The organism is Agrobacterium sp. A3-95 (assembly GCF_053521785.1).
In genome coordinates this window covers 171923-284910 of the sequence record NZ_JBNWDR010000006.1, presented here as the reverse complement: position 1 = coordinate 284910, position 112988 = coordinate 171923, and the positions used below count along the sequence as shown (strand labels likewise).

The 112988-nt window shown below is 57.4% G+C and carries 107 protein-coding genes and 2 pseudogenes (2 of these 109 running past the window's edge); 70 read left to right on the top strand and 39 right to left on the bottom strand.

Annotated elements, in window-relative coordinates; translation table 11 throughout:
- On the top strand, positions 1-89 hold the end of the coding sequence (locus tag ACQZ5Y_RS17580) for an oxidoreductase (RefSeq protein WP_174051361.1). 889 nt of this gene lie to the left of the window's left edge; only the last 89 of its 978 coding nucleotides appear in the window; its start codon lies beyond the left edge, outside the window; the stop codon is at positions 87-89.
- Between the two features lie 265 nt (positions 90-354).
- Here the strand turns inward: ACQZ5Y_RS17580 and ACQZ5Y_RS17575 are convergent, their stop codons facing one another.
- The 4 genes from ACQZ5Y_RS17575 to ACQZ5Y_RS17560 form a co-directional block, all read right to left on the bottom strand.
- Complete coding sequence (locus ACQZ5Y_RS17575) at positions 355-801, bottom strand: carboxymuconolactone decarboxylase family protein (RefSeq protein ID WP_003517456.1); 447 nt, start codon at positions 799-801, stop codon at positions 355-357.
- Between the two features lie 92 nt (positions 802-893).
- A complete protein-coding gene (locus tag ACQZ5Y_RS17570) occupies positions 894-1331 on the bottom strand; it encodes a cupin domain-containing protein (RefSeq protein ID WP_111799497.1) in 438 nt (145 codons plus the stop codon).
- A 13-nt stretch (positions 1332-1344) separates the two neighbouring features.
- The gene (locus ACQZ5Y_RS17565) at positions 1345-2097 is read right to left on the bottom strand and encodes an SDR family oxidoreductase (RefSeq protein WP_111799498.1); all 753 of its coding nucleotides are present in this window, start codon (positions 2095-2097) and stop codon (positions 1345-1347) included.
- Positions 2098-2108: 11 nt separating this feature from the next.
- Positions 2109-2621 carry an RrF2 family transcriptional regulator gene (locus tag ACQZ5Y_RS17560; RefSeq protein WP_019565668.1) on the bottom strand — a complete coding sequence of 171 codons (513 nt, stop codon included), beginning with the start codon at positions 2619-2621 and terminating at the stop codon, positions 2109-2111.
- A gap of 246 nt (positions 2622-2867) precedes the next feature.
- Between ACQZ5Y_RS17560 and ACQZ5Y_RS17555 the strand changes: the two genes are divergently transcribed.
- Together ACQZ5Y_RS17555 and ACQZ5Y_RS17550 are read left to right on the top strand one after the other, a co-directional pair.
- On the top strand, positions 2868-3449 hold the full coding sequence (locus tag ACQZ5Y_RS17555; protein ID WP_111790968.1) for a TetR/AcrR family transcriptional regulator: 582 nt from the start codon (positions 2868-2870) through the stop codon (positions 3447-3449).
- 72 nt (positions 3450-3521) lie between these two features.
- Entirely contained in the window at positions 3522-4253 is a 732-nt protein-coding gene (locus tag ACQZ5Y_RS17550) for an SDR family NAD(P)-dependent oxidoreductase (protein ID WP_112682715.1), read from the top strand.
- Between the two features lie 169 nt (positions 4254-4422).
- Here the strand turns inward: ACQZ5Y_RS17550 and ACQZ5Y_RS17545 are convergent, their stop codons facing one another.
- A complete protein-coding gene (locus ACQZ5Y_RS17545; RefSeq protein WP_233283734.1) occupies positions 4423-4893 on the bottom strand; it encodes a zinc-binding dehydrogenase in 471 nt (156 codons plus the stop codon).
- Between the two features lie 152 nt (positions 4894-5045).
- Here ACQZ5Y_RS17545 and ACQZ5Y_RS17540 point away from each other — a divergent pair, with 152 nt between their 5' ends.
- The gene (locus ACQZ5Y_RS17540; RefSeq protein ID WP_111790966.1) at positions 5046-5294 is read left to right on the top strand and encodes a hypothetical protein; all 249 of its coding nucleotides are present in this window, start codon (positions 5046-5048) and stop codon (positions 5292-5294) included.
- A gap of 121 nt (positions 5295-5415) precedes the next feature.
- Here the strand turns inward: ACQZ5Y_RS17540 and ACQZ5Y_RS17535 are convergent.
- Together ACQZ5Y_RS17535 and ACQZ5Y_RS17530 are read right to left on the bottom strand one after the other, a co-directional pair.
- Positions 5416-5661: pseudogene (locus ACQZ5Y_RS17535) on the bottom strand (IS6 family transposase); the annotation flags it as partial.
- A gap of 69 nt (positions 5662-5730) precedes the next feature.
- Complete coding sequence (locus ACQZ5Y_RS17530) at positions 5731-6342, bottom strand: TetR/AcrR family transcriptional regulator (protein WP_080802590.1); 612 nt, start codon at positions 6340-6342, stop codon at positions 5731-5733.
- Positions 6343-6490: 148 nt separating this feature from the next.
- Between ACQZ5Y_RS17530 and ACQZ5Y_RS17525 the strand changes: the two genes are divergently transcribed.
- The 4 genes from ACQZ5Y_RS17525 (at position 6491) to ACQZ5Y_RS17510 (ending at position 11268) form a co-directional block, all read left to right on the top strand.
- A complete protein-coding gene (locus ACQZ5Y_RS17525; RefSeq protein WP_060642264.1) occupies positions 6491-6757 on the top strand; it encodes a hypothetical protein in 267 nt (88 codons plus the stop codon).
- Positions 6758-7194: 437 nt separating this feature from the next.
- Positions 7195-9144, top strand: a complete 1950-nt coding sequence (locus ACQZ5Y_RS17520) for a methyl-accepting chemotaxis protein (protein ID WP_112682714.1) — start codon at positions 7195-7197, stop codon at positions 9142-9144.
- A gap of 751 nt (positions 9145-9895) precedes the next feature.
- Positions 9896-10483, top strand: a complete 588-nt coding sequence (locus ACQZ5Y_RS17515; RefSeq protein ID WP_065662706.1) for a DUF1349 domain-containing protein — start codon at positions 9896-9898, stop codon at positions 10481-10483.
- Positions 10484-10509: 26 nt separating this feature from the next.
- Positions 10510-11268, top strand: a complete 759-nt coding sequence (locus tag ACQZ5Y_RS17510) for an SDR family oxidoreductase (RefSeq protein WP_111791073.1) — start codon at positions 10510-10512, stop codon at positions 11266-11268.
- A 28-nt stretch (positions 11269-11296) separates the two neighbouring features.
- Here the strand turns inward: ACQZ5Y_RS17510 and ACQZ5Y_RS17505 are convergent, their stop codons facing one another.
- Positions 11297-12061, bottom strand: coding sequence for an SOS response-associated peptidase family protein (locus ACQZ5Y_RS17505; protein WP_111791074.1), 765 nt, complete (start codon positions 12059-12061; stop codon positions 11297-11299).
- Between the two features lie 59 nt (positions 12062-12120).
- On the bottom strand, positions 12121-13173 hold the full coding sequence (gene ligD, locus ACQZ5Y_RS17500; RefSeq protein ID WP_111791075.1) for a non-homologous end-joining DNA ligase: 1053 nt from the start codon (positions 13171-13173) through the stop codon (positions 12121-12123).
- 282 nt (positions 13174-13455) lie between these two features.
- Between ligD and ACQZ5Y_RS17495 the strand changes: the two genes are divergently transcribed.
- The 8 genes from ACQZ5Y_RS17495 (at position 13456) to ACQZ5Y_RS17460 (ending at position 23236) form a co-directional block, all read left to right on the top strand.
- Positions 13456-14208, top strand: coding sequence for an ImuA family protein (locus tag ACQZ5Y_RS17495; protein ID WP_060642157.1), 753 nt, complete (start codon positions 13456-13458; stop codon positions 14206-14208).
- Positions 14129-15640 carry a Y-family DNA polymerase gene (locus ACQZ5Y_RS17490; protein WP_162690710.1) on the top strand — a complete coding sequence of 504 codons (1512 nt, stop codon included), beginning with the start codon at positions 14129-14131 and terminating at the stop codon, positions 15638-15640. The genes ACQZ5Y_RS17495 and ACQZ5Y_RS17490 overlap by 80 nt, the downstream gene beginning before the upstream one ends.
- Positions 15637-18894 carry an error-prone DNA polymerase gene (locus ACQZ5Y_RS17485; RefSeq protein ID WP_111791076.1) on the top strand — a complete coding sequence of 1086 codons (3258 nt, stop codon included), beginning with the start codon at positions 15637-15639 and terminating at the stop codon, positions 18892-18894. The genes ACQZ5Y_RS17490 and ACQZ5Y_RS17485 overlap by 4 nt, the downstream gene beginning before the upstream one ends.
- A gap of 90 nt (positions 18895-18984) precedes the next feature.
- The gene (locus ACQZ5Y_RS17480) at positions 18985-19383 is read left to right on the top strand and encodes a DUF1419 domain-containing protein (protein ID WP_112153484.1); all 399 of its coding nucleotides are present in this window, start codon (positions 18985-18987) and stop codon (positions 19381-19383) included.
- A 505-nt stretch (positions 19384-19888) separates the two neighbouring features.
- Positions 19889-20488, top strand: a complete 600-nt coding sequence (locus ACQZ5Y_RS17475) for a hypothetical protein (protein ID WP_112155436.1) — start codon at positions 19889-19891, stop codon at positions 20486-20488.
- 432 nt (positions 20489-20920) lie between these two features.
- Positions 20921-21853, top strand: a complete 933-nt coding sequence (locus tag ACQZ5Y_RS17470) for an ArdC family protein (protein WP_112155444.1) — start codon at positions 20921-20923, stop codon at positions 21851-21853.
- A 590-nt stretch (positions 21854-22443) separates the two neighbouring features.
- On the top strand, positions 22444-22755 hold the full coding sequence (locus ACQZ5Y_RS17465) for a DUF736 domain-containing protein (RefSeq protein WP_162692160.1): 312 nt from the start codon (positions 22444-22446) through the stop codon (positions 22753-22755).
- A gap of 319 nt (positions 22756-23074) precedes the next feature.
- Positions 23075-23236 carry a hypothetical protein gene (locus ACQZ5Y_RS17460; protein WP_019565695.1) on the top strand — a complete coding sequence of 54 codons (162 nt, stop codon included), beginning with the start codon at positions 23075-23077 and terminating at the stop codon, positions 23234-23236.
- Between the two features lie 149 nt (positions 23237-23385).
- Here ACQZ5Y_RS17460 and ACQZ5Y_RS17455 read toward each other — a convergent pair whose 3' ends face one another.
- The 5 genes from ACQZ5Y_RS17455 to ACQZ5Y_RS17435 all read right to left on the bottom strand — a co-directional run bounded on the left by ACQZ5Y_RS17455 (position 23386) and on the right by ACQZ5Y_RS17435 (position 26951).
- Entirely contained in the window at positions 23386-23664 is a 279-nt protein-coding gene (locus ACQZ5Y_RS17455) for an HU family DNA-binding protein (RefSeq protein WP_003517400.1), read from the bottom strand.
- Positions 23665-23697: 33 nt separating this feature from the next.
- Complete coding sequence (locus ACQZ5Y_RS17450; protein ID WP_112155442.1) at positions 23698-24009, bottom strand: WGR domain-containing protein; 312 nt, start codon at positions 24007-24009, stop codon at positions 23698-23700.
- 515 nt (positions 24010-24524) lie between these two features.
- On the bottom strand, positions 24525-26444 hold the full coding sequence (gene traG / locus ACQZ5Y_RS17445) for a Ti-type conjugative transfer system protein TraG (protein ID WP_174051380.1): 1920 nt from the start codon (positions 26442-26444) through the stop codon (positions 24525-24527).
- Complete coding sequence (locus tag ACQZ5Y_RS17440) at positions 26441-26674, bottom strand: conjugal transfer protein TraD (RefSeq protein ID WP_112155434.1); 234 nt, start codon at positions 26672-26674, stop codon at positions 26441-26443. The genes traG and ACQZ5Y_RS17440 overlap by 4 nt, the downstream gene beginning before the upstream one ends.
- Positions 26664-26951, bottom strand: coding sequence for a TraC family protein (locus ACQZ5Y_RS17435; protein WP_065687562.1), 288 nt, complete (start codon positions 26949-26951; stop codon positions 26664-26666). The genes ACQZ5Y_RS17440 and ACQZ5Y_RS17435 overlap by 11 nt, the downstream gene beginning before the upstream one ends.
- 222 nt (positions 26952-27173) lie before the next feature.
- Here ACQZ5Y_RS17435 and traA point away from each other — a divergent pair, with 222 nt between their 5' ends.
- The 3 genes from traA (at position 27174) to ACQZ5Y_RS17420 (ending at position 33628) form a co-directional block, all read left to right on the top strand.
- Complete coding sequence (gene traA / locus ACQZ5Y_RS17430) at positions 27174-31802, top strand: Ti-type conjugative transfer relaxase TraA (protein WP_174060398.1); 4629 nt, start codon at positions 27174-27176, stop codon at positions 31800-31802.
- A 207-nt stretch (positions 31803-32009) separates the two neighbouring features.
- Positions 32010-33332 carry a type II toxin-antitoxin system HipA family toxin gene (locus ACQZ5Y_RS17425; RefSeq protein WP_174051385.1) on the top strand — a complete coding sequence of 441 codons (1323 nt, stop codon included), beginning with the start codon at positions 32010-32012 and terminating at the stop codon, positions 33330-33332.
- Positions 33333-33349: 17 nt separating this feature from the next.
- Entirely contained in the window at positions 33350-33628 is a 279-nt protein-coding gene (locus tag ACQZ5Y_RS17420) for a helix-turn-helix transcriptional regulator (protein WP_080850446.1), read from the top strand.
- A 230-nt stretch (positions 33629-33858) separates the two neighbouring features.
- On the opposite strand, the gene ACQZ5Y_RS17415 is transcribed toward ACQZ5Y_RS17420, so the two are convergent.
- The 5 genes from ACQZ5Y_RS17415 to ACQZ5Y_RS17395 form a co-directional block, all read right to left on the bottom strand.
- Positions 33859-35487 carry a P-loop ATPase, Sll1717 family gene (locus tag ACQZ5Y_RS17415; RefSeq protein WP_174051387.1) on the bottom strand — a complete coding sequence of 543 codons (1629 nt, stop codon included), beginning with the start codon at positions 35485-35487 and terminating at the stop codon, positions 33859-33861.
- Positions 35488-35826: 339 nt separating this feature from the next.
- Positions 35827-36177: an SMa0974 family conjugal transfer regulator gene (gene rctB / locus ACQZ5Y_RS17410; protein ID WP_111800586.1), complete on the bottom strand. Its 351-nt coding sequence runs from the start codon at positions 36175-36177 to the stop codon at positions 35827-35829.
- A 313-nt stretch (positions 36178-36490) separates the two neighbouring features.
- Positions 36491-37432 carry a nucleotidyltransferase and HEPN domain-containing protein gene (locus ACQZ5Y_RS17405; RefSeq protein WP_111800587.1) on the bottom strand — a complete coding sequence of 314 codons (942 nt, stop codon included), beginning with the start codon at positions 37430-37432 and terminating at the stop codon, positions 36491-36493.
- 162 nt (positions 37433-37594) lie between these two features.
- The gene (locus ACQZ5Y_RS17400; RefSeq protein WP_174051389.1) at positions 37595-38836 is read right to left on the bottom strand and encodes an 8-amino-7-oxononanoate synthase family protein; all 1242 of its coding nucleotides are present in this window, start codon (positions 38834-38836) and stop codon (positions 37595-37597) included.
- Between the two features lie 125 nt (positions 38837-38961).
- Positions 38962-39687, bottom strand: coding sequence for a winged helix-turn-helix transcriptional regulator (locus ACQZ5Y_RS17395; protein ID WP_111800589.1), 726 nt, complete (start codon positions 39685-39687; stop codon positions 38962-38964).
- Positions 39688-40007: 320 nt separating this feature from the next.
- Between ACQZ5Y_RS17395 and ACQZ5Y_RS17390 the strand changes: the two genes are divergently transcribed.
- On the top strand, positions 40008-40223 hold the full coding sequence (locus ACQZ5Y_RS17390; RefSeq protein ID WP_111800590.1) for a hypothetical protein: 216 nt from the start codon (positions 40008-40010) through the stop codon (positions 40221-40223).
- Positions 40224-40236: 13 nt separating this feature from the next.
- On the opposite strand, the gene ACQZ5Y_RS17385 is transcribed toward ACQZ5Y_RS17390, so the two are convergent.
- The 5 genes from ACQZ5Y_RS17385 to ACQZ5Y_RS17365 all read right to left on the bottom strand — a co-directional run bounded on the left by ACQZ5Y_RS17385 (position 40237) and on the right by ACQZ5Y_RS17365 (position 45583).
- Complete coding sequence (locus tag ACQZ5Y_RS17385; protein ID WP_080850419.1) at positions 40237-40914, bottom strand: winged helix-turn-helix transcriptional regulator; 678 nt, start codon at positions 40912-40914, stop codon at positions 40237-40239.
- A 39-nt stretch (positions 40915-40953) separates the two neighbouring features.
- Entirely contained in the window at positions 40954-41733 is a 780-nt protein-coding gene (locus ACQZ5Y_RS17380; protein WP_111800591.1) for an SDR family oxidoreductase, read from the bottom strand.
- Positions 41730-43445 carry an acetolactate synthase catalytic subunit gene (locus ACQZ5Y_RS17375; RefSeq protein WP_174051391.1) on the bottom strand — a complete coding sequence of 572 codons (1716 nt, stop codon included), beginning with the start codon at positions 43443-43445 and terminating at the stop codon, positions 41730-41732. The genes ACQZ5Y_RS17380 and ACQZ5Y_RS17375 overlap by 4 nt, the downstream gene beginning before the upstream one ends.
- Complete coding sequence (locus ACQZ5Y_RS17370; RefSeq protein WP_111791100.1) at positions 43445-44779, bottom strand: aspartate aminotransferase family protein; 1335 nt, start codon at positions 44777-44779, stop codon at positions 43445-43447. Before ACQZ5Y_RS17370 ends, ACQZ5Y_RS17375 begins: the two co-directional genes overlap by 1 nt.
- Positions 44780-44893: 114 nt before the next feature.
- Positions 44894-45583 carry a GntR family transcriptional regulator gene (locus ACQZ5Y_RS17365; protein WP_113556315.1) on the bottom strand — a complete coding sequence of 230 codons (690 nt, stop codon included), beginning with the start codon at positions 45581-45583 and terminating at the stop codon, positions 44894-44896.
- A gap of 204 nt (positions 45584-45787) precedes the next feature.
- Between ACQZ5Y_RS17365 and ACQZ5Y_RS17360 the strand changes: the two genes are divergently transcribed.
- The 7 genes from ACQZ5Y_RS17360 (at position 45788) to ACQZ5Y_RS17330 (ending at position 54379) form a co-directional block, all read left to right on the top strand.
- Positions 45788-46900 carry an ABC transporter ATP-binding protein gene (locus ACQZ5Y_RS17360; RefSeq protein WP_013637371.1) on the top strand — a complete coding sequence of 371 codons (1113 nt, stop codon included), beginning with the start codon at positions 45788-45790 and terminating at the stop codon, positions 46898-46900.
- The gene (locus ACQZ5Y_RS17355) at positions 46897-47799 is read left to right on the top strand and encodes an ABC transporter permease (protein ID WP_112752666.1); all 903 of its coding nucleotides are present in this window, start codon (positions 46897-46899) and stop codon (positions 47797-47799) included. The genes ACQZ5Y_RS17360 and ACQZ5Y_RS17355 overlap by 4 nt, the downstream gene beginning before the upstream one ends.
- Positions 47789-48646: an ABC transporter permease subunit gene (locus ACQZ5Y_RS17350; protein WP_174051393.1), complete on the top strand. Its 858-nt coding sequence runs from the start codon at positions 47789-47791 to the stop codon at positions 48644-48646. Before ACQZ5Y_RS17355 ends, ACQZ5Y_RS17350 begins: the two co-directional genes overlap by 11 nt.
- 27 nt (positions 48647-48673) lie before the next feature.
- Positions 48674-49756, top strand: coding sequence for an ABC transporter substrate-binding protein (locus tag ACQZ5Y_RS17345; protein ID WP_060642125.1), 1083 nt, complete (start codon positions 48674-48676; stop codon positions 49754-49756).
- A gap of 501 nt (positions 49757-50257) precedes the next feature.
- Entirely contained in the window at positions 50258-50917 is a 660-nt protein-coding gene (locus ACQZ5Y_RS17340) for an ABC transporter ATP-binding protein (RefSeq protein ID WP_065660657.1), read from the top strand.
- Entirely contained in the window at positions 50914-53322 is a 2409-nt protein-coding gene (locus ACQZ5Y_RS17335) for an ABC transporter permease (RefSeq protein WP_174051395.1), read from the top strand. Before ACQZ5Y_RS17340 ends, ACQZ5Y_RS17335 begins: the two co-directional genes overlap by 4 nt.
- Positions 53312-54379 (top strand): lipocalin-like domain-containing protein, encoded by a 1068-nt coding sequence (locus tag ACQZ5Y_RS17330; RefSeq protein ID WP_174051399.1) that lies wholly within the window; start codon positions 53312-53314, stop codon positions 54377-54379. Before ACQZ5Y_RS17335 ends, ACQZ5Y_RS17330 begins: the two co-directional genes overlap by 11 nt.
- 356 nt (positions 54380-54735) lie before the next feature.
- Here the strand turns inward: ACQZ5Y_RS17330 and blcR are convergent, their stop codons facing one another.
- Positions 54736-55563, bottom strand: a complete 828-nt coding sequence (blcR, locus tag ACQZ5Y_RS17325) for an IclR family transcriptional regulator (RefSeq protein WP_211380953.1) — start codon at positions 55561-55563, stop codon at positions 54736-54738.
- A 55-nt stretch (positions 55564-55618) separates the two neighbouring features.
- Between blcR and ACQZ5Y_RS17320 the strand changes: the two genes are divergently transcribed.
- From ACQZ5Y_RS17320 to attM, 3 genes are read left to right on the top strand one after another with little or no spacing between them, the layout of a single operon-like run.
- Entirely contained in the window at positions 55619-57073 is a 1455-nt protein-coding gene (locus ACQZ5Y_RS17320) for an NAD-dependent succinate-semialdehyde dehydrogenase (RefSeq protein WP_100560390.1), read from the top strand.
- A gap of 20 nt (positions 57074-57093) precedes the next feature.
- Entirely contained in the window at positions 57094-58254 is a 1161-nt protein-coding gene (locus tag ACQZ5Y_RS17315; RefSeq protein ID WP_060642118.1) for an iron-containing alcohol dehydrogenase, read from the top strand.
- 45 nt (positions 58255-58299) lie between these two features.
- A complete protein-coding gene (attM, locus tag ACQZ5Y_RS17310) occupies positions 58300-59091 on the top strand; it encodes an AttM family quorum-quenching N-acyl homoserine lactonase (RefSeq protein WP_003517310.1) in 792 nt (263 codons plus the stop codon).
- A gap of 335 nt (positions 59092-59426) precedes the next feature.
- On the opposite strand, the gene ACQZ5Y_RS17305 is transcribed toward attM, so the two are convergent.
- Positions 59427-60143: a class I SAM-dependent methyltransferase gene (locus ACQZ5Y_RS17305; protein ID WP_174051400.1), complete on the bottom strand. Its 717-nt coding sequence runs from the start codon at positions 60141-60143 to the stop codon at positions 59427-59429.
- An 83-nt stretch (positions 60144-60226) separates the two neighbouring features.
- Here ACQZ5Y_RS17305 and ACQZ5Y_RS17300 point away from each other — a divergent pair, with 83 nt between their 5' ends.
- The 3 genes from ACQZ5Y_RS17300 to ACQZ5Y_RS17290 all read left to right on the top strand — a co-directional run bounded on the left by ACQZ5Y_RS17300 (position 60227) and on the right by ACQZ5Y_RS17290 (position 64474).
- Positions 60227-60991: an AraC family transcriptional regulator gene (locus ACQZ5Y_RS17300; protein ID WP_174051402.1), complete on the top strand. Its 765-nt coding sequence runs from the start codon at positions 60227-60229 to the stop codon at positions 60989-60991.
- A gap of 1107 nt (positions 60992-62098) precedes the next feature.
- Entirely contained in the window at positions 62099-63553 is a 1455-nt protein-coding gene (locus tag ACQZ5Y_RS17295; RefSeq protein WP_236763183.1) for a hypothetical protein, read from the top strand.
- A 294-nt stretch (positions 63554-63847) separates the two neighbouring features.
- Positions 63848-64474: a class I SAM-dependent DNA methyltransferase gene (locus tag ACQZ5Y_RS17290; protein WP_174051404.1), complete on the top strand. Its 627-nt coding sequence runs from the start codon at positions 63848-63850 to the stop codon at positions 64472-64474.
- Positions 64475-64593: 119 nt separating this feature from the next.
- Here the strand turns inward: ACQZ5Y_RS17290 and ACQZ5Y_RS17285 are convergent, their stop codons facing one another.
- The 4 genes from ACQZ5Y_RS17285 to ACQZ5Y_RS17270 form a co-directional block, all read right to left on the bottom strand.
- Positions 64594-65178, bottom strand: coding sequence for an MgtC/SapB family protein (locus tag ACQZ5Y_RS17285; RefSeq protein WP_112402680.1), 585 nt, complete (start codon positions 65176-65178; stop codon positions 64594-64596).
- A gap of 335 nt (positions 65179-65513) precedes the next feature.
- Positions 65514-65903: a hypothetical protein gene (locus ACQZ5Y_RS17280; RefSeq protein ID WP_025591457.1), complete on the bottom strand. Its 390-nt coding sequence runs from the start codon at positions 65901-65903 to the stop codon at positions 65514-65516.
- An 849-nt stretch (positions 65904-66752) separates the two neighbouring features.
- Complete coding sequence (locus tag ACQZ5Y_RS17275; protein WP_174051406.1) at positions 66753-67157, bottom strand: host attachment family protein; 405 nt, start codon at positions 67155-67157, stop codon at positions 66753-66755.
- A gap of 356 nt (positions 67158-67513) precedes the next feature.
- Entirely contained in the window at positions 67514-67876 is a 363-nt protein-coding gene (locus tag ACQZ5Y_RS17270) for a transcriptional regulator (RefSeq protein WP_035252472.1), read from the bottom strand.
- A 93-nt stretch (positions 67877-67969) separates the two neighbouring features.
- Here ACQZ5Y_RS17270 and ACQZ5Y_RS17265 point away from each other — a divergent pair, with 93 nt between their 5' ends.
- Genes ACQZ5Y_RS17265 through virB11 form a run of 13 tightly spaced genes read left to right on the top strand, consistent with a single transcriptional unit; the run spans position 67970 to position 78116 of the window.
- The gene (locus tag ACQZ5Y_RS17265) at positions 67970-68509 is read left to right on the top strand and encodes a hypothetical protein (protein WP_035200927.1); all 540 of its coding nucleotides are present in this window, start codon (positions 67970-67972) and stop codon (positions 68507-68509) included.
- A gap of 1 nt (position 68510) precedes the next feature.
- Positions 68511-69200 (top strand): lysozyme family protein, encoded by a 690-nt coding sequence (locus ACQZ5Y_RS17260; protein WP_174051409.1) that lies wholly within the window; start codon positions 68511-68513, stop codon positions 69198-69200.
- Positions 69197-69496 carry a TrbC/VirB2 family protein gene (locus ACQZ5Y_RS17255; protein ID WP_035200925.1) on the top strand — a complete coding sequence of 100 codons (300 nt, stop codon included), beginning with the start codon at positions 69197-69199 and terminating at the stop codon, positions 69494-69496. The genes ACQZ5Y_RS17260 and ACQZ5Y_RS17255 overlap by 4 nt, the downstream gene beginning before the upstream one ends.
- A 2-nt stretch (positions 69497-69498) precedes the next feature.
- Positions 69499-69840, top strand: coding sequence for a VirB3 family type IV secretion system protein (locus ACQZ5Y_RS17250; protein WP_174051411.1), 342 nt, complete (start codon positions 69499-69501; stop codon positions 69838-69840).
- Positions 69833-72214, top strand: coding sequence for a VirB4 family type IV secretion/conjugal transfer ATPase (locus ACQZ5Y_RS17245; protein WP_003517258.1), 2382 nt, complete (start codon positions 69833-69835; stop codon positions 72212-72214). Before ACQZ5Y_RS17250 ends, ACQZ5Y_RS17245 begins: the two co-directional genes overlap by 8 nt.
- Positions 72214-72912, top strand: a complete 699-nt coding sequence (gene virB5 / locus ACQZ5Y_RS17240; protein WP_003517256.1) for a P-type DNA transfer protein VirB5 — start codon at positions 72214-72216, stop codon at positions 72910-72912. The genes ACQZ5Y_RS17245 and virB5 overlap by 1 nt, the downstream gene beginning before the upstream one ends.
- On the top strand, positions 72909-73142 hold the full coding sequence (locus ACQZ5Y_RS17235; protein WP_003517253.1) for an EexN family lipoprotein: 234 nt from the start codon (positions 72909-72911) through the stop codon (positions 73140-73142). Before virB5 ends, ACQZ5Y_RS17235 begins: the two co-directional genes overlap by 4 nt.
- Positions 73143-73146: 4 nt before the next feature.
- A complete protein-coding gene (locus ACQZ5Y_RS17230) occupies positions 73147-74082 on the top strand; it encodes a TrbL/VirB6 family protein (protein WP_003517252.1) in 936 nt (311 codons plus the stop codon).
- Positions 74083-74117: 35 nt separating this feature from the next.
- Entirely contained in the window at positions 74118-74384 is a 267-nt protein-coding gene (locus tag ACQZ5Y_RS17225; protein WP_111799773.1) for a hypothetical protein, read from the top strand.
- Between the two features lie 3 nt (positions 74385-74387).
- A complete protein-coding gene (locus ACQZ5Y_RS17220; protein ID WP_174051413.1) occupies positions 74388-75059 on the top strand; it encodes a VirB8 family type IV secretion system protein in 672 nt (223 codons plus the stop codon).
- Positions 75056-75910, top strand: coding sequence for a P-type conjugative transfer protein VirB9 (gene virB9, locus ACQZ5Y_RS17215; protein WP_013637414.1), 855 nt, complete (start codon positions 75056-75058; stop codon positions 75908-75910). Before ACQZ5Y_RS17220 ends, virB9 begins: the two co-directional genes overlap by 4 nt.
- Positions 75911-75924: 14 nt before the next feature.
- Complete coding sequence (gene virB10 / locus ACQZ5Y_RS17210; protein ID WP_174051415.1) at positions 75925-77097, top strand: type IV secretion system protein VirB10; 1173 nt, start codon at positions 75925-75927, stop codon at positions 77095-77097.
- 8 nt (positions 77098-77105) lie between these two features.
- The gene (gene virB11 / locus ACQZ5Y_RS17205; protein ID WP_080802742.1) at positions 77106-78116 is read left to right on the top strand and encodes a P-type DNA transfer ATPase VirB11; all 1011 of its coding nucleotides are present in this window, start codon (positions 77106-77108) and stop codon (positions 78114-78116) included.
- Positions 78117-78458: 342 nt separating this feature from the next.
- Here virB11 and ACQZ5Y_RS17200 read toward each other — a convergent pair whose 3' ends face one another.
- Positions 78459-78779 carry an ArsR/SmtB family transcription factor gene (locus ACQZ5Y_RS17200; RefSeq protein WP_025591476.1) on the bottom strand — a complete coding sequence of 107 codons (321 nt, stop codon included), beginning with the start codon at positions 78777-78779 and terminating at the stop codon, positions 78459-78461.
- A 485-nt stretch (positions 78780-79264) separates the two neighbouring features.
- On the opposite strand from ACQZ5Y_RS17200, the gene ACQZ5Y_RS17195 reads away from it, so the two are divergent.
- Positions 79265-80224, top strand: a complete 960-nt coding sequence (locus tag ACQZ5Y_RS17195) for an AraC family transcriptional regulator (protein WP_013637417.1) — start codon at positions 79265-79267, stop codon at positions 80222-80224.
- A 413-nt stretch (positions 80225-80637) separates the two neighbouring features.
- On the opposite strand, the gene rnk is transcribed toward ACQZ5Y_RS17195, so the two are convergent.
- Positions 80638-81051, bottom strand: a complete 414-nt coding sequence (rnk, locus tag ACQZ5Y_RS17190) for a nucleoside diphosphate kinase regulator (RefSeq protein WP_065662729.1) — start codon at positions 81049-81051, stop codon at positions 80638-80640.
- Positions 81052-81570: 519 nt separating this feature from the next.
- On the opposite strand from rnk, the gene ACQZ5Y_RS17185 reads away from it, so the two are divergent.
- From ACQZ5Y_RS17185 to ACQZ5Y_RS17160, 6 genes are all read left to right on the top strand, one after another.
- Positions 81571-81996, top strand: coding sequence for a GreA/GreB family elongation factor (locus ACQZ5Y_RS17185; protein ID WP_111790837.1), 426 nt, complete (start codon positions 81571-81573; stop codon positions 81994-81996).
- Positions 81997-82177: 181 nt separating this feature from the next.
- On the top strand, positions 82178-83080 hold the full coding sequence (locus ACQZ5Y_RS17180; protein WP_236763182.1) for a DMT family transporter: 903 nt from the start codon (positions 82178-82180) through the stop codon (positions 83078-83080).
- Positions 83081-83168: 88 nt separating this feature from the next.
- On the top strand, positions 83169-84518 hold the full coding sequence (gene gdhA / locus ACQZ5Y_RS17175; protein WP_111790839.1) for an NADP-specific glutamate dehydrogenase: 1350 nt from the start codon (positions 83169-83171) through the stop codon (positions 84516-84518).
- Positions 84519-84732: 214 nt separating this feature from the next.
- Entirely contained in the window at positions 84733-85455 is a 723-nt protein-coding gene (locus ACQZ5Y_RS17170; protein ID WP_174051417.1) for a hypothetical protein, read from the top strand.
- Positions 85456-85952: 497 nt separating this feature from the next.
- On the top strand, positions 85953-86489 hold the full coding sequence (locus ACQZ5Y_RS17165) for an NUDIX hydrolase (protein WP_174051419.1): 537 nt from the start codon (positions 85953-85955) through the stop codon (positions 86487-86489).
- Positions 86490-86696: 207 nt separating this feature from the next.
- The gene (locus tag ACQZ5Y_RS17160; protein WP_025591490.1) at positions 86697-86903 is read left to right on the top strand and encodes a hypothetical protein; all 207 of its coding nucleotides are present in this window, start codon (positions 86697-86699) and stop codon (positions 86901-86903) included.
- Positions 86904-87244: 341 nt separating this feature from the next.
- On the opposite strand, the gene ACQZ5Y_RS17155 is transcribed toward ACQZ5Y_RS17160, so the two are convergent.
- On the bottom strand, positions 87245-90379 hold the full coding sequence (locus ACQZ5Y_RS17155) for a response regulator (RefSeq protein WP_174051516.1): 3135 nt from the start codon (positions 90377-90379) through the stop codon (positions 87245-87247).
- A gap of 156 nt (positions 90380-90535) precedes the next feature.
- Between ACQZ5Y_RS17155 and ACQZ5Y_RS17150 the strand changes: the two genes are divergently transcribed.
- The gene (locus ACQZ5Y_RS17150; protein ID WP_013637428.1) at positions 90536-91543 is read left to right on the top strand and encodes a sensor histidine kinase; all 1008 of its coding nucleotides are present in this window, start codon (positions 90536-90538) and stop codon (positions 91541-91543) included.
- Positions 91544-92076: 533 nt separating this feature from the next.
- Here the strand turns inward: ACQZ5Y_RS17150 and ACQZ5Y_RS17145 are convergent.
- Positions 92077-92682 carry a J domain-containing protein gene (locus ACQZ5Y_RS17145; protein ID WP_097170255.1) on the bottom strand — a complete coding sequence of 202 codons (606 nt, stop codon included), beginning with the start codon at positions 92680-92682 and terminating at the stop codon, positions 92077-92079.
- A gap of 702 nt (positions 92683-93384) precedes the next feature.
- Here ACQZ5Y_RS17145 and ACQZ5Y_RS17140 point away from each other — a divergent pair.
- The 10 genes from ACQZ5Y_RS17140 (at position 93385) to ACQZ5Y_RS17095 (ending at position 103339) form a co-directional block, all read left to right on the top strand.
- On the top strand, positions 93385-94881 hold the full coding sequence (locus ACQZ5Y_RS17140; RefSeq protein WP_162995331.1) for an NAD(P)-binding domain-containing protein: 1497 nt from the start codon (positions 93385-93387) through the stop codon (positions 94879-94881).
- Positions 94874-95518: a 2-hydroxychromene-2-carboxylate isomerase gene (locus ACQZ5Y_RS17135; RefSeq protein WP_174051424.1), complete on the top strand. Its 645-nt coding sequence runs from the start codon at positions 94874-94876 to the stop codon at positions 95516-95518. Before ACQZ5Y_RS17140 ends, ACQZ5Y_RS17135 begins: the two co-directional genes overlap by 8 nt.
- Positions 95515-96516, top strand: a complete 1002-nt coding sequence (locus ACQZ5Y_RS17130) for a dipeptidase (RefSeq protein ID WP_080802795.1) — start codon at positions 95515-95517, stop codon at positions 96514-96516. Before ACQZ5Y_RS17135 ends, ACQZ5Y_RS17130 begins: the two co-directional genes overlap by 4 nt.
- Positions 96517-96546: 30 nt before the next feature.
- Positions 96547-97620, top strand: a complete 1074-nt coding sequence (locus ACQZ5Y_RS17125; protein ID WP_111783733.1) for an ABC transporter substrate-binding protein — start codon at positions 96547-96549, stop codon at positions 97618-97620.
- A 20-nt stretch (positions 97621-97640) separates the two neighbouring features.
- Complete coding sequence (locus tag ACQZ5Y_RS17120; RefSeq protein ID WP_025591506.1) at positions 97641-98696, top strand: ABC transporter ATP-binding protein; 1056 nt, start codon at positions 97641-97643, stop codon at positions 98694-98696.
- Entirely contained in the window at positions 98696-99571 is an 876-nt protein-coding gene (locus ACQZ5Y_RS17115) for an ABC transporter permease (RefSeq protein WP_111795165.1), read from the top strand. The genes ACQZ5Y_RS17120 and ACQZ5Y_RS17115 overlap by 1 nt, the downstream gene beginning before the upstream one ends.
- 8 nt (positions 99572-99579) lie before the next feature.
- Positions 99580-100368, top strand: coding sequence for an ABC transporter permease (locus ACQZ5Y_RS17110; RefSeq protein ID WP_174051426.1), 789 nt, complete (start codon positions 99580-99582; stop codon positions 100366-100368).
- A gap of 1 nt (position 100369) precedes the next feature.
- Positions 100370-101878 (top strand): carboxylesterase/lipase family protein, encoded by a 1509-nt coding sequence (locus ACQZ5Y_RS17105; protein ID WP_174051428.1) that lies wholly within the window; start codon positions 100370-100372, stop codon positions 101876-101878.
- A 48-nt stretch (positions 101879-101926) separates the two neighbouring features.
- Positions 101927-102874 carry a LysR family transcriptional regulator gene (locus tag ACQZ5Y_RS17100; protein ID WP_112497504.1) on the top strand — a complete coding sequence of 316 codons (948 nt, stop codon included), beginning with the start codon at positions 101927-101929 and terminating at the stop codon, positions 102872-102874.
- A 156-nt stretch (positions 102875-103030) separates the two neighbouring features.
- Positions 103031-103339, top strand: coding sequence for a hypothetical protein (locus ACQZ5Y_RS17095; RefSeq protein ID WP_112182816.1), 309 nt, complete (start codon positions 103031-103033; stop codon positions 103337-103339).
- Positions 103340-103577: 238 nt separating this feature from the next.
- Here the strand turns inward: ACQZ5Y_RS17095 and ACQZ5Y_RS17090 are convergent, their stop codons facing one another.
- Entirely contained in the window at positions 103578-103784 is a 207-nt protein-coding gene (locus tag ACQZ5Y_RS17090) for a hypothetical protein (protein ID WP_025591519.1), read from the bottom strand.
- Positions 103785-104242: 458 nt separating this feature from the next.
- Positions 104243-104410 (bottom strand): annotated as a pseudogene (locus ACQZ5Y_RS17085) (IS3 family transposase); the annotation flags it as partial.
- A 137-nt stretch (positions 104411-104547) separates the two neighbouring features.
- Here ACQZ5Y_RS17085 and ACQZ5Y_RS17080 point away from each other — a divergent pair.
- Both ACQZ5Y_RS17080 and ACQZ5Y_RS17075 read left to right on the top strand, forming a co-directional pair.
- Positions 104548-104802, top strand: coding sequence for a FitA-like ribbon-helix-helix domain-containing protein (locus ACQZ5Y_RS17080; protein WP_003517203.1), 255 nt, complete (start codon positions 104548-104550; stop codon positions 104800-104802).
- Positions 104799-105218, top strand: a complete 420-nt coding sequence (locus ACQZ5Y_RS17075) for a type II toxin-antitoxin system VapC family toxin (protein WP_111790851.1) — start codon at positions 104799-104801, stop codon at positions 105216-105218. The genes ACQZ5Y_RS17080 and ACQZ5Y_RS17075 overlap by 4 nt, the downstream gene beginning before the upstream one ends.
- A gap of 139 nt (positions 105219-105357) precedes the next feature.
- On the opposite strand, the gene ACQZ5Y_RS17070 is transcribed toward ACQZ5Y_RS17075, so the two are convergent.
- From ACQZ5Y_RS17070 to ACQZ5Y_RS17060, 3 genes are read right to left on the bottom strand one after another with little or no spacing between them, the layout of a single operon-like run.
- On the bottom strand, positions 105358-106254 hold the full coding sequence (locus tag ACQZ5Y_RS17070) for a dihydrodipicolinate synthase family protein (RefSeq protein ID WP_013637432.1): 897 nt from the start codon (positions 106252-106254) through the stop codon (positions 105358-105360).
- 32 nt (positions 106255-106286) lie between these two features.
- Complete coding sequence (locus ACQZ5Y_RS17065) at positions 106287-107168, bottom strand: SMP-30/gluconolactonase/LRE family protein (RefSeq protein ID WP_112401572.1); 882 nt, start codon at positions 107166-107168, stop codon at positions 106287-106289.
- 56 nt (positions 107169-107224) lie between these two features.
- Complete coding sequence (locus tag ACQZ5Y_RS17060; protein ID WP_003517195.1) at positions 107225-107944, bottom strand: FadR/GntR family transcriptional regulator; 720 nt, start codon at positions 107942-107944, stop codon at positions 107225-107227.
- A 299-nt stretch (positions 107945-108243) separates the two neighbouring features.
- On the opposite strand from ACQZ5Y_RS17060, the gene ACQZ5Y_RS17055 reads away from it, so the two are divergent.
- The 4 genes from ACQZ5Y_RS17055 to ACQZ5Y_RS17040 all read left to right on the top strand — a co-directional run.
- A complete protein-coding gene (locus ACQZ5Y_RS17055) occupies positions 108244-110193 on the top strand; it encodes an ABC transporter substrate-binding protein (RefSeq protein ID WP_174051430.1) in 1950 nt (649 codons plus the stop codon).
- Between the two features lie 120 nt (positions 110194-110313).
- Entirely contained in the window at positions 110314-111300 is a 987-nt protein-coding gene (locus ACQZ5Y_RS17050; protein ID WP_003517191.1) for an ABC transporter permease, read from the top strand.
- Positions 111301-111309: 9 nt separating this feature from the next.
- Positions 111310-112434, top strand: coding sequence for an ABC transporter permease (locus ACQZ5Y_RS17045; protein ID WP_025591532.1), 1125 nt, complete (start codon positions 111310-111312; stop codon positions 112432-112434).
- 8 nt (positions 112435-112442) lie between these two features.
- Positions 112443-112988 carry the start of an ABC transporter ATP-binding protein gene (locus ACQZ5Y_RS17040; RefSeq protein WP_003517188.1) on the top strand. It continues 1179 nt past the right edge of the window, so only the first 546 of its 1725 coding nucleotides appear in the window; it begins with the start codon at positions 112443-112445; the stop codon falls past the right edge of the window.

The following is a 112988-nucleotide window of genomic DNA, read 5'->3' as shown; positions in this document are numbered from 1 at the left end:
CTTGGGCCATGGATCCACGGGCTGCTGAACGGCTCTGGCTGATTTCTGAGCATTTAACGGGCTTGTCAGTACGTGATCGTCGAGGCTGAGCGCATATCGGCACACGAGTGATTTGCGGTGTTGTCAGGCGAGGCCTTCGGGCAGTCGAAGGCCTGCTACATCGTGGTCAGTCGGTTTCACGCAGGAGTAGAACAGCGGCTCACCTTCATAAACACTCTGAAGTGTTCGATCCGGATAATGCCTTCCGTGTCTGGGAGATGGCGACCGGGATGGTCGCATCTGCAGGTCGAAACACCCTGTCGGACCTCGACGGCCCGGCAGGGAGGTGCCTATGCGGTTGCACTGTTAGCGCGATCACGCCTTGGCTGCAACCGGAAGCCGGAATGGCGCTCCGAGACGATTGAACGCGTTCATCGCAGCGATCGTGATCGTCAGATCGACGAGGTCCTTCGGTTCGAAAGCTGCGGCTGCGGCGGCATAGGCCTCGTCCGAGGCGTGGGTCTGGCTGACATTCGTGACTTCTTCAGCCCAGGCCAGTGCTGCTCGTTCTTGGTCGCTAAACAGGTGAGGCACCTCATCCCAGACAGGAACAAGCGTGATCTTATCGACGGACATCGTCTTGCGCAGATCGCGACTATGCATGTCGATGCAATGGGCGCAGCCGTTGATCTGCGACACGCGCAGGAAGACGAGATGAATCAGCTCCTCAGGCAAGTTCGTTTTCTTGGTGACGTAGTGATGGACGCCGAAGAGCGCCTTGGCCCCCTCGGGGGCGACTTCGGACCAGTTCATGCGGGACATATTGTTTTCCTTTCTCGTGGACACGGTTCTCCGTTCGCCGGAGAAACCGTCGTTGCTTGTGCTAGGTGAGGGGGTAGGTCTGGTAGGTAGCGCTACGGCTTTCGCGGTGTCGTCAGGGCGGTGTCATCGGTATCGACGACGAAGACGGCAAGCAGCTTCGCCGGCTCGGTCTTGCTGGCGTTGGCGCTGACGTCGTGGCGGTCGCCCGGCAGCTCGGTGAAGTTCTGCCCGGCGATGAAGGTCTTCGTCTCGCCACCGTTCACGGCGCTTTGGATGGCGCCTTCGAGAACCGTCGCATAGATCAAGGCGGATTTTGCATGCGTGTGAGCGGAACTGTAGCCGCCGGGGCCGTACTCGACGAGGACGCCCTTCACGCTCTTTCGGGGAACGTCCGGGAGGGGATGCTCGTAAACCAGCGTCACCTTCGCGTCCTTCGTATCATATGCAAGTCCAGGCTTGGCGACGTCATGAGCGGAAGCTGTGGCCAGAGAGACCGCAAGGGCTGAAGCGGCATGGAGGATGGTCTTCATGATTGTTTCCCTCCTATGTTCTGAGCCACTCGGCGATCGTGATCGCACCCTTGATGTAGTCTCCGCCGGGAACCAGCGAGCCGGCGACAACGGAAGCGCCGAAGTAGTCGACGGCGGCGTCGGCGTTGACCGGACGAGCGTCGCTCTTGGCATCGAGATAGGTCCGGATGAAGGATTCGAACGGTGCCCGTTCGGGCCCGGCAAGATCGACGGATGCGTTCTTCGGCTCCCCGAGCGCGGCTTCCACCAAAGCAGCGGCGACGTCGTCGGCCGCGATCGGCTGGAAGTCGATATCCGGCACTTTCACCGCGCCGTCGGCCGAGTAGGCGCCCACCAGTGTCTCCGTGAATTCGTGGAACTGTGTCGCGCGCACAATGGTGTAGGCCTGGCCCGATGCTGCGACGGCGTCTTCTTGGGCGAGTTTGCCGGCCATGTATGGGTTCGCGGCGAGGCGGTCCGCGTTGACGATCGAGAGGACGACGTGATGGCGCACGCCCGCGGCTTGTTCGGCACGTGTCAGGTTTCGGCTCGACTTGTCGAAGAAGTCGGTTATGACGGCCTTATCGAAAGACATCATGTTCGACACGTCGATGACGGCGTCGGCGCCCGCAAGCGCCTCGGCCAGTCCTTCGCCCGTGTAGGCATTAATCCCGTTGCGGGAGCTTGCGACGACGGCTTCGTGGCCGGCGTCCTGTAGCAGCTTCACTGCCTTCGAGCCGATCAGGCCCGTGCCGCCGATGACGACGACCTTCTTCATCTTGGTCATGGTGCTTTCTCCTATGACGAGGCGCGATTGCCCGTCTTGCGTTCGTGGAGTTCAAGGAAGGCGCATCCCCGGGCGGCGATACCACCGTCGTCGGCTGCACCAAGGTCCGCCAGAAGGTCCGCGACGGACACCTTGGCGAGTTCTGCGCGATAGGCCTTCTCGGCTTTCAGCATCGCGGCGTTGATTTGGCAGGGCTTAGTGAAGTAGCGCGCCGGAAGTGGATTCGGCCCGCGCTGGCGGATCTCGGCGCACCGGAAGGCGGGCGCTGGTCCTTCGACCGCGAGGACGATGTCGAGCATCGTGATGTCCTTTGGCGCCTTGGCCAGCCGATATCCACCCTTCGGACCCGGCGTCGTTGCGACGATCCCGGCGCCGGAAAGCGCCTGCAGATGCTTGAGGAGGTAGCTCGTCGATACGCCGTGGAGTTCTGCCAGTGCTGCCGCCGACAGGACGCCGTCTTCGGACAGCCCCGCCAGGAATGCCGTGCAGTGAATGGCCTGCTCGACGCCTTCGCTCAGTTTCATGGTGCATCTCCTAATCGTGGATATAAAATATCCACGATTAACTTCGATGTCAATCCGGGATCATATAGACCGTTCAAAATTCGGAATATGACAGAAAACCGCGCTCCGGCGGCCGGGGCTTGCCACAGTCAGGAAGCTCGCACTCTCATCGACGCCCGAACATGTTGCACTTGCCCCGGAATATTTCCGCCGCAAGGTGGGAATTTAATTATTGACTGATCAATCAATAATTGGTACGTCGTCCGCATGGCAAGACCGAGAGAATTTGACCGCGACGCAGCGTTGGAGAAAGCCCTGAGGGTGTTCTGGGCAAAGGGATTTGCCGCGACCTCTACCGATGATCTGCGTGTGGCGATGGGCATCGGCAGACAAAGCCTCTACGGCGCCTTTGGCGACAAACGTACTCTTTATCTGGAAGCGCTGGATACCTATCAGCAGCGGACAAACACTGGGCATGTCATGAGGTTGAGCGGCCCGACATCGCCTATAAAAGGCATCGAAGACCTGCTTTCCGGTCTTGTGTCGGAAGACGATTGCGAGCGGGCGCTGGGATGCATGGGGGTTGGATCAGTCGGCGAGTTTGGCGTGACAGACCCGGACCTTAATTCGCGCCGCAACTCTGCCAGTGCGGCGTTAGGTCGACGCATATTGGAGAGAGTGTTGGAGGGCCAGCGTTCGGGGGAAATCAATCCCGCTCTCGACGCTGAAGAAACTACCGCGTTCATTCAGATGACGATGACCGGCCTGCAGGTGGCTGCGCGTGGCGGCGCAAAAGCTCTCGATCTGAAGGCGATGGCACGATTTGCAACACAGCGTCTAAAACCATAACGCGGCCTCCGCAACAAGGAGGCTTTTCATTTGCTCAATTATGGACTGATCTGTCAATAAAAGGAGAATCCCATGACAATCGAAGAACGAAAGACCGCCCTCGTATTTGGAGGTGCCCGTGGTATCGGCGCCGCTGCGGTCGAAAGACTTTCAAAAGACGGCTACGATGTCGCCTTCACATATGTTTCGCGACCGGACAGCGCAAAGGCGCTCGTGAACGAGATCGAGAAGAGTGGGCGCCGCGCGGTGGCCATCCAGGCCAATAGCGCAGATGCTGCCGCCATTCGTGGCGCGGTGGCAAAGACTGTCGACATCTTCGGGCCAATCGACGCCGTCGTCGTCAATGCAGGGATTTTGCGGCTCAACAGGGTGGATGCTGTCACTCTCGAAGAGCTCGATCTAATGATCGACATCAACATCCGCGGCGTTTTCTTGTCCATCCAGTCCGCAGTGCCGCACATGAAGGATGGCGGCCGCGTCATAACGATCGGGTCGAACACGGCGGAACGGACTGGAATGGCGGGAGCAAGCGTCTACCAATTCTCCAAGGCTGCGGTCGCAGCGATGGTGAAAGGCTTGGCCCTTGATCTGGCTCCGCGGCGCATCACCGTCAACAACATCCAACCTGGTCCAACGGACACTGACATGAACGCCGGCGCCATTGAGATGTTGTCTGACCGCAGCCCCTTGAAGCGCGTTGCCGACCCCAAGGAAATTGCGGGAATGGTGGCCTATCTAACGGGTCCCGACACGTCTTTCATGACAGGATCGAGCCTGACAATCGACGGAGGCTGGGTGCTATAAATTCAGCGCTCCAGGGGTAGGGCCGTTCACAGCGGCCCTCTCCACCACTCCGGCATCTTTCCTCGTGCAAAAGTCTGCTGGGCAAAACTCACCGGCGGTCAATCTTTTGGCTTATCGCGATGCAATTCGCGAGTTCCACTCAGTCCAAGAGCTCCCCGCGTATCCGGCATCACCCATGAAAATCGTCAAGAACGATCTTGCCGAACACTCCGCCGGCTTCCATCCGGCGATCGGCATCCGATGTAGCTGAGAGTGGATACAGTGCCCCGACAACGGGCTGAAGTTCTTTGCCCATCATTGGCAGCACATCGTCCCTGAACCGGCGGATCATAGCTCTCATTTCTGAGCGAGATCTGGATTTCATGGCCGTGCCCAGCAATTGTAAGTGATTGTGAAGGACAGTTCCGAGCGGAATGATGGCGTTCTTATCTCGCCCCAACAGGCCCACTTGGACAAGCCGACCACCAGGAGCAAGACTACGAATGTTGCGGACGAGGTAGGACCCGCTGACAAAGTCGATGATCAGATCGACCCCACAGGATGCCGTCGCATCGACGACCTCCGCCTCGAAGTCCGACCGCTGATAATCGAACACAGCTTCGGCGCCCTGCGAAAGCACGTTCCCGATGTTGCCCGCCAAAGCGGTGGCTAGCTAGGTTGCTCCAGCCGCTTTGGCGGGCTGGACTGCCGCCGATCCGATGCCGCCTGCAGCAGCATGAATGAGAACGGTCTCGCTTTTTTTCGGTTCGTCCGAGATGTGCAAGAGCCTCCCAGCCCGTGACGAAGCTCTCCATGACTGCGGCCGCCTCGATGAAGGACATTCTGGTCGGAATGGTAGCCGCCATCCCGCCGCCGACAATCCCCATGACACGGTCGCCGACGGCAAGGCCGGTTACTTCGTTTCCGACGGCTGTCACTTCTCCCAGCGACCTCAAGGCCGAGGATGTTACTGTCCCCGTAAGTCTGAGCGCCATAGACGCCTTCACGTTGAAGAAGGTCTCCGCGATTGACCCCGGCCTGTCGGTTTTCAGCTGGGTTTAAGCCAGTTTTTCATTTGGCATTGTAACAACACATTGCTTCTATGGTATTGACCGAAAACTTCTTTCCGAAGTGAGAGTGGATCTTTTCGAAATGGAAGATTGGATCATATTCGTGCGATAACCAACAGCCATTTGTCGCCGAGCTTGCCGATCGATCGCTTCCGGATTTCATTGGCAAAGTGCCTGTCGAATTTCTCAGCCCAAAGTCTCACGGTCTGACGAGAGACGATGACCCCACGAGCTGCCAGCACATCCTCGGCCATTCGCAGACTGAGCGGAAACCGGACATAGAGCTAAACGGTATGGGCAATCACGTCAGGTGGAAATCGGTGGCGACGATAAAGAGGATCACGGGCAAGTCTGGTCATGTAGCCTTATTCGACGCCCTGTTAACGTGACACTGCCTTCAGTAGCACTTCCTTCTTGCACCACCAGGATCAGGCAGAAGCCTGTGCACCTAGACCAAACGAGACCATCGCCGCTTCACACGCACGCGTAAACCGCATCGACGGACCTTCTTTGCCGACGGCAAGTTTGCTGACGCGTGCTCCCTCTAACAGCATGGATAGCGTATCAGCCAAAAGTTCAGGATCGCTTACACCTGTCGAACGACAAAGATCGGCAAGCCGGGAATGCTGTTCCATCTTCAATGTTTCTATTATCGCATGTGCAGGGTGCCCTTGCTCTTTCAACTCTACCGCAGCATTGGCCAAATCGCATCCATAGGGTTCGCTGGAAAGACATTGTGCGCGCGCTTTAACCCATGCCGTGAGCTGAGCCCTCGGGTCGCCCGGGTTCTCTTTTTCGAGATCTTCCCAGGCTTTATCGAGCGTTCGAGAACTGTGCTTGAGCGCTTCACACACAAGATCGTCCTTGGAACCAAAATGTCGGTATAAGGTCATCTTGTTGGTTGAGGCGGCTTCGGCAATGGCATCAACACCGATGCCGCGTATCCCATGTTCACGAAACAGTTGGCAGGCCGTTGACACAATCCGGTCACGAGGTGCGATTTTCTGCTCAGAAGCACGATCAGATGTCTCGGATTTCATGAGTTTAATTTTTACCCTCAAGCGGTGTTGACATGCGTGTTACCGATCGGTAACTATCACAAAAGTTACTTACCGGTAACACCTTGGCGCGAGCCCGTCAAGCAATCGCCCGCTTTCACAGCTTAGGAATTATCGAAAGGAGACTGAGATGAGACAGACGATAGACGAGATGACGCTCGCCGAGATTTTCGCAGATCCACTGATCCGTTCAGTCATGCGCGCCGATGACGTGGGCCTGGACGATTTCAAAGAGTTGATGCATTCAGCGGCGACGTCCTTGACGACACGCGATGGCGCAGCATTCGCTGGACAGTTTGAAACGAGCGGGCCTGCAGCTTCATCGAAGCGTACACTCGTAACCGCCGTACAGCCCTTGTTCGCAGGTTTCTTTAAGCCTTGCGCTGCCCATATGTGAATGTGGCCTGCATCACCATCCCACAGGTCGGGCTTATCCGGGGTGGGATGGCTAATCGCACGCTGATCTTTCAGATATTGGTATCTCCTGCGCCCGTTTGGGCATGAAGAAATTGTAAAGTATTTAACTATAACTAATCGCAAGAAAACCAGCGAAGCACGGCCGTGGAACAATTGGTTCTAGTCCGTGTTTTGCGAAATGCGGCCCGGCGTTTCCGCCTGTTGGCGGGGCTGTCGTTTCGCCCGCGGAATGGTGACCTGCCCGTATTTGAAGGGGGCAGGCCGGCGTTTTTCGGCGCATGCATGATGCAGTTGCGATCAGAGCCGATGATGCGGCTACCGAAGCCTTGATGATCGAGGTTACGCGACGTGCAATGTCAGTCTTGCCGAACACCTCCGGCACGGGGAAGGAGCGGTATTCATGCCCTGAGGTTATCCGTGTCATTTCTCCAGAATGCCAGTATCCGCACCAAAATTCTGTCGCTCATTTTACCGCTCTGCATCATCGGTCTGGGTGCAACAGTATATATGTCCGCCCGTTACAAAAACGCGGACACGCTCTATTCAGAGTTCATTGCCGGCGATAATGCCGCGCTTGTCGAGCTTTCTCGCGCCAACCGCAATCTTCAGGCGGTGGCTTACGGTGCTTATCAGGTAATGGCATACGACACCTCCATACCGGATTTCGCCATCGCCAAAGGCGAGTATAATACCGACAAAGGCGAACTGATCTCGCGATTGAACAACGTCAAGGCCATATTCCCGGAAGAGACGGCCACAATCGACAAACTGCTCAAACAATCTCAGAGCATCATCGCAACCACTGATAAGGCCGTCGAGCTTGGCTCCGCTAATCGTAATCAGGAGTCCGCGGCGGAACTCCTGAAGGCTGATGGGCAAATTCGCGCGGCCGGAAACGAAATAGGCTCTTTGCTGGACAAGCTTGCCAAGGGTGTTGCAACAGGCAGCGACGATCTGACGGATCAGACGAATTCCACGATCCTGACCTCGCTTGTTGTGGTTGGCATCAGCTTTGCAACCGGCATCATTCTCGCACTTTTCGTGGCCTCACGTGGCATCACAACGCCGATTGCCCGGCTGCGGGAGCGCATGGTGTCGCTGGCAGGCGGCGATACGGCAGCCGAGATCGATGGCATGGACCGCAAGGATGAAGTCGGCCAGATGGCGGTTGCTGTTCAGGTGTTCCGCGAGAGTGCGATCGAGCGCATTCGTCTCGAACAGGAAACCGAAGCCAATCGCAGCCTTTCGGAAAAGGAACGCATCGCGCGCGAGCAGCAGAAGGCCAAGGAAGCTGCCGACGTCAAATTTGCCGTCGACAATCTTGCAACCGGTCTTTCGAAGCTTTCGGATGGCGATGTGTCCTACCGCATCGGCCAGCCGTTCACGGCGACACTCGACGGCGTTCGTAACGACTTCAACATGTCCGCCGAAAAGCTGCAATCGGCATTGACCCGGGTTGCGCAGAATGCTGGTGGCATCGGCGCGGGCGCAAACGAGATCAAATCGGCCGCCGACGATCTGGCCAAGCGTACCGAACAGCAGGCCGCAGCCGTGGAAGAAACCGCTGCCGCTCTGGAAGAGATCACCACGACAGTGAAGGATTCCACCAAGCGAGCGCAGGAGGCCGGCCTGATCGTCAGCCGCGCCAAGGCAGGTGCCGAACAATCCGGCGAAGTGGTACGCCGCGCGGTGGTCGCCATGGAGCAGATCTCCAAATCCGCCAACGAGATCAGCAACATCATCGGCGTGATCGACGAAATCGCCTTCCAGACCAACCTTCTGGCGCTCAATGCCGGCGTGGAAGCTGCGCGTGCGGGTGAGGCGGGCAAGGGCTTTGCCGTCGTCGCGCAGGAAGTGCGCGAACTGGCGCAACGCTCCGCCAATGCGGCCAAGGAAATCAAGGCGCTGATCACCACCTCGAACGATCAGGTGCAGCAGGGTGTTCAGCTGGTGGGCGACACCGGCAAGGCACTGGCGACGATCGTATCGGAAGTGCAGGAAATCAACCGGCACGTCGTCTCCATCGTGGAATCCGCGCAGGAGCAATCCTCCGGCCTCCAGCAGATCAATACCGCGGTCAACCAGATGGACCAGGACACGCAGAAAAATGCGGCGATGGTGGAAGAGACCAACGCCGCCAGCCACAATCTGGCCAAGGAGGTAGCTTCGCTCAACCAGCTTCTCGCGCAGTTCAAGCTCGCCGATACCGCCTATCAGCAGAAGAGCCAGCCCGCTCCGGTTCGCAATGCCGGCGGCAACGACAGATATGTGGCATCCCCCGTACGCGCGCTTGGCCGCAAGCTTGCATCCGCATTCTCCGGTAACGCTGCTGTCGATACGTCAAAGGACGACTGGCAGGAGTTTTGATCGGCGATCGGTCAACGACATGAGCATCGGCGGGGGATATCCCCGCCGCCAATCAAGGACTATGCCACGCAATCGGAAATCGTTTGCGTGGCATAGTTTATGCCAGAGGGGTGACGAACATGTCTGGCAATCTTCGCAATACATTGTCCTTCACGCAGCGCGTCGCGACTATGGCCGCGGGATCTTTTTGGGCACTGACTCATTCTCGATGATGTTTCGGATTCAATTGGTGTGATTTTCGAAGGAGAATCAGCGCCATGCGAGCCCAGTTTCGACTTCCGACCTGATCCCGGCCGGTTTGAACGTTGAATCGGTGCATGATGCCACCGACGCGATCGTTGTCACTGCGTCCGCCGGGTCAACGGACTCCATATGTCCCCACTGCGGGACCGTTTCCCTCCGGTGATCGGTGATCTGCCGTGTATGGCTCGACGGATCGAATTGCATCTGACCGTCAGGCGCTTTGTCTATAGTGCTACCAACTGCCATCGAAAGATTTTTGCCGAGCGCTTCGGTGACGGTGTGGCCTCACGCTCCCTAACGAACTTCACTGCCTCAAGCTTGTACTCGCGGCTGGACTTGCTTCATTGCATTTATGCACTCCAGTTTCGTTGGAAGCACCTTAACTTGGTGTCCACGAAACTGGCAGCAGGCCAACACTCACTTTACCGAGTTTATGATCACGGGTATCCGTTGAGTCGGGCAATAGCCCCACCAGCAGTGATGCAAGGGCAATTCCGGAGACAGTGCCGTGGACGTTAATCTCAAAGAAGCCGAGTGGCTGAATAAACCTGTAGTGTGGGAAGCCACCGAGACGGGTCTCTCTTTAACCACCGAAGCAAACACTGACTTCTGGCGTGAAACGCATTACGGCTTCACGCGCGACAGTGGCCATTTCCTAGGCGTAACGGTCGTGGATGGTTTCACAGCGAGTGTCCGTGTCCAAGGCGAATTCCGGTCTCTCTACGATCAGGCCGGTCTTATGGTGCGCATTGATGAAAATCGATGGGTGAAGTCAGGCGTTGAGTTTACAGATGGCGAACGGTTTCTCAGCACAGTCATCACCGATGGAAAATCCGACTGGTCAGTGTCCCAGCCCTTCAAGGAACTTGAAGATTTCTATATCCGGATTACATTGAAGGAAGGCACGATGCGTATTCAGGCATCCTCCAATGGGAGCATATGGCCGTTGCTGCGGCTTGCTCCGTTTCCTAAAGTTCCCCATTATTTCGTTGGGTTGACTGCATGTACGCCTGAGCGTGGCGGACTGGATGTCCGGTTTTCGGAGTTTTCAGTCGGTGCGGCGATCACTACCGATCTCCACGACCTGTCTAGCTAGCAGCTATTTAAGAGAGTTCTTCGCAAATGCCGTCTCGATCTATCGTCCTTGTAACAGGTGCCAGCAAAGGGATAGGTGCAGCAACTGCAATTGCGTTTGCGCGGGCAGGATACGATGTGTGTGTGAACTATCACTCCGACGCTGAAGGCGCATCTGCGACGGCCGAGCGTTGCGAGGCCGAAGGCGCGAAGGCAATCGCTGTTGGCGCTGATGTCTCGGATCGCAACGCGGTAAAAAATCTCTTCCGCACTTGCGATGAATTACTCGGCCCGATCGACTGCCTTGTTAATAATGCCGGGATCATCGGAGGAACGTCCACGCTCGAAAGTTTGACCGAGGGTGCCCTGCAAGCCACTTTCGCGACCAACCTTTTTGGCACGATTTATTGCCTCCAGGAAGCGATAGAGCGGATGGCGTCCGATCGTGGTGGTGCGGGTGGCTCGATTGTCAACATGTCGTCCCTCGCGGCGACGCTTGGTAGTCCAGGGGAATATGTGCATTATGCGGCTTCCAAAGGCGCGGTGGAAACACTGACGATCGGTGCCGGCAAGGAGCTTGGTTCCGTTGGAGTTCGCGTGAACGCGATCCGCGTAGGCACGACGGCGACAGATATCCACGCGCGTGAGGGCAACCCAGATCGACCCGGGAAAGTTGCGCGTGCCACCCCGTTGGGGCGCATAGCCGAGCCGGAAGACATCGCAGATGCGGCGATCTGGCTCGCGTCACCAATGGCCAGATTTATTACCGGGACGATATTGACCGTTGCTGGCGGAATCGCACCGTGAACGCACTCACGGTCAGACACGACACAAATCAGTCTTGGCCAACCGGTTCGCCCGATTTCGACACGACGGTGGACCCGTACGGTTCTCGCGACGAAATAATCAACGCATCGTTCTGAAGCGGGCGGACAAGATGTTTTGCCTCGTCCCACGGCGCCCGCATCCAGATGTCCGTGTCCTCCTTCGTCAGCAACAGAACCGGCATGGCTTTCTCATGGATCGGTTTCACGAGATCGTTGGGATCCGTGGTCAGAAAACCATAGAGGTCGTCGATCGTGAGTCCGTCCCGAACCTTCCGGACGCTCTTCCATTGCGGCACATGGATGCCGGCAAAAAACATCAGGGATTTCTCGTCATCGCGGGCAAACCAGGCATTGGGCACATTGCCGCCTTCCTCTCTGCTCGCCGGATCGGGTTCGGCAAAGCTGGTGACTGGGACAAGGCATCTGTGTTCGACGTCGAACCATCGCGTCCAATGCGGGAAATTGAGCTTACGCACGTTTGTCGTGCCGCGGTCGGCCTCCATGCGGATCAGCTCCTCGAGATCAAATGGCTTGCCCTTGGCCGCGAGCTTCTCGGCCTTGGCTTTGGCCGCTTTCTCCAAGGCGAAGCGAGGGGACGGTAATCCCCATCGCGCATGCACAAGCTGCTTCTTGCCTTCCGCCGTGTTGCGCACGATCGGCCCCATTTGGTCCGGGTTCATCTGATAGGCTGGCATTAGGTTGATCAGGCTTTCGGCGTCCTGGGCCCATTTCGAGACCCAGTCCTTGTCTTCCATCCGATAAAGGTTGCACATGCTGGAAAGCCCTCCGCTTAAAGCAGATGCGGTGTGTTCACGGCATCGCGCCTACTTCGCTACTGGAGCCTGTAAACGTCGGCATTGTCTTGTCGTTCCCGCAATCCCTTGTAGGAAGCATGGCGTAGCTTGCCGTCCGCCGTCCAGGCCCGAAACTCGATCTCGGCAATCAAAGTCGGCTCGACCCAAACGATGTCTGCCTTTTCGGCATATGGAACAGGCGGCTGTTTCCGTTTCCAGCGCAGCCTGTCGATCATCTTGCGCAGCCTGTTCATCTCGGCTTGCCTGAAGCCCGTCCCGACGTTCCCGACATGAACGAGCTCGTCACCGCGATAGGCAGCAAGCACCAGAGAGCCGAAGCCGTCGGGAGATGCCGTCGATGGCTCGTAGCCAACAACCATGAAGGCTTCGCTCTTAACGCACTTGATCTTGACCCAGTCGCCGGTCCGGCCGGAGCGATAGGGTTGATCCAATTGCTTGCCGACGATGCCCTCGAGGCCAAGGCTGCCAACGTGTTCCAGCAGGATCGCGGGATCGGCGTCAATGGTTTCCGAAAGGCGGATCGCGCCGTCGTGCCCGTTCAGCGTATCCTCGAGAAGATGCCGGCGCGAACGGTACTCCACGTTGCGCAGGTCATGGCCGTCGAGATAAATAAGATCGAACGCGTAGAGGATGGCGTCCGAAGCTCGGTTGCCAGCCGTCTTTCCAGACGCACCCAACGATTTCTGCAGCAGCCCGAAATCCGGCCGCCCTTCATCGTCAAGCACAACCGCCTCGCCATCAATGATCATCGTTGCCGGACCAAGCGCCCGGGCAGCCTGCTCGATCGCCGGAAACCGGTGCGTCCAGTCATGGCCACCACGCGTGAGGATGCGGACCCCTGTCGGCTCGATATGGATAGCGAGGCGATAGCCATCCCATTTCAGCTCCCAGCTCCATTGGTCGCCTTGTGGAGGGTGCGCCTTCAATTGGGCGAGCGCCGGCTCGACGCGATCGGGCATCGGATCAAACAGCAGCTGTGGCTGTGCGGGATTGCGCTTCCGACGCGGCTTTGACCGTAGCGGAGCTTCGGTATCACGAAGGAGCGGCTTTGATCTCGGTGGCTTCGTCATGCAAACGAGTTCAGCACGAAAACCTTAAGAAGATTGTGACGCCGTTCATCTATCCCCGCTATCCACCGTTTTGAACCCGACGGACGCCAGGGCTGCAAAAATTTCTGTTTCCCCTTACCTCCTTGAATCCTTTTCGAATCTTCGACTTTGCTAATACTGGGATAATATTCCTCAACCATGTGGTGCTTGACTCTTTTGCATTACGAGAACAAACAATGAACATATAGCCCGTACGACATAATGTCGATCCTTTGAACACGACCTTGAAGGGAGCCGTGAACGATGACTGCTGCCCGTCAGAGGGTGATTTGCGACTTGCGAGACCGCATCGCGTCGATGGAAGGGGTATCCGCGAAGCGGGCCGGAACACTTTCTTTTGGCGTTTCCGAGATCGATGCGGCCTTGCCCGGCGGGGGCCTCGCCTATGGCGCGCTGCACGAGTTTGCAGGCGGTGGCTCCGGTACTGTCGATGGTGCGGCGGCCGCCCTTTGTGTTGCCGGCATTGCCGCAAGAACAAAAGGCCCCGTCATCTGGTGTCTGACGCGGCCGGATCTTTTTTTTCCAGCTCTTGCCCATGTGGGTCTGCATCCCGACCGCGTCATCTTTGTTGAATCCGACAAGGAAGAGGATGTGCTGGCCAATATGGAGGAGGGCCTTTCCTTCGGCGGACTTGGTGCCGTCGTCGGTGAACTTGTTCGCCTGCCTATGGTCAGTTCCCGCCGCCTGCAGCTTGCAGCCGAGCGAACCGGAACCATGGCGCTCGCGGTCCGCCGATGGCGGCGACAGACGGAGGCCAATGACTTTGGGCAGCCGACGGCCTCGACCACGCGGTGGCGTGTCAGCGTGATGCCGTCAGAGGAGTTGCCGGTACCGGGGGTGGGCAGGCCTCAATGGTTTCTGGAATTGATGCGCGTGAAAGCGGGTGAGTGTGCTGAGTTTCTCGTGAGGGCGTGCGATGACAAGGGTCGTCTCGATCTATCTTCCGGATCTGCCGACGGATCGCATTCGTCGGGCCGATCCGTCTATTCCGCCTGAACAGCCAATCGCCGTGATCGCGAGAAGCGGTTCGAAGCGATGGGTGTCTGCCGCCGATCCGGCTGCCAGAAAGGCGGGCGTGCATGCCGGCATGGCGGCGGCAAAGGCGCAGTCGCTGTTTCGCGGCCTGATGCTGGTTGACGCAGATTCGCAAGCCGATCAAGCCGCGCTCGAGCGCATCACGCTCTGGGCGCTGACGATCTATTCGCCGATCGTCGCCGTCGACGGGATTGATGGTATCGTCATGGATACGGAAGGCGCCGATCATCTGCAGGGTGGTGAACTGCCGATGGTGACAAAGATCGCCAACCAGTTTCTTGCCCGAAAACTGACGGCGCGCGTGGCGGTTGCCGACAGCTGGGGTGCTGCCCATGCTTGCGCCCGCGCAATCAATTGCGAAACGATTGTCGTTCCTCCGGGCGAGACGGCCCATGCCGTCAAAAAACTGCCGATTTCGCTTCTGCGCCTGCCGTCAAAGATCGTCTCTGATCTGCGCATTCTCGGTTTCCAGACAATCGGCGAGCTTGCCAACACCCCGCGGGCCCCGCTGACATTGCGCTTCGGTCCGGAGGTCGGCCGCCGTCTCGACCAGATGCTCTGTCGTGTCGCTGAGCCGATCGAACCGATCCGGACCGCAGAGCTGGTTGAAGTCTCCAAGGCCTTTGCCGAACCGATCGGGGCTGCGGAAACAATCAATAAATATGTTGGCCGTCTGGTCGTCCAACTCGTTGACGAACTCCAGAAGCGCGGGCTTGGCATTCGCCGTGCCGACCTGATCGTCGAGAAGGTCGATGGCACGAGACAGGCCATCCGCGCCGGAACCGCCAGGCCCGCCCGAGATGTCGCCTGGCTGACAAAACTGTTTCGGGACCGGACGGAAAAGATCGAGCCGGGCTTCGGGATCGAAAAGCTGATCCTGCTCGCCGTGATAGCCGAGCCTCTCGAGGAGGCTCAGAAAGCCTCTGCTCTGGTCGAGGATGACGTCACCGATGTCACGCCGCTAATCGACCTCTATGGAAACCGGGGGCAGAGGGTCTATCGCGTCGCACCGGTCGCATCCGATGTGCCGGAACGCTCTGTCCAGCGCATCAGCCCCGTCGCCGAACCGATCGCCGTTGCCTGGGTCAGCCATTGGCGCCGCCCCGTTCGTCTCTTACCGAGACCTGAGTTGATCGAGGCGATCGCGCTGATGCCGGACCGGCCCCCAGTCTCCATCGTCTGGCGTGGCAAACGCCGCAAGGTCAAATGTGCCGACGGCCCGGAACGCATTTTCGGGGAATGGTGGCAGCGAGATGCCGAAATGGACGCCGTGCGCGACTATTTCGTCATCGAGGACGAATCCGGTGAGCGTCTTTGGGTGTTCCGCTCCGGCGACGGTATTAATCCGGAAACCGGGTCACACCGCTGGTTCTGCCACGGGATATTCGCATGAGCTATGCCGAGCTCCAGGTCACGACACATTTTTCGTTTCTGCGTGGTGCCTCGTCGGCGCAGGAGTTATTTGATACTGCAAAACTCCTTGGGATCAGTGCGATCGGCGTCGTCGATCGCAATTCGCTCGCAGGCATCGTCCGCGCCCTTGAAGCATCCCGCGCGACAGGTCTCCGCCTTGTCGTTGGCTGTCGCCTCGACCTCGCCGACGGTATGTCGTTGCTGGTCTATCCGATGGATCGTCCGGCATATTCGCGGCTGACCCGGCTCATCACGCTTGGCAAGTCGCGCGGCGGCAAGAACAACTGCATTCTGCACTGGGACGATGTCATGGCTTACTCGGAAGGCATGATCGGCATTCTGGTGCCGGATCTGCCGGACGCCACATGCGCCGCGCAGCTTCGCAAGTTGGCGCACGTTTTTGGTGATCGAGCCTATGTATCGCTGTGCCTGCGCCGGCGACCCAACGACCAGATGCGGCTCCATGAGATTTCCAACATGGCGGCACGGTTCAGGGTCAAAACCGTCGTCACCAATGACGTGCTGTTTCATGAGCCGGGTCGGCGGCAGTTGCAGGACATCGTTACCTGCATCAGGCACAATACCACGATCGATGACGTCGGCTTCGAGCGAGAGCGTCATGCCGACCGATATCTGAAGCCTCCGGAAGAAATGGCTCGCCTATTTCCACGTTATCCGGAGGCCCTGGCGCGAACCATGGAGATCGTGCGGCGCTGCACGTTTTCTCTCGAGGAGCTGACCTATCAATATCCGGAAGAAGCTATCGTGCCGGGCAAGGATGCCCAAGCCTCGCTTGAGCATTATGTCTGGGAATGCGCGCCTGACCGCTATCCGGAAGGGCTGCCGCCCGACGTCTTGAAAACCGTACGGCATGAGCTCGATCTCATCCGCACCATGAAATATGCGCCGTATTTTCTGACGGTGTTTTCGATCGTGCGCTTTGCAAGAAGCCAGAGCATTCTCTGCCAGGGCAGGGGATCGGCGGCCAACAGCGCCGTCTGCTATATTCTCGGCATTACCTCTATCGATCCCTCGACCAACGACCTTCTCTTCGAGCGCTTCGTCAGCCAGGAACGCGACGAACCGCCGGATATCGATGTCGACTTCGAGCATGAGCGGCGCGAGGAGGTCATCCAATGGATCTACAAGACCTACCGACATGACAAGGCAGCCCTCTGCGCCACCGTTACGCGGTATCGTGCCAAGGGAGCGATCCGCGATGTCGGCAAGGCGCTCGGCCTGCCGGAAGACGTGATCAAGGCGCTATCATCAGGCATGTGGTCCTGGTCGGAGGAAGTGCCCGACCGAAATATCCGGGAACTCAACCTCAACCCCGACGACCGGCGCTTAGCGCTCACCCTGAAACTGGCGCAGCAGCTGATGGGTGCGCCACGCCACCTTGGCCAGCATCCAGGAGGATTTGTCCTCACCCATGACCGGCTGGACGATCTCGTGCCGATCGAGCCGGCAACGATGAAGGACCGCCAGATCATCGAATGGGACAAGGATGACGTCGAGGCGCTGAAGTTCATGAAGGTAGATGTGCTCGCACTCGGCATGCTCACCTGCATGGCAAAGGCGTTTCATCTCATCCGTGAGGATAAGGGCGAGGATCTCGATCTGTCTACGATCCAGCAGGAAGACGCAGCCACCTACGCAATGATCCGAAAAGCCGATACGCTCGGGACCTTCCAGATCGAAAGCCGCGCGCAGATGGCGATGTTGCCGCGCCTGAAACCCCGCACCTTCTACGATCTGGTCGTGCAGGTGGCGATCGTCCGGCCCGGTCCTATCCAGGGCGACATGGTGCATCCCTATCTTCGCCGCCGCGAAGGCAAGGAGCCGGTAGAGTATCCCACACCCGAGCTTGAGGCCGTGCTCGGCAAGACGCTGGGCGTGCCGCTGTTTCAGGAGAGCGCCATGCGGGTCGCCATGGTCTGCGCCGGTTTTACCGGTGGCGAGGCCGACCAGCTGCGCAAGTCGATGGCCACCTTCAAGTTCACCGGCGGGGTCTCCCGCTTCAAGGAAAAACTCGTCTCCGGCATGGTCAAGAACGGTTATTCGGCGGAGTTCGCCGAAAAGACCTTTTCTCAGCTCGAAGGTTTCGGCAGCTACGGTTTTCCGGAAAGTCACGCGGCATCTTTTGCGCTGATCGCCTATGCATCGAACTACATCAAATGCCATTATCCGGATGTCTTTTGCGCGGCGCTTTTGAACAGTCAGCCGATGGGTTTTTATGCTCCAGCCCAGATCGTCGGTGATGCGATCAAGCATGGCGTCGAAGTGCGACCTGTGTGCGTCAACCGCTCGCGCTGGGACTGCACGCTGGAAAAGATCGGCAGCACCAATCGGCATGCTGTCCGGCTTGGGTTTCGGCAGGTAAAGGGACTGGCTGTCGCTGACGCAGCGCGGATCGTGACGGCACGCATGAATAGTCCTTTCTTATCCGTCGATGACATGTGGCGCCGGTCCAGCGTGCCGACGGAGGCCCTTGTCCAGCTGGCAGAGGCCGATGCCTTTCTGCCATCGCTCAAACTCGAGAGGCGCGACGCGCTCTGGGCCATCAAGGCGCTGCGTGATGAGCCATTGCCGTTGTTTGCCGCCGCGACTGAGCGCGAGATGGCGGCAATTGCTGAGCAGCAGGAGCCGGAGGTCGCCCTTCGGCAGATGACGGACGGGCACAACGTCATCGAAGATTACAGCCATACGGGCTTGACGCTACGGCAGCATCCGGTTGCGTTCCTGCGCAGGGACCTGTCGGCACGCAACATCATCCCTTGTGCGGAGGCGATGAATGCTCGGGATGGGCGATGGGTTTATACTGCAGGTTTGGTGCTGGTGCGCCAGAAGCCCGGGTCGGCCAAGGGTGTCATGTTCATCACCATCGAGGACGAAACAGGCCCTGCCAACATCGTCGTCTGGCCGTCACTGTTCGAGAAGCGCAGGAGCGTGGTGCTCGGATCCTCGATGATGGCAATCAATGGGCGGATTCAGCGGGAAGGGGAGGTCGTGCACCTCGTCGCGCAGCAACTATTCGATCTGTCAGGCGATCTCGTTGGCCTGGCCGATCGGGATGTCGAATTCAGGCTGCCAACGGGGCGAGGCGATGAGTTTGCCCATGGGGGCGGTGGGCCGGACTCTCGCGATCGGCCGAGGCCGGTCGTCCCGCGGGATATGTTCACGCCTGATCTTCATATCGATACGCTGAAGGTGAAGAGCAGGAATTTTCAGTGATTTTTCGCTATCCCGGGAGCCGCGCCGCTTGGCGTCCCTCGAGGGCCCCCGCAGCATTTTTTGGGAAAACAGTAGAGTTGGCGTGCAGCCATGGGTGCCACATCAGCGCGATCATTACCGAACGAGGCTGAGCATGTATGGGAGTGGGACGACAGCGCGCTCTACAGCGGCGAATGGTTCGAGATCGCCGACGCATCCCACGACTACACGTTTGAGATACTGCCGCCGCTCTCGATCAAGGCCGGGATATTCGCCATGCGCGAATTCCCGAACGGTTTGGTCACCAGCATCCTCTTCTCTCTGCCGGTCGACGGGTGCCTCTGGCACTTCCGCGGTTATTGCGACCTGGCCGACAAGAGCTCGCCCGAACGCATGCAAAGCGCTGTCATCGAACGCGAATCCAGGCCCTCCCTTGTGATGAAGCACGACGAGAAGCTGGAACATATTTGGTCGCGCACTGCGGACGATTGTCTCGGTTATGCGGCATAATTCCTCCGTCGATGGACTTTCGTGAACGCTCGCGCGACAGGAGGATGCAATCGCATCATTGCGTGCCCGTGGACATCTGCCGGGTGGCTTAGGCCAAACGGGACCACGAGCCGATAGTGACGTCGGCGGTTGTGATGACTGTGCAAGCTGCGGCTTGGACGTTGGATCGGCGCGGCCTGGCGCAGGTCTAGCGTGGTTTCCTCTCAGCTTCGGCATCCGAGGTTTGCCTCTGGCCGTTCCGTCCTTCGGTTTCGTGGCGTCTGAACCGGCGCCCGTTCGGTTCAAGGCCGCTGTCGCGCCGCGGGGCGGCCGGTCATGCCGCTCTCGACAAAGCAGGCACGCGGGCTTCGCAAGGGCTTGTCACCCCTGCTTGACCGCCTGCCTGCTTCGCTCGATCTGGCCTGCCCGGGCCCTGATCCGCCCGGATTGCGCCTGTTCCTTTCGACCGCACCGAAGGACAGAGCGGCCAGGGGGCCGACACTTCGGCGAAGCAAAGGAGACCACCATGGCAAAGTCAGCAACCCAATCCCGTCAATCAACCCGCCAATCCGCCCGCGTCGTGCCGCTGCGCAGAGGCGCCACCCTCGAAATGGTCCGCCTTTCATGCCCCGATGAAACACAGGCGCTTCGGATCGCCGAAAGCTTCGGGATCGCCATTGTCGACAGCGATGGCATCCGTGGCATGCACGAGCGCCTGATCGTCGAAACCGCCACCGCACTTTCCGATGGCCTTGGCGACCGGGCGATGCAGATCCATCTGCAGCGCATCGTCGGGGCCTATGTCGGATCGGCCCATGGCGCCGGCCAGTTCTACTCCCGCGCCGTCACCGAGGCGCGGAACGCCACCGCCAAGAGCGCTGCGGATGCCCGCGACGACGATCTCGACGGTCCGGTCGGCTATGAGAGCGCCGCCCAGCGCAAGCGCGAATTCGCAGCCGACATGGGCATCCAGGCACATGCGCTCAGAATGGCGGCCGTCGGCGCTGTCGCAGCCTATGAGCAGGTGGTAGGCGAAACATGGAAGCCCTTCGACCGGCCGGTCGAAAATCCCGGCCAGACGCTCGACCGCAAGGCGGCAGCCGTCCAGCTGTCAGCCTTCGAATAACAACCATCACGGCGGGGCTCCGGCCCCGCCTTTGTTCACGTCGACGAAGGTGTCCTGTTCTCGTCAGCTCGAAGTAACGAGGGCCTGTGCCGGCCACCGCCTTCGGATCAACGACGGGACGCGACTTCAATGCGTCGACAGAAGGTCCCAACCTCAACCGCGCCGTTGCTAAGATTCCGTCGGCTGCCGTGCGGCAGAAAGTGGTCTTGCTGGCGAAGCCCTTGCATTGGCTGCGGATGAAGATCGGTAATCTGTCCATTGCTACCCCGTTCCGCCTTCGGTCTGCCGGGCCGAGGGTCTCGCGCAAGGGCTTCGCCCTCCTTCACGTTGTTACGGCGCGTTCCGCGTGCGCTCATCCCTGATCTCCCCGGCTTTTGACCGACGTGACGGGGTCGCGATGGTCGCGACCTCCGAAAACGGAGGTTGAAGGATATGAAAAGAAAAGGGCAGGGCGAGCGCGCCGATCTCTATGCGCGGATCACCGACAGGATCGTTGCGGATCTGGAAAAAGGCGTCCGTCCGTGGATGAAGCCCTGGTCGGCCGCAAACACGACCGGACGGATCACCCGGCCGCTGCGCCACAACGGCGAAGCCTATAGCGGTCTCAACGTGCTGCTGTTGTGGTCGGAAAGCACAGCGAGGGGCTATGTCTCGCCGACATGGATGACGTTCAAACAGGCCTTGCAGCTGGATGGAGCTGTTCGCAAGGGCGAGACCGGAACGACGGTCATCTATGCAAGCCGCTTCACCAAGTCGGAGGCCGACAGCAATGGCGGCGAGGTGGAGCGCGATATTCCGTTCCTTAAATCGTACACGGTGTTCAACGTGGCGCAGATCGACGGCCTGCCTGACCACTATCATGGCGTACCCGAACCGCTCCTGAGCCCGATCGAGCGCATCGGTCACGCCGACGAGTTCTTCCGCAATACCGGCGCAGTCATTCGGCACGGCGGCAACCAGGCATACTATTCTCCGGCCATGGACTATATCCAGATGCCACCGTTCGAAGCCTTCCGCGATGCCGCCGGGTATGCGGCAGTCCTCAGCCATGAGGCGACCCACTGGACGGCGGCAGAACATCGCGTGGGACGCGACCTGTCGCGCTATGCCAAGGACCGGACGGAGCGCGCGCGGGAAGAACTCATTGCCGAACTTGGCAGTTGCTTCCTCTGCGCTGACCTCGGTATCGCGCCGGAACTTGAGCCGCGGCCGGATCACGCGTCCTATCTGCAGTCATGGCTCTCGGTGCTGGCCAACGACAAACGTGCAATTTTCCAGGCGGCCGCGCATGCGCAGCGGGCGGTCAATTATCTCCACGGTCTTCAGCCAAGGGCGGATGCCTGCGCGACGAGGGACGCAGTGTAATAGCGCCCCTCTCATTTTAGCGCGTCCTTTGGTACTGCTCCCAAAATCTGAATCCGGGCAGCGCGGATTGACCGTTCGGGAGGAAAGCGAAGGCGATCTTGTGCCGTGCGGACGCGAGCCAGTTTTGCTGCGACTGGCCCTAATGCGTCCTGCATCAGCAACAGGTCATTCTTGCGGATACGAGCAAGCATGGGCGACATGTGCCAGATTGAAAACCGGAGCCGCCATCGAGAAGGAAAGTTCGGCGACGCTCACCGGACTTGTCGCATTGGCCCGGCAATGCCCAAACGATCGATGTGGCCATTGCTGCCATCTATTCGGGCATAGGAAGTGGGCGCGGCCAACGCGGCCTCGATTTGACATGTCCGATCGAAGATCGGCTGCGCCTCGATCGTTCTCCCGCAACGGCATCGCCCCCTTTCTTCCCCTGCGACCTGCGTTCGCATTCCTCGCGGTCCAAGAAAGCCGTCTCCCGCCGCCCTCCATTGCATTCCGGTCCCTTAAGGATGCGGTCCGATCGTCCCCGATCAAATCGACAGTCATCGAGGACGCGATGGTCGCGGCCCGATCAAACCGAAAGGATCACGACAATGGCAATCATCGGCGAATTCACCACCAACGGCAACACCATCCTCGGCCACGTACGCACTCTGACGGTCTCCATGAAGGCCCGTCTGAACCCGATCGAACGCACATCCCGCGACGCTCCCGACTTCCGGATCATGTCCGGAGCGGCCGAAGTCGGCGCCGCCTGGAGCCAGGTTTCCGGCGACGGAGAGCCCTACATCTCGGTCAAGCTCGACGATCCGAGCTTCCCGGCCAAGATCAATGCGGCACTTTGGCCGACCGAGAGGGAAGGCGACTATACGTTGGTCTGGAACCGCCCGAAGCGCGACGCCTGATCAAAGACGAAGCCCTGCCGGAAACGGCGGGGCTTTTCCCTTGTTCAAACCAAGAAGGAACCGGGCATCTAGCCCGCTTCTTCTTCTGGTCGCGATACGGAGAGGCGGGGTCTGCTCAGAGTGACCAATCGTGCCGCGAGCAAATGCCGGCCTCAAGGACTTCGCGTGGCCCCCCGATTTTGCTTCCGCTCCGGTTCCCTGCGCTTCAACAAAACCGGCACCCCACTCGCCGCCTCTGGCGGTCGCCGACGCGATCCCTGACCCCGTCATTTCCTCACGCCCCGCGGCGTCATCTTTCTCAAACGTCAAGGAGATGACGATGCTACTGGAACAACATATCGAAGAACTGCGCGCCGAGATGAACCATTGCCACCCAGACGAGCGTCGCCAGATTGCCGCGGAGCTGGAACTGGCTCTGGCCGAACTGGCCGTTATCATGGCCGAGCAGGACGGTTCCGTTGACGCCGTGCCGCCCTTCTGAGGGTGGCATATACCCGCAATGCTGCCACCACCGTCCGATTGCCATCGAGATCGAGATCAGCTTAAGCGTGATGGCAAGCAGCGCCGATGACGCTGCGCCGTCTGCCTTTGGCGGCTCCCCCCTGATGACCCCGCTTACCGCGGTGCGGCTCACTTGTTCAGCACATCTTTCAGTGCTTTGGCAGGCTGGAACGTAAGCTTCTTCGCAGCGGCAACCTTGATGGTGGCGCCGGTTGCCGGATTGCGAGCCTCACGCTCCGGGGTATCCTTGATCTTGAACTTGCCGAATCCCGGGATAGATGTTTCCGCTCCGGACGTGGCTGCCGTCGTGATCGACGCGAAGACGGTTTCGACGATCGATTTCGCCTGGGCTTTGGTCAGGTTCTGTTCGGATGCGATCTTTTCGGCGATTTCATTGGTTGTGGTCATGACGGTTTCCTCGTTAAAGACGGGAAAACCCTTTCAGGCGATCGCGACGTTGTCATGCGGCGTTGTCCTTAGAGTGGCGCTCCTGCAGGGGTTTCCACAGCTTCTTGCCGGTTGATAGCCCCTTTTGCGCTTCTGCAGTAACAATTCGAGAAAGCGCGATATCGCATCATTCTCATTGCCGAACACCTCGGTCATCTCCCCGCCAGCCTTGCCGATCCGTCCCCAGCTTCGCACGACGGCTATTTCGCCAAAAAGGGTTGGCCGGATCGCAAGCGCGTAATATCGGGCCATGTTCCTGTTGGCGTCGATCCTCTGGCAATAAAGCTGGTAGTGGTGTGTTCCCATCCCCGCATGATCGGCGATGCTCGCGATCTGGTCCAACGAGACTTATGAATCGAGAGGTCGCGTCCGATTCATTTCTGTGATGGATGCCTGTTGCGGTTTCGGCAGTGTCCGATCATCCTGACGCTCAAGCTTCCCGGTCTGAACGGTACGTCCGGGCGCGATCGTCAAGGTGAGCACAGCCGGTAAATCAGATGGCGAGCTGTCTTCGCTTCCAATCGTCAGTCGGTCCATGTTCACGCATCGCATGTTTTCGAATGAGGACCAAATGTCATCCATTGCGGAAGCGGCAGCCGCGACGACTACGATACAGGAGCATCTGTCATCTACACTGGAGAGGCATTAGGACGGGTTGAGCTCGCACATCGTCAATTCTTCGGTGTCCATGCTCATCCTTCAACGAGACACAACGACCTGATCGAAGCGCTAGAAGGCGATCGACGCGGCACTGGCGCTGATGAAGGCAACGAAATGGCCAATAGAAGCCGAATATGGTCCGCAAGAAAACCCCTGAGCCGTCAAGGTCCCAGCTTGGCAAACCTGTTCGGCCTGGCGTGCATATCCATGTCCTTCCGCCTGAAATAGATCGCCCGTCCGCAGCGGATCGGACTGTGGCCCTGGACGATAATGATCTGCTCGTCCTTGCGCATCGATTGTGTGATTTCGTGCGGCATGATCAGCGGCCGGCGCTGGAAATTGATGTTTTCTGATTTCCGCGATGCGCTGTTTTTCGTACCCCAGCCGAGATTGCGAGAACTGCCTTTGACTTCGACAGTCATTTCTCCACATTGGGCAGAGACGTTGCGGGCGGTATCCAGTGCCTTGATCGCGGCGTAACTCGCGAAAGCGCAGCCGTCGATCCACGACACCGCACCGTCTTTTCCGAAGTGCCGTTCCAGTTGCCCGACGGACTGGTACATCAGCATCATGCTAACGCCATACTTGCGACCGCGATCGCGCGCCTCTTCAAGCACGCGCATGTAGCCAAGCAGATCGACTTCGTCCAAAATGAATAACGCTCGCCTCGTGAACGCACCATCCGCTTCGATCATCGCGTTGATCAGCGAGCCGATGATCACCCGACCGATACCGGGATAGGACCGCAGGATCGATGCGGGGATGTTAATAAAGACGTCTTTCTTTCCGCCAGCGATCTCGCTCGATTTGAACGTGTTGCCGCAAACCAGTGCCGCGTAATTATCGAGCGACAGCCATTGCGTATCCTTCGATGCCGTCGAATAGACGCCTGAGAATGTTTGCTCAGTCATGTTAACAAAGACGCCGAGCGTTTCACGGATGAAGGCGGACGCGGAGTGTTCCTGTACGTCGCGTAGCATGGCGAGCACGGAGGTTTCCGGCTCGGAGACGATCTGGCGCAGGCTGCGCAGGTTTCGCCGTCCTGCATATTCCGGTGACAGCATCACATGCGCCAGAAGACCAGTCAGTAGATTGTGCGCCTGCGATTGGAAGTAAGAGCCAGTCGACGATTCGAAGCGCAAGCTTTCCGAGAGTAACATGTGCGCGGTGCCGACAATGTCCTCTTCCTTTTTTAGCGAGTGCTCGATGCCGTCGAGCACGTTAAATCCCATGACCGGATTTGCCGGATCGAGCACCACAACCTCTCGGTCGAGTTTATCTCTTCGGTGGTCAACGACCATCGGGGCCACCTCGGTGGACGGATCCAGGCAAATGAGGGGACCCGTATATCTGAGCGCCGTCGGCACGACGTTGCTGGTGGTCTTGAAGCCACCGGAGCCCGCGAAGAAAAGCATGTGAGTCGAATCGAAATCCTGGGCGTAGGTCAGCAGCGGGGCTTTGCCACCGCGTCCCCAGGTGGCCGGATCGTTCGGATCGAACGGCAACTCATGGACGAGTTCCTTGTCGACCCTGTAGCGCTCGCCGATGACGATTTCGCCATCATCGGGAAACAGCCGTGCCGCCGCCGACATCGGCAGCCAGTCTGCATCTCCGAATGTTCCGCGCCTGGCGCGCGTCACCTGTTCGGGCACGACGCTGGAGATGCGCGCCGCGACCGCGGCCGCCATGAATCCCATCGCTGCGCCAACGACCGCAATCATGTCGACGAATGATAGCGCCTGATCCCAGGTCAGCACACCGCTCTCTACGAGCGGCTGAAGCCGCCCGAACTCGCGCATCCCGTAAAAGCCGGCCATCAGGAGAAAGCAGAGAAAGCTTGCCAATGCCACGGGCCTTCGCCGATGGAGGGGCAGCGCCCAGACCGCCAGCAGTCCAGCCAGCGGCCCGAACAAAAGGACGGGCACCGGTGACGCCCGAAGGAACCAGTATTGCGTCTTGCCTGTGATGCCGGTCGCCAATTCAGGCCAACGCCAGTGGGCGACGTAAAAGGAAAATCCGGTGACGGCGATGGGAATGATGATAAGCAAAAGGCTCGGATGCTGTTTGGCATTTCCCTTCATTCCGCCACCTTCAAAAAGCGTTCTAACCCGCCGTTGGATACCGCATCTCTGAAGGCCAGCTCTCCGATATCGCACAGACGCCGATGTTCAGGTGTCCCCGGCACGACCCGCTTCATTTCGAGAAGCCCGCCAAGCAGGAAAGCCCGATCGGCGTTCGACAGGCCCGCGCGAACGACAATGTCGCCGAGCAAGAACTTTTCTCTCGCTCCCTTCTTTCGGTCAGCTGTCATGTGGAGCCTCCGTTTCCGAACCAGTCGCTCCATTTGCCTGTCCACGCGGCGAAGCAGGTGAGCCAGCGGCCTGCTTCTTCTCGCCGTTGCGAAATCGCGCTGCGATCTCGTCGAAGATGCGATCCACCTCCTCATCAGCGATCTCCATCTCTGCCAGTCCCGACTTCGTTGCCGCACGCGCGAAACGATCAGCTGATTTTACTATTAAAGTTTTTCTTCGTTCGCGAAGCTTCTCGATTTGAGCATCAATATCCATTAGCGCAGGCTTAGTGGCCATAGGCAAGTCCTTTCAACGTCTTTGGAAATTTTCATTCAGTCATTTAACTGACTAGAAAATGGTAGTCAAAAGCGCTACCGTACACAAGCCCCCAAACGTCGATATTGGAAATCCCAGCAGGGCCGTCTTCCGGAAAAGCAGCATCGGTCTTGTCAGGCCGATTGATTTGAGGGCGCAATATACGTCGCTGACGCGACGTGCCTGGAAGGACTGGAGACGTTAGTGGCGATCATGTTCGTCAGAGCGCAGGTGATCGGCAGGGGAGCGGGACGCAGTATCGTTTCGGCCGCCGCCTATCGTCATCGGGCGCGGATGATGGACGAACAGGCCGGAACCTCCTTCAGTTACCGTGGCGGCGCGGCCGAACTGAAACACGAGGAGTTGGCGCTACCGGACCAGGTACCGGCCTGGCTGCGCGCGGCCATCGATGGGAAGAGCGTCGTTGCGGCCAGCGAGGCTCTTTGGAATGCAGTGGACGCATTCGAAACTCGTGCCGACGCGCAGCTTGCCCGCGAGTTGATCATCGCGCTTCCGGAAGAGTTGACGCGATCAGAGAACATCGCCCTTGTGCGCGAGTTCGTCCGGGACAATCTGACGTCCAAGGGCATGATCGCCGACTGGGTTTATCATGACAGGCAAGGCAATCCACACATCCACCTGATGACCGCGCTTCGACCTCTGACGGAACGGGGTTTCGGGCCGAAGAAAGTGCCGGTGCTTGGCACCGACGGCGAGCCGTTGCGGGTCGTCACGCCGGACCGACCGAAGGGCAAGATCGTCTACAGGCTCTGGGCCGGAGACAAGGAGACCATGAAGGGCTGGAAAATCGCCTGGGCGGAAACAGCCAATCGGCATCTAGCGCTTGCCGGCCATGAGATACGCCTCGACGGGCGTTCCTATGCCGAACAGGGGCTCGACGGGATTGCCCAGAAACATCTCGGGCCAGAAAAGGCAGCGCTTGCCCGCAAGGGTGTCACGATGTATTTCGCGCCGGCCGATCTCGCGCGCCGGCAGGAGATGGCCGACCGGTTGCTGGCCGATCCGCATCTACTCCTGAAACAACTCGGCAACGAGCGCTCCACCTTCGATGAACGGGACATCGCCAAGGCTCTGCACCGCTATGTCGACGATCCCGCTGATTTCGCCAATATACGTGCCAAGCTGATGGCCTCCAATGACCTCGTGCTGTTGAAGCCGCAACAGGCGAACCTGCAGACCGGCAAGGTGGCCGAACCTGCGGTCTTCACCACACGCGATGTCCTGCGCATCGAATACGACATGGCGCAGTCGGCGGAAGTTCTGGCCCGGCGCAAGGGCTTCGGCGTCGCCAACGCGAAAATTGCGGCGGCTGTCAGAACCATAGAAACCGCCAATCCGGAAAATCTGTTCACGCTTGATCGCGAACAGGTGGAGGCTGTCCATCATGTCGCTGGCGACACTGGCATCGCTGCTGTGGTCGGGCTTGCCGGTGCGGGCAAATCGACGCTGCTTGCCGCGGCGCGCGTCGCCTGGGAGAGCGACAACCACCGCGTCTTCGGGGCGGCGCTTGCCGGCAAGGCGGCCGAGGGGCTTGAGGACAGTTCCGGCATCAGATCGCGCACGCTCGCCTACTGGGAACTAGCCTGGCATAACGGACGCGATCTCCTCGACCGGCGGGACATCTTTGTCATCGATGAAGCTGGCATGGTCTCGTCGCAGCAGATGGCGCGTGTGCTCAAGCGCGCCGAGGAGGCCGGAGCCAAGGTGGTTCTGGTCGGCGATGCAATGCAGCTTCAACCGATCCAGGCCGGCGCAGCCTTTCGGGCAATTTCCGAACGGATCGGTTTTGCCGAACTTGCCGGTGTGCGGCGCCAGCGTGAGGAGTGGGCGCGAGAGGCCTCCCGTCTTTTCGCCCGCGGCAAGGTCGAGGAGGGGCTGGATGCTTATGCGCAGCGGGGGCATATTGTCGAGGCGGAGAGCCGGGCTGAAGCTGTGGAGCGCATCGTTGCTGACTGGACGAGCGCTCGCCGCGACCTCATCCAGCAATATGCCGATAAAGAACAGTCGGTTCGCATGCGTGGTGACGAACTGCTCGTTCTCGCCCATACCAACGACGACGTAAGGCGGCTCAATGAAGCGCTGCGCAACGTCATGAAAGATGAAGGCGCCCTGACCGTCTCTCGTGAATTTCAAACGGAACGAGGCGTGCGGCAGTTCGCCGTCGGCGACCGGATCATCTTCCTCCAAAACGCCCGGTTCCTCGAGCCGCGTGCGCAAAAGCTTGGACCCCAATATGTCAAAAACGGCATGCTCGGCACGGTCGTCTACACCGGCGACACGCACGGCGACCCACAACTATCGGTCCGTCTCGATAATGGCCGGGATGTCGTCATTAGCGAAGACAGCTATCGCAATGTCGATCACGGTTATGCCGCGACCATTCACAAGTCCCAAGGTGCGACCGTCGACAGGACATTCGTGCTCGCAACCGGCATGATGGATCAGCACCTGACGTACGTGTCGATGACCCGCCATCGCGATCGGGCCGATCTTTATGCCGCTCGCGAGGACTTTGAGCGGAAGCCGGAATGGGGGAAAAGATCCCGGGCCGATCATGCCGCCGGCATCACGGGCGAGCTGGTCGAAACCGGCAATGCGAAATTCCGGCCGCAGGAAGAGGATGCCGATCAAAGCCCCTATGCCGATGTGAAAACGGACGACGGAAGCGTGCATCGGCTCTGGGGCGTGAGCCTTCCAAAGGCCCTGGAGGAGGCCGGCGTGTCGGAAGGCGACACGGTGGCGCTGCGCAAGGACGGTGTCGAACGGGTGACGGTGACGGTGCCCGTCATCGACGAAAAAACCGGAGAGAAGAGGCTCGAGGAACGGACGGTCGATCGAAACGTCTGGACTGCCAAACGGATTGAAACGGGAGAGGTTCGCCGGCAGCGCCTCGAGGAGGAGAGCCATCGGCCGGAACTGTTCAAGCAACTGGTGGAGCGTCTTGGCCGCTCCGGCGCCAAGACGACGACCCTCGATTTCGAGAGCGAGGCCGGCTACCGGGCGCACGCCCGCGATTTTGCCCAGCGTCGCGGTATCTATACGCTCTCCGGGGTCGCAGCCTGGATGGAGGACGGGGCGGCGCGGCAGCTGGCGTGGCTGGTGCAGAAGCGCGAGCAAGTGGCGAAGCTTTGGGAGCGGGCGAGCGTGGCGCTCGGCCTCGCGATCGAAAGCGCGAAGCGTGTTTCCTATAGTGAGGAACGCGCCGAAACCCGGACGGCAAAAATTCCGACGGATCGACAATATCTCATCCCGCCGACAACATTATTTTCCCGTGGTGTCGGCGAGGATGCCCGCCGCGCGCAGCTTCGCTCGGATCACTGGAAGGAACGCGACGCCATTCTTCGCCCAGCCTTGCAAAAGATCTATCGTGATCCTGAAGGCGCGCTTGCCAGACTGAACACGCTTGCCTCCGACGCGCGGATTGCGCCCCGCGAGCTTGCCGACGACCTTGAGGCCTCGCCGCAGCGCCTCGGCCGTCTGCATGGATCGGATCTTCTTGTCGATGGCCGCGCGGCCCGCTCCGAGCGCAATGCGGCGGTGTCGGCCTTGTGCGAATTGCTGCCGCTGGCGCGTGCACATGCCACAGAGTTCCGCCGCCAGGTCGAACGCTTCGGCATGCGAGAGGAGCAACGGCGCGCGCATATGTCGTTGTCGATCCCGGCGCTTTCCAAACCGGCTATGGCGCAACTTGCCGAAATCGAAGCCGTACGCGAGCGCGGTGGCAAGGATGCCTACAAGACGGCCTTCTCCTACGCGGCGGAGGATCGCCTTTTTGTTCAAGAGGTGAGGGGGGTCAACGACGCTCTCAACGCTCGCTTCGGCTGGTCCGCCTTCACCGACAAGGCCGACACTATTGCCGAGCGTAACATGATCGAGCGCATGCCGGACGACCTTGACCTCGACCGGCGCCAAGAGCTCAATCGTCTTTTTGCCGCCATACGCCGCTTTGCCGAAGAGCAGCATCTTGCCGAAAGGAAAGATCGCTCCAGGATCGTTACCGGCGCCAGCGTCGTGCCTGGGCAAGAGACGGTGCCGGTGTTGCCAATGCTTGCAGCTGTAACAGAGTTTGAAACCTCGATCGACCACGAGGCGCGGGAGAGGGCGCGAGCTGTTCCTCACTACAGTCAGAATCGCGCCGCCCTTGGGAACGCGGCAGCGCGAATCTGGCGCGATCCGGCAGGTGCTGTCGGAAAGATTGAAGATCTGATCCTGAAGGGCTTTGCCGGTGAGCGGATCGCTGCGGCCGTCAGCAATGATCCCGCTGCCTACGGCGCGTTGCGAGGCTCCGGCCGTATCATGGACAAATTGCTCGCTGTCGGCTTGGAGCGGCGGGAGGCTTTCCGTGCCGTCCCGGAGGCGGGAAGCCGTGTCCGATCATTGGCCACCTCATTTAGGGCCGCATTTGATGCAGAGAGGGAGGCGATCAATGAGGAGCGCCAGCGCATGAGCATTGCCATCCCGGGACTGTCGCCGTCCGCCGAAGATGCACTGAGAGAACTCTCAGTGGCGATGAAGAAAAAGAACGGCAGGCTCGACGTCGCTGCCGGCTCGCTCGATCCCGCCATTAGTAAGGAGTTTGCAACCGTGAGCCGCGCCCTCGACGAGCGCTTCGGCCGCAATGCTATCCTGCGTGGAGAGCTGGATGTTATCAATCGCGTGCCGCCTGCTCAGCGCCGTGCGTTCGAGGTAATGCGGGAACAGTTGAAGGTTCTGCAGCAGGTTGTCCGCATGCAGGCAAGCCAGAACATCGTAGCAGAGCGCCACCGGCGTGTACTCGACCGCGCCCGCGGCGTTATCCTCTTTAACCAATGAATGGCTAACACCTGTGCTGAGCTTGTCCCTCATGCTGTTCGCTTACGGCAATGCGTTGCGTGGCCGGAAGATGGTCAGCCAAATCAGGAGCTTTAATGACCGCTTCAGTAGAGTAGCTGGCACTTTCAAGGGCAGTTATTTAACCCACTTTGATGGGTTGAATAAATTGAAAATATGCATTATTTGAACCATTGAAAGGGTCAATTAATGCGCCTAACCCTCCAGACCCATTTTTATGGCCAGTGGCACCACGCCGCGACGCTAGAACTTAAGGACGACGCGGCCGGCTACCAGGGCGCGTCCATCGTCGATTACGATCTCGACTATTTCGTCACAGTTGCATCTGCGGAGTTCGCGGGTGGAAAAACGGTTCGCGACCATCGCGCGTTATCTGTCCGATATCCCGTTGATCTCGAAAATCGATATAGCCGCAGCTGGCCGCCCTTCCTCTTGGATCTCATGCCCCAGGGGCATGCAAGGCGAAAGCTTGCCGAGCATCTCAGTCTTGCTGAAAGCTTGCGTGCTTCTGATCTCCCGCTGCTTCTGCGATCGGCGACGGGCGGCATAGGCAATATCCGGATCAAAGAAGCGGCGGAGGCCGAGACGGAACGGCTGCGCGGTGTTGAGCGCCAAGGGGTTACAGAAGCGGAAATCCTTGAGCGCTCGGATCGTTTCATGGAAGTCGCAGATCGATTCGGAATGCTCGCCTCTGGCTCAAGCGGCCTGCAAGGCGAATGGCCTAAGGTCTCGATGACCCAAGCGAATGACGGTCTCTATTATCCCGACAGCTTCGTGACTGATGATGAGGCCGTACGCCACGTCATTGTCAAGCTGGTCCGCAGCAACGAGCCCGTGGACCGCCTTATACTCGAAGGCGAAGCCCTCTATTCGCGGATCGCTCAAGAGATCGGCCTGAATGTGGACGAACCTTCGACCTACGCCGAAAGTGTCCTGATCATTCCTCGGTTCGACCGGAAGAAAAAAGAAGGTGGCGGAACCGTTAGGCTGGGCCAAGAAAGCCTAGTATCCGCGATCGGCATTGCTGATTTTGGTCATGTCGGCTCGCACGAGGCCTACATCGACGTTTTGCGCCAATATTCTGCCACTCCTTTCGCGGACATTGTCGAATACCTGAAGCGGGACATCGCCAATTTGGCGCTCGGCAATCCCGATAATCATGGCCGAAATTCTGCACTGAGTAAGCACCAGGACGGCACGATCCGCCTGTCTCCGCTCTTTGATTTCGCGCCAATGCGGCTTGCCAAAGAGGGGATCGTTCGTTCCACCCGCTGGGCCATGATGCGGGACGGTGGTCGCGATCACCTTCCCGATTGGAAACGCATTTGCGCTGAACTGATCCCCGATCCTGATGAGCAGAATGCGCTCGCAGCTGAGCTTTCCGTGTTTGCCGAATACCTCCGGCAAACACCGGCTATGGCGAAAGATATGGGTGGGTCTCCGGAAATTCTAGAGCGTGCAATGGGACGCTGCATTGAAATCGCGGAGAGCGTTCTGGCGGCGTGTCAGTGATGCCGGAGGACATCTAAATGGCTCGATGGAAAAAGCCAACGAAAGAGGAAATTCTTGAGAACCGGCGAACACTGGCGGAACGCGCTCGGACTGGCGACTTGAGATTACCTGAGGCTGTTGTTGAAATCCGAAGGGGGCTTGGTTTGACGCAGGACGAATTCGCCAAGACGCTATCGCTCACCAGGCGCCAAGTTGCTGAGATCGAAGCCGGGACGGCGAACCCAACGCTCGAAACTTTAGGGAAGATTGGCCGATTGTTCGGATTTACTGTGGGGTTTATTCCGAAGGCGCAATGATGGCTGAATTTTCTCGGCGGATGGGCGTTGGTACTACGCAAGGAAGCGACGGCGAGGATCAAAAATCAATCTGCTGCTGGAGGCCGCTGGCTGGCGCTTCTTCGATGACAAGCGGTCCCGCGAATGTCGTTCTTGAGCCGAACGTCAAGCTGAAGCCTGAGCACATCGAAAGTCTCGGTGAGCGGACCGGCACTTTTGCAAATTGCCAATAATTGGCGCCACTTCGATACCTAAATGTTTGGCGTTATGCCGAGAGCTCTCCAAAGCATAGGTGTCACGCGATAGGAGGCGTCCTCAGTGATTTGAACTGGAGCAACAACAGCGTCGTTTCTGTAACTTGCATAAAACGTTTCCTGTTTGCTAAGTTTCAGCTCAATTGCACCTATTTTGTAGAGAACACTTACGATGCAAGCTGAGAGCTCGAACAGTTTGCGGTAGTTTTCCCTTTTTAAGTATTGCGCTGCTTTCTCATAGCACTCGTCTTTATACTTGTCGGTGCCTTCCAATTCGGCGAGCTCGAAGCAAACTTCCAACAAGCGGTCGCGCGCCGCCAGTTCCCGGACTTCATTTTTTCCTGTTTGGCGACTTATGAGCGAGATGTAGGCATCTATTTTAGGGTGAACTGAACGCCACTCGGTTCTAAGGGCATCAAGCCGTTTGCGAGAGTAATCAGCTTCGACGTCCGATATCGTTTTTTGAGAGATGTTTGTAGATCCTGAGGCTTTATCAAGGATCTGATTTACGAAAAATATCAGGTCCCTCGGTCTCATTAATGTCCGTTCAACAAGATAGTCAAATCCGGGAGACGAACGAATCCTTTCTGGAAAAACGTCATAAAATCTGACGTTGGTTTTACCACTGTACTGTCTTTTGAACATGTAGGAGAGACGCTTATCTAGCATGTTCCGAAGAGATTCACGTTCCCACTTTATGGTAGTTATAATACCTTCGTATTTTTCGGGCTGAACGCCCTCATACTCGATTGACCCGATAGATTTTTCGTAGACGTCTGATCGCAGCGCGACTAATATTTTAACATTCCTAAGTTTTCTAAAATTTTTAACTGTCTCTATTAAAGATTGAATCAGTTTGTACTGCAGAGATGGGTCTACCCAGTCCAGATCTAGGTCGTCTACGAGTAAATAAAAATGTCGCTGCTTGTTGCTCATCAATTCGTTTAAAGCATCTATCGCTCTGTTCATGTCGCGCATTTGCAACTGTGATACAGCATGCTTGACCCGACTTTGAATCTCCCGCTTCTCGGAACCAGATATGCTTTGGCCGGCCGAAAGAGAAGATTTGATCTGCGCTACTTTATCGACACCAAGAGCGAGCTCAAGACCCTCTAAGACTTTTTCTTCGAAGCTGCTGGATATCTCTTTGATAACCACATCCTGCTCTATCCAAAATGTTTTTTGATACCTCTCAAAATACAAACGAGCCGGGTTGTTCCTATCAAACAGGTTATCGATAGCGGTTTCAAAGCTGTTTCTGTCTTTGAAGTACTTCTTGATGCTGCTGCTAAGGAAAACATGTTTCCATAGTAGCTGGAATAATAGATTAACGTCGCATCCTAATTCTATAATAAATCTAAGTATATTTGAGTTTGAGATGTAATCAAATGCCACATCTTTAGGGTCGACACGTATCGTGTCGTCTCTTGTGCGTTCAATTTGCTTTAGAACAGCGGTTTTTCCAGATCCTGTGCGTCCAAGAATTATAGATTTTGAAGAGTCCATGTCTAGGAGCTGCGAATAGAAATCTTGCGCGACGAAGCACTCCGTTAAGAAGACTTCATCGTCCTCCGCAGATATTTCTCCAATATGCACGCCTTGCCGGTAAATAATCCCGTTGATCATTATGCATCCGATGCTGCCTACAAATTTAAGTAGAAGCTAAAATGATTCTCAATCAGCGTCCATTAATCACAATCGGCAATCAGCTAAATATTTTCACCGGCAAAAGTGCGGACAAGTCGATAAACTTGAATTCTGGAGTGACGAAGCTCGAGAGCTATTGCGGTAAGAGGTGGCAATACGCCCGAAACTGTTCAAACAAACCGAGCCACCTCTTTCATTTTGAGGCAGGTCGACGGCGGCGTGCCGGTGCCGGCGATTTGCCGGAAGGCGGGGATAGGCGACTTCACAAGTTGGTCGGTTATGCCCTTAGCTCGCTTATCTTTCCGGGAAGTTGAGAGGCTACTTGATCCGTTGCGGGCGCGCCCTCTCTGGGGTCCGATCCCTTGGGTGGCTCGTCACGGCAGGATTCCACTCGAGCTCCGAGATTTGAGGTGTAGGGACCTGTGAGAAAGCTGCCTGCAGCACGGACCGGATCCCGAGGAGTGTTAACGGATCCTTGGCCTCCACATGAAGGTGAAGGCCACCAACTGCATGAGTGATGATAGCGCATCCGGAGTCAAAGGCAAGAAGTCGTTCGGAACGATTGTTGGTGATTGAAAAACACCAGCCGCGCAAGGTGGCGCACAGCAGATCGAGCGTCCGATCCGAATCCGCGATCGACACGAACGTTTCGGAAATGTGTTTGGCCATAACAAATTCTCGGCGACCGGTCACGCAAACAGCAAGGCCGGAGCAGCCGCAGCGCGTGACGCAAACACGGGTGGGCGATAATGTGGTTCACGCACCCGCGGTTTTCCTCCAACGATAGCCAGGATGCTGCATGAAGTCTCGTACGCGACGCAACAGACGGTCAAAGTCCCGTAAACTACAGTTTGACGGTCATCATTCCTTCCCGGATTCTTCATTCGGAACTCCACCAATGGGCGGCTAATGAACGACAGTGCAGCTAGCCGCCAAGGTCCACCACCAAGTTAAAGTTAATTTGGGAAAGCGCTTTAGCCCGCTATTCTTCAGCCACGCCTTCCTCGGCAATCTCACGACCGGCGTCTGCCTCAAGCCTCGATATGTGGTCGCGGCACACCTCATCCGCCAGACCAAGTAGTACCGTTGCTCGCTCGCCAATCCAGTCAAGCGCTTCACGACTGATTTTGTACTGGCTTGAATAGCGTGCCTTTACATATGCTTCGTTGATCGTATTGAACCACGCTCTCTCCCGATGGTGATCGCGAGGGAAGGCCTCGATCAGTCGACGATCCCGTTCTTCTGCGAAGGATCGCAGGACCTTCAGGTTGTGAGACGCCGGCGTGTAGTTCGTCAGCGTTAAAAGAACGCTGGCATAGGCCTGCTCGATCGCCTGATGGAGGAGGAATGCAGCTTCACTGATCATGTCTTTTTGTAAAGCGGCTTCAGAAAGCGCCGCAAAGTTTCTTCCCGCGCCAAAACGCTTCTCAAAATGTTCTGTTGCCACTCGCAATTGCTCTTCCGGTGTCAACATCTTGGGTTCGGCGAGAGGCTTGTCGTCCAGCTCGTAGAGAACGATGCCTTCCTTGCGGATGTCGGAAAAGAAATGCTGGCTCGCCTGCAAGGATGTGTTCACTTCTCGCAGCGAGTGGACGATGATCTGCACGGGTCTCTTTATCATCTTGTCACGGATCAACCTGTCGGCAGCCTTGTACCAATATTCCGCAAAATCCGTCAGCTTGCGGTTGTTGACGATCACAAGAAGATCGAAATCAGATCTATACCCCTTGGATGTGAACGGTTCGTCCACCTGCGTACCCCTGGCATAGGATCCGAAGAGGATGATCTTGAGGATGCGGCCACGCTTTTTGAATTTCGCCGTGCCGCCCTCCAGGGCATCCTCGAATTCTTCGTGAATAATCTCCAGCGCGCGCTGGAGCTCCGTTTGTATTTGCGGGGGAATATGATCGAGCGATGTTTTCATGGTCGGCAAATGTCTTCTCTTCTCCGCAACAGGCTGGATTCGTCCGCCTCAATCTGTAGTTTACATCACACTTTGCTGGCAACAAATGTTGCTATCCGCAAAACCCGCCGCTCATTCTCTTCGCAAGACCGGCCTTCTGAGCGACTACAGACTGATGCGGACTTACGATATTGCCTGGTCATCCATGATCTCTGACAGAGCTGCGCAAAGTCCCGTGATTTCCTCAGGTGTATGGTCCGAGGTGACACAAACGCGAATGCCGGCGTTCCCCTTCGCAACTGTCGGGAAGAATATCGCCGAGCCGTAAATTCCTCGATCAAGCAGCGCCCGGGTCCCATTGACGGCACGCTCTTCGGTGCCAAGGTTCACCGTCCGAATTGGCAAGGGAGCTCCGCTTTGCTCTGTCACCAACATCGAGTCCAGAAATTCTATATTGGAACTGAGAGCCAGCTGTCTTCGCAAAAGCTCGTCGCTGCGGTGTATTGTCAACGAACCTGAAACTGCACCAATTGCCGCCACATTCAATGACGCAGAAAAAGCGTGCGCGACAGCAAAACGACGGAATAGTTCTTCCTGACGCGCCGTACCAAGCATCAACATTCCGCCCGAGGCGCCAAAACCCTTTCCGAGCGACGCGGCTATGATAGTTCGCTCGCCGAGTTCGTTTCCGTATTGTGACCTCACAAATCCTTCACCGTCCTTCCCGCAGATTGATACGCCGTGAGCGTCATCGATGTAGAGAAACAGACCGTATCGATCCTGCAAGAAGCGCAGATCCCGAATGGGCGCGTTTCCACCCATCGAGTAGACGCCGTCGCAAACGTAAGCCACGGCCCTGTTGGACCGGCACAACTCCTCCAATGCATCTAGATCATTGTGGGCCAACGTACGGACCTGCGTTTCCAGAGCAATTGTGCCCTTGTGAAAGGCGAGTGTTGCGTGCGCGTGGCGGTCAAAAACCATCATCGGCCTGATGCCGCCGGTGAGGTGTCCGGAGGCGACGATAGGTAATGCTCCCATGTTCGCCGCCAGCACCGTTGTGTAGGTGATGACCCTCGCCTGGAAGAGATCTGAAAGCGAATTTTCCAAGTCGCGGAGGATTGCAAAATTCAGTCGGGTCCTTGCACATGACCAGTGCAGTGCCCGGTATTCCTCAATCGCCTTGATCGCGCCGTCTATGACGAGCGGGTGATTGTCGAGGCCCAGATATGAACAACGCACGAAATCAGTGATGCGCTGTGATGGAAAGCCGTCAAAAACGATGTCTACCTGCCTCGCAGCCCTTGGCCGCGCATATAGGGCCATCAAGCCCTGCTGGTGAGCCGCGTTGAAGTAGTCTTCGGCATGATCTATCAATCCCCCGGTGTTTCGGCTTGCGTGCTGCAGCGTTTTGTCGGTCAACATTTCTCAGGTCCCCTAACCAAAAAGATGCATGCAGGATCGGCAAATTATCGCAACGATCAACAAACGCTCTCGGAAGATTTTGAGAAATCTCTGTAAACCTTTGGCGTCATAAACCAGAACGGCGCTTACGCCGGCCGCGCGGCTACATCGATGGCGTAGCCGCTTGATCTCGCAGTTCTGATGATGTCGAAGCCCGCCGCTTTCTTCAGGTGCCGCCTGATACGGCCAATGTGAACGTCAACCGTCCGTGGTTGCACGTAAACCTCATTCGGCCACGCCGCTGTTATCAACTCGTCTCGACTGAACACTCTCCCGGGAGCCGTAAGAAGGTGTTCGAGCAATTTGAACTCGATCGGTCCCAAAGTGAGCTCGACGCCGCTAACCAAAACGCGTTTGCGTTCTGGCCAAAGCTCGATTTCGCCCAGTTTAAGGGATGCGTTTTGTGACGTTGTCGCGACTGGTTGTTGCCGTACAGGGTTTATGCCTTCGAGAAAGCCCAGCAGATGTGGCGGCCAGAATGGGCGGATCAGGCACTGATCCGCGCCTGCACGCATGAGTTCCATATAGGCTTCGGTGTCGCCGTTGGGAATGATGGCAAGTACTGGCAGTTTTTCCGTCTTGTCACACGATTTGATGCGTTGGCAGATGATGGCTGCCCCATGGTGATCGCGATCCACATCGAGGATCAGTCCGACGATGTCCGGCTGGGCAACTTTGTCGCCGATTTCGTTTCTATCGCAGAGAACCGCCCGCGTGCCCTCCGTAGAGAGAATGTGCTTGAGCATCGCAAAATAGTCCGCGTTCTCCGTAAGAATTGCGACTGCGGCTTTGGTTTCTATCCCGTGCTGCATCTCAGATCCTCAATACATAACGTCTGTTCGTAGCCGTCATATGATGTCACAAAAAATAATGCAATCACTGGTAGTCATTTATGTAAAATAGAATAATCAACAAATTATCCTCGATATTCCGGCAATTCGCTTGAATTCGGAGCGTATTATGTGACATCATAAAGATGCTTTCTTGAGGCCCATTGCGCTTCATGGGCGGGAAAGCCGTGACCTGATCGAATAGCCATGGGCGAACATGCAGGCGCTGCGCTCTGCATCTCTGAAACGAGCCTGAACGCCCGGCATATTCGTTGTTCCGCGCCGGGTGGCTCGGAGGTTACATGCGTAGTTGGAAAAGTACAGGCATTGCCGATAGCGCCGGCGATGACATTTTCACGTCTTGCGATGAAGCCGACGCCACGGCAATTGCCAGAGTGATTTTCGGTACAGATGCCGCGCTCGCCGTCGCCTTCAGTGCTATTGATGCACGCCTCGACGGGAGGGATCGCGATTTTCTTTTTTGGGTCAGAGTTTTTCGGTCGCTTACTGACGTATGAATTGTGCGCCGGATTATAATTTTGTGGCCGAATATCCTGCGGAGCGCACGGTTCTGATGACGTTATGGCCGTGTCGGTTCAAAGACCGTCTTATTTTGCCGATGTGAATGTCCACCGTACGCGGTTCGACATCGGCATCCTCGGGCCAGCAATTCCGGATGAGTTCGTCACGGCTGACGACCCTGTCTGTGTTTCTTGCAAGATACAACAGGATCCTGAAATGCAGGGGCGATAGACTGATGTGCGTCTCACCCCGCCGGACCCGGACGGATGCAACATTGATTTCCACGTCATCGAGAAAAACGCTGACATCAGTTGGTGCGGTTGTGTTGCAACGCAGGCCAAACTTGAGAAACTCGAGCAGGTTGCCGGGGTCAAAAGGGCGCCTCACCAGATAGTCAAATACGGATGATTGAACGCCGTCTATCTTTTTATTGTCAAGTGGGAAGCCGACAACTCGGATGTCCGGCTGTTCTTTCTTTATAAGAACCGCTGAGCGGAGCAGATCGTCCATAGCAAGGCAGATCAGTACCGTGCGGCGTTGTGGCTGACTATTCGCATCATCCGGTAAAAACATGTCGAGGCTCGGCAGCAGGTCGACGTCGTGGCCGGCCTGCTCGAGAATGTAACGCAAAATCAGGTAGAGCTCCGGGTCAGTCGTGTGGATTAAGATCGAGTGACGCACGAGCATCTCCCTTCGCTTTGTTTTCTGCGTCTGACAATTTGTGGGTTAGGCGGGCGTGTACTCGCCGCCGTTGATGTCTATGATCGCTCCATTGATGAAAGCGGCTTCATCGGAGACTAAAAAGCCGACCAGCCGTGCCACTTCTTCAGCCTCTCCTAGTCGCCCGGTGGGTATTCGTTTTGCTGCGTCGAGATTGACTGGCGTCGCCGCGGTTCCCGCCATTGGCGTCAAGATGCGACCCGGAGCGGCGACATTGATTGTGATACCGTCGGCTGAAAATTCGCTGACGAGCGCACGGGCCAGGCCAGCGAGCCCGGCTTTTGATGCTGCATATGCCGCGCCGGCGATCATAGGCCGTGTTCGACCTGCAAGCGAGCCGATGAGGACAATCCGGCCAAATCCCTTGTCGACCATACTTGGTAAGGCTGCTTGACAGCAGAGCATGGCGCCCGTCAAATTCACGTCCAGCACATCATTCCACTCGTCCAGGTCAACCGAGGTAAATCGCTTGGCCACACCGTCTGTTGCTTTCGGCGAAATGCCCGCGCAATAAACCAGTAGCGCAGTGGACGACCACAAGGTTTCGACATCGCGAAAGAAATCGGCAACCTCGCCTGGATTTCTGACGTCGCAACAACCGACCAATAGCTGGTTAGATGTTATCTCAGCCTCGAAGGACGAGCGCGCGGCCTTCGCCGCGCTTTCTGTCTGCCCAAAAACCGCGACCTTGTGGCCAATACCGAGTAAATGTCGTGCAACCGACAGTCCGATACCTGACGTGCCTCCGGCGACCACTGCGACTCGGCTCTGGCGATCCCTCGTCATGCCGCACGGTCCATCTGAGCGAAGAGAGAAAGTGCCGGGTGAGCTTCGGGATCGGTCATAACCTCTATCAGCAACGGCAACTTTCTTTTCTTGACCTTTTGCATATGGGCCTTGAGGTCCTGCGGTTGCGTGACCCGGACCGCATCGCATCCGCACGCGTGTGCAATCTTGACGTGATCGACCTCTGCAAAATGGCAGGCGGTTGTGTACCTTCCGAATTTTACAGTTTCGGCATCACGCTGGAAGCCAAGAATTCCGTTGTTCAGCACGATGATCGTGATCGGAATTTGCATGCGGACCAGTGTTTCAAGCTCGGCCCAGCTGTGCGCAAATCCCCCATCTCCCACCAGCGCTACAACATCGCTCTCAGGTGCGGCGACCTTGGCTCCGATTGCAAGGGGAACTCCCCACCCAAGTCCTGCAAGACCCCGGGGAGTGAGCACACGTGTCCTTTCGGAAGAAATTCTGAGTTGTCCGAGGACCCACATCGATGAATAACTTGCGTCCGCCACCACTGTGGTGTTTTCATCGATAACTCCCTGAAGTTCGGCCATAATCCGTTCGGGACGAAGCGGTGAGGCCTCAGAGCTGTAATAGACTCGGCGATCATCATTGAATTTCCTCCAGCTTTCCCGAAGACGGTTGCAGACGGCCTCTCGGGAAACGGTTCTGAGGCGCAAGTCACAAAGCCTGATCGTTTCGCGTAGGCCGGCCAAGGTCTCCCGTGCGTCACCAACAAGACGAATTGCCTCAAAATTTCGGCCGACCTCCTGTGGATCGGTATCTATGTGAATAATCCGGGCATCGGGACTATACTGGCGCCAGTTGTCTGTTCCATTCTGGTTCGTCCTCGTGCCGATTAAGACGACAAGATCCGCTTCGCGAACGATCTCGACCGTGTGTTGACCTAGTGACTTCGGACCGACAAGAGATGCCAGTACGCCTCCCGAAAGAGGGTGCCACTCATCAACTGCGCCCTTGCCCATATTCGTTGTGAACACAGGTATTGAGCATTCGTCCTGCAGCAGTCGCAACTGCTGGGCAGCCCCGGAGGCGTGGATGCCGCCGCCTGCTATCACGACAGGTGCGCGTGCGTTCGCAATCGCTTTCGCAGCGATATCAAGATCTTTGTCGGCGGGACGTGATCTGTCGAGCGGCCAATGGCCGAGATTGTTCGTTCTTCTCCTTGAAGGGGTAGTAGATACGGATCGCAAAAGATCCGCAGGAAGAAGCAGGACTGCGGGACCTGCTCTGCCAGACGAGGCGGCGGTGAACGCGGCATCGATGTAATCGTCTACCCGCTCTTCCACGGAAACACGACGAACCCATTTTGTGCATGACTGAAAGAGGCTGATGTGATCGAGGTCCTGAAACGCGTTCCGATCAGTCTGATCACGCTCCACATCCTGGACAAGTGCAACGACCGGGACGCTAGCCTTGAGTGCTTCAGCCAGCGGAGCAACCAGCAGCGCCGCCGCGGGCCCGTTCTGGGCTGCCACGATCCCGATTTTGCCCGAACGCCTGGCGTAACCATCGGCCATGGCGCCACCCATGTTTTCCTGACGATAGGCAATCTGCGTTATACCGATCTTTTCGGCCGCCAAAATGACCGCCGACGGAAGGCTTTGTCCAAAGATCACCTCCACATCATGGCGCCTCAACGCTTGGGCAATACGCTCAGCGACGGTTGTTTCATGAACTGCAGTATCCATTATGCGGCCTCCCAGGCATGTCGATCGAGATTTACGAGGAAATCGTCAAAGACGGAAACAATGTCACCCATGTCATTGTCCGTCATGGGCGTTGATAGCGACGCAGCGGCGCCGTAGGGCATCAAGATCCCATTGTTTGCAAAGTGCCTGCGCAGCAGTTTCAGAACGACGTCTTCCGAAGCTGTCGGAATGCTGTCCTGGTAAGAAGCCGGCGCCACTTTCTTGGCGTGTATTCGAAAAAGCGAAGCCGCTCCCGTCACGCTTAGATTTGCGCCGTGACGTTCGATGCGTGACCTCAACCCCTCGCGAACCAGGTTGCCCATATGTTCGAGACGTTGGAAAGCATCTTGCGTCAGGGCTTCCATCGCAAGACGGCCAGCGACCATCGACACGGGATTTGCAGAAAAGGTTCCGCCTTGCGTCAACGGTGCCTTGCTTCCTTGCTTGCCAAAGGCCGACATGATCTCCTGACGTCCACCGACTGCCCCTACTGGAAAGCCACCGCCGATGATCTTCCCCATTGTGACGAGATCCGGCTCCAGACCGTAGCGCGCTGACGCTCCAGCGAAGCCCTGGCGGAGGTTCAGTACTTCATCCGCGATAATGACGATCCCATGTTGCTTCGCCACCTTGTTGATTGTTGCGATGAACTCCTGTGTCGGCTCTATGAGACCTGCCCGGCTGGGCATCGGATCGATAAGAATAGCGGCAAGGCGCCCGGCATTCATCGCGATCTGTTGCTCCAACTGCGCGGGGCAGTTAAATTGAAGGAGCACGACGTCATCTATGACGCTTGCTGGCATGCCTGGATAGGCGGCGCAGGGCGTATTCGACGATGCGTGCTGGCCCGCCTCCGCCCAGTCATATGCGCCGTGGTACGCACCCTCCACCCGAGCGATTGCGACCCGGCCGGTCGTTGCTCTAGCGGCTTTGATGGCAAACATGACGGCTTCCGTTCCACTCGCGACGAAGCGGACCTGCTCAACAGCCGGAATCCTGCCTACTAGCAATTCGGCCAGATCGATTTCATGGTTCATCGGATTAGCAAAGCAACTGCCTGTTCTTAGTAGTCCGGCGATCGCTTCAGTTATGGGGGGATAGGCATGTCCGTGGATCAGGGTCGTGAAGTTATTGTTTAGATCCAGCATACGGTGTCCGTCGACGTCGGTCACAAACGCGCCTTCCCCGTAGGCAACAAAGATCGGGTGGGGATCCAGCTCAATTGTCGCGCGTGTGACACCGCCTGGAAAAACGGTGGAGGCGCGTTCAAAGAACGCGATGGACGTTTGCCGGTCGGTGGGACCTGTTAGCGGGGTATTCGACGATGACAGCATTGAACCATAAAACCCTTGTCCTGGAGGAAGACAGGCACACTGCGCCCGTCATTTGCAATTTTGTTGCAACAAAAATTTGATGAGTCAATATGTGACGTCAATTTTAAGCTCAGGTTATAATTCGTCTGTCACCGATACGGCGTTGCGAAGTTTGCGGTAACCCTCCCTGATATCGTTCTCTATCGCCGCCCGCACGCCGGCCGGGTCTTTGTCAATAAGAGCCTCAATCGCGACCATGTGATTGTGGACACCCTGGCGGTTTTGCGCGTACTCGGGGTAGAGGTTGAGAAGTGTAGGGCCAATGCGCGCCCACAGAGTTTCAATCATGCTGAGCAGGCCGGTCAGTCCGGATAGATTATAGATGGCAAAGTGGAATTCCTTGTTGTGCCACAGAGCATCGTGATACCGGCCCGCCGCTAAATTATCGTTTATAACTCTTTGTATATCAATGAGTTTTCTATTTGTCGCTTCGTCGGGATTCCTTGCTCCGTATTCCGCGGCGGTTCCTTCTAGGGCGATCCTCGTAACGGTGATATCGCGTAATTCCGCCTTTGTGAGCGTCGGAACGATGAGCGTCTTGGGGCCGGAAAAAACAAGTACCGATTCGGTTGTCAGGCGGTTCAACGCGTCGCGCGCAGGCGTCGTGCTCACGTCGAGTTCGCTGGCTATCCCCCGGACAGTAAACTTGTGCCCGGGAGGGTAGCTGCCGCGGATCATTCTCTCCCGTAGCACGTCATAAACCATGCTCCCCATTCGCTGGCCTTGGGCGCCGGTATCGCTCTCATCACGTAAAATGTCGATCATTTTCCCCTCTTGTTCCGTTGACTCACCACATTTTTGATGTCACAAAAATGGAATGCAAAGTTTTTGCGAACGCTATGTGACATCATAAACGCTATTAGCATCCAATCTGTTACGCGTCGCTGGCTTGGCAAGATAATCTTGAAAGCTGCTCCGAGCACTCGTTTTCACGCTCGTCGCGGCATTAAAAAACGGAGGGGTGAGGTATTGATAGGTGAGACTCTAAATCTTGACGGGCTCGCGAAGAGCTATGGCAACGTCGTTGCAGTCGCTGGTGTTGACGTCCGCGTGGAGCCAGGCGAGTTCGTGTCAGTGCTGGGCCCATCTGGGTCAGGCAAGACCAGCGTCCTGACGATGATTGCCGGTTTTGAGCGTCCCACGGCAGGCAGGATCGTGATCGGCGACCGAGACGTGACCGACCTTGCGCCGAATAAGCGAAATATCGGGATGGTCTTTCAGAAATACGCGCTTTTCCCCCATCTCACTGTCCGCCAGAACATTGCTTTCCCGCTAAAGCTTAGATCGCGGTGGCGCTCCGGATGGAAGAAGCGGGCAGACGACATGCTTGACCTCGTTCACCTGGCCGGTTTTGCTGACAGGTTTCCTTCTGAACTGTCGGGTGGCCAGCAGCAGCGTGTGGCGGTCGCAAGAGCGCTTGCGTTTGAGCCGCCCGTTATGCTGATGGACGAGCCCCTCGGCGCGCTAGACAAGAAATTGCGTGAAGCCATGCAGTTCGAAATCAAGCGCATCCAGAGACAGGTGGGAGCAACCGTCCTTTATGTAACGCATGATCAGGAAGAAGCGCTGACGATGTCCGATCGCGTTGCGATAATGCAGGGCGGAAACATCGTTCAGATAGGGGCTCCTTCCAGTCTTTACCACGCGCCCGCAACCCGTTTTGTTGCTGATTTTGTCGGAAAAATGAGCTTCGTCGGAGGAGAGATTGTTTCTTTTGAAGACGACGGGATGCTCGTGCGATTGGCCGACGACGTATTTGTCCGGACCGCTTCTGTCGATGCGGCACGGGCGGCACTCCGGCTTGGTGACGAGGTAATTCTTGCTATGCGTCCCGAGAGGATCGCCTTGAAAAAACGAGGTCCTCGAGGTTTTGGGGCAATACCAGCTGAGATCGAGAGTCTTGCATTCGTTGGATCATTCCATGCGTTCATGGTCCGTCTGGACCTGCCTGGATCACCGCTGGTGGAGGTTCAGGTCGTGACCGGAAGTGAGGTAAATTTCCGCGCCGGTGATACGGTCGATCTCGTACCCGACCCGCAGGCTGTCAGCTTTTTTTCAAAAGAGGAGACGTCTGCGGCATGAGCGCTTCTTCACCCGCTTCCAGAGCACTCGCCAATTTACAAAGTGTGATGTTTTCTACGCCCTCTGCAAAAACATATTCCCATGCAGGCGCATTGCTTTTGCTTCTGCCAGCTGCACTCATGCTTTTGATAGGGTTCGTTTATCCTCTGGCAAGGCTCGTCGCACTCAGTATGCCGGACATGAGCCTCGAGCTGTACATCCGCATCTTTCGCGACCCGCTTTATCTAAACGTCCTGTTCTCCACGACGGTCGTGGCACTTGCGGTTATGTGCTGCTGCCTGCTCCTAGGCTTTCCTGTAGCCTACGCGATGGTCCGGATCAAACACCCCTGGGCCCTCATATTGACGGGATGCGTGCTCATTCCGCTCTGGACATCGGTCCTGGTCCGATCATATGCCTGGATTGTGCTGCTTCAGAGAACCGGCATTATCAACCAGGCACTTCTCTCGAGCAAGCTCATCGACGAGCCCCTGCGCATGATCTACACACAGGGTGCGGTCATCGTCGCAATGACCCATGTCCTTCTTCCCTTCATGATCATGCCTATTTTTGCGGCACTGCGGGCTATCCCTCCGGAGTACGTTCAGGCGGCAATGAATCTTGGCTCAACTCGATTGCACGCTTTTCGCGCAATCATTGTTCCTCTGAGCCTTCCTGGGATATTTGCGGGCTGCGTTATCAGTTTCGTTCTTGCACTTGGTTTCTACGTCACCCCGGCGTTGGTAGGGGGAGCAGGATCGCTCATGATGGCAACGCTCATCGGTCAACAGACGACTGTCCTGCTCGATTGGCCTTTTGCGGCTGCGCTCTCAACCTCACTGCTGGTCGTCACGCTTGCCGTCGTAATCATATTTCGAAGAACTCTTTCGCTAAGCAAGGGGCTGAACAGTGGCATCTGATAGTTCAACATTTCCGGTCCGGCCTTCTTTGGCGCGGCCACTGCGCAATGCCGTCGGAAGGTATTACAATATCGTACGGATCTATACCGCAGGCTTCTTCGTCTTCCTGATAACGGTATTCTTGATCCTGCCGACATTTCTCGTCATCCCGATGAGCCTGAATGACGGCAGCTACCTTGCGTTTCCACCGCAAGGCCTCACTTTAAAATGGTATAGGGCTTATTTCTCTGATCCTGACTGGATGTCGGCAACATTGTTCAGCCTGCAGGTCGCCTTCGCGACAGCTATCGTGGCAACAACCATTGGCACGACAGCAGCGCTCGCGCTCGCAAAGAGCAGATTGCCTTTTAAGGGGCTTCTGCAGAGCCTTGCGCTTGGACCAATGATCGTCCCGCACGTGGTTCTGGGTGTATCGCTTTACCTGGTGTTCTCACCGTGGAGAGTAACGGGGACGTTTGCAGGCTTTGTTCTCGCGCACACGGTTTTAGCCATCCCCTATGTCATGATCGTGGTGGGTGCTGCGGTGCAGAAGTTTGACCCTTCGCTCGAACTCGCGGCTCTCAACTGCGGCGCAAATCGATTTCAGAGCTTTTTCCTCGTGATGCTGCCTAATATTGGCCCGAGCGTCGCCGCGGCTTCGGTCTTTGCATTTCTTGCGTCGTTCGATGACGCGACGGTTTCGTTCTTCATCTCTGACATTGGCGGGAAGTCGATTGGACGCAAGATGTTCGAAGATATCGATTTCAATCTCACGCCAGTGATCGCCGCCGCGTCAACCGTGCTCGTCGCGATCTCGCTCGTGCTCATGACGGTGGCGCAACTTCTGACTACTCGAAGCAGACACTAACTCCACATTAACTGAAGAGGATTTGAAATGATCAGATCGGATCAGACGCCGAAGGCTTGCCTGAAATCCGCGTTTTACGTGTTCGTCGCCTTTGCTCTCATGTTCGCTCTTGGGCTTGAAAAGGCGAGTGCCGAGCAACGTGTGGTCATTGCTACGACGGGAGGTACCTACGAAAAGGCCCTGCGTGAAGCGTGGTTCGAGCCCTTCACGAAAGCGACAGGAATAAAAGTCGTCACTGTTTCTGGAACAGATGCCGAGAAGCGGGCGAAGGTCACTGCTATGGTTCAAACAGGCAACGTCACCTGGGACCTCTATCTGGATGGCGAAATCCAAGCTGGATCCGACGCACACTTCGCCATAACGGAAGACCTGTCAGACTTTTGCAAGCAGTTCATTAACAGCACGGACCTGCTGGCCGACTCTTGTACGCGCGGCGGGGCGAAATTGCAGTCAACCTCCACCCTTTTGGCTTACAAACTGAATGAGAACGGCAGCAACCCTCAAACTTGGGCTGACATGTGGGATCTGGCGAAGTTTCCGGGTGCTCGAAGTTTTCCTAATTTTGACGATCCATGGCGAGTGTTGGCCGCAGCATTGCTCGCGGACGGAGTGCCGAGAGAAAAACTTTTCCCACTTGATGTAGATCGAGCATTTCGCAAGCTTGATGAAGTCAGGGACAGTGTACAGGTTTGGTGGAGGACGGGAGATCAAAGCGTTCAGGCGTTTCGCAATGACGAGTATCGCGTTGGACAGATCTGGTTGACGCGCGCGAAGGCCTTGAAAGCAGAAGGTTACAAGATAGGCTGGAGTTACGATGGCGCATTTCTTGTGGGCGATCGAATAGCGCTCGTGCGTGGCGCACCGAATCGGGAAAATGCGCTGAAGCTCATTGAGTTCTGGCTAAGGAATCCTGCGGTGCAGGCCAAAGCCTGCGAAACGCTTTCTTGCACTCCTCCAAGTCAGAAAGCGATTTCGCAGATGTCATCTGAGGCTCGCGCCACCCTCCCATCTGCGGCAGATGTTGAAAACCGGATCATCGTCCCCGATGCACAATGGATCAACGCGAACATGGGCATGCTGGTGCAGCGCTGGAACTCATGGATACGCTGAAAAAACCGAGGGAGCCAAGGCACCTTCCTTGAGGCTGCGAGCGGATGCGCAGACGGCTCTCTTTGGGCGCCTGCGCCGACCGCGTCACCGCATTCGCAAGACCACAGCAGAGCAAGAGCGGGTTCAGATGTCGCGTCTTTCTTTTATGCAGAAGAGATTTTCGCACGATGAACCCGTCATTGTGCAGTCCGCTGTCTGGATGGTGCCCGGCTCAGAAATGATCTAAGGGGCCGCGACATAAACCGTCACGTTGATCATGTAGTTCGTTGGTCAATCCGGCCCCTGGAGCCGCCATGACTGTCGGAAGGCTACGGCGAGTGTTTTTTGTGTCGGGTGCCATCTCACGTTCGGAACGGGAGGGGGTAGACGCCAGAGGGGAGGGCGACTTTACAGCCAGAAACGGTGCGGTCGTTTAGGCTGCGCGTGGAATATCGGTATCTAAACCGGTTGAGATCCGCCAGCATATCGGTCCATATAGGACGAAGCAGAGATCGAAGAGCCATGGTCCTTTCACTTTCCGGCATCAAGAAATCCTACCAGACAGCCGAAGGCAATATCCCGGTCCTGAACGGCGTCGACCTTTCACTTGAAGCCGGCGAAAGTCTTGCCCTGACGGGGGAATCCGGCAGCGGAAAGAGTACGCTTTTGCATCTGGCCGGCGGCCTTGATTTGCCCGACAGTGGCATCATCACGGTGAGGGGTCGGAAAATAACCGATCTCGACGAGGCCGGTCGAGCGAGCTTCCGACGCCGGGAGGTGGGCTTAATCTTCCAGCAGTTCAATCTCATTCCGAGCCTCGATGTCGGATCCAATATCTCGTTTCACGCCCGGCTGGCGGGCCGTTTCGACCCGGTCTGGGAAAAAAGCCTGGTCGAGGCGCTGGGGATCGGAGAGCTGCTTGCACGCTATCCCGAACAGCTCTCCGGCGGTCAGCAGCAAAGGGTGGCGATCGGACGTACGCTTGCGGCAAGACCGCCCCTCATTCTTGCCGATGAGCCGACAGGTAATCTCGACGAGGCGACGGCTGATATCGTCATCGATATCATGTTGAGACTGACAAAGTCCGCGCAGATCACACTCCTCTTGGTGACCCATTCCAGCCGGCTGGCGGTAAAACTCGATCGGCGTATCGCGCTGAGTGGCGGGAAGGTTTCGCAATGAACTGGACCGCCTTCCGGGCGCTGCTCTCACACTGGCGCTACCGACCGCTTCAGCTTCTCACCCTCATTGTCGGCGTCACGCTTGCAACCGGCCTCTGGTGCGCGGTCCAGGCAATCAATGCCGAAGCCAGAGCAAGTTATGACCGGGCGGCCTCGGTCCTGGCGCAAAACCAGCTGGATCAACTGGTGGCAAAGGACGGCGGCAGAATTTCCTCGCAAACATATGCCCGGCTTCGAAGGGCAGGTTTGCACGTCTCTCCGATCATTGAAGGCGATTACAGGTTTGGTACGACGCGTATCAGGCTTATCGGCATCGACCCCCTGACCATGCCGTCCGACGGAATGGTGCCTGCACCATCTGATCCGTCCGCGCTGGTGGAATTCGTCCAGACGCCCGGACAGATGATCGTTTCGCCTGCAACGGCTGCCACATTGAAAGATACCTCTGGCCTTTCCCTTAAGGCACGAGCGGATCTCCCCGACGGCGCAGCATTTGTCGATATTTCCACGGCTGACCGCCTGTTGAAACGCAATGGTGAACTGAGCCGGCTTATCGTTTCGCCATCGCAAGACCCCGATCTTCCGACGATCGGAAACATAGCCTCTGAACTTTCCCTCGAACAGGCAAGAAGCAGGCCCGACGTCGCAAGCCTCACGGACAGTTTTCATCTCAACCTGACCGCATTTGGTTTTCTTGCCTTCGTTGTCGGTCTCTTCATCGTGTATTCGGCAACAGGCCTGTCGTTCGAGCAACGGCGTGGGTCGTTCAGGACCATGCGGTCGCTCGGGGTCTCGCTTCGCTCCCTGACCACGGTGCTGGTTATCGAAACCGCGCTCTTTGCGCTGGTATCGGGAGCGCTGGGCATTGTCGTCGGCTACGTGGTCGCATCGGCTCTATTGCCGGGCGTGGCCGCGACCCTGCGTGGCCTTTACGGGGCCAGTGTTGCCGGTTCACTCTCGCTGCGGCCTGAATGGTGGATCGCCGGCCTTGCAATGGCGCTGGTGGGGACCGGGCTTTCCTCGCTTCAACATCTCCTCCGCGTCTGGCGGATGCCCATACTGTCCACGGCACAGGGCAGGGCGTGGGCGATGGTGTCCACGAAAAGCCTCCTCCATCAGGCGGCCGCCGGGATGGTTCTGCTTTTTGTATCCGGCGCGCTTGTGCTGCTGGGCGGCGGTCTCATTTCAGGTTTCGCAGTGCTTGCAGCGCTTCTTCTGGGCGCTGCACTCATTCTTCCAACCTTGCTGGCACTGGGCATGAGAGTGGCCGAACACATCTCCGGACACGGACTGACCCGCTGGTTTTTCGCCGATACGCGCCAGCAGCTGCCAGGTCTTTCCCTTGCGCTGATGGCATTGCTGCTCGCTTTGTCGGCCAATATCGGGGTCGGCACCATGGTCTCAAGCTTCAGGCAAACCTTTGTGGGATGGCTCGATCAGCGCTTGGCCGCAGAGGTCTATGTGACGGCCCGTGACGAGGCTGAAGCTGCGCATCTGCGGCAGTGGTTTCCACACCATGCAAGGGCGGTTCTACCCATCTGGAGTACGGAAGGGGAAATTTCGGGGCAGAAGGTCCGCATCTTCGGCGTCGCTGACGATGCGACATACAGGGATCATTGGCCGTTGATTTCGGGTTCGCCCGCAACATGGGACGAGATTGCAAGCGGGAAGGGTGCACTGGTCAACGAACAGTTCTGGAGGTCGGGAAAGGCGTCGCCCGGCGCAGAGATAGAAATGCCAGGTGGCTGGAAAGCCCGGGTCGTCGGGGTGTTTTCCGACTATGGCAATCCGAGGGGCGAGATCATCATTGGTCTTGATGCCCTCGTCCAGCACTACCCTGACATTGAAAAGCTGAGATACGGCCTTCGCATGCAGCCACAGGAGGTTGCGGGCTTCAGACAACGCCTCATGACGGAGTTCGGCCTGCCCGAAGCCAATATTGTCGACCAGGCCTCGCTGAAACGGCAGTCTGCTGCAATCTTCGAACAGACGTTTGCAGTCACCGGCGCGCTGAATGTGCTCACGCTCGCGGTGGCGGGTTTTGCCATGTTTTCGAGCCAGCTTACGCTCGCTTCACTTCGACTGCCGCAGCTTGCTCCTGTCTGGGCACTTGGACTTCGTCGCCGCGACCTTGCGATGCTGGAGGTCCTGCGAACTCTTGCTCTATGGCTTGTGACATTCATTGCCGCCATTCCTGTCGGGCTGGGACTGGCCTGGGTTTTGCTGGCAATCATCAATGTAGCGGCTTTCGGATGGCGACTGCCGCTGATCCTGTTTCCGCTGGACTGGCTGAGGCTGGGTCTTGTTGCCCTGCTTGCCGCCATCATTTCGGTCCTGATCCCTGTTCGACGGCTTGCTAAAACCGCGCCGGCCGATCTTTTGAGGATATTCGCCAGTGAACGCTAAAGCCGTCCTCCTGCTCCTTTGCGCTTCATGCACTTCCTTGCCCACGCCGGTCATGGCGCAAGGCTTTGCGGGCCTCGGGTCAAATGCCGAAGGCTTCAGCATTCCCACACGAGGCGTTGAACTTGTCTTTCCAAAAGACCACAAGCCGCATCCGGATTTCAGGATCGAGTGGTGGTACGTCACTGCAAATCTGCAGACGGCCGATGGACAGCGCATGGGCGTCCAATGGACACTCTTTCGTTCTGCGCTTGAACCTGTCGAGCGCCCCGGATGGTCCGACCCTCAAATTTGGATTGGCCACGCAGCCGTCACGACTGCCAGCCGTCACCATGTTGCCGAACGGCTCGCGCGGGGAGGCGTGGGACAGGCGGGGGTCAAAGGCGAACCCTTCGACGCCTGGATTGACAATTGGCAAATGAAGGCAGGAGCTGACAATGCACGGGACGACCTCGATCAGCTTGATTTGAACGCCAGTGGCGAGAGCTTCCGATATCGTCTGAAACTTCAGGCCCACGGGCCTTTGGTGCGTCAGGGGGACAACGGCTACTCGGTTAAATCGGCAGAGGGTCAGGCAAGCTATTATTACTCCCAGCCATTCTACAGTGTCAGCGGCAGCGTCTTTCTTGATGGTGAAACCCATGAGGTGACGGGCGAGGCGTGGCTCGATCGGGAATGGTCGTCGCAACCGCTAGCCTCGAGCCAGACGGGATGGGACTGGTTTTCCCTTCACCTCGCATCCGGCGAAAAACTCATGGCCTTCCGTCTGCGTGACGACAAAAGCGGCTACATCTCCGCTAACTGGATTTCCGCCGATGGAAGGCCGTCTCCCGTCGATCCGAAAGACGTTTTGCTCAGTCCGTTGCGAACCGCGGATATCAACGGAAAGAGCATTCCGGTCGAATGGAGCGTGAAGATACCCAGCCGTGGCCTCGACATAAAAACGAAGCCCCTGAACGAGAAAGCCTGGATGGCGACGTCAACCCCCTACTGGGAAGGGCCAATAGAGTTTGATGGAAGCACCTCAGGACAAGGTTATCTGGAGATGACCGGATATTAGCCAGTGCAACTGCGTTTGCCGAGATATCGGCTGGAGCAAGGCCTGAGCTAACAGGCGCCGTCTTATCCGGGTAGTCGCGACACCCAGGACACGCTCCGAAGGAGTCGTCTTGTGATGACAACCCATTGTTCGGCTTCGTCCCAGCCAGGAATAAGGCAACGCGGTGGATCGTGCATCTGCGGGCCGAGGTCTTTTCACTTGGTGCTCAACACATCAGCGATGTATTTTTTTGTTTTCGATCCGGAGTGCGCCCGGCGCAGCCGTACTCTACACGCGGGTTACCTGGGGTTTCGGTGCGCTGGCCCCTACAGCAAAGCTGGGCTCGTCGGCATCGACTATACCGCTACGGGTTACGACTAGTCTTTCTGCGATCGGTACCCAAGCTTTTCAGAAAGGGCGTTGGCTGTGGTGCGAAGCTCCTCACCAAGGCTAGCGATTTTTTCGTCGCTGGCTTCGCTGCGGATCAGACTGATTGCAATGCCGGCAGATGCGGCTCCCGAGTAATCGCGTATCGCTGCGCCAATGCAAAGCATACCTTCGCGGATCTGACCATCGTCGATGGAGTAGCCGCGAGCGCGCGTCAAAGCCAGTTCCTCTTCAAGCTGCGAAAGGCCAGCAACGCTCCTTGATGTCAGAGGCTGTGGAAACTGAGAAAACAGCATCCTCAATTCACCGGGCCCCAGATCGGACAGGAGGATCTTCCCGGTGGCCGTAAATGGCGCCGGCAGACGCATACCGATCCGAAACGTGTGTCCAAGCGGCTGGGCCGAGTTGCGACAGCCGATGTAAACGACTTCGCCACCCTCGCGGACGGTGAGGGTCACCGTGTAGGGATCGAGGTCGTGGCGCTGGGCGAGATGGTCGTTGAATGTCGATACTATATCGAGGTGCGACAGAAAACCGTTCGCCCATCTGAGCGAGTGGGGTCCAATTCGCAGGGTTCCATCGGCAGATCGCGCCAGAAGATCAAGCTCAGTCATCACCGCAAGCAAGCCATGCGCGCTACTTTTGGGCAAATCCAGAAATCGTGTCAGCTCGGCGGCTGTAAGGTCCCGCGGGGAACCTGCCACAAGATCCAGAATACGCACGGCGCGTCTGAGTGCCGGTACAGTGTCTGATATTTGCGACGATTGTTGATCTTCAGCCATGCACCTTCCTTGACACGCTTGGCCGCTTTGGCCCATAGTTCACTCTAATGATTCAAGTTCAATTAGTTGAACTATAGTGCGGGAGAGGTCTATGATCAAGCTAAAAAATGCGGCGCTGTTGCGTGATGCCTGCCTGGTGAATGGTCGCTGGCTGAAAGCTGCGGATGGCAAGACGATTGCGGTGGAAAATCCCGCCAACTCGATGATCATCGGTCACGTTCCTTCATTGTCGGCAGATGAGGTTGAAGCTGCAGTCGAGTCAGCAGGCAAGGCATTTTCCGAGTGGAGCCGCCGGGCTGCGAAGGACCGCGCTGCCATATTGCGTCGATGGTTTGATCTCATGGTGGCGAACGCTGACGATCTTGGTGCGTTGATGACTGCCGAGCAGGGAAAGCCGTTTGCGGAAGCAAAGGGCGAAGCCATTTATGCGGCATCTTTCGTGGAATGGTTCGCGGAAGAAGCCAAACGTGTTTATGGCGATACCATTCCTTCGCCGACCACGGACAAGCGTATTACCATCCTGAAGCAGCCGATCGGTGTCTGCGCCGCGATCACGCCATGGAACTTCCCGGCCGCGATGATCACCCGCAAGGCGGCCCCGGCACTTGCCGCAGGCTGCACGATGATCGTCAAACCGGCTGAACAGACGCCACTCACCGCACTTGCTCTGGGTGTTCTCGCCGAAGAAGCGGGCGTTCCCGCCGGTGTCTTCCAGGTGGTGACGGGCGCCGCACGCGATATCGGCAAGGTGTTTACCGAAAGCGACACGGTGCGAAAGATCTCCTTTACCGGATCGACCGAGGTCGGTCGTCTGCTGATGGCGCAATCGGCCCCGACGATCAAGAAACTGTCGCTGGAACTTGGTGGCAATGCGCCTTTCATCGTCTTTGATGATGCCGATCTGGATGCGGCCGTTGAGGGTGCGATCGTGTCGAAATACCGCAATGCCGGACAGACCTGCGTTTGCTCCAACCGGATCTATGTCCAGGATGGTGTTTACGACGCATTCGCGGAAAAGCTGGTCAAAAGGGTCGAAAGCCTGTCCGTCGGTGAGGGCACGGAACCTGGTGTTCTGATCGGTCCACTGATCGACCAGGATGCCGTGGCAAAGGTCGAGGATCACGTTGCTGATGCCCTTGGCAAGGGAGCAAAGATCGTCACCGGTGGAAAGCGCCATGCTCTTGGAGGCACGTTTTACGAACCAACGGTTCTGACTGGTGCAACCCAGGCCATGAAGGTTGCCCGTGAGGAGACCTTTGGACCCGTCGCCCCGCTCTTTCGGTTCGGGACGGAAGACGAAGCGGTCGCCATGGCGAACGACACCGAATTTGGTCTGGCGGCCTATTTCTACACCGAGAATGTCCGCCGGACATGGCGTGTCGCAGAAGCGCTCGAATACGGCATGGTGGGCCACAATACAGGCCTCATCTCCAACGAAGTCGCACCATTCGGTGGCGTGAAGCAGTCCGGCTTGGGCCGCGAAGGCTCGCACTACGGCATCGATGAATATCTTGAAATCAAATACCTGTGCTCGGCCATCGGCTGAGATCACGCTGGGAGGATCAGATGACCATCAACCCTTTCGAATTCCGCACCGTTCCCTCCATGCAGGTTGCCTGGGGTGGCGCCCAGCGCCTCGGAGAGATTCTTTCCGGCAGGTTTCAGGCGCGCAAGGCGCTGCTGATTACCGATGCAGGTCTCATCAAGGCCGGCCTCATCAAGCCGATTGCTGACGCACTTGCGGCCAGCGGCTTTGACGTCACGATCTTCGACAAGGTCGTTGCTGATCCGCCAGAGCACATCGTTGCCGACTGCGTCGAGTCCGCAAGGCAGATCGGAGTCGATATCGTCATCGGTCTTGGCGGGGGCTCATCGCTCGACATCGCCAAGCTCGTGGCTGTCCTTCTGGTCTCCGACCAGACGCTTGCCGACATGTACGGGATCGGAAACGTTAAGGGATCACGCCTGCCGCTCGTACTGGTGCCGACCACGGCCGGTACCGGTTCGGAAGTCACAAACATCTCCATCATCACCACGGGAGAAACCACCAAGATGGGGGTTGTTTCTCCGCAGCTTTACGCTGATTTCGTTCTTCTGGATGCTGAACTGACGGTGGGACTGCCGCAGGTCCATACGGCTGCCACCGGTATCGATGCCATGGTGCATGCCATCGAGGCTTACACCAGCAAACACAAGAAGAACCCGCTATCAGATGCTCTGGCGCGAGAGGCACTGCGGCTGCTCGGTGCAAATCTGATCGCCGCCTGCAAGGACGGCACCGACCGGAAAGCCCGTGAAGGCATGCTTTTGGGTGCGACATTGGCAGGTCAGGCTTTCGCCAACTCACCGGTGGCCGCCGTCCACGCGCTCGCTTATCCGCTGGGCGGCCATTATCACGTGCCACACGGGCTTTCCAATGCCCTGATGCTGGGGCCGGTTTTACGCTTTAACGCGAAGGCTGCCGCGTCGCTTTATGCGGAGCTTGCCGACGTGCTGGGTGTTCCGGGTGAAGGGGATGCGGCAACCCGTTCGGATGCGTTCGTTCAGCATATGGAAACGCTGATGGACGAAAGCGGCGCGCCGCGACGTCTGCGCGATGTCGGCGTGACGGACAACACGCTCGCCATGCTTGCGTCCGACGCAATGAAACAGAGCCGTCTGTTGGTCAATAATCCGGTCGAAGTCCGCGAAGAGGATGCGCTTGCGCTCTACCGCGAGGCGTTCTGACCCATTTCTTACAGCAATATCTTCAGTTCCAAGGGAGGAAAACGAGTGACCGATATCAGACTTTACATGCTTCAGTCGGGTACGCTGAAATGCAAGGTACACAACATCAAGATGAACCAGGGGAACGGTGCGGACTATGAGATCCCCGTTCCGTTTTTCCTGATTACCCATCCGGCTGGGCACACCGTGATCGACGGCGGCAACGCGATTGAAGTTGCAACGGATCCGCGTGGCCATTGGGGCGGCATCTGCGATGTCTATTGGCCAGTGCTGGATAAGGACCAGGGCTGCGTTGACCAGATCAAGGCGCTTGGTTTCGATCCGGCCGATGTCAAATATGTTGTGCAGTCGCACCTGCATCTCGATCATACCGGCGCCATCGGTCGCTTCCCCAACGCAACCCACATCGTGCAGCGCTCTGAATATGAGTATGCCTTTACGCCCGACTGGTTTGCTGGCGGCGGCTATATCCGCAAGGACTTCGACAAGCCGGGTCTGAAGTGGCAGTTCCTCAACGGTACGCAGGACGATTATTACGACGTTTACGGCGACGGCACGCTCACCACGATCTTCACGCCCGGTCATGCGCCAGGCCACCAGTCCTTCCTGGTGCGCCTGCCAAACAGCAAACCGCTTCTCCTGACGATCGATGCTGCCTACACACTGGACCACTGGGAAGAGAAGGCTTTGCCTGGCTTCCTTGCCTCGACCGTTGACACGGTCCGTTCTGTTCAGAAGCTCCGCACCTATGCCGAAAAGCATGATGCAACAGTCGTCACCGGCCATGACCCTGACGCCTGGGCGAACTTCAAGAAGGCTCCCGAATTTTACGCGTAAATAGAACGCGCAAGTCAACCGCCAGATACGGCGAGGTTGCATGCAGCCTCGCCGATTTTTATCATATGAGCCAAGGGCACCGAGCCGAGCGGGACCGTGTATTTCGGCGCATCGGCCTTTTCCGGATATACGCCTTCGTTCAAGTCGCTCGCGTTGTCGCTCCGAATGCCTGAAAGCTATCCTCTAGCTGCGCGAGTGTGCTCATACGGCGTTTTTCGCCCCGGCGTTACGTTGAGCCATCGGGGTTCGGGCTGACAATTTGCCAATACCGGATGGCTTAGAGTGAGCTTGTCTCTTTGATCCAAACTGTCTGCAAATCGAGCAGATCATGGCGCTCACTTAGCGTTCCCCACGTGTCGGGCAAGCCATGCTCCCCAAAACAGGCTTGCAAAAAACCGAAGCGGTTGGTTGAAACCAACGCCCTCCAGCAACGAAATGACCTCGTCTTCCGATCGGGGTGGCTCCGCACCCTGCAGAATCTTGCCCATTTTGGCCTGGACCTCTTCAGGCCCGGCGCCGTTCATACGCCAGCGTGCTGCCCAGGCTGCCATGAGCAGGGGCTGAGAGGCATACGCCCGATAATTCCCCGCCACAATCAGGGGCGCGTCAGGATACAGCCGCATTGCAATCTGCGCCAGAACATCCTGCTTTGCGGCGTTCCCTGGCAAATGGTGCAGCACGCCGATCATGATTGCAGCGTCAAACGATGGAGCTCTATCCAGATCGGAGACGGTTCCGAGGACGGTCTCCACCCGGTCAGACACTTCGGCCCTGACCAGATGATCGCGTGCAAGGTTGAGCATCGGTGCTGAAGGATCGACGGCGACAAAGGACCATTGCGGTTCCAGCCGAGCGGCGGCGATGATTTCGCCCGCCGTACCGCCAGCCCCGACAACCAGCACCCGTGCCGACGTTCCTTCGCCCAGAGCTGCAGACAGCATGCAGGCGGAAAGCTCGTGGCAGGCGTCATATCCGGCCAGCGCTATCCTGCTCTGTCGTGCGTATTCCCCTGCGCGGGAGGCGTGAAATTTGGCTGCAGAATCCTGTGTCATGCTGTCTCTTGTCTGTTTAGGCGTGCTGGCGTGCTTCGCTCAAGGAGGATACAAGATTTGCGATCAGGAAAGGGAGGAAATACATGACTGAAAGTTCAGATTCCGGGCGAAAACATGATCGGTTGACGGCTTTCCTGAAAGCCTTTCATCTTGGCGCATCACGTTGCGATTGTGCTGAAGCCGCTAACCTCCTGATCATCAATGTCCATGCCGCAGGTGAACCGACCCATCTGCTTTATCGCGCCAGATCCACGGCGTTGCTGCCGGATGGCGCAGTTATATGCGCTGGCGCCACAGTGGATTTTGGCGGTAGTGCCAATCCGTTGGTCGGTGCACTGCCAGACGAATTGTGCCTTTCACTGGCCAACGAACCGGAATTGCGCGGTTTGTCTCAACTGATGGTGGCCGAAGTCGAGGTCGCCCGCTGTGGTGGCGGTACTATCGAGGCGCGTCTATGCGAGATCATCGTCGTGCTTGCGATCCGCAAGGCAATAGCGATCGGCACGGTCGATGCGGGATTACTGGCGGGTCTGGCGCACCCCGCACTGCATCCCAGCCTTGTGGCCATACATGACAATCCGGCGCGAAATTGGCGGATTGCGGACCTTGCCGCCATAGCGGATATGTCGCGCGGACAATTCATTTCCACCTTCACGCAAACCGTTGCCCAGTCGCCTATCGCCTACATGAATGGCTGGCGCCTGGCGTTCGGACGAGCAGAACTGCGCGCCGGACGAAGTGTCAAATCGGTCGCCGCCTGGGTCGGCTTCGGCAGCGCCGCCGCATTTTCCCGCGCCTATTCCCGCAAGTTCGGCTCACCGCCGGCCCAGAGTAAACCACGAAAATGAGGCAGAGGATCTTAATTCCCTACAGCGCTTCGGCCCTCTCGGCCAATACTGAGGCCACTTTCCAGGGCACGCCCGCCGATGCTCGTGTCGAGTGGCACAATCTGGGAGAGTTTCCCAGAGGAACGTTCGATTTGGCGACCGTCATGTTTCTCACACGAGATCTTGGGGAAGCTGCGAGCGCGGCATGAAGACGGAGCGCAAGGCAAGCTTTTGGATTAGCTGCTCGCGGCGGCTTTTGGGCGTTGGCGTTCTGGCGCCAAACGGCCAGAATGGGATCGGGTCTGGCAAGCTGGCAAAGCGGCTTCAATCGGTCGTTGGCCCGCATTAAGTTCACGGAAGCTTTCGTTCGCTAAACCAGCCGATCCTCACAGACGCATCGGTTCACCTTTGAATGCGAGCTAACCAATGGCGTCGACGAGGCGACCCATCGGTTCCTCTTCAGGCGCGCGATCGACTTGCGCGAGAACGCGGAAATGGCAACGCTGCTCTATTGCATGCGTCGTTACCTTTACAGCTAAGGCCCCCCCCGCGATGATTGCTTCCGGGAAGTCAGCCCGCATAGTGAACGGCGGTAATGGGGTCGGCTCCGCCCAGTCGGCAAAGCGCCTTCGTGTCGGTCACAGAGGCCATCATGGGACGCGCCTGAAAGCAGGCAACGCTTCGCAGCGGCGTAAAACGTCACCTGTGCGCCAACAGCGGACATTCGCTTCAAGGAAGGGCAGTCTGACTTGGGGCCGGGAGCGGAATGCCGGCTCCTTGGCGGCGGACGCAAGTAAGCCGACACTCACCGTAGTCACGCGTGCTACGGCGCATGCCGGGGCCAGAAGGAGCTGTTACTAGCGTTGAAGTTTGCCCCCCTTTTCGGCGCGGAACGATGACCCTAGTCTGGGCAGGTTAACCTGTGATCAAGTCGCGACTTTTTAGGCATGACTGGGCTGAACGCGGTCAGAGTGAGATTGCTGGGCAAAGCAACACACTGACCACCACACAGCTGTAGCAAGGTTTACCCTCAAAGGTCACAATTTCGGGGATGACCGCAACCGCCAATCTTGAATGGGTGTTTGGCCGGAAGTACATTCGGAGCCATCAACGGGACGGCGGGGTTGCATGCCTAAGAAAATTTTGACTGTCGGATTCGACTTGGTAGGGGACAACATCGAGAGCGCAACTTTCAGTGATAAAAACTCGCTCCTAGATTGGGACATCGTCCTCTTCAGACCCAATATTTCCCAGATCACTACCTACGAATATGGCAATGACGAATATCTCGGCAAACTCTGCCTGAATGACAACAAATCATTTGCGCTCCGGGAAGCGTGCGCGCACTGGCGTAGGGAAATCACGCAGGCTGTAGACGCGGGCAAACTGGTTGTTGCCTTTCTTTCCCCGCCTGCCGAGGTGTATGTCGCGACCGGGTCGAAATCCACTTCCGGGACTGGTCGCAATCAAAAGGTCACGCGACACGTCGAATTATGCACAAGCTACAATGCGCTTCCGGTCGCGTCCAAATGGACTGCGACGCAGGGATCTTCAATGGCGCTCAGCCAAAGCACGCAAGAATTGTTCGCGGCGTACTGGCAAAAGTTTGGAAAAGCCTCACGTTATAACGTCGTCTGGCCAATAACGAGCAAAGGTGTGTGTGTTCAAACACATACCGGGCACATCCCCGTGGGGCTTTTTCTGAGAAGCAAGGTCTCCACCGGTGCGCTTCTGCTTCTTCCCGACATGGATTTCGACCGGGACGAGTTTAGCGAAGAAAATAAAGATGGCGATTGGGTCTGGTCTCAAGCAGGCCAGCAATTCAGCGCGTCACTAATTGGGGAGATTGTCGCTCTATCGAAGGCAATTGCCAGCGACGGTGAGAAAACGCCGCAACCCGAATGGGCGTCGGCTGAGGAATTTGCACTCGCCCGTGAGGTCGAGCTTCGCCAGCAATTGCTCCAGGCAGAGACAGAACTGGAGAAGGCCCAGCGCGTGAAGGATGATCTATCCAACCAGCTAAAGGACGCAGGACAGCTGCGCGCGCTGCTATTCGAGAAGGGCAAGCCGCTGGAGGCGGCGGTCATCACCGCGTTGACGGTGCTCGGCTTCAAAGCAGAACCATATGAGGACGGGAAATCGGAATTCGATGCAGTCTTCGAGAGCGCGGAAGGCCGCCTTCTCGGTGAAGCTGAAGGCAAGGACAACAAGGCAGTAAACATCGAGAAGCTGCGTCAGCTGTCAACCAACCTGCACGAAGACCTGCAGCGCGAGGAAGTCAGTCAGCCGGCCAAAGGCATTCTATTCGGAAACGGCTATCGCCTGACGAAGCCGGGTGAGCGCGCGGATCAGTTCACCGACAAGTGCATCACCTCGGCCACATCAATGTCATACGGATTAGTGTCGACCGACCGACTCTACGCCGCCGCACAGTATCTTTCCGGCACTTCAGACGACGAATTTGCTCGCCGCTGCCGTTTGGCCATGATCGAAATGTCAGGCACTGTAAAATTTCCGGATGTTCCGGTCACCGCTGGCGAGGCTGCAGATGGGATTCAGGTAGCCGAGTCTATCGTCGATTAGGCATTCGACCATTCAAAGCTCCATTAAGTCAATCTTGTTCTGGCTGGTAGACCGGGCGGAAGCACAGAAGGCAGGTCCGCTTTGTGGAAAAGCCGCAGGAGCGCCGAACGACCAAAACGAAGGCGCATTGCCGCCCGGCAGCAATGCGCTCGCATGTCGGTCGGTGGTGCCTCTGATGGAATTTCTGCTAAAGCTGGAGAGCAAATCGCCCGTGATGTCACCAACAGCCGAAGTGTAGCGGGCTGATGGACCTCTCGCTGATCGAGTCTGTTATTTTGAAGGAGGAGCGCTAGGATGAACACTGACCGGGAGACCGTGCGGTCCTATGATACGGTAGCGGCGGAGTACGCTGCCGAGGCCGCAGCGATGCCCGGATGGGTCGCGACAGAGATCGATGTGTTCGTGACCGAGCTGGGTGGCTCTGCCAGGGTGCTGGAGATCGGAAGCGGTGGCGGGCGAGATGCACTTGAGCTTGAGAAGCGAGGGATTAGCGTCCGGCGCACCGACATTTCGAAGGGATTCGTGAAACTGCTTCGCGGGAGTGGCTTCGAGGCCGACCTGTTGGACCCGCTGACCGCAGACTTGGCCGACCCACAGCGTCCCGGCACGCCCTATGACGGGATCTGGGCCTGTGCCTGCCTGATTCATGTCGCGCGCGATGATTTCGGTACGGTGCTTGGACGGCTTGCCGAGGCGACCCGGACCGGTGGGCGACTCCACGCCTCGGTTAGAGAGGGCGACGGCGAGGATGTGTCCACACACGGCAGTGCTTTAGCGTCGCGGCGCTACGTCGAGACATACTGGCGCGAGGCTGCCTTGCGGTCCGAACTTACCGAAGCCGGCTGGATCGTCAGCGAGGTCCGTCGGTGCGTCGGAAAACCCCATGATCATTGGCTGAGCGTTCGTGCGCGTCGGGCGTGACGCCCACTGACCTGCGGGATTGGTCGGTTGTGGCGTGACCATGAACTTTAGGTGGTCGCCGCATGTCCGCTTCTGGGCAAGGGCAAAGAGGCCGAAATATCTTCGCTGTCGTCCTACGGTCAATTCTCCCCACTAGACTTTGAGTCCGTCTCGGATGGCGTGGGCAAGATGTGAGGCACAGCTGCGAGAATGACCAAGACGATCGCGGTCGATAAGACGGCAGTTACCTCCAATCCCAGGCCGGCCATCACGCCGATCGCGGCTGTCGCCCAGATACTGGCCGCCGTGGTGAGCCCTTCTACCTCGCGCCGCGCCGAGCGGATTATGATAGCACCCGCGCCGAGGAAGCCTATTCCCTGAACGACACCCTGCAGTACCCGTGACAGATCGCCGATCTCCATGCCGCTCTGCAGTGGACCTACAACGAAAAGCGCAGCACCCACGGCAACCAACATGTGAGTCCGCAAGCCAGCACTTCTGCCCTTGCTCTCGCGTTCGAACCCGAGAACGCCACCGAGTACCGCCGCGATCACAAGGCGCACAGTGATGCGAGTTATGGCCGACGCGTCTGGAACGTCAGAGAATTCTTTGACTAACGTCCCCCAAACTTCGTCTCCCACCGTCGCCTCCTTATGTCGTTTGCAAATTTGGCATGTAAACGAGGTGCCATACAAACGCTGCGCTGGCAACTTCACTGCCGCCATCGTCACCCGTGAGGGTAGCGTTTTTGCTGATAGGGGGAATAACAGCCATCTCGCACCGTCAATTGCCGCGGGATGCCTTCCCCGAAACCGTAGCGATTACTCGTGCGAGCGGAAGCAGCAAGCACCTGGATGTAAAGCCGTGTCTGCATTTAGGTACGGGCAGACACGGTGTCTATGACTGGAATGAGGGCGCAAAACCGCGCTGTAGCATTGGGCCGCCAATGACCGGTTTGGGCCGACAGGAGACGCTCTGCTGCAAGAAGGGTTGCCGTCGGCTTTTCCGTCATCCCCGTTGCTCGGTTTCTTGCAATTTTTCGCTGAGTGTATGGTGAATCTTACATCCTGCGCTCGGTACTCTTCAGTGAGCTTGAGAGCCCGGAAACGCGACTGGCCTCACGCTGCTGCAAGACGTGCCGGGATTCGGCCAGTATCTCGCGATACCTTTGGATCTTGGTTGCTTTCATCCTGAATAAGTCGTCGACTGATACCGTTGCCTGCTGCACCGGAAAAGCCACTTCGTTTTCCAGAAGGTCGAGCAAAAGGTTTCGCATCACTGCGTTTTCTTCTCGAAGTTTCGCGAGCTCAATAGCCTTCCCACTCGACTCAAATTTCCGTGCGATAGCTTTGTCGATATCGTGTTCGACAAGCAGAATCTTGGCGGCATAGTACCGGCAAGCAAAGAATGCTGTTACGAGCGCGCATAACGCGATGACAATGTAGATCATTTCGACCTCCAGGCTATCCTGAAAGTCGATATTCGGAAGCCGGATTTCAATACGCGATTCACTCGGCAAACCAAAATGGCTCCTTTTTGATGAGGAACCGGGGCCGTAAACATCGTGATTGAAACGGTGACTGTCAGTCGCTTCAATCTTACATATTTTGGCGTCTTGTTACCTTAGCAGGTACTTCGCCTTCCTCACGGGGTATGCGAGAGGCTCACCATTTTCCAAGATGAAACCCATACGGTACATGCATCTGCGCATTTCGGGAGAGCCATACGCACCTGCATAAATACCGACGGGGTGGTATGATGGGTAAGATTCAAAACTGCATCTGTCGAGTGCTGACCGATAGGCGATCTCACGTATGTAGTCACCCGTCACCGGAACGGTACCGTAATGATGCAATTGAGTCCGCGCTTCCGCGACTGTTGCCGTGAAGGTAACGCTCAGAATCACGCTTAGAGCCAGCTTGAGTTTCATCACACGCCTCCAAATGAACAATTATGACGAGCAACGGAGATTTCGTCCGGTTTGTTCCCTCGCTCAGACGCAGTTGCGCAATTGTGGTCTCTTCGCCCCCACGGTCGGAGTACATGCCACTTTCTTTTCCCCTTTGGGCCAACTTCGGGAGTGACGTCAGCTTTGCGCCTCCGTACCGGCTATTCAGATCAGTCCCGCCATCTCCTGAAATAAGACGTAAGCAAGAAGTCGTGGCGTCGTTCTTGTCAGGGACAGTCTAGCAAAATTTGGCAACACTACATTGTTGCCGATTCTCTACATTTCCAACGAGCGCCAAGCAAAAACCCCGCCGGGGATGGCGGGGCCGATAACGCCGTTTAGATGCAGGATTTAAGCGACAGCGAGTGCTTTCTCGATATCCTGTACAGAATGGCCAGTCAGATCTTTATCCAGTTCTCCAATAAGAACTTCCGACAACGACTTATGGTAGCCCTTGCGCATCTCACCCAGTGTGCGCGGTGCCGCGATAATCACCAGACTTTTAATCTTGCCCTCAAGCACCTGCTTGTTCAGCATATCCGTAACACCTGCACCAAACCCGTCTTCGTCTTGCTGGCTATCGTCGGGATTAGCCGAGCTACTGGAATGTCGGGCGCCGGAAGAGATCTTCGAGTTGTCGATCGCCGGGTCTGGCAACGCTGTCAGATTGACAGTCGCCGCATCTCCGTCGTTCCGAAAAAGGCTAAGCTTTTCGCCATCGGCAACGGCAACGACCGTATTCTGCGGAAGGTCCATGTTGATCTCCTTGGTGAGCAGCTCGAGCCCAGATGACCGACCCTGCTTGTTTCTGTCAGAGAATAACCCCGCTACAGACCATCCGTTCCGCAGCCGGCCCGACAAAACTACAGGATTGGCGTATCGCCGTGATCAGTCGCCCCAGCAAATTCTTGATGCCGGCCTCGCGCCATTCCTCCGGCAGAGGGCCAGACCGAGGCTGCTGTTTCAGGCACAGACCGCCGGGGTGAACTCGGCAGTATGCCTCGGCAGCGAAAATCTTCCGCGACAATGCTGGTGAGCGGTACGGCACATGCCGACCCTTTAATGTAAAACGGCGTCCACATTAAATACTGTATAAAACATGCTTGGTAAAATCACGCATTTCCGGCCGCCGCGGCACCACCAAGCGCGGCAAAAACTTGCGGGGAAAACTCAAACTGTCGAGCCGTTCCTCGTCCCATTGAGTTTCTTCCCAGCGTTTCCGTAAGGATGCCCCGTCGGACCAAGAGTTCAATGGTTTCGATCACCCCACCACGCGTCATGCCGGTAATATCAATTACATTTGAGAGTGTTAACTTCTGATGCGCCTGGTGCATCAGGTAGAGAATATTCATCATGCCGATCTGTTTGATGCGCGACTGCGCCGATTCACCGTCGATCGGCTTCTCCAGGATTTCACGCACCGCAAAAACGGACAAGGCCTGACTTTGCCATCTTTCACTTAAATTGCTTGCCATCGTTTTAACTATCTATTATTTGAATAGTCAAATAATTGAGACGAGTCGCCGTTCAGTTGAGGCGGACATTTAGGAAGACGGAGAGTAGGGGGCATGAAGGGCCTTTTCTTTCGAATGATCATAGCAGCGTCAGGGTTCGTTTCACTCTATACCATTTCGGAGCGAAGCGCTCGTGCCGACGAATGGGGGTGCCAGGTTATCCTGTGCTTATCCAATCCCGGCGGTCCGACCCAGTATGGCGAATGCAGGCCGCCCGTCGAGAAGCTTTGGAGGTGGTTGGCAAAAGGGCGTTCGTTTCCAACTTGCGCGGGCGTGGGTTTTCAGACCTCTCGCCCTTTTTACGAACCATATTACTGCAACGCCGGCTACCGCTTATCTGCTGGCTACGGTCCCAGGGGACGTGACGCGACGTGCATTTCCACGTCACTGCAAGCCGTGAGCGACAGCTTTTGCCGGCGAGATCGAGACGGTGGCGATCCGAACAAAGGCTCTGTCACGTCACCGAGGTGGCAAAGGGTAGACGGGCGATACCAATGCCTGGCCAATACCGTGGCGCGACCCCTGGTCCGCGAGAAACCTCGATACGTCGATGTGACGATTGAGGGCGTCGGCACGCAGAGGGTGTGGTTCTGACATGCCCGTTGTCTTCTCAGATCTTGCGCAGACCTGCGCACCCTTCGTTGCATCGGAGGCTCTTGCGGGTGTGGTCAGCCCCGAAAGCCGGTGCGCTCCGTTCACCATCAGGATCAACAGCCGTGCACCGCTCGGGCGGCAACCTGCGACCAAGGCCGATGCAATCGAAGTCGCCGCATCCTCGGAGGCAACATGCCATGACATACACATTGGTCCCGACGGGGTCGGGCCGGAAGAACTGTGGAGATTGAACCTCTCGATACCAGCCGCTTTCGCTCGCTGCCTTAACCTGAAGGCTCCAGCGACGCCATCCGACGGCTATTGCTGCCTCTCGGTGAAGGAGGGTGCTGACAGTCCCAGGGCCGAGCAGGTGCTGCAATCCTGCTATGGACGTGACGATCCGTCGGTCGGGGGCGTGGTCAACTATGGCGATCAGGTTCGCCGCGAAATCGAACGGCTCGGACCGACAGTGGCTCGATTTACAATCGGCGACACGGGAAAAGGGTTGCAGACAAACGTGTCGGCGAATTCTTCCCAAGCAGACGTCGTTGCCGAAGTGGTGGCGGAAAACACTCCGGGGGAAGCACACGCGATCTCGGCGGCGTCCGCGTGGGACGTCTTCAAGACCCGAAGCCGTTCATCCGTCCTGGTGTTTCAAGACAATCAATTGGAATTGGAGCAGAGTGAATGATAATTAGTTCCCGGATCAGACCCGTCGTCGCCTCGTCCGTCATGGCTGCCGCCATTATAGTGACGATGGTTGAGCCCGCCTTCGCGCAAGCCGCCGGCATCGAAACCGTCCTGCAGAACATCGTCGACATGTTGACGGGAAACATTGCTAAGCTTCTCGCCGTGATTGCGGTCATCGTCATCTGCATCGCCTGGATGTTTGGTTACATGGACCTGAGGCGGGCGGGCTTCTGGATCATCGGAATTGGCGGCATCTTTGGCGCCACCGAACTCGTCAACACCATCGTCGGAGCCTGAAGATGGTGGGCGGACAAACGGTTCTCGAAGAAGACACACTCTTCATCGCGTGTACGCGTCCCGCGATGATTGCCGGTGTCACGATGGAGGCGATGGGCTTCAACATCATGGTCACGACGATCCTCTACATCGTCGCCGGATCTATCGCCTACGCGTTCGTCGGCATCGTTTTCCATCTCATCTTCAAAGCGCTCGTCAAGCACGATCACAACATGTTCCGCATCCTGTTCGCCTGGGTCGAGACACGCGGCCGTTCACGCAACGGTGCCTATTGGGGCGGGGCAACACTTTCCCCTCTGAGGCTGACACGCCGCTTCGACGAAAGGGATATTGGAATTGCCTGACATCGCCACCCTTAGATCACGCGAACTCACGCCAGAGGCTTTTATCCCTTACGTGCGGCACATCGACGAGACGACAATCGCGCTCGAGTCCCGGACACTCATGGTCATGGTCGCGCTCGCAGGCGTATCGTTCGAAACTGCTGATCTGCTCGACATCAACGCGCTCCATCGCGACCTCAACACGCTCTATCGAAATATTGCCGATGAGCGGCTCGCGATCTGGACCCATCTCATTCGGCGCAGGGACAGCGACTATCCGGGCGGAACGTTCGCAACGCCATTCTCCGCCTCGCTCAACGAGAAATACCGGGAACGCATGGCGCGCGAGCACCTTTTCCGCAACGATCTCTATCTGACCGTCCTTTGGTCGCCAGCGCGTGGCCCTGCAGACAAGGCGGGGAAGCTGCTGTCGTACCTTCGACGGTCAAAACGACTCGATATGGAGCTGGATGAAGAGGCTCTGAAACAGCTTAAGGACAAGGTCGTCAACGTAGTGGCGGGCTTGAGGCGCTTTGAGCCAAGGGTCCTTTCTCTTTACGAACAGGAAGGCATGCTCTTCTCTGAACCGAGCGAGGTGCTACACCAGCTCGTCGGCGGGAGGCGCGAGCGTGTGCCGCTTACCGAAGGCCGCGTCGCCTCGGCAATTTACTCTGATCGCGTAATCATAGGTCGGGAAACGATCGAGATCCGGCATGAGGCAGAAAGCCGCTTTGCCGGCATGCTGAGCTTCAAGGAATATCCAGCCCGCACCAGGACAGGCATGCTGGACGGAGTTCTAAACAGTCCGTTTGAGCTCATTCTCTCACAGTCGTTCTGCTTTGTGTCGAAGGCGGACGCTCGCGTCATCATGGGGCGTAAGCAAAACCAGTTGGTGAGCAGCGGCGACAAGGCGGCTTCGCAAATCGATGAACTTGACGATGCGATGGACGACCTGGAGTCCAACCGCTTCGTGATCGGCGAGCATCACCTGACACTCTCCGTCTTTGCGACCACGTTAAAGGAATTGACCGACAATCTGGCAAAGGTTCGCGCCAGCCTGACCAATGGCGGGGCTGTCGTTGCGCGCGAGGATCTTGGTCTCGAAGCGGCATGGTGGGCGCAACTTCCGGGCAATTTTCGTTACCGCGCGCGCTCAGGCGCGATCAGCTCGAAGAATTTCGCAGCATTGTCACCGTTCCATTCCTATCCGATCGGACAGAAAGACGGCAATGAGTGGGGACCCGCCGTCGCCCTGCTCAAGACCGCTTCAGGCTCGCCCTACTACTTCAATCTCCATTATGGCGATCTGGGCAACACCTTCATGTGCGGTCCGTCGGGAGCGGGCAAAACCGTGATTGTCAATTTCATGCTGTCACAGCTCGAGAAACACGACCCGCACGTGGTGTTCTTCGACAAGGATCGCGGCGCGGACCTTTATGTTCGCGCCGCCGGAGGCACCTACCGGCCGCTGAAGAACGGGGTCCCCACCGGCTGCGCTCCCTTAAAGGCCCTCAACCTGACGCCGGAGAACAAGGTGTTCCTGGCGCGCTGGATCGGCAAGCTTGTGGGTTCAGGGGCGCGGGAACTGACTGTCACCGAACTTCGCGACATCTCCGGCGCGATCGACGGCCTTGCCGACCTGCCCGCTGAGCGACGGACAATAGGGGCGCTGCGGGCTTTCCTCAACAATACGGATCCGGAAGGTATCGCGGCGAGGCTCCGCCGGTGGGAGGAGGGAGGGCCGCTCGGCTGGGTCTTCGACAATGTCAACGAAGATATCGGATTTGGCGATTTCGGCGGATCAGGGAAGTTCATCGGCTACGACATGACCGACTTCCTCGACAACGAGGAAATTCGCACACCGCTGATGGCCTATCTCTTCCATCGCGTCGAGCAGATGATCGATGGCCGCCGGATCATCATCGTCATCGACGAATTCTGGAAGGCGCTACAGGACGAGGGGTTCCGCGATCTTGCGCAAAACAAGCTGAAGACCATCCGCAAACAAAATGGGTTGATGCTGTTTGCCACGCAAAGCCCACGCGACGCGCTGAACTCGCCAATCGCGCACACCCTCATCGAGCAATGCCCGACACAGATCTTCCTGCCCAACTCGCGCGGCAACCATGCCGACTATGTCGATGGATTCAAGCTCACCGAGCGCGAATACGAATTGATAGCGCGCGAGCTTTCCGTTGAAAGCCGGAGGTTCGTGTTGAAGCAAGGACACAACAGCGTCGTTGCCGAGCTCGATCTCAACGGCTTCGATGACGAGCTCGCCATCCTCTCCGGCCGGACCGCCAATGTCGAACTTCTCGACGCGATCCGCGCGGAGGTTGGAGACGACGTCGAGAACTGGCTTCCCATTTTCCAACAGCGAAGGAGTGCTAGCTGATGACTTCCTATCGACTTCATGGCGTACTGCTCAGCGCGGTGCTCATGCTTGCTGCTGAAGGCGCGTCAGGGCAGGGGATTCCTGTCAACGATCAGGCTGCGATTGCCAAGCAGATCGAGAGCATCGCGCAGCTCAAGTCGCAACTCGACGCGCTCAATGAGCAGATCGGCCAGACCCGGCAGCTTTATGGCTCGCTCAACAAGCTGACCGATATGGCGGATGTCGCCGAGGTTCTCAACGATCCGGCGATCCGCAAGGCGCTTCCCTTTGACTTCGCTGCCATCGAGGGATTGCTCAAAGGCAACGGCACCGGCGTGTTCGGTGATTCCGCCTCAAGGTTTCTGGAAGGTAACTCGGCCTACCGCACTGACGCCGATGATTTCTACGCTCAGGAATTGTCCCGGCTTCAGAACAAGAATGCCGGGCAAATGAGCGTTGGTGAGCAAATCTACGATGCCGCGACCAAGCGCATCGACGGGATTGATCAGCTGCGGGGAAAGATTTCCACGGCTGGCGACGCCAAAGAGATTGCCGACCTGCAGGCTCGGCTGCAGGCCGAACAGGCATTTCTTCAGACCGACGTCCTGCGGATGGAGGGGCTGAGGATGGTGCAGCAGGCGCAGAACCAGGTCGACGAACAGCGCAAGGCGGAGGACTGGCGCCAACGGATGGACAATATGAAGGCGGCGCTGCAGTGAAGTGCACCCTCATCGTCCTTTCCCTGGTGCTCTTGTCGGCTTGTTCGCAAGAGGCGGAACGAACTCATACGGTGGACGAGTTCGTCGCCGACACCGAATTGCTGTCCCGTACGATTACCGAGTGCCGCAACAACCCGGGTGCATTGCGCCAGACGCCCAATTGCCAGAACGCGGAAGCGGCCGAGGTTAAGCTCCGGCTCCAGAACATGCGCAAGGCATTGGGAGGCTGACCAAATGTACCAGGTGTTTGAGTTTATCGACGGTCAGTTCAAGCGGCCGTTGGAGACTTTCGTCTCGGATGGGACGTCGAACATAGCAGAATGGGTCGCTGGTCCGTTGACGGTGGCAGTGACCCTCTACGTCGTCCTCTACGGCTATCTCATCCTTCGGGGCTCGGTCCAGGAACCTATCCTTGACTTCGCCTTCCGCGCGATGAAGCTCGCGATCATAGTGATGCTGGTGAAGAACGCCGGCGAATATCAGACCTATGTCACAAACATCTTCTTCGATGTTTTGCCACGCGAGATCGCTCAGGCGCTGAATGCAGGTACGGCGCCGAGTGCCAGCACCTTTGACAGTCTGCTCGACAAGGGCCAGGCCTCTGCGACCGATATCTGGACCAGGGCTTCCTGGCCGATTGACATCGTCACAGGTGTGGGCGGCATCATGGTGATCGGCGTCAGCTTTCTGGTGGCGGGGATCGGTTATGTTGTTTCCCTTTATGCACGGTTGGCGCTGGCGATCGTCCTGGCGATCGGGCCGATTTTCATTGCGCTTGCCATGTTTCAATCGACGCGCCGTTTTACCGAGTCCTGGATCGGGCAGCTCGCAAACTTCGTGATCCTTCAGGTCCTTGTCGTTGCCGTCGGTTCGCTTTTGATCTCCTGCCTCGACTCGACCTTCACCGCAATCGACAGCTACAGCGACGTCCTTATGCGCCCTATTGCTTTTTGTGCCATCGGGATAGCTGCCCTGTACATATTCTACCAGCTACCTGGCATTGCATCGGCGCTGGCGTCTGGCGGCGCCTCGCTGGTCTATGGTTACACGACCGCACGCGATGCGCATGAAGGCATGCTGGCCAGAGCAGCCTCCCACACCGGCCGGATGATAGGGCGCGGTGCTCGGTTTGCCCGCCGCGCCTTCGGATCAAGAAATGCCGGCGTATGACACCCATTCCAGAACATTAGATAAAGGCCTGCTGAATGATTAAGCCTGCCCTGTTACTCGCCTTCTCAGCCACGCTTGTCGGCTGCGCTTCGATGACCTACCCATTGCCGAAGTGCGACGGCTATTCGCGCCGCCCATTGAACCGCTCGATGTGGGACTGGGAGGGCGGCAGCAAGCTGAAACAGCAGCAATCCAACACGAGTTCGTCCACGTCCCTCACACCTTTCGTAGAAGAGGCCAGCGAGACTTCCGCTTTTGCGCATCTGGACATCGACGGTTCCTATCGCCGCTGTGAGGGATGAAACATGGTGACGACAGATAATCTCAAGAGCTACTTCGACAAAGCACGTCGTTTCGACCAGGACCGGATGATCCAGGTCGAGCGATCGAACAGGATTGCCTGGTCGATCGCCATAGTTTCAGGCATTGTCGCCGCTGTAGCCGTCTTCGCGATCGCGTGTCTCACACCCCTCAAGACGGTTGAACCCTTTGTGGTGCGCGTCGACAATTCGACCGGCATTGTCGACGTCGTGTCAGCGCTGACATCGACGGCTGGCACCTACGATGAGGCGGTGACGAAATATTTCGCTGCAAAATATGTCCGGGCCCGCGAGGGTTACGTCTGGAGTGAAGCACAGGAAAATTTCCGCACCATCGCCCTCTTGTCGACGCAAGCGGAGCAAACGCGTTTCGCGGCCCTCTACCGTGGCAGCAACCCGCAATCGCCCCAGAATACTTATGGTCGCGGGGCTACAGCAAGGATCGATATCGCTTCAATCTCCCTCATCAATCAGAATGTCGTTTCCGTACGCTACATGCGAACCATCACGCGTGGCGAGGAAGTACGAACGACCCATTGGGTTGCGTCGATCACCTATTCCTACGCGAACGCTCCGATGTCCTCGACGGACCGGCTCGTAAACCCGCTCGGCTTCGTCGTCAGCGAGTATCGCGCTGATCCGGAGGAGGTGAGATGATGCGCATCCCTCGAATTCCTGCACTCATCGTGACCCTTTCGATGTCGCCGGCGTTTGCGCTTGAGATACCCCGAGGTGCCTCGCAAGACAGTCGTGTCCGGTTCGTGAACTACCAACCCTACAACATCACGCGGGTGGTCGGCACTCTGCGGTCATCCGTACAGGTCGAGTTCGCGGCGGACGAGGAAATCGCCCATGTCGCGCTCGGCAATAGCGTCGCCTGGGAAGTTGCGCCGGCCGGCAACATCCTGTTCCTGAAGCCACGCGAGAGCCAGCCGGTGACGAATATTTCCGTGGTTACGACGCGCAGGGATGGCTCGACCCGCAGCTACCAGATGGAACTGACGGCGCGCGATGGCTCCGTAGAGGCTGGCCAAAACACCTACTTCTACGTGAAGTACAGGTATCCAGGCGATGACGCCGAGCTTCGCCGCCAGCAGGCAGCGTCGAGGGCTCTCGCGGCCCAGGCGAAGGACGCCGACAATGTGCTGGCGCTTCACGAAGCCTATGGCCCTCGAAACTGGCGCTATTCTTCTCAGGGATCGCAGGCACTGGAGCCGCAAAGCGTCTACGACAACGGCAAGATTACAACGTTCGCCTTTGTGGGTAACCAGGAAATGCCCGCGATCTATATGGAGAACTCCGACGGCTCCGAAAGCCTTGTTCCGAAGTCGGTCGATGGAGATCTGGTGATGGTGCACGCGATCAGCCGCAAGTTCATCTTGCGTCGGGGCAAGGATGTGCTCTGCGTCTTCAACGAAGCCTACGACCGCGTCGGTATCAATCCTGACACCAACACAACGTCTCCTTCGGTGGAGCGCGTCGTGAAGCGCGACGTTACCGGGCAATAGGAGAGGGAACAGTCATGGCTCAGGAAGACGAGGATCGCATCCCCGGAGAGCGTGCCGAAACCGTCACCAGTCGTCAGATCGACAACAGCCCTCTCTTGAAACGCGGCGCTGTTGCCATTGCGATCATCGCGTTTGTCAGCTTCGCGCTTTGGTCGACGACGGGAAAGAAGGGAAGGGATGAAAATGTTCAGCCCGAACGGATCATTATTCGTCAGACGACCCCCTTCGAGGCCGCAAAAGAGAAAGTTGAACCGGACCAGGCGCTCCCTGAAGTAAAATTGCCAACGCCTGTCGTCGAACCGGTCATTGAAGAGCAGGATAAGCTGCTCGATTCCGCCCGCCGCGCGCCCGTGATGGCCTTCAGTGGAGGGCAGAGGAATCGGAAAGAGCTGAGGGAAAGCGACAGCTCTTATCCTTCCGACAACAGCAATTTCGTGCCGCTCGACAACAATATGTCTGTTCAGAACCAGCAAAACAATGAGCAGCATCGTTTCGATGGCCTGCTGCGGCCAACGCGGCTTGAAGGCTCAAGGGCCGGTACACTCGGAAACCGCAATTTCATCGTCGCGATGGGAACCTCCATTCCCTGCGTTCTTGAAACCGCGTTAGCATCCGACCAGCCGGGATTTACCACTTGTGTGATCAACCGCGATGTTCTCTCTGACAATGGCAGGGTGGTCTTGATGGAAAAGGGCACGCAGGTTGTCGGCGAATATCGTGGAGGGCTTCAACGCGGGCAAAAGCGCCTGTTCATTCTCTGGAATCGCGCGAAAACGCCGAAGGGCGTTATCGTCACTCTCGCATCACCAGCAACCGACGCACTTGGTCGTGCCGGTGTCGACGGCCATGTCGACACCCATTGGTGGGAGCGGTTCGGCAGCGCTCTTCTGCTTTCCATTGTCGGGGACGCGACGAACTATGCAAGCAGTCGGCTGCAGGACAGCGATGTCGACGCGCAAAAAACAACGAGTGCCAGTCAACAGGCGGCCGCCATCGCGGTCGAGCAGTCCATCAATATCCCGCCGACACTCAATAAGCACCAAGGTGAACCGGTTTCGATCTTTGTCGCTCGCGATCTCGACTTTTCCGGCATCTACGGTCTTAGAGTGACCGAACCCAGAAACCGCGTTTTCGATCGTGCAGTCCTGGGGGATTTCGCGCCACGATCGACGCTCCTAACGAAATAGGGCGCGAAATGGCAGAGAGGCAGGACTCGGCTGTCGTCAGCGAGCTGATGAAACCGTTTTCGACATTCCTTCAGGACAAGTCTCTCCTAGAGGTGATCGTCAATCGGCCCGGGCAGGTCTTGACGGAAGGTCCCGGTGGGTGGCGGACCTATGAAATGCCGGAACTGACCTTCGAAAAGCTCATGCGTCTTGCCCGGGCAGTCGCAAGTTTTTCCCATCAGTCGATTGATGAGACGCGTCCAATATTGTCGGCGACGCTACCCGGGAACGAACGAATCCAGATCGTCATCCCCCCGGCGACCATCAATGACACTGTCAGCATGACAATCCGCAAGCCTTCCTCGGTCGACTTCAGTCTTGATGATCTGGAGGAAAAGGGATTTTTCCAGACAGCGTGCGCAGCGACCAGTACCTCCTCCTCCGCGCAGGATGAGGAACTGTGTGAAACATATCGTGCCGGCCGTTTTAAGGATTTCCTGCGGCAGGCCGTCATCGCTCGAAAAAACATCATCATTTCTGGCGCCACAGGTTCGGCGAAAACGACACTTTCCAAAGCATTGATCAAGCATATTCCCGAAAACGAGAGGGTCATTTCAATCGAGGACACTCCCGAGCTCGTTATCTCACAACCGAACCACGTGCGCTTGTTCTACTCGAAAGGAGGGCAGGGGCTTTCGCGTGCCGGACCGAAAGAGCTTCTCGAATCTTGTCTTCGTATGCGGCCGGATAGGATTCTGCTTCAGGAGCTTCGTGATGGGACGGCCTTTTATTATATCCGGAACGTGAATTCGGGCCATCCTGGCTCAATAACCACGGTCCATGCGAACTCGGCCGAATTGGCTTTTGAGCAACTGGTCCTGCTCGTTAAGGAGTCGCAGGGCGGCGCAGGCCTGGACCGGGCCGACATCGTGGCTTTTTTGAAGGCGAGTATCGATATCGTTGCTCAGTGCAGGCGACACAAAGGAAACTTTCGGCTGTCTGAGGTGTATTTCAGGAGTGAGTGTAGAGCCACGGAATAGCAAACTGAGCGACTCACGGAGTTCCGAGGTGCGGATTGTGGTCCTGATGTTTCTTGTTGGGTGTGTCTCCGTAAAGAGCGCCGAAAGCAGCACGGTAACCGTGTAAGTCGATAAGCGTAGTACACCTTAAGACAACTCTGACGTATGCCTGCAAGATCCTCGTTGTCACTCATCCATGGAGTGTCGATCACAGATCAGGCGACATCGGACAATATGCGGTCGGACAACCGCTTACAATACATCAAGAAAACAGTCTAAAGCGGCGAGGAATCTTGACTGGCCAGCCAGTCCAATCCAGTGAAGCCATCCATAACGTTACCAGCTTCATGCGCCGGGGCGAATTTATCGCCCGCTTGGCGCAGCAGCCGGAGACACAGGCGGCTGCTCGCGGAAAATCGCTTCCAAAGTAGCTAAAATACGCCGCACGGCATCGGAATGGCTGAAATAGTAGATCACCTGCGCTTCACGGCGGGTTTGTACGACGTTTGCATTGCGCAGCTTGGCGAGGTGTTGCGACAAGGCTGATTGGCTGAGGCCAACCCGGTGTGCCAGCTCACCAACCGGAATTTCGGCGTCAACGAGAATCCGCAGTATTGCGAGCCTTTTCGGGTTTTCCATCGCCGCTAAAAGCTTGGAGGCCGAAATAATTGATTGCTCATCCAGACATCTCTGTATCAAATCCGTATCCAAACCACTTTATGTCGCGGACGTTTAGGCCATAATCCTTGGCTAAGCCATTCGACGTGAACCTTTTTTAGAGGGTTAGAGCCGCGACCGGTAAGGCGCCAATGTTTATAATTAAGAATAGTCGAAAACTCTCACTCTCAAAAGGCGCGTGAAGCCGATGAGCCACCTGTAAAGTGCAGGTGTGTTTCTGAGGTGCAATTTTTTTGCGACTATTGCCAGCGTGCCGGACAAATGTCCTCTGAACCGTTCACTAGACATTGAGAAGGTCTTCCGAAACGCAGAGGCTGATTGCAAGCATGACTGATTACGACCGAAATGGAGCAATACCCTCGGTTGATTCCCAGATCTAAATGATGCCGCACCGTTGGTTATTATAGGGACATATGATGCCATTTCAGGTGATTTGAGTTGGTACCTAATGCGCTTTTTATCACGTCAAACTGTGTTGGGATGTGCGGGAAATGTCGGACGGGCTGTACAAAAAGCTCAAGATCTCGTCGAGAGATATTGGGGAAGTCGAAGAGTATCTGAGTGAGGCGTATGCTCCCGTCGCTGTCATGCCACTGGGCTCACACGACAACTACGGGGTCACCGGTCAACTGGCCGTAATCGATGAAGTATTCTTCGAATGGTCGGCGACCATAGGTTCGTATCGCGTTACGCCCATTGCGATGTTCGACGCTGTTCTGTTTAATTTCGCGAGCAAGGGAGCGACCGAATATGACTTCCGGGGTGAAAGGCTATCGATTGCGGCTAATCAGGTCATTGGCTACCGGCACGCCGATAGCGTGGATGTCCTTGATGGTAGCGAACATTCAACAGTCGTTATCTCAGACGCTCTATTATCAAGACGCATGTCGATATTGCTCGATCGGCCTGTGGTTCAGCCGATCGAATTTAGCAAACGCGCTCTGGATCATGGCAAACTCGAAGGGCTTCCGGCTCTTGTTCAAATGCTGAACGGTTCACCGTTACAAGGAATTGCCAGGTCATTGAATAAGCAGTCTCCGAGTATGGGTAATCTGATCGTTGACAGTTTTCTTCTAAACTATCCGAACAACTACACGCAAAAACTTGAGGCGCCTGTGCCCGTCATTGCTCCACGACAAGTCCGTCGAGCGATTGATTATATCCATGCGCACCCAGCGGCTAGAAGCTCTCCTGAACTCTTGGCGGGCCTGAGCGGGGTCAGTGTTCGTTCTTTGCAATATTCCTTTTTGAACTGCGTGGGACAAACAATAAGTGAGTATCAGCTTGCTCTGCGCCTTCAAAAAGCTCGCGACGAGATCGATCGGAATAAGGATCGGTCCGTAAAGGAGATTTCTCAGGCGTGGGGATTTGCAACCCAAAGTGCCTTCACCCAGAGCTTCAAAAAAGCATTTGGGGTCAGCCCATCTCAACACCGGAAGGGCGAACTTTAGGGGCTGGATCGTCCATGGCATTTATCCGCCTCGTTTTTCGGCGTGGCAATGGCGTTGCAGGATGTGTGACATCAGTCAAGCATAACCATCTGAGCCGCCACCTGCTCCTCGAACAACTTCGAGAAAGAGGTGATGGGTGCCGAAACGATTGCGCTTCTAGTAGCTCATTCAGATATTCAGGTGATGTTCCTTTGACGTTGAAACGCAAGGCGGTACGCATGGATCGAAGCTTGCCGGGTCATCCAGGGACAGATGGCCAACCAAGGAGTGGAAGATGAAGCTCTCTGGCATCGATTGGGATCGCAATAGTCGCGATTACTCGCGACGTTTGAATTGTGACCTCGTCAATCGGTGGATGCGGACGGTCGCCGTCAATTTGTAAACGGGTTCTCGTATCATCCGGAATGAGGGTCTTAAGAGGCGTTGACCGTTAAGTCGGCCATCACCTCAAGGACGGTCAACTTGTGTGAATGCCCGTCACGGCCGTTCCACTCGATCTGCTGTCCGGGAGAAAGACCAAGAAGAGCAGCTCCAATCGGGGTCAGCACGCTGACCATTGAGCGTTCGATGTCGGCGAGGCCGGGGTAACAAAGAGTTACCGTCCTTCTGGCTCCGCCTTCCGTCAGGTAGGATACCGTCGAGCCGACCGCCACTGCGTCTGCGGGGAACTGGTCATCCTCTACGACATCAGCACGCTCAAGTTCGATAAGCAACTTCTCGGCATCGTCGAGGTCGCGCCCCGGTGCCGCGAGTGCAAGAGCGGTCAGACGAGCGTGGTCAGTCTGCCGGACGATGATGGACGGCTTTGTGTAATCAGTGGTGTTCATTTCATATGCCTCGTACCGCGGCCGAATAGCTGCGTTTTAAAAAGACTGCTTGTGGAGGGTGAGGTCGCGCAATCCCGCAGGATCAAAGCCCGGGTTCAGACGCGCGACAGCAGTCTACGTCCCGGGCTAGTATCCTTCGACGGGATACTCTCGGCAGAGGCGAAATTTATGTGAATTGCCAATTTTCAACATGGTGCCCTAATCATGGCATGCCTGAGGGGGAAGTCAAGAAGCGCTCCGTGAGACGCTGCCCGGTGCTTTCGATCTCGGCAAGTGCCCTTGACTTCATGGCACCTTCCATAAATGCTAGGTTGATGTTGAACGAGAGCAAAAGACGCGCAGTGAGCGCTTTCAGGGTCTGCCCCATCGCAGGATCGTAACCGGGTCCGGCCACTGTCGCCTGCCGGATCCAGAGTGGCTACGTCAACACGTTCGCCTTACCATCTGCGGCAAGTCTCTCTTCAAACAAGTCAACGCCCTTCCTCTAGCGATAGGGTTGTTGCGCAGGTCACAATAAACATGTCTTCACTCAGCCAAACCATGCCCATAATCGGGGCAACAGACTTTCACACACTTAGCCGCCTGACGCTCGTGGCCCTGACCAATGATTTCGACGTCGGCCCCGACTTGAGTGAGAAGCTGGAAAACTCCTGGGTCTTGGCAGACGAACAGGTCTCGCTCGACACGGTCTGCCTAGGATCAACTGTCTCGTATGATGTAGAGGGGCAGCAACGCCAGGTTACCCTTGTTCTCCCGAATGAAGTGCTGGCAGACGCGGGCCGCTTGTCTGTATTGACGCCTGTTGGCGTGGCGCTCTTGGGCCTTAAGCCCGGGCAGCGCGGGGAGTGGAATTCTCGCGATGGACACAGACATCAATTGACTGTCGTCCGGGTCGGCCGTGCCGGTTTACGACGAGCAGCCGCGGAAGCCTTCAGCCACCTCTGAACGCGATGATATCGACGCAAGAAAGGTCTGCAGGACCGGATGTCTGCGCTTGCTTGCGCACGTTCCTCCGCCCTTTGCACGCACCAACAACATCTGTTTCGTATGGTGCTTCAGATGTTTGGCCAACAAAAGTGGACCAAGGCTCCCCTTATCGCGGCAGCACAAGCTGTCCGGAGCAATCATGGAAAAAGACACACATTTTACTGGAATGCCGGGGCGGGCAGGTTTTGCGCAGGGACTTGGCTGGATGGCGCTGAGCATGGCGTCATTCATAAGCATGGCTGTCGGGTCTCGCGAGCTCGCATCGACCTTGTCGATCAGACAGGTGCTGTTTTTCCGGGCTCTCGTCGGTCTCGGCGTAATTTTGCTGGTGGGACGGTCACTCCTGCCGCAGATCCTTCAGAAGAAACTGTTTCCAAGGCATCTCGCCCGAAACGTCGTTCACTTCACCGCCCAGTATTTCTGGACCATTGGCGTGGTCGCTCTCCCACTGGCCTCGGTCTTTGCACTCGAATTTACGATGCCGATCTGGGTCGCATTTTTCGCCTGGCTTTTTCTCAAGGAGCAGCTAACCGGGCCGCGGCTTCTCGCAACCCTTGGCGGTTTCATCGGTGTTCTGGTGATAGTGCGTCCAGGATTCGGCGTCATTGATCCGGCTGCTGGCTTAGTGCTGCTGGCGGCCGCCGGCTATGGGCTTTCCTTAATTCTCGTCAAGCAGCTCACGAAAGAATGCTCACCAGCAATCATCGTGGTCTGGATGATCCTCATTCAACTGCCGCTGGGACTGCTGGCCGCGTTGACGGATTGGAGGGACGTCAGCTTGTCCGATATTCCGTGGATGATGGTTGCCGGCGTTGGTGCCTTGAGTGCGCATTACTGCCAGGCACAGGCGCTTAAGCGCCTCGATGCATCTGTCATCATGCCCATCGACTTTTTGCGTGTACCCATGGCTGCGGTCGTCGGGTTCTACGCTTACGGAGAAGGCGTAGACGCCTGGGTATTCATCGGCGGATGCATAATCCTGCTGTCGAACTTCCAGGCGATGATGTCCGAGCGAGTGAGGTCAAAGAACCCCGATGTCTGACGAGCCAAGACAGTCACCCTCGCCGCAGTGATCAGGCTGCTTTGCCCATGCCGATCTTCCTTAAGCTATTAAAAAAACGGAGTATTTGATGGTTCACGTCGACGAAAAACTCGAACCCATTCTCAACGAAGTCTTGCGCCGAAACGCAGGAGAGTTCGAGTTCCACCAGGCCGTGCGCGAAGTCCTGGAGAGCCTTGGAAGAGTCATTGCTAAACATCCGCGTTATGCGGAAAACGCCCTCATCGAGCGGATTTGTGAACCGGAGAGGCAGATCATCTTTCGTGTGCCTTGGGTGGATGACAACGGTCAGGTCCAAATCAATCGCGGATTCCGCGTGCAGTTCAACTCTGCTTTGGGTCCCTATAAGGGCGGCATTCGGTTTCATCCCTCGGTCAACGTCGGTATCATCAAGTTCCTCGGATTCGAACAGACGTTCAAGAACGCCTTGACCGGTATGCCCATCGGGGGAGGGAAGGGCGGATCCGACTTCAATCCGCGCGGACGATCTGATGGCGAAATTATGCGCTTTTGTCAGTCGTTCATGACTGAGCTTCATAGACATATTGGCGAATACACCGACGTTCCCGCTGGCGACATCGGTGTCGGCGGTCGTGAGATTGGCTATATGTTTGGCCAGTACAAGAGGCTCACCAATCGATTTGAGGCGGGAGTCCTGACCGGGAAAGCCCTGTTCTATGGCGGTTCGCGCGCTCGCAAAGAAGCGACAGGTTATGGGGCGAGCTACTTTGTGCGCAGGATGCTGGCCTCCAAGGGAATGGACTTTTCTGAAAAGCGTGTGTCGGTTTCTGGTTCGGGCAACGTTGCAATTTATACAATGGAAAAAGTAAGCGAGTTCGGCGGGAAGATTGTCGCTTGCTCCGATTCAAACGGTTATGTCGTTGATGAAAACGGGATTGATTTCGCCCTGGTCAAGGAGATCAAGGAGGTCCGCCGAGGACGCATCTCGGAATACGTGAAGCTCAAGGGGTCGGACGCTTGCTTTGTAGAGGGAGGATCAATCTGGGATGTCCCCTGTGACGTGGCTATGCCCTGTGCAACGCAGAACGAACTGACTGGTAAAGACGCAAAGACGCTCGTCAGAAACAACGTCATCGCGGTGGGAGAAGGTGCAAATATGCCGTCGACTCCCGAGGCTGTAAGGTTGTTTCAGGCGGCAGGCGTCATGTTCGCGCCTGGCAAGGCCGCTAATGCAGGAGGGGTCGCCACGTCTGCTTTGGAAATGCAACAGAACGCTTCCCGTGACAGCTGGACGTTTGAGCAAACGGAGGCGCGCCTCGCAGACATCATGAGTGCGATCCATGATGTCTGCGCGGAAACAGCCGAGGAATATGGCGCGCCGGGCGATTACGTCCTTGGTGCAAACATCGCCGGATTTGTTCGGGTCGCGGAAGCTATGGACGCGTTAGGGGTCATCTAGGCGATCACGAGCGGCGGCCCAGCTCGACTCATGCTGTCCCGGAGGAACGCATCGGTCATGATTATTGGACCTCAAGCCAGACCGGAGCCGCTGCGCCTCAAAGCAGGAGCGTCACCCGATCGCACGCGCGCGATCGGGTCGTTCGCCAATTTAGTCGCTCCACTGGTCTTTGTTCTCTTTGTTGAGAACAAGGCGTTTTTCAGAGGTTACCACCTTGTTTCCTGCCCTGCTTGCCAAGACCAATTTTGGTCTTGATCATGCTACTCTGGCTGATGTCGCCGCTATCCTATGTGAGGACGAGGCCTGCCTTGCACCGATTGCTAACGCGGCTAACGAGACGACGGGCGAGCCACGGTGGATTGCTCTTGCTTTAATACATGCACTCTGGCGAAAGGCTGGAGTCGCCCCTCAGGTGATGTCCTCCGTTCTAAAAGCCTGGCCGGAGATAGTGGCATCGCTCGAAGCGGTTATGTGTTTCCGGGCGAATGCGGCCGCCGAAGAGAGCGATCCATTCATGTTCTATCAACCTGTCGCCGCCCACTCGATCCCCGTTGCTGGTCTCGATGAGTACATTGATCTGGTTGAGAACCGCTTCATTATTTGGAGGCGTCCCAGCATCGATCGGAAATCTCTGGGAAAAGCAATGTTCGCTGGACGCAGGTCGGACAATGATGCCGCTTATCTTGCCGCCTTAAGATCGCTGCAAGCTCGACCGACATACCAGAGCACCGGGCTTGGCTTTACCGATGGAAGCACGTTCTTCCACGACGAGTGGGGGCGCAACCTAGCTGAGCAGGCGCTCGAATCGTCAGTGCTGTGCAACGACCGGTCAGGTCTGTTGTTCGAGAACAGCTACGTCTGCAAAACCTCCATCAATGTCTCGATCGTCGTCCGCGCGTTCAAGCGAAAAGCTCTGGGTCTGACAGTAAGGCCATAAAGTGACGCAGAGCTTCTTGCCGCTGAGTGGATGTAACGAGGTTCGTTCACGTACGATTTGGCGCGAATGGTCCGACATCATTCCTATCGTGCGGCAAAAGGTCACCTTGCCGTCAACGCGATCCTTGCCCAGATAAGCATCATGAAAACGACCATGAAATCCCTATTTTTCAGGCTTACTGATCAGGCACATTCCCTAACCCGGAGCTGGCAGCACTGAACCTTTAACGCCGCCATAGACCCAGCCGCTCCGGGAACCACGCAATTGAAAGTGCGGTTGGTATGCGTCGCTCGCGCGACGTAGCCATGGAGCGTTTTAATGTCCCACCCTCGCCCCCTTCCAGTCTGTCCTGCCTGCAACCGTCAACTGCCGGGTGCCGCGGCCCGGTGCCCTTGGTGTGAAACCTCTGTTCCACTGAGAGCCGCACGCAAGCCTCATAGTTGCAAGCGCAACGAGTTCCGGCTGCCCTTTCGCTGGCTTGCGGAGACCGCAGGACAATGACACGCGCTACGACAGCAAGCCGGATCGTCTCGTCACCTGATGACAGAGGTCAGTTGCAGCAGGTCGGAGTACTTCCCTGGCGGATCGGGCGCGACGGCGAGCGCAAGGTGCTGCTTGTCACGGACCGTGAGCGCGAGCGCTGGATCGTGCCCAATGGCCCACTCGTGAAAGCATGTCCGCCCCTCGTCATGGCCTCGCAACATGCGTTCAAGGTGGCAGGAATTATTGGCGACATGTCCCCGGCTCCGGTATTGACATACAGATATATCAAGACCCTCAACGATGGGCCTCAGCTTGTCTGCTGTGTCACGATATTCGGTATGAACGTGCGTGGCACTTTGACCCACTGGCGCGAAAAAGCGCACCGAAAAAGACGATGGTTTTCTCCACAAGCGGCGGCGGACAGGCTGGGTGATATCGCGCTTGCCGATTTTGTACGGAAGCTCGATGCAGAGCCGGGGTGCTGGCATGCCCGCCGTCACTCTGGCCGCCTGATCCTGGGGTTGAGCGAGCGGCAAGGTTCTGGTGTCTGACATGCCGACGACGGAGCTAACGGGTTTCGCGCTCACCACGCGTTACGTCTTTCCTATCCGAAGGGTTAGTGCCGGACGCTGATTGCCTGGCGCCAATAGTTGCGACCGCGACATTGGCGTCAGGTTTCTCGCAACCCGACACGAAAACTGCGGAGCAAATCTGGCCGCCTGTGCCATGGCATTGCCCGCATTCGGAAAGAAGCAGTCATGACTTTCAGATATATTCACACCCTTCCTATCAGCGGCCCCAACAAGTTGCCTCGTTTCAGGCGGTGGGCTGCCGAAAATATTCCCGGCATTGCCGTCTCTCTGCCGCCCCAGGTACCGGTTAAGAGCGAAGCTCTAACGGTGCGATTGAGATCGGTCGAGGATCGCAACACGCTGATCGCGAAACTGGAGGGCGTCAGCCTCTAGTGATCTCGTGCCCCGCGGCGTACGGCTGATCCGGATCGAACTGGTGGTGTTTTATGCCGCGCGGTTCTTGTCGGTCGAGCTATGACTTACGCCGCGCGGGCGTCGACTTCGGATAAAAACCGGAAGGCCCATTAACCGGCGAAGGGTGCCGTGGCCTCGCTTGCCCAGGGGGCATCGAGGTATCTCCACAGATCCAGTTCCACTATCGTGATGACTCGGCGGTCAACAGCGCAGGTGGGACTGGATACTCAACCTTGCGCAAGTGGCCGGCCGCCATCGCCAAACAGCGCGATGGCAAACGTGGATATACACGTGCGCGAGTCATGCCAGCCAGATTGCGGTCACAAGGTCCGATCGGCCTTACCCAAAACCTGTCGCAGCCCATCGATACTGAAAGGCTTGGATAATTGCTGCGCATCGGAAATGCCCGAGGCTGTCTTGGCGTTGTCGTCACCGCTTGCAAAAACGATCCGCACGTTTGGCCAGCGTTCCCTTACATGCCTTGCGAGTTCGATCCCGGACATGCCGGGCAGACCGACATCTGTCAGCAACATGTCGATCCTGTTGGTCTCAAGGACGCTGAGGGCATCTTCCGCTGAGTTAGCCTCGTGCACCGTGTGACCAAGCTCCTCTACCATGTCGACCGTCGACATCAGGATAAGCGGCTCATCCTCAACGATAAGGACATGCGGTTTTGCGGACACCGTTGGGCGGCTATCACGCGGCTCCTGCTCGGGTGCAGGCGCGGGCTCCTGGCGCTCCATCCGTTGCAAGGCAATCCTGTGTTGCTGCGCGTTGTTCAGGACGTGGCGGACTTTGCGGGCCAGTGCCTCGCGCGTGTAGGGTTTGGATAGCAACTCGACACCAGCGTCCAACCGGCCGCCGTGGACGATCGAATTTTCGGTGTAGCCTGAGGTAAATAACACGGCCATGCCAGGGAACTGAGCCTTGGCCTTCCTCGCAAGATCTGTGCTGCGCATCGGGCCCGGCATCACGACGTCCGTGAACAGCAGGTCGATCTGAACGCCACTGCTGACGACGGCGAATGCGGACTGTGCATCTCGCGCATTGAGGACGCGGTAACCAAGGTCCGTCAGCAGCGCCACCGATGTTTCCCTAACGCCGTCATCGTCTTCCACCACGAGAACAGTTTCCGTGCCACCCGTCACCGCAATGGCCTCTGGATCACTCAGGCTGTCTTCGACCTGCACCGTGCGCGGCATATAGAGTTTCATGGTCGTCCCATGCCCGACCTCGCTGTAGATTTTGAGGTGGCCTCCGGACTGCTTAAGAAAGCCGTAAACCATCGACAAACCGAGTCCGCTTCCCTTCCCGTCCGTCTTCGTGCTGAAGAACGGTTCCAGGACATGTTCGATGATATCCGGCGATATTCCTGACCCCGTATCGGTCACTGCAACGAGCACATATTGTCCGGGACGGACATCGTCGTGCGAACGGGCGTAATTGTCGTCGAGAACCGCATTTCCGGTCTCGATTGTCAATCGTCCGCGGCCTTCCATCGCGTCCCTCGAATTGATTGCCAGGTTAAGGATGGCGTTCTCCAGCTGACTCGGATCGATCAGCGTATTCCACAACCCGCCGGAGACAACGGTTTCGAGTTCTATCTCTTCGCCCAGTGCCCGGCGCAGCATATCGTCCATATTCTGGATGAGTTTTCGAACATTGACGACTTTGGGCTCGAGCGGCTGACGGCGACCGAAGGCCAAAAGCTGCGATGCAAGCTTTGCGCCGCGGGCAACGCCGGCCAAGGCATTTTGCAGGCGTTGTTCTGCCCGCCTGTTGCCGTCGATATCTTTGGAGAGAAGCTGCAGGTTGCCGCTCACGACCTGGAGAAGATTGTTGAAGTCATGCGCCACGCCACCTGTGAGGTTACCCAGCGCTTCCATCTTTTGCGCCTGCCTCAACGCGATCTGTGCGGTTTCGCGCTCGACAGTTTCTTTCTCAAGCTTCAGAAGTGCTGTTCTCAGTTCAAGAGTGCGCTGCTCGACTTTTTCCTCAAGGGTGTGGTTAAGGCTCTGAAGCTGATCCTCAGCACGCTTCTGGTCCGTGACATCGAAGCCATCAACGAAAATCCCGGTCACTGATCCGTTAAGATCAAAAATTGGCTGGTAGATCAGATGTACGAAGCGCTGATCCGGCTGCTCGTTGCCATCCCGTTCCAGGAAAACAGGCACATAACGACCTATGTACGGCGTGCCCGATCGAAAAACACCGTCGAGCAATTCGAAGAAACCTTGCCCGGCAATCTCAGGCAGCGCCTCTCTGACACTGAGGCCAAGGAGCTCGCGATGCCCGACAAGTTGATTATAGGCATCGTTGACCAGCTCGAAAGTGTGTTCAGGCCCGCTGAGGATGCACATGAAACTTGGGGCTTGCTGGAACAGGGCGCGCATCCGATCTCGCTCCGCGGTCCGAAGTTGCACTTCTGAGGAGAGTTGACGATTGAGCTGCTCGAGTGCCAACGCTGCTTTTTCCCGGATCTCAGCGGCCTCCGCAAGCGCCGCTGCCCGTCGACGTTCTGTTTCGAACGCTTCGGCGCTCGCCAAGCGCGAGGTGATCTGGCCGGCTATCAATTTAAGGAAATCCAGATAATCGTCGCTGACCGCCCGATGCGGATTGAGCCCGGTGATCATTACCCCCTTGGGTTGGTCGCTGGCTTGTCCGACCAAAGGAATGACCGCAGCCTGAGATGGCGCTCTTTGCCAGGGCCCCGACGGGATGACGTCTGTGGCCGACAACTCTATCAGATCCATGGTCTGTTTTTGCCAGGCGCGTTCAAGGTTCCAGATACCCACACCACGGTTTATTGTTACGGGCAATAAAGTGTCGTCTTCAGCTGTGCCGCAAACCCACCGGCGCATCGCATTGCCGTTCTCGTCAAAAACATAAAGTGCGCAGAAGGGAAGATCCTGAGGGTTGTCGTTAAGCGCTTTGCGTGAAGCGTTGAAGACTTCGACCTCTGTGTCGGCCACGGCAAGGCCAGACGCCAGGGTGCGCATGGTTGCCAGGCGGCGTTCACTGATGACCCGCTCGGTTTCTTCCGTGACCGCGCAGAAGACGCCCTCGACCTTGCCACTGTCTCCGATCAGCGGACTGTAAGAGAAGGTATGATACGTTTCTTCCGGATACCCGTCGCGTTCGAGAAGCAAGAGCAGCGCGCGGTCCCAGGTTGCCTCTCCGCTTGAATAAACGGTTTCCAAACGCCCTTTGATGTCATTCCAGATTTCAGACCATAATATCTTTGTCGGCACAGCAAGCGCGTTGGGGTGCTTATTTCCCAAGGTCGGCCTATAGGCATCGTTATAGAAAAAGGCGATGTCTGGACCCCAGCCAAGCCACATTTCAAATTTTGAGGTGAGCAACAGCCGAATTGCGACCTTCAGCGCTTCGGGCCACTCGTCCGGACAACCAAGTGTACTATTCGCCCAATCATGGCGCCGCATCATCTGCGCCATCTCTCCATCGCCAACAAAAATGTCCCGATACCGGTCCGAAATTAATGCCATTCCACTTCCATCCCAATAAAGCACATCCTACGTAGAACATTGATAACGCTTCGCTGGCCAGCTAGTTCTAGATCGATACCAGCTTTTGTATGGGGTGGGAGACATTTGAAATTGAGCGAAGGCACATCACAACCTGAATGGAGTACAGCCGAGCTCAGGCGTGCTATCCAGTCGGCCGGGGTCGCGCTCTGGGCCTGGATCGTCGATGAAGACACGTTTGTGATGGATGCCAAGGCTTACGAACTCTGGGACATTTGCGGCGAGGTAGACCTCACTTTCGAGCATCTTTCCGCCAAGGTGCATCCCGCCGACCGAGACCGCGTCAGGGCGGCGTTCGTCGCAACCCGCGCCATCGACGGCCCGTTTGAAATTGATTTCCGCATTCTCACGAACGCCTCCGACGTTCGTTGGATTTCCGCTCGAGGCCAGGGCAACGAGGGAGACGCTGCAACCGAAAAAATGACAGGCATCTTTCTTGACGTCACGGGCCGCAAGCAGGCGGAGGAAGGGCATGAACTCCTTGCCGGCGAGATGAGCCATCGCGTCAAGAATATTCTGGCTCTGGCCTCTGGATTAACAAATATCACCTCGCGTACGACCGAGACAAAAGAGGAAATGGCAAAGCAGTTGACTGAGCGACTGACGGCCCTCGGCAGGGCCCACGAACTGGTGCGCCCGCTCCCCGATGGCCAGGGGAGATCGGCATTGCTCGGCGACCTCTTTGCTGTGCTGCTTGCCCCTTACGACGACGTCGGAGCTTTTGCTGGTCGCATCCGCGTTGCCGTGCCGCGGATGGGACTAGGAGAGAAGGCTGCAACCAGCCTGGCACTCGTGATACACGAGTTGGCAACGAATTCGCTCAAATATGGTGCCTTGTCGAATAATGCGGGATTGCTCGACATTTCCGGTTCTGTAATCGAAGACGAGGTCGAGATCGTCTGGAGCGAACACGGAGGCGACCCTGCCCAGTCGCCCAGATCGTCAGACGGTTACGGCAGTAAGATGTTGCACAGGACAGTCTCGGGGCAACTCGGTGGATCAATCGACTATAACTGGGTAGAGGGCGGCGTCGTTGTAACGCTAAGGATGAAAGAAAGCCATCTTTCTGGATAAATGATCGGGGACCGAGAGTTGGCCCTCAAGCACCCGGCGTGCCGAGACAAAAGCCGAAGTCCCAACCACCGACAGGCTCGGCGGCCTTGCGGGGAAGCATCGACGCGCGCTCCACCAAAACTGATGAAGCCTCACCGTTCTGAGGGACTGAATATTGGTAATCAAAGTGTTGCACGGTTGCGTGGTGACAACATGGACATCGGTATCCCCGTGTCTTTCGGCCGTCTAAGTGGCGATGACGGCGATTCTCCTCAAGGCAGAGTTTGTCCAATAGGCCATCCGGTGTCTTCGCTTTTGCGGTCGAATAGCGAAAAATACAAATCACGCCGAGGGCCCATTGCTCAGCGCAACCTCGCGCAAAGGAGCACGTGTCTGCGCGTAGCTGCTGGGCGAATGACGAAGATGCTCCTTGAATGCATTTGAGAAATTTTGGCTTGGATTGAGGTCCGAGTGATCATCTCATCTATGCGTTGGAACGGGTCAGTGGTTCTGATCCCTTCAAGGCAGGGATCGTAACCCCTTTTAAACAGGCTTTAGCAAAAACCGTTCAATTTAAGGATTCGATACGCTTCGATCGAGCTTCGAAGTGCATCCTCAGAGTTGCGGTCTCCGTCATTGGCGTCGGGATGGTGCATTTTGAGCCTCTCCTTATAGCGGCTCTTGATTTCTTGGGATGTCGCCTGGGAAGAAAGGCCGAGTGTTTCGAAAGCTTTGGCTTCCAGTACCTTGAGCTTTCTCTGTTGGGCGCCGATCCGCGTTTGCCCTTGCCGATCGGCTTTGCGAGCATTTAGCGTTTTTGCCGAGCCTGAACGAACTGAAGACGGTAACGGAGTTTCAGTCGCCGCGCTCACCCTCTTTCCCCAGGTCGGGCGCGCACCCGTCGTCGCTTCTTTCTGGTAACGGGCGACGTCGGCATTGGAGGGTGGTGTCGTAAAACTATAACCCTTGTTGTAGTCAGTCACATGCTCAAGGCAGAATAAGAGGTAAAGACCTTCTGCACCCGATCCCACCGGCGCACGGTGAGTACCGCTCTTTTCACACCCGTCCCATTGGCATTTTGGGCCTGTGGCTTGGCTGGCCGATGGCGAGCGTTTGCGAGCGGATCGAAGACCTACGAATATTTTCGAATCATGCGTCATTGGAACTATATGGACGCGGAGGACCCCTAGGGCAACATCAGACATGTCCAATCTCGGGCAATACGTACAGGGCGCGACAGCCAACCTCACTGGGGGAAGAGCTGTTTTCTTGGCAAATTGGTCGTTTGGAAATGGCCAACATGGTGGAAAACATCTTACCGATCACACGCGGTTTCTTCTGAAGTCGATTATCGATTCAGGAGAGTTTGAGCCAACTGACGGTCCTGAAAACGCGCAAAGCCACTAGATTCTTGCCCTTGACGGTTGAACCCAAGCCGATCGCTTTAGTTCTTCGTGGCCGAGAATCTATATCCAAGTTTCATCGCGATGCCAGCATGTTAGAAATATTCGCGTAAGGCCTTGCCGTCATCCGCGAAGATCTCGGTGCCGTTGACGAAGCTCGGTCGCGCGACCTTCGCAATCTCTTGCGGCTCGCAGTCGCCTAGGCTGTGGCAGAAGGCGCTGAGTAGCCGGCCGAATGTTCTGTTCTCCAGCGATGTTTTAATGACGTCGGGCTCGCCCGGCGTGCGTCGTGATAGCCTGTTGGTGACATCGGGAGATAATGCCCCAGCCGCCGTGAGCGCCAGAATTTGCCGAAAACCGCAGATGATTAGAAGATTTTTGCTTTCCGGCTTGCTCTTTCTGTGTTTCTTATAATGCTTAAATAGAATTTTTAACGCTTATTAATTCAGAAATAACATGATGGAAGATCGAAAAACCGATGCACTGTCTGTCAATGCGGGCGGCTTGCCGGCGCTGGAGGCGCGGCTTGCGCACGAGCTCGCCCTGCTAGAGCGACCGGCGAAGCCATGGGTGCCGCGGATGGAGATCGACGGTGGCGGAGTGCTGGATGTTGCAGTTATAGGTGCCGGGCTTTGTGGGCTCACCGCGCTTGCCGCCCTCTCATTTATCGGGATCGATAATATCAGGGCCTTCGATAAGGCTTCGAGCGGCTTCGAGGGTCCCTGGGTAACGAGCGCGCGTATGGAGACATTGCGCACTCGCAAGGAACTCGCTGGTCCCGCGCTCGGCGTACCCTCGCTGACATTCCGCGCATGGTTCGAGGCGCAGTACGGCGCGCGCGCCTACGAGGAGATGGTGCTCATACCGCGTCAAGACTGGATGGCCTACATGGTCTGGTATCGCAATGTGCTGGCGCTGCCCGTGAGCAACGATACCGAACTTTCCGGTCTCATTCTGCGCGAGGATGGCCTGCTTGATCTCGAGTTGCAGGGGCCGGAAGGTGCGACCAGAGTTCTGGCGCGCCGGGTGATCCTGGCGACAGGGCTTGATGGCCTCGGTGCGCCGCGACTGCCAGATGTAGCGAAAACGGTTCCTGCCCGCTTCGTGCGCCACAGCGGCGATATATTCGACGTGAGCGCGTTACAGGGCAAGCGGGTCGCCGTGGTCGGAGCCGGAGCTTCGGCAATGGACAATGCGGCCGCTGCACTTGAGGCGGGGGCTGACCGCGTCGACCTTTTCATTCGCAGGCCGGATATTCCGCGTGTTGAGAAATTCGGCGGCATCGCAAGCCTCGGCATGTCCCACGGTTATATCGGCCTGCCCGATGCTGACCGCTGGGCCTTCATGGTCGAGGCGGAGCGGACGCAGATTCCGCCGCCGCGCCACAGCATCCTGAGGGTCTCGCGCCATCGCAATGCGCTCTTCCATCTTGGCAGTCCCGTTATCAGCATCACAGAAGTGGGCGAGGCGGTGGAAATAGAGACTCCGAAGGGGCGCTATCCGGCCGACCTCATCATTTTCGCCACTGGCTTTGATGTCGATTTCGCCCAACGGCCGGAATTTGTGGAGTTGAGCGACCGTGTCCTGCTCTGGCGTCACGCCTATCAGCCTCCCGCAGGGCAGGAGAATGATTCGCTGCGGTCCTATCCTTATCTCGGGTCCGCCTTCGAGTTTCTGCCGAAACCAGGTCTTCCGGCCGCGGTGGCGGAGGCGATTTCCCGCATATATTGCTTCGCTTATCCAGCTGTTCCCTCTCACGGTAAAATCACTAGCGGCATTCCGGCCGTCAGCCAGGGGGCGGAGCGTCTGGCGCAGGGCATTGCCCGGTCTCTCTTCGTTGAGGACCGCGCGCGCCATTTCGAGACCTTTATGAACCACGACGCCGCTGAAATCACCGGCGAGGAATGGCGCGATGCGGACGCGCAGGTCATGATCAAGGAGCATGCCAATGGCTGAACCGGCACTGAAACTGGATGTATTTTACGGCATTTCCTCGCCGTGGGCCTATTTCGGTGCGCCACGCGCCGTGGACGTCGCCCGCACACATGGCGCCGAAATCGTGCTGCGGCCCATCCGCATCATCGAGGCAAATGGCGGCATTCCGCTGCGCAGCCGCCCGGATGCCAGGCAGAACTATCATGCTGTGGAACTGGACCGATGGCGGCGTTATCTCGATATGGCGCTCAACCTGACGCCGAAGTTTTATCCCTGCGCCACCATCGAACGTGCCGCGCAGCTCGTCATCGCCGCGCAGAAGGCCGGGCTCGATGCGATCAGCCTGTCCTTTGCCATCCAGCGCGCCTTGTGGAGTGAGGAGCGCGACATTGCCGATCTCGACACACTGCGTACCATCGCACATGCCGTGCTCGGCTCGGAAGGTGCAGCCCTCGTGCGCGGCCCGCAGCCGGAAGAGATCGTGGCGGAATGGCAGGGAAATCTTGCAGAGGCTGAACGTCTCGGGATTTTCGGCACGCCGACCTATGTGGTGAACGGCGAGCTTTTCTGGGGTCAGGACCGCCTGGAATTCGTCAGCCGCGCGCTCGGTGCTCTAAAGCAGCAAATTGCAAAATCCGAAGTGAGGACATCCGCATGACCGATGCCGCAAAACTTCACAATCAGGCCATCGTCATCGACGGTCTGCAAACCTGTCAGTGGAGCAGGTCGATATTCGAGGATATGCGCGCCGGCGGCCTCACTGCCGTCAACGTATCTAGCGTGATCTGGGAGAACTTTCGCGAGGGCATCGGTTATGTGAGCGATTGGAATCGCTTACTGCGGGAAAACGACGACCTTATTCGCCCGGTGCGTACGGTCGCCGATATTCATGCGGCCAAGGCCGAGAAAAGGACCGGCATCATCATCGGCTGGCAGAACACCTCGCCACTCGAGGACAAGCTGGATTATGTCGAAATCTTCAAGGATCTCGGCGTCGGCATCATGCAGCTGACCTACAATACCCAGAACTATTCTGGCGCCGGATATCTCGAGGAAAACGATAGCGGCCTGACCGGTTTTGGCCGCGAGGTGCTGGCAGAGATGAACCGCGTCGGCGTGCTCTGTGACCTGAGCCATGTCGGTGACAAAACGACGGCGGATGTCATCGCCCGCTCGAAAGCGCCGGTCTGCATCTCGCATGTGCTGCCGCGGGCGCTGCGCGATGTGAAGCGCAACAAGCCGGATGAACTGTTCCGGGCCTGCGCGGAGAAGGGCGGCATCATCGGCATCAGCCTTTTTGCGCCGGGTCTCGCCGCTGGAAACGACGCCACGGTCGAGGATTATCTCGATGCCATGGCCTATGTCATCGATCTAGTCGGCGAGGACCATGTCGGCATCGGCACGGATTTTTCGCAGGAGCGGCCGCGTCCCGGCCCCTGGCAGCTCTGGGCAAACCGTGACAAGGGCACGGCCCGCACGCTGACGGAATTCGCAACCGTCAAGATATCCAAGCCGAAGGGCATCGAGCGCATCGGCGAGGTGCCCAATATTACCGCGCGCATGCTGGCGCGCGGCTGGAGCGAAACGCTCATTCTCAAACTTCTCGGCCAGAACTGGCTGCGCGTACTGGATGCCGCTTGGCGGCCCGCAAAATGAGAATATCGAAAACAATCGGAGGCAACTGAAATGAAAAATGCTCATCAGCGCCGCAAGGCCGCTCTCGTCGTCGGCATCGTTGCTGCCGGGATCGCATCGCTTTCTGGCACCGTCTTCGCACAGGATGCGACCAAGGGCACCGTCAACATTGTCGGTTTCTCCGGCGTCTTTGCGGATAACTACCAGAAATTCATCATAGACGCCTTCAAGGCCAAACATCCCGGCATCGAGGTGAATTATCAGCAGAGCAAGAATTCGGCCGAAACGCTGGCGCTTCTCACGCTTCAGCGCGCCGAGCCGAAGGTGGATGTCGCCCTGATCGACGTTTCGGTCGCGATCAAGGCGAACAAGGAAGAGCTGTTCAGCAAGCTCGACGCCGCCAAGGTACCGAACCTTGCCGAACAGCCGGAATGGGCGCGCATCGATGGCGACCGCGCCGTCGCCTTCTCGCAGGACAATCTCGCCATCCTCTACAACACCGGTGCGGTGAAGGAACCGCCGACGAGCTGGGCCGATCTCGCCGATCCGAAATACAAAGGAAAGATCGCCGCCAAGCTTTCCGATACGCGCGGCGTCATTCTCCTGCCCATCCTCACCAAGCTGAAGGGCGGCGATTACAAGACCTCCATCGATCCGGGCATCGATTTCCTGAAGGAGATTGCGCCGAGCGTCTCGACCTTCGAGCCTGCGCCGGATTGCTATGCGGTAGTGCAGAGCGGCGAAGTCGATCTTTCCGTCTGCTGGAACGGCCGCGCGCAATATCTGCATGACACACAGGGCGGCAAGATCGGGATCGCTCTGCCGAAGGAAGGCTCCATCGGCCAGACGAACACGATCGGTATCGTTGAAGGCTCCTCCAATAAGGAGGCGGCCGAGCTTTTCGTCAATTATGCTCTGAGCGCCGAGGCGCAAGCGACATTCGCCGAAAAGAGCTTCTACGGTCCGGTCAACAGCAAGGTGTCGCTGAGCGAGCCGGTCGCTGCCCGCATCTATGGCAGCAAGGAAGCCCAGGCGGCACAGTCATCGCTAGACTGGAGCTTCGTGGCGGACAAATATTCGGCATGGATACAGCGGATCAACCGCGAGGTCATCGCGGCTAATTGAGACAGGAAGCAGAGGACGCCATGGCCGATCATCATGTCGAGATCGACAATCTCGTGAAGACCTATCCGGGCGCCCTCAAGCCCTCCGTGGATCATGTCAGCTTTTCCCTGCCACGCGGGGAAATGTTGGCGTTGCTAGGGCCCTCAGGCTGCGGCAAGACGACGATCCTGCGCATGATTGCTGGACTTATCCCGGTAACCTCAGGCGAAATCCGTCTGGACGGCCGGGATATCTCTGCAACTCCTGTCCATAAGCGCAATATGGGCATGGTCTTTCAAGCCTATGCCCTGTTCCCGCATATGAATGTTTCCGAAAACATTGCCTTCGGGCTGGAGATGCGCGGCATTGCAAAGTCGAAGCGCAAGGAGCGGGTGGTAAAGGCACTCGATCTGGTCAAGCTTTCCGGTTTCGGCGAAAGACGCATCTCGCAGCTTTCAGGTGGCCAGCAACAGCGAGCGGCAATCGCCCGCTCGCTCGTCATCGAACCGGCTTTGCTGCTGTTCGACGAACCGCTCTCCAATCTCGATGCCAAGCTGCGCGACGAGATGCGCGATGAAATTCGCGATATCCAGAACCGGACCGGCGTTACAAGTATTTTCGTTACCCACGATCAGGACGAAGCCCTTTCGATGGCCGACCGGCTCGCCGTCATGTCTGAAGGCCGGCTGGAGCAGATCGGCACGCCACGCGAGATTTTCGACCGGCCGAAAACCGATTTTGTCGCTTCCTTCATAGGAGCCGGCTCGTTCCTTACGGGCACCGTGGTTGCACCGGGTCGCGCTGAGATCCCAGGTCTCGGCTTCCTGCACTTCTCGGGTGCTGTCCCGGTCGGCCAGAAGGCGCGGTTTCTGGTTCGCCCGCATCGATTTCTTCTCGGTGACGGCGTCAATGCTTTCTCCGGCATTGTCGAACACGTTACCTATCGCGGGCAGATGCTGACGCTTGGCGTGCGCGCGGGGGACCATCGCCTGCAGGCCGATCTGCCCACCCACGCTGCCGCGCTGCCAGCCAAGGGTGAGCGTGTGATGCTTTCCGTTGCTCCTGAGGATGTGACGTTGATCGGGGAGGCGGCCTGATGGCGGTCGCGGGCCATTCTTCCGGTGGCGAAGCATCGCACCGCGGCATTCTGCTTCTTCTACTGCTGCCAGGCTTGATTGCGCTGCTGACGACCTTCCTGCTGCCACTCATCTGGCTAGTACGGGCATCCTTCGCATCTTCGGCCATGGCGGCCCTTCGCGGTGGTGACTGGACGCTCGAATCCTACAGAACCGTGCTGTTCGACCCGTTTTACTGGAAGATCGCCTGGAACACGCTTTATCTCGGCGTGAATGTCGCGGTTCTGGCGGTTATTCTCTCCTATCCCATCGCGCTGTTCCTTGCCCGCACCCAAAGCCGCTGGCGCGGGGTGCTGACAGCGCTTGCTGTTGCGCCGCTTCTCACCTCCTCGGTGGTGCGTACCTATGGCTGGATGGTCATTCTGGGGGACCGGGGCGTCATCAACACGGCGCTGCAATCGTCCGGGCTGACGGATGGTGTCATACGGCTGACCAATAATTATTTCGGCGCCACCGTCGCGCTGGTCGAAATCCTAATGCCCTATGCGATCCTTGCGATGCTGAGCGGCTTTGGCCGTTTGAACACGCAGCTGGAGGAAGCCGCCGCCATGCTCGGCGCGAACCGCCTGCGCGTGTTCACGCGCATCGTGCTGCCGCTTTCGCTGCCCGGAGTTCTCACCGCAACACTTCTCGTCTTCGTCCTGGCGATTTCCTCCTTCGTTACACCGCGCCTGATGGGCGGTGGCCGCGTCTTCGTCATCGGCACGGAGGTCTATAACGAGGCGACGGTGACGCTGAACTGGCCGCTGGCCGCCTCACTTTCGGTGCTGCTGCTCATCCTCTTCGGCAGCGTGATCGTGATTTACCAGCGCGCAATGCGCGCGCTAGAGACGTGAGGCCAGTCATGGACGCAAAATTCGGACGTCTCGCCCACGCGCTTCTGCTGACATTGCTTTACCTGTTCCTTCTTGCGCCGATCATCGTTGTCCTGATCATTTCTTTCGATACGCGGCAATATCTGGCATTTCCGCCGGAGAGCCTGTCGTTCGGCTCTTATGCCAAGGTTTTCGCCAATGCCAAGTTCATATCTGCCTTCTGGCGGAGCCTCGGCATCGGCCTGCTCGTCGGTTTTGTATCGATCTTCGCTGGCTTGCTTCTGTCGCTGGCGCTGTCGCGGCACGAATTCCGCGGCAAGGGCGCGGTCAATTTCCTGATCCTTGCGCCTTTCCTCGTGCCGCATATCGTGCTTGCTGTCGGTGTGATGCTGGTACTCGGGCCGCTTGGCTTGCTCGACAGCTATAGCGGCATTTTTCTGGCACATCTCGGCATCACCACGCCCTATACGGTGCGCACCATCACCATGAGCCTTATGGCGGTGGATCGCCGTGTCGAGGAGGCTGCGCGCGTTCACGGTGCATCGCCCGCCATGGTATTGTGGCGCATCACCCTGCCGCTGGTCCGGCCAGGTCTCATAGCCGGTGCGGTCATCGCCTTCCTGATTTCGTTCGATGAGGCGACCATCTCGCTCTTCATCGTCTCGGTCAAATCCTCGACGCTGCCGACGGAAATCTATCATTATCTGGAATATTCCACCGATCCGCAGATCGCCGCACTATCCGTTATCCTCATCTTTATCTCGGTCGGTGTGGTCGTAGCGGTCGAGCGGCTGATCGGACTGCGTCGGGTGTTGTGACATGACCACCGTGAAAGTGGCAGCTGGTACGTTGCAAGGTATCAGGCAAAACGGAATTCACGCCTTTCTCGGTGTGCCCTACGCCGCGCCGGTAAAGCCGGAACGGCGTTTCGACGCGCCGCAGCCGGTCTCACCGTGGCAGGGCGTGCGCGATGCCACCCAGCTTGGTCCCGTCTGCCCGCAAATTCCAACCTATGGTCCGGTCGGTGCCGCCGCGACCTCTAAACTTGCCTTTGGCGAGGATTTCCTGACCGTCAACATCCGCACGCCTGATACGGCAGGGCGAGCGCCCGTGCTGTTCTGGATCCATGGTGGCGGCTACGCGGTCGGTTCGGCCAATGAACCAGTGCTGCAGAGCGGTGCGTTCGCGGCGAGCGGCATCGTTGAGATCACGGTCAATTATCGCCTGGGCGCGCTCGGGTTCCTCCATCTTGAAGGCAGGCCCGACAATCGCGGTCTGCTCGATCTTGTCGCCGCACTCGAATGGGTGCGCGATAATATCGCCGCCTTCGGTGGCGACCCGGATCAGGTGACGCTGGCCGGGCGTTCGGCCGGTGGCTTTGCGGTTGCGGCGCTGATGTCCATGCCGGACGCGCAGGGACTCTTCCACCGGGCCATGCCGCAGAGCGGTGCAAGCACCGGTGTCGCCTCGATGGACGATGCCGAAAGGCTGACCCGACGGTTTCTGGCGGCCGCAAATGCCGATGAGGCTTCGCTCGCAGCCCTGCCGATGAACCGGTTGCTTGAAATCCAGCGTGATCTTTGCAACCAGTCCTATGAGGAGCACGATTTCGCCCGTGACGGGGACGCCTCGATGCTTGGCGTTCCCTTCGTTCCGGTTATCGAAGGGGCAAGTCTGCCGAAACATCCGGAAACTGCCGCGCGCGAAGGCCGCACCGCCGCCGTGCCAATGATGATCGGCTGCACAACTGGCGAACATGTGACCCACGCAATCGTGCAGCCTAAGATGGACTTCGCACTTTGCGCCGGGCTGCTGCATGAGCGCGTTCTGCCGCGTGGCCTCGCCGGCTCCGATATTGTTAAGCGCTATCGCATGGCTCTGCCCAACCACAGCCCGCGCGGCATTTGGCGGGCGATTGCTGGCGATCTCGTCTTTCAGCTCCCAGCCATACGTTTCGCGAGGCTGCATGCCCGTTTCAATCCGGTCTATAAATATCTCTACGGTCCGCTGGAGCCCGATGAGCTGGGTGCGCCACACGGCGCCGAAGTCGGTTCCGTCTGGTATCGTGATGGTTCGAATGACCGCGAATTGCCCGAGCGCCAGCGCGTGGCGGATCCGGACTTCGCAAGAGCGATACATGATCTGTGGGCCTCATTCATAAAGGACGGACGTCCCCGCGCCCCAAACGGTGCGTGGCCGCTCTATCATGCTGACAAACCAGTGGTTCTGCGCGCAGGCCCGGCCGGTTTTGAATTTACTGCCGACCCCTTCGACGGGCGCGAGGCGCTTTGGCCGCCAGCTGGCCATGACGATCGCGGACCGGTATAGCGCTTGGGTACGACGAGGCAAAAACACAGGTCCTGGGCGGAGTGAAAAATGGCGTCTGACTATCTTGATACGCGGCAGCTAGAGGCTTTCGTGGCGGTGGTTTCAATCGGCAGCATCACCGGTGCGGCGAAGGCCTTGGGCAAGTCTCAACCCGTCGTGACACGCCTCATTCAGGATCTGGAGGGCGAAATCGGTTTTGCGCTGCTGCATCGCAATGGTCCCCGTATCGCCCCCACAGAAAAAGGAGTGGCCTTTTTCGCCCAAGCGGAGCTGTTCCTCGGCGGCCTCAGGACAATTAGCGAAAGTGCGAGGCGCATTCACGCCGCACGGCGCACGGCCATCGAGGTCGCCTCCATTCCGGCGATTGCCGCAAGCCTCCTGCCAAGGGCGCTCGCGGCCCTGCCGGCGGACCGGTTTCCCGATCATGTGCATCTCCAGAGCATTTCTTCGGAAAATGTCGTGCAGGCGGTGATGGCGGGCACCGCGGATCTCGGCGCCGTCAGCCTACCGCTGGACAATCCCGGCGTCGATATTCACTGGCTGGGGGAGGTGCCGTGCGTGGCCGTGCTCGCGGAAGATCATCCGCTCGCTCGGAAGGCGGTCATCTCCGCCGCAGACCTTGCCGGAAACCGGCTTATCGCTTCGGCAAACCCCTTCCGCCTACGTATGCGGATTAATGATGTGCTTTCCAGTCTCGGTGTCGACCCTTCTTCCGTCATCGATAGCAATGCGACCTACGTTTCCCTGTCGCTGGCGCGCATGGGTCTCGGTGTCGCAATCGTCGAGTCGATCACTCTCTGGGGTTTGCCTGTAGAGGGTGTTCGCGTCATACCGCTGTCTTTTCATATCCCGTTCCAGTGGGGCTTCGTGACGGCTGCCGGTCGGCCGGTCATTTTCGAGGTGGAACAACTGGTGGCAACGGCACGACGGCTGGTAGCCGATATTCCTCAAGCGATTATCTACGACAGAATATCGCAGATTCAGTCTTTCGATTGACTTGTACATCTTACTTGCCAGACCCTGCCAAAGGCGACACTGCCGGGAAAAGGCAGCGCCGGCAAAAGATGTAGGCGGCGGCTTTCGTTCTCAGCTCAGCTTGTCGAGGATCTTACACAGCCTGATCATTCTGGCCTCCTTAAAGCCTGTTCCGACGTGGGCGAGCTCATTACTACAATAGGCCGCAGGGGCCAGAGAGCCAATGCCGCCGAGCGACGCGTCGATACCGAGGCCGCCCGTGACAAGCTGCAATGGATATCGGAAGGCACCGCCAACCAGTTCGCAATGGAGAAGGCCATCGCTTCAGGCAATGGGCGCCTCATGCGCAAGGCCAAGCTGGCGGCCAATACTGCCCGGCTCAAACGGCTCCGAGCCGCCTACGAGGACGACCAATATACGGTTCCGTCGCCAGATGCACGATGCCGAATCCGCGGCCAATCAAAGCTCGACCGGTGGCAGATCTGAACGACGAGACCCTCGCGGCGGCTGCATGGCTGCGTTGCACAATAAATGTTTTCCTGATGGTCAAAAATCAGGCATAACGCCTCCAGCTGATGCAGATGACGGTCACCTCCCAGTTCCGTCGCAGCAGCTGTTCCCCTCTGGAGGTTTTAGATCTCCACACTTCATGGGCCGCGGTTTCCGCAGGCCCATTTTTTTATTCTTCGTTCGACCATTCTGAGGGATTTATACCGAGGCGTCTTTAGCGCAGGTCCCGCCGCTCGGCAGCTTGAAGAGCGATCATGTCAAGGTACCTTTCTCGCATGGCTTTCATGTCGATATCTCCGCGGGACCATTGCTCCAGCAAAGCAACGAAGACAGGATCCTTGTCGATCGGCATATCACGCGCTGCCGCGCGAGCAATAGCACGCTGCGCGATGGCCCTGCGGGTTTCGGGGTCTGTGCTCATGTTGCCTCGCCTGATATTCAGATGGACGGGAAGATCTAACAGGGAGTAGTCCAGATCGCGACTTCAAATTGCTCTTCCTCAAAAATATCTGAGCATCACCGCTGAAATTGCAGCGGCGTTGGATATTGTCCCCGGGATACAAAAAGAAGGTTGCTCCCCTCACGGATTGAGCGCCTTTTTCGTATCGGAGGCGCCCGCAAACATGGTCCTGCGCCTTGACCGGAACTGGTGCTTTCCCGCCGCACTTGGCATGTTTTCCAACCCAGTCGCTTGCCACCAAATTGCGGAAGCCGCGGATATTCCACTTTTCGTACTGGTCCTCAATAATTCCGAATGGGGGGCCGTGCGCCAATCCGTGCTCGGGGTTTATCCAAACGGCTATGCGGCAAAGTCGAACGCTATGCCGCTCGTCTCGCTGTCACCTTCACTGGGTTTCACGAGTGTCGCCTCAGCAAGCCGCGCCTGGACGGCCAAGGTCGCTCGTCGCGATGCTGTAAGTACTCGCGGTACCAGCCCCTCAGCGCATTCTTTGTGGGATAACCCAGCTGGCGAATGGTCCCGTTAAGTCGCTCGCCAAGCCTGATGTAAAGCTCAACGGCTCGAAGTCTGTCTGCGTAGGTACACATGAACTACCTCCTTGGTGGTCCAAGTTTTCGTCCGCACCCCAACGGGTCAAATCTTGCTGAAACTCAATACTCTTGAATTTTAGCATCATTCCTGATATTTTGATATCAAAAAAATCATTTTTTCAAGGATGATATCAATGCCGGCAGTCACCATTCGTAACCTTTCTGAAGAAACACATCGCGCTCTGAGGGTGCGAGCGGCTCATCATGGCCGGAGCACGGAGGCCGAGATTCGTGCCATTATTGAAGCGGCTGTTCGTCCTCCGGAACGTATTCAGCTCGGTTCCTTGCTCGCGGCCATTGGTCGCGACGCCGAGCTTTCCAACAGCGACGTTGAAGCTCTTCAGAAAAGTCGCGACAAGACACCTGCTAAGCCGATGACCTTCGAATGATCTTGCTTGACACCAACGTCATATCCGAACCTTGGAAACCGGTTCCGGACGAGGCGGTGATTGCCTGGTTGGACGCCCAAGCTGTCGAAACGCTGTTCATCTCCGCAATCACGATTGTGGAACTTCGCTTCGGAATTGCTGCTATGCCTTCAGGCAGACGGCAAACTATCCTCCGCGACCGTCTCGAGGGCGAGGTGCTGCCACACTTTTCCGGCCGCATCCTGTCCTTCGATCTGACTACTTCTCAGTTCTACTCTGAACTGATGGCACGCGCTCGAGCGTCTGGGAAAGCAATCGGCATGGCCGATGGCTACATTGCAGCCACAGCGGCAGCAAATGGCCTCACGATCTCAACTCGCGATACAAGCCCTTTCGAGGCTGCCGGGGTGAAAGTGATCAACCCCTGGTCCAGATAACCACAATGTTCGTCTGGGCGTGACGCAAGGCATTGTTTGTTCATCGCAACCGAGCCGGTTAGGCGCATAATTCCACAGATGGGTTGGGTGCCATCATCGGCATCGTAGTCTGTTTTCACAGTTGGGAATGAGGCTTCTGTCATTGCCAGCTGGCAAGCAGGACTTCAAGTGTAGCACGATCCTCGTCGTCCAGACGGGCGAGTCCTGGTGCTCGAACTGGGCCAACCGCAAGCCCCTGTATCTGCATCGCTTCCTTCACCACAGTCACATTGGCGCCGTTCCGGTATCGTGTCCGCAGCCGTTCGAACAACTCGATCTTTTCAACGATCTTACGTGCGGTCGAGAAATCGCCGGCCGTCAGTGCATCATGAACTTGCAGGGAAAATTGCGGTGCGACATTGACGAGACCGGATGTGAAACCGCGGGCTCCGACGGCGCAGAAGGCGGGAGCCCAGCTTTCTGCCAGTCCACACACGTAAAGTGAGCCGTCAGGATCGGAAGCGGCGATCGCACGCGACAGAAGCATAATATCGGTCGTCGCGAACTTTATGCCTGCGACATTCGGATGGCTCGATAGTCTGACCATGTCATTGACCGAGAACCCGTCGGCGCGGACATAGGCTACGAGAGGCAATTCGCTGCCTTCAGCCAGGCCGATAAAATAGTCGATTTGTGATTGCGGCGCTGCGAACGGGTCAACCGGTTGGTGGGACATGACCGCAGACGCGCCCATCTCCCTGGCCCGACGCGCCATGGACAGGGCCTCCCGCTGCGAGCGTCCAATCGCTGCAGTAACGGGGGCTTGCCCGTTCACCCCTTCAATCGCAGCTTCGTAGACCTTGAAAATTTCAGCGGGCGTCAACGCGTAAAACTCGCCGGTATTGCCCGCAGCAACGATATTGTGGATGCCCGCCTTTGCTACACGTGCATAAGCTTCGATGGTGACAGCTATATCGACTTCTCCGTCTGTCTCGTAAGCCGTTACGGGGACGCCGGAAATACCGTGCAGAGCCTGGCGGAAATCGAATGTCGTCATCAACTGGTTTCCTTAAAAATCGAAGGGCATCTTCAGATAGAAAATTTGTGAACGGCTACGCCCGCGACAGGCACATCAAACGCAACAAGCGTACCTGGAGTGGTTGTTCCGTTCGTCTCGGTCACAAGACTCGTCAGATAGATCGTTTTGAGGTCCGGGCCGCCGAAACATGGCATGGTCGGCCCTTTGAACGGCAACCTGTATATCTCAAACAGTTCGCCCTCCGGCGAAAAGCGGTTGAGACGCCCGGCCTGAACGCCGGCGCTCCAGTAACAGCCTTCGCAATCGGTCGCCGCGCCATCAGGCCTGCCTTCGTCGGGTGCGAAATCGTGCAGGCGTTCGGCTGGACCGAGCCTGCCCGTCGCGGCATCGAAATCGAACGCCTGATACATCAGACCGCTGCTGTCAGAATGATACATACGCGTTCCGTCCAGATTCCAGGCAAGCCCGTTCGATGTGAACATATCGCCATTGATGACAAGCTCGACGCCGCCATCCGGCGCGATACGATAGAGGCGGGCATTTCCTGTCTGCACGGCAGCCTCGTCGCGGGTTCCCACCCAGAAATGGCCATCGGGGCCGACCTTGCCGTCGTTGAGACGGCTGTCTGCTCGTCCTTCGTCCGGATCGCACAGCAGTTCGAGCGCGCCGTTTGCGGGGTCTAGAAGGTGCACGCCCGTCTTGAGGCCCGCCACAACAAGGCCATTGTCGCAAAGACCGAGGCATCCCACCTGGGCGGGCATTTCGTATCTGTCGAGTTTGCCGCCCGGATGCAGGCAGAAAATGGCGGGGGCGAGAATGTCGACGAACCACAGATTCCCGGTACGCTCATCCCATGCCGGTGATTCGCCGACTTTCAACGGCGTGTCGATGAGAGAGCGGAGTTTGGGCTCTATGATGCGTGGCTGGATCACTGATTATTTTCCCTTGCCCTGTATGGCTCGCCTTTTGAAATGTGGAAAAAACGGTTCTAGCTGCCGACGCCCTGAAACATGCGGGCGCGGGCCTTCAGGATGTGATCTTTCATTGCGTCATGCGCGGCCTGTTCCTGGCGCGCAAAAATCGCTTCCACGATTGCCGTATGTTCGTTCTGTACCTCGCGCACATGTTGCGGCGTGCGCTTGAGGCTGAGGCTGCGTGTCACCGACTGGCCGATCGCGAAATGCGGCTTGAACCAGATCCGCACGGTGATGTGGAACTGGTTATGGCTCGCTTTCGCAATGGCTTCGTGCAGGGCAAAGTCCTCCTCCGCGCCAAGATCGTTGCGCGCAAGACACTGTTCCAGCGCGGTAATGGCCTGTTCGATGCGGGCTTTGTCGGCAGCCTGCCAACTGCGTGCTGCAAGTTCGGCGGCTGCAGACTCAAGGCCGGACCGGAACTCGAAGAAACGCTGCACATCGGCAAGCGAGCCGACAGGAACCTGCTGCAACACGGATGAATCCGGCTGCTGGCGCACATAGGAGCCGGAACCTTTCTGCGAAACGATAAGCCCGTCGTTGCGCAGCCGCTCCAGCGCTTCGCGCACCACAGGCCGGGAAGCCCCGAACAGGGAAGCCAGATTTTGCTCCGACGGCAACCGCTCGTTCACGGGAAACCGCCCATCAGAAATCATTCCGATGATCTTTTCGTAGATGATGTCGCTCAAGCGAGTCTCGCCTCGAGCGGCGGCGGATGCGGTTTGATTGTCCATCAGCAGCCCTTCCGTTGCAAATCGCTGAAGTTAATGGGTTTCCTGCATTTCAATCGCAACAGAAATACCGGGGTTTTCATGAACGTGGTTACTGTCGTGCCGGTTCTTTCCTCAAACCTGATCGTGAAGACAGGTCTACGAATAAAAAATATGTAAAAATCTGTCAATACTTGTAATCATCTGAAAACGCCCATATGGTCTGCCCTGCCGGTGGAGGATCGGTGTGCTGGCTGGCCGGGAGGCTGTTGCGGTTCGGTGAAAGCTGTCTCGCTGCCGGTGATTTTTTGGGAGGATAGTCGATGCGCGATGGCGATAAATTTTCACTGGGCGTGACGCGCCGAACCTTCATGGCTGGGCTTGGCGGCGTCGCCGCCGTGTCCGTCATCGGGAGCTCGGCCCTGGCTGCTGCCGGCAAGGAAGCGCCGGAACTGGCAGCCCTGGTAAAAGACGGCAAACTGCCGCCGTTGGCGGAACGTCTGCCAAGAAACCCGATGGTGGTGACGCCGCATGAAAAGATCGGCACCTATGGCGGCACATTGCGCCGCGGCCTGCGCGGTTCGTCGGACCATAACGGCATCCTGCGCATGGTCGGCAACCAGGGGCTGGTGCGCTGGAACATGGACTTCACCGAAGTTCTGCCCAACCTTGCCGAGAAATGGGAGGTCAATGACGACGCCTCCCAGTTCACCTTCCATCTGTTGCAGGGCGCGAAATGGTCTGATGGACATCCCTTTACCGCAGATGACGTGGTGTTCGCCATCGAGGACTGCATCAAGAACAAGGAGCTTTACAGCGCTACCCCGGCGCAACTCTCCGTCGCCGGTAAGGCGGTTGATGTCGAGAAAGTCGATGATTTCACGGTCAGGTTCAAATTCGCAGCGCCAAACGCGCTCTATCTGGAAAACCTCGCCACGCCGCTCGGCCAGCATCCGACGCTGTTTGCCAAGCATTATTGCAGCAAGTTCCTGCCGAAATACAACACGGCGCTCGATGCCGACGTCAAGGCGGCTGGCGTGTCCAGCTGGACGGAACTGTTCCGCGCCAAGTGCGGCGACATCGAAATTCCGTCGCGCTGGTCGAATGTCGACAAGCCGACGCTCGACCCGTGGGTGGTCAAGGAACCCTATTCCGGCGGCGCGACCCGTGTGGTCATGACACGCAATCCTTACTTCTGGCAGGTCGATACGGAAGGCAACCAGCTTCCCTATATCAACGAAGTCAATTTCGGCATTTCGCAGGATGTCGAATCGTTGATGCTGAACGTCATCTCCGGCAAGATCGACATTCAGGAACGCCATATCAGCGTTCTCGCCAACAAGCCGACGCTGTCGCAGAACATGAAAAAGGGCGATTACCGTCTGTTGACGCTGGTGCCATCGGCTTCGCAGCAGTGCCAGATCTACCTCAACATCACCCACAAAGACCCTGAGATGCGCAAGATGTTCGGCGACAAGTCGTTCCGTCAGGCGCTGTCTATCGCGCTCAACCGCCAGGAAATCATCGACATCGTCTATTTCGGCCAGAGCGAGGGCTATCAGGCCGGGCCGCGCCCGACACATCCCTGGTATCACGAAAAGCTGGCGCGTCAGAACACCGAATACGATGTCGCCAAGGCGAACGATCTTCTCGACAAGGCCGGCTACGACAAGAAGAACGGCAACGGCATGCGGCTCCGGCCCGACGGCCAGCCGATTTTCTTTTCGATCGATGTGATCCCGACACTCTATCCCGATCTGGTCGATGCGCTGGAACTGGTGAAGGCGCAGTGGGCGCAAATCGGCGTCGATATCAAGGTCAACACCATCGAACGCGCGCTGTACTACACACGCGGCGATGATAACGCTCATGATGCGGCGGTCTGGCCGGGTCCGGGCGGTCTCGATCCGATGCTCGACCCGCGTGACTTCTTCGCGTTCCACCCGCAGGGGTCGCGCTACGCCATTCCGTGGGCGCTTTGGTACACATCCAACGGGCAGAAGGGGGAAGAGCCGCCGGAAAGCCAGAAGAAGCGCTTCAAACTGTTCGATGAAGCGCGTTCGACGGCCGACCTTGTCAAGCGCGGCGAGAAGATGAAGGAAATCTTCGATATTGCGGCGGAAGAGTTCGAGACGATCGGTCTTTGCCTTGCCGTTGGTGGTTTCGGTATCATCCGCAACAACCTTCGCAACGTGCCGGAGAAAGAACCCGACAGCTGGTCATGGCCCAACCCCGGCCCGGCGTTGCCGCAACAGTTCACCTTCACAAGCTGACACCGCCACATGGGCGTCGCTTCATCAATGCGGCGGCGCCTCTCAGGTTGCTTCGACCACCCGCAAGCCGTCTCGTAGTGGAAGGCGGCGCGTGTGGTAAAACGTGATTGCGAGAACGTCATGCTGCTATTTATCGTAAAACGCCTGCTGTGGATGATACCATCCCTGTTCGCCGTCAGTTTTCTTGCCTTTGTACTGATCCAGCTGCCACCCGGTGACTACGTGACGACTTACATCGCCACGCTTGCTGCGTCCAACGAAGTCATAGACCACAATACGGCGGCGCAACTGCGAGAGCGCTTCGGCCTCGATGACCCGATGATCGTGCAATATCTCAAATGGATATGGGGCATCATCAGTCGCGGCGATTTTGGCATCTCGTTCGAATGGCAGCAGCCCGTTTCCGGCCTCATCTGGGAGCGCATGGCGCTGACGCTGGTTCTGGCCATAGCAAGCCTTCTCGCAACCTGGGCCATCGCACTTCCGATCGGCGTCTTCTCCGCCGTGCGCAAATATTCAATCGGCGATTATCTTTTTACCGCCTTCTCCTTTTTCGGCCTCTCCATACCGTCATTCCTTCTGGCGCTGGTGCTGATGTATGTCGCGGCGGTGGAATTTGGGGCCGATGTCGGAGGGCTGTTTTCGGCGGAGTACGAGACTGCTTCGTGGAGCATCGCAAAGATGATGGATCTGATGGCCCACATCTGGCTACCAGTTGCGATCCTCGCGGTGTCCTCCACGGCAAGCCTCATCCGCGTCATGCGCGCAAACATGCTGGACGAATTACCCAAACCCTACGTGACAACCGCGCGCGCAAAGGGATTGTCCGAGTTCCGGCTGCTGACGAAATATCCTTTGAGAATTGCGCTCAACCCATTCATTTCCACAATTGCATGGCTGTTGCCCAATCTCATTTCAGGCTCGGTTGTGGTTGCTATCGTGCTCAATCTGCCGACGGCCGCGCCGCTGCTTTTGCAGTCGCTGATGGCGCAGGACATGTATCTAGCCGGCGCCTTTGTGCTTTTGATCTGCGGATTGACGTTGATCGGATCACTCATCAGCGACATCCTTCTTGCGCTGGTCGATCCGCGCATCCGTCTCGAATAGGAGGGCGCCATGAGCGATATCGCCATCACCACCAATACCCGGCCGGACCGCGCTGCCGTCGCCTCGCAATGGCAACTGATCTGGTGGGCGTTCAAGCGCCACAGGCTGGCCATGGCCGCCCTGTTCGTCACCATCGCCATGTATATCGTCGCGCTTTTGCCAGGTTTCTTCGCCATCAACGATCCGGTTCTGCAGAATGCGCGCGCCACCTTCCATCCGCCGCAACGTGTGCATTTCATCGATACGACGGACGGCCTCTCGCTTGGTCTGCACTATTATCCGCTGAAGCTGACGCGTGATCCTGAAACGCTGGCGGCGGTGTTCGTCGAAGATACGGCCAAGAAAATCCCGATCCAGCTATTCGGTCGCGGCTACGAATATTCGGTGCTCGGCCTGTTCACCACGGATATCCATCTGCTGGCCTCGACCGACAAGACCCGACCGCTCTTCCTTTTCGGCGCGGATCGCCTTGGCCGTGATGTTTTCAGCCGGGTAATACAGGGCTCGCAAATTTCGCTGTCCATCGGTCTCGTCGGCGTGTTTTTCTCGCTGCTTCTCGGTGTCGTTCTGGGCGGTATCTCCGGTTATTACGGCGGCCGCATCGATTTTGTCATGCAGCGCGTCATCGACTTCGTTTTGTCGCTGCCGACCATTCCCATCTGGCTGGCGCTTGCCGCTGCCCTGCCGCAGGGTTGGCCGGCAACGCTGCAATATATGATGATCACCATCATCCTGTCCTTGACCGGCTGGGCGCAGCTTGCCCGCGTCGTGCGCGGCAGGTTCCTGTCATTGAGGACGGAAGAATTCGTGGCGGCGGCCCGGCTGGATGGCGTGCCGGAAGGGCGCATCATTTTCCGCCATATGCTGCCGAGTTTTTCGAGCCACATCATCGCCTCGGTCACGCTTGCCGTTCCGGCGATGATCCTTGCGGAAACCTCGCTGTCCTTCCTCGGTCTTGGCCTCCAGCCGCCGACCATTTCCTGGGGCGTGCTGCTTCGCGAGGCGCAGAATATTCGCTCGATCGCAACCGCGCCGTGGCTGTTCCTGCCCGGCGTAGCTGTTGTCGTTGCCGTCATGGCGCTCAATCTGCTCGGTGACGGTCTGCGTGACGCAGCCGACCCCTATAACAAGTGAGGCCCCGGATGAGCGATATTCTCTCCATGAAGCCAGACCGACCGCTGCTTGACGTCCGCAATCTGGTCACCGAATTTCCCGTGCGAAACGGCATTTTCCGCGCGGTAAACGATCTGTCTTTTTCCATCGATCCCGGCAAGACGCTCTGCGTTGTGGGCGAAAGCGGTTCCGGCAAATCCGTCACCGCCCGCTCGATCCTGCAGATCATCGACAGCCCCGGTTACATCGCTTCCGGGTCGATCATCCTCAACCGTGCTGACGGCACGTCGCTGGATCTCGCAAAGCTCGATCCGCGCAGCCGGGCCATCCGCTCGGTGCGCGGCGCAGATATCGCGATGATTTTTCAGGAGCCGATGTCGTCGCTGTCGCCGGTGCATACCGTCGGTGATCAGATCACCGAAGTTCTGCGGCTGCACTTGAAGATGAGCAAGGCGCAGGCACGGGCGGAAGCCATCGAGCTGCTGCGCCAGGTGGAAATTCCCAGCCCCGAAAAGGCGCTGGATCGTTATGCCTTCCAATATTCCGGCGGCATGCGCCAGCGCGCCATGATCGCC

Coding starts and splice junctions, on each gene's coding strand:
- ACQZ5Y_RS17345 (WP_060642125.1), top strand. CDS start 48,674: ATGATCAGATCGGATCAGACGCCGAAGGCTTGCCTGAAATCCGCGTTT.
- ACQZ5Y_RS17055 (WP_174051430.1), top strand. CDS start 108,244: ATGCGCGATGGCGATAAATTTTCACTGGGCGTGACGCGCCGAACCTTC.
- virB9 (WP_013637414.1), top strand. CDS start 75,056: ATGATGCGCATCCCTCGAATTCCTGCACTCATCGTGACCCTTTCGATG.
- ACQZ5Y_RS17115 (WP_111795165.1), top strand. CDS start 98,696: ATGGCGGTCGCGGGCCATTCTTCCGGTGGCGAAGCATCGCACCGCGGC.
- ACQZ5Y_RS17540 (WP_111790966.1), top strand. CDS start 5,046: ATGACTGCGGCCGCCTCGATGAAGGACATTCTGGTCGGAATGGTAGCC.
- ACQZ5Y_RS17335 (WP_174051395.1), top strand. CDS start 50,914: ATGAACTGGACCGCCTTCCGGGCGCTGCTCTCACACTGGCGCTACCGA.
- ACQZ5Y_RS17100 (WP_112497504.1), top strand. CDS start 101,927: ATGGCGTCTGACTATCTTGATACGCGGCAGCTAGAGGCTTTCGTGGCG.
- ACQZ5Y_RS17440 (WP_112155434.1), bottom strand. CDS start 26,674: ATGACAGCTGACCGAAAGAAGGGAGCGAGAGAAAAGTTCTTGCTCGGC.
- ACQZ5Y_RS17465 (WP_162692160.1), top strand. CDS start 22,444: ATGGCAATCATCGGCGAATTCACCACCAACGGCAACACCATCCTCGGC.
- ACQZ5Y_RS17550 (WP_112682715.1), top strand. CDS start 3,522: ATGACAATCGAAGAACGAAAGACCGCCCTCGTATTTGGAGGTGCCCGT.
- ACQZ5Y_RS17080 (WP_003517203.1), top strand. CDS start 104,548: ATGCCGGCAGTCACCATTCGTAACCTTTCTGAAGAAACACATCGCGCT.
- ACQZ5Y_RS17490 (WP_162690710.1), top strand. CDS start 14,129: ATGACAAGGGTCGTCTCGATCTATCTTCCGGATCTGCCGACGGATCGC.
- ACQZ5Y_RS17125 (WP_111783733.1), top strand. CDS start 96,547: ATGAAAAATGCTCATCAGCGCCGCAAGGCCGCTCTCGTCGTCGGCATC.
- ACQZ5Y_RS17425 (WP_174051385.1), top strand. CDS start 32,010: ATGCGCCTAACCCTCCAGACCCATTTTTATGGCCAGTGGCACCACGCC.
- ACQZ5Y_RS17195 (WP_013637417.1), top strand. CDS start 79,265: ATGTCGGACGGGCTGTACAAAAAGCTCAAGATCTCGTCGAGAGATATT.
- ACQZ5Y_RS17185 (WP_111790837.1), top strand. CDS start 81,571: ATGTCTTCACTCAGCCAAACCATGCCCATAATCGGGGCAACAGACTTT.
- ACQZ5Y_RS17405 (WP_111800587.1), bottom strand. CDS start 37,432: ATGAAAACATCGCTCGATCATATTCCCCCGCAAATACAAACGGAGCTC.
- ACQZ5Y_RS17415 (WP_174051387.1), bottom strand. CDS start 35,487: ATGATCAACGGGATTATTTACCGGCAAGGCGTGCATATTGGAGAAATA.
- ACQZ5Y_RS17460 (WP_019565695.1), top strand. CDS start 23,075: ATGCTACTGGAACAACATATCGAAGAACTGCGCGCCGAGATGAACCAT.
- ACQZ5Y_RS17560 (WP_019565668.1), bottom strand. CDS start 2,621: ATGAAACTGAGCGAAGGCGTCGAGCAGGCCATTCACTGCACGGCATTC.
- ACQZ5Y_RS17470 (WP_112155444.1), top strand. CDS start 20,921: ATGAAAAGAAAAGGGCAGGGCGAGCGCGCCGATCTCTATGCGCGGATC.
- ACQZ5Y_RS17160 (WP_025591490.1), top strand. CDS start 86,697: ATGACTTTCAGATATATTCACACCCTTCCTATCAGCGGCCCCAACAAG.
- ACQZ5Y_RS17555 (WP_111790968.1), top strand. CDS start 2,868: ATGGCAAGACCGAGAGAATTTGACCGCGACGCAGCGTTGGAGAAAGCC.
- ACQZ5Y_RS17340 (WP_065660657.1), top strand. CDS start 50,258: ATGGTCCTTTCACTTTCCGGCATCAAGAAATCCTACCAGACAGCCGAA.
- ACQZ5Y_RS17050 (WP_003517191.1), top strand. CDS start 110,314: ATGCTGCTATTTATCGTAAAACGCCTGCTGTGGATGATACCATCCCTG.
- ACQZ5Y_RS17230 (WP_003517252.1), top strand. CDS start 73,147: ATGTACCAGGTGTTTGAGTTTATCGACGGTCAGTTCAAGCGGCCGTTG.
- ACQZ5Y_RS17475 (WP_112155436.1), top strand. CDS start 19,889: ATGGCAAAGTCAGCAACCCAATCCCGTCAATCAACCCGCCAATCCGCC.
- ACQZ5Y_RS17290 (WP_174051404.1), top strand. CDS start 63,848: ATGAACACTGACCGGGAGACCGTGCGGTCCTATGATACGGTAGCGGCG.
- ACQZ5Y_RS17105 (WP_174051428.1), top strand. CDS start 100,370: ATGACCACCGTGAAAGTGGCAGCTGGTACGTTGCAAGGTATCAGGCAA.
- ACQZ5Y_RS17375 (WP_174051391.1), bottom strand. CDS start 43,445: ATGGATACTGCAGTTCATGAAACAACCGTCGCTGAGCGTATTGCCCAA.
- gdhA (WP_111790839.1), top strand. CDS start 83,169: ATGGTTCACGTCGACGAAAAACTCGAACCCATTCTCAACGAAGTCTTG.
- ACQZ5Y_RS17455 (WP_003517400.1), bottom strand. CDS start 23,664: ATGACCACAACCAATGAAATCGCCGAAAAGATCGCATCCGAACAGAAC.
- ACQZ5Y_RS17270 (WP_035252472.1), bottom strand. CDS start 67,876: ATGGCAAGCAATTTAAGTGAAAGATGGCAAAGTCAGGCCTTGTCCGTT.
- blcR (WP_211380953.1), bottom strand. CDS start 55,563: ATGGGCCAAAGCGGCCAAGCGTGTCAAGGAAGGTGCATGGCTGAAGAT.
- traG (WP_174051380.1), bottom strand. CDS start 26,444: ATGAAGGGAAATGCCAAACAGCATCCGAGCCTTTTGCTTATCATCATT.
- ACQZ5Y_RS17355 (WP_112752666.1), top strand. CDS start 46,897: ATGAGCGCTTCTTCACCCGCTTCCAGAGCACTCGCCAATTTACAAAGT.
- ACQZ5Y_RS17300 (WP_174051402.1), top strand. CDS start 60,227: ATGACTGAAAGTTCAGATTCCGGGCGAAAACATGATCGGTTGACGGCT.
- ACQZ5Y_RS17070 (WP_013637432.1), bottom strand. CDS start 106,254: ATGACGACATTCGATTTCCGCCAGGCTCTGCACGGTATTTCCGGCGTC.
- ACQZ5Y_RS17385 (WP_080850419.1), bottom strand. CDS start 40,914: ATGCTCGTGCGTCACTCGATCTTAATCCACACGACTGACCCGGAGCTC.
- rnk (WP_065662729.1), bottom strand. CDS start 81,051: ATGAACACCACTGATTACACAAAGCCGTCCATCATCGTCCGGCAGACT.
- ACQZ5Y_RS17275 (WP_174051406.1), bottom strand. CDS start 67,157: ATGGACCTTCCGCAGAATACGGTCGTTGCCGTTGCCGATGGCGAAAAG.
- ACQZ5Y_RS17365 (WP_113556315.1), bottom strand. CDS start 45,583: ATGATCGACATTTTACGTGATGAGAGCGATACCGGCGCCCAAGGCCAG.
- ACQZ5Y_RS17390 (WP_111800590.1), top strand. CDS start 40,008: ATGCGTAGTTGGAAAAGTACAGGCATTGCCGATAGCGCCGGCGATGAC.
- ACQZ5Y_RS17130 (WP_080802795.1), top strand. CDS start 95,515: ATGACCGATGCCGCAAAACTTCACAATCAGGCCATCGTCATCGACGGT.
- ACQZ5Y_RS17090 (WP_025591519.1), bottom strand. CDS start 103,784: ATGAGCACAGACCCCGAAACCCGCAGGGCCATCGCGCAGCGTGCTATT.
- ACQZ5Y_RS17135 (WP_174051424.1), top strand. CDS start 94,874: ATGGCTGAACCGGCACTGAAACTGGATGTATTTTACGGCATTTCCTCG.
- ACQZ5Y_RS17060 (WP_003517195.1), bottom strand. CDS start 107,944: ATGGACAATCAAACCGCATCCGCCGCCGCTCGAGGCGAGACTCGCTTG.
- ACQZ5Y_RS17565 (WP_111799498.1), bottom strand. CDS start 2,097: ATGACCAAGATGAAGAAGGTCGTCGTCATCGGCGGCACGGGCCTGATC.
- ACQZ5Y_RS17435 (WP_065687562.1), bottom strand. CDS start 26,951: ATGGCCACTAAGCCTGCGCTAATGGATATTGATGCTCAAATCGAGAAG.
- ACQZ5Y_RS17575 (WP_003517456.1), bottom strand. CDS start 801: ATGTCCCGCATGAACTGGTCCGAAGTCGCCCCCGAGGGGGCCAAGGCG.
- ACQZ5Y_RS17250 (WP_174051411.1), top strand. CDS start 69,499: ATGGTGGGCGGACAAACGGTTCTCGAAGAAGACACACTCTTCATCGCG.
- virB5 (WP_003517256.1), top strand. CDS start 72,214: ATGACTTCCTATCGACTTCATGGCGTACTGCTCAGCGCGGTGCTCATG.
- ligD (WP_111791075.1), bottom strand. CDS start 13,173: ATGACGAAGCCACCGAGATCAAAGCCGCTCCTTCGTGATACCGAAGCT.
- ACQZ5Y_RS17380 (WP_111800591.1), bottom strand. CDS start 41,733: ATGACGAGGGATCGCCAGAGCCGAGTCGCAGTGGTCGCCGGAGGCACG.
- ACQZ5Y_RS17530 (WP_080802590.1), bottom strand. CDS start 6,342: ATGAAATCCGAGACATCTGATCGTGCTTCTGAGCAGAAAATCGCACCT.
- ACQZ5Y_RS17145 (WP_097170255.1), bottom strand. CDS start 92,682: ATGACGCATGATTCGAAAATATTCGTAGGTCTTCGATCCGCTCGCAAA.
- ACQZ5Y_RS17315 (WP_060642118.1), top strand. CDS start 57,094: ATGACCATCAACCCTTTCGAATTCCGCACCGTTCCCTCCATGCAGGTT.
- ACQZ5Y_RS17320 (WP_100560390.1), top strand. CDS start 55,619: ATGATCAAGCTAAAAAATGCGGCGCTGTTGCGTGATGCCTGCCTGGTG.
- ACQZ5Y_RS17480 (WP_112153484.1), top strand. CDS start 18,985: ATGGGTGCCACATCAGCGCGATCATTACCGAACGAGGCTGAGCATGTA.
- ACQZ5Y_RS17570 (WP_111799497.1), bottom strand. CDS start 1,331: ATGAAGACCATCCTCCATGCCGCTTCAGCCCTTGCGGTCTCTCTGGCC.
- ACQZ5Y_RS17395 (WP_111800589.1), bottom strand. CDS start 39,687: ATGCAGCACGGGATAGAAACCAAAGCCGCAGTCGCAATTCTTACGGAG.
- ACQZ5Y_RS17485 (WP_111791076.1), top strand. CDS start 15,637: ATGAGCTATGCCGAGCTCCAGGTCACGACACATTTTTCGTTTCTGCGT.
- ACQZ5Y_RS17255 (WP_035200925.1), top strand. CDS start 69,197: ATGATAATTAGTTCCCGGATCAGACCCGTCGTCGCCTCGTCCGTCATG.
- virB11 (WP_080802742.1), top strand. CDS start 77,106: ATGGCAGAGAGGCAGGACTCGGCTGTCGTCAGCGAGCTGATGAAACCG.
- ACQZ5Y_RS17295 (WP_236763183.1), top strand. CDS start 62,099: ATGCCTAAGAAAATTTTGACTGTCGGATTCGACTTGGTAGGGGACAAC.
- ACQZ5Y_RS17370 (WP_111791100.1), bottom strand. CDS start 44,779: ATGCTGTCATCGTCGAATACCCCGCTAACAGGTCCCACCGACCGGCAA.
- ACQZ5Y_RS17280 (WP_025591457.1), bottom strand. CDS start 65,903: ATGATCTACATTGTCATCGCGTTATGCGCGCTCGTAACAGCATTCTTT.
- ACQZ5Y_RS17420 (WP_080850446.1), top strand. CDS start 33,350: ATGGCTCGATGGAAAAAGCCAACGAAAGAGGAAATTCTTGAGAACCGG.
- ACQZ5Y_RS17155 (WP_174051516.1), bottom strand. CDS start 90,379: ATGGCGCAGATGATGCGGCGCCATGATTGGGCGAATAGTACACTTGGT.
- ACQZ5Y_RS17400 (WP_174051389.1), bottom strand. CDS start 38,836: ATGTTGACCGACAAAACGCTGCAGCACGCAAGCCGAAACACCGGGGGA.
- ACQZ5Y_RS17220 (WP_174051413.1), top strand. CDS start 74,388: ATGGTGACGACAGATAATCTCAAGAGCTACTTCGACAAAGCACGTCGT.
- ACQZ5Y_RS17140 (WP_162995331.1), top strand. CDS start 93,385: ATGGAAGATCGAAAAACCGATGCACTGTCTGTCAATGCGGGCGGCTTG.
- ACQZ5Y_RS17305 (WP_174051400.1), bottom strand. CDS start 60,143: ATGACACAGGATTCTGCAGCCAAATTTCACGCCTCCCGCGCAGGGGAA.
- ACQZ5Y_RS17045 (WP_025591532.1), top strand. CDS start 111,310: ATGAGCGATATCGCCATCACCACCAATACCCGGCCGGACCGCGCTGCC.
- ACQZ5Y_RS17285 (WP_112402680.1), bottom strand. CDS start 65,178: ATGGCGGCAGTGAAGTTGCCAGCGCAGCGTTTGTATGGCACCTCGTTT.
- ACQZ5Y_RS17180 (WP_236763182.1), top strand. CDS start 82,178: ATGGAAAAAGACACACATTTTACTGGAATGCCGGGGCGGGCAGGTTTT.
- ACQZ5Y_RS17495 (WP_060642157.1), top strand. CDS start 13,456: ATGACTGCTGCCCGTCAGAGGGTGATTTGCGACTTGCGAGACCGCATC.
- ACQZ5Y_RS17225 (WP_111799773.1), top strand. CDS start 74,118: ATGATTAAGCCTGCCCTGTTACTCGCCTTCTCAGCCACGCTTGTCGGC.
- ACQZ5Y_RS17110 (WP_174051426.1), top strand. CDS start 99,580: ATGGACGCAAAATTCGGACGTCTCGCCCACGCGCTTCTGCTGACATTG.
- ACQZ5Y_RS17510 (WP_111791073.1), top strand. CDS start 10,510: ATGCCGTCTCGATCTATCGTCCTTGTAACAGGTGCCAGCAAAGGGATA.
- ACQZ5Y_RS17165 (WP_174051419.1), top strand. CDS start 85,953: ATGACACGCGCTACGACAGCAAGCCGGATCGTCTCGTCACCTGATGAC.
- ACQZ5Y_RS17505 (WP_111791074.1), bottom strand. CDS start 12,061: ATGTGCAACCTTTATCGGATGGAAGACAAGGACTGGGTCTCGAAATGG.
- ACQZ5Y_RS17265 (WP_035200927.1), top strand. CDS start 67,970: ATGAAGGGCCTTTTCTTTCGAATGATCATAGCAGCGTCAGGGTTCGTT.
- rctB (WP_111800586.1), bottom strand. CDS start 36,177: ATGGCCAAACACATTTCCGAAACGTTCGTGTCGATCGCGGATTCGGAT.
- ACQZ5Y_RS17260 (WP_174051409.1), top strand. CDS start 68,511: ATGCCCGTTGTCTTCTCAGATCTTGCGCAGACCTGCGCACCCTTCGTT.
- ACQZ5Y_RS17450 (WP_112155442.1), bottom strand. CDS start 24,009: ATGGGAACACACCACTACCAGCTTTATTGCCAGAGGATCGACGCCAAC.
- ACQZ5Y_RS17120 (WP_025591506.1), top strand. CDS start 97,641: ATGGCCGATCATCATGTCGAGATCGACAATCTCGTGAAGACCTATCCG.
- virB10 (WP_174051415.1), top strand. CDS start 75,925: ATGGCTCAGGAAGACGAGGATCGCATCCCCGGAGAGCGTGCCGAAACC.
- ACQZ5Y_RS17525 (WP_060642264.1), top strand. CDS start 6,491: ATGAGACAGACGATAGACGAGATGACGCTCGCCGAGATTTTCGCAGAT.
- ACQZ5Y_RS17075 (WP_111790851.1), top strand. CDS start 104,799: ATGATCTTGCTTGACACCAACGTCATATCCGAACCTTGGAAACCGGTT.